Below are 115,343 nucleotides of genomic sequence, written 5' to 3' on the forward strand. Positions count from 1 at the left end.
CGCAGGCGATCGCGCAGCTGCAGCAGAGCCACAGCGGCCTGGAGGTCTCCTACACGCTGCCCGCGATGCCGACCGGGCTCACCCAGGACGGCATCGACCTGCTGGCCGGCGCGAAGAGCAACGGGGTCGCCGTCCACGCCGTCAACATCATGGCGATGGACTACGGCGCCTCCTTCAGCGGTGACATGGGCCAGTACGCCATCGACGCCGCCACGGCCACCCAGTCCCAGGTCAAGAGCGTGCTGGGGCTGTCCGACGCCGCGGCCTGGCACGCGGTGGCCGTCACGCCGATGATCGGCGTCAACGACGTGAGCAGCGAGACCTTCACCGTCGCCGACGCGGGTGCGCTCGCGGACTTCGCCACGTCCAAGGGACTGGCGTGGCTGTCCATGTGGTCCGCCACCCGCGACAAGCAGTGCCCGGGCGGCGCGCAGACCTACGCCGACGCCGGCTGCAGCTCCGTCACCCAGTCCGACGGGGCCTTCTCCAAGGCGCTGGACGCCTTCACCGGCTGATCCACCGGCCGTCCTCCTGACCCACCCCCACGGGACAGGAAAGCGGCGGGCTCCGGTCGTCGCGCACCCTCGTTCGCGGCGGCCGGAGCCCTTTTCGTTCCCTCAGGACCGCCCGGCCTCCTCCGGGAGGTCCGGAAGGACGTTGTCGCGCGCCACCGAGGCGTACCAGTGGGCGCTCTGCTTGGGGATGCGCCGCTGGGTGCCGAAGTCGACGTACACGGCGCCGAAGCGCTTGCTGTAGCCGTAGGACCACTCGAAGTTGTCCAGCAGGGACCACAGGAAGTAGCCGCGGACGTCGGCGCCGTCGGCCAGTGCGCGGTGCACCGCGCCGAGGTGGCCGCGCAGGTAGGCGATGCGCTTCGGGTCGTTGACCGAGCCCTCGGGGGAGACGTAGTCGTCGTAGGCGGCACCGTTCTCGGTGACCATCGTCGCCAGGTCGGGGTGCTCGTGGTGGATGCGCATCAGCAGGTCGTACAGGCCGTTGGCGTCCACCGACCAGCGCATCGCCGTGGTCTCGCCGGGGGCGAGGTGGAAGGCCACGTGCTCGGAGCCGGGCCACGGCGAGTAGTCGCTCGCGCCGTGGCCGTCGTTGCGCGCCAGGTCCGTGCCGCCACGGCCGTCGGAGACCAGCGTCGGCGTGTAGTAGTTGATGCCGAGCAGGTCGATCGGGCGGGAGATCTCCTCCAGGTCGCCCGGCTTCACCAGCGCGTCCCAGTCGACCAGGTGGCCGGTGTCGGCGAGCAGGTCCTCCGGGTAGCCGTCGCCGAGGATCGGGCCGAGGAAGACCCGGTTGCCGACGGCGTCGATCCGGCGGGCGGCGTCCAGGTCCTCGGCGGACTGGCTGTAGGCGCGCACCTGGTGCAGGTTGAGGGTGATCGAGGTCTGCGCGGTAGCGGGGAGAACGGAGCGCAGAACCCCGATCGCCCGTCCATGGGCGAGGTTGAGGTGGTGCGCGGCCTTCAGGGCCGACTCCGGCTCGGTACGGCCGGGCGCGTGCACCCCCGAGCCGTAGCCGAGGAACGCCGAGCACCACGGCTCGTTGAGGGTGGTCCAGTACGGCACCCGGTCGCCGAGCGCCTGACCCATGATCTCGGCGTACTCCGCGAACCGCTCGGGCGTCTCGCGCACCGTCCAGCCGCCGGAGTCCTCCAACTCCTGCGGCAGGTCCCAGTGGTAGAGCGTGGCGACCGGGGTGATGCCCTTGTCCAGCAGCTCGTCCACCAGCCGCCGGTAGAAGTCGAGGCCGCGCTGGATTGCCGGGCCGCGGCCGGTGGGCTGCACCCGCGACCAGGACACGGAGAACCGGTACGCGCCCAGGTTGAGGTCGCGCATCAGCCCGACGTCGTCCCGGAAGCGGTGGTAGTGGTCGGCCGCGATGTCCCCGGTGTCCCCGTTGAGGACCCGGCCGGGGGTGTGGCTGAAGGTGTCCCAGATCGACGGGGTACGGCCGTCCTCGGCCGCGGCGCCCTCGATCTGGTAGGCGGCGGTGGCCGCCCCCCAGACGAAACCGGGGGGGAATCGGAGTGCGGCCGGGCTCGCCGCGACCTCAGCACTCTCTGAACGGACTGCTGTCATAACGGGGGACTCCAGGGAATCAGGGGTCGTCGGGGGAGGTGGAGGGCGCGGGCGTCGGCGGCCGCGGAAGGGGGCGGTCGCTTCAGTTCTTGATCGCACCGGCGGTGATCCCGCCGACGATCTGCCGGCCGAGGACCGCGAAGACCAGCAGCAGCGGCAGGGTCGCGACCAGCGCCCCGCACACCACCACGGCCTGGTTGATCGTGTGGTCGCCCGAACCGAGCCCCTGCAGCGCGACCTGCACCGTCGGGTTCTGCTGGTTCAGCGCGATGAACGGCCAGAAGAAGTCGTTCCAGGACTGGACGAAGACGAGCATGCCGAGCACGGCCATGCCCGGCCGGGCGATCGGGAACACCACGTGCCAGATGATCCGCAGGCTGTGCGCCCCGTCCACCCGCGCCGCCTCGACCAGTTCGACCGGCAGGGCCTCGGAGAGGAACTGCCGCATGAAGAACACGCCGAACGCGGCCACCAGCGACGGCAGGATCACCGACTGGATGTGGCCGACCCAGCCCACCTTCGTGATGATCTGGTAGAGCGGGATCACGGTGAGCTGCGGCGGGATCGTCATCGTCGCCACCACGAGGGTCAGCAGCGCGTTGCGGCCGCGGAACTCCAGCTTGGCGAAGGCGAATCCGGCGAGCGTCGCGAACAGCACGGTGCTCACGGCCACGCAGGTCGCCACGATGGTGGAGTTGATCAGGGCCTTGGTCATGTCGACCTGGTTCCACACGATCTTCAGGTTCTCCACCAGATGGCTGCCGGGCAGCAGCGGCGTCGGCGGAGTGACCAGTTCGGTGCCGGTCCGCGAGGCGGCCACCACCGTCCAGTACAGCGGGAACAGCGAGACCAGCGTGGCGAAGATCAGCACGGCGTACGTGATCCAGCCGGCCCTCTGCTGCCCGCCCGCGGCGCCCGCGCGCCGCCAGCGGCGGGCGGCACGCGGGCTCATGCCGGAGTGCCGGGGCCCGGCCGACGGGATCTGCTGGGTGAGTTGTGCCATCGTCAGCTCCCAAGCTTCCGGCGGTTGCTGCGCAGGACGAGGAGCTGCACCGCGCCGATGAGCAGCAGGATCAGCAGCATCACCCAGGCCACGGCGGACGCCTGGCCCAGCTCGCCGACCTGCCAGCCCTTGTCGTACATGTAGAGGCTGAGGGTCTGGTACTGGTGGTCGGAGCCGCCGGAGACCCCCACGTTGCCGCCGAAGATCAGCGGTTCACCGAAGAGCTGGGTGGCGCCGATGGTGGAGACGATGATCGTGAAGAAGATCGTCGGTCGGATCGACGGGACCGTCACGCTGATGAACTGCCGCCAGCGCGAGGCGCCGTCGAGGGCGGCCGCCTCGTAGAGGTCGCCGGGCACGGCCTGCATCGCGGCCAGGTAGATCAGCGCGTTGTAGCCGGTCCAGCGCCACGTCACGATCGAGGAGATCGCTATCTGCGCCGGCCACTTGGACGACGACCACTGCACGTTCCCGATCCCGACGTGACCGAGGAGCTGGTTGATCAGCCCGTAGTCGGGGTTGAAGAGCTGGATGAAGACCAGGGTGGCGGCCGCGATCGAGGTCGCGTACGGCGCCAGGATCGCGACGCGGAAGAACCCGCGTGCCCGCATGTGGTAGTTGAGCAGGTGGGCCAGGCCGATCGCCATCGCCAGCTGCGGCACCGTGGAGATCACTCCGAGGGTGAAGGTGTTGCGCAGCGCAGTCCAGAAGAAGCTGTTGTTCCACAGGTCGGTGTAGTTCTGCAGGCCCACCCACTTGGCGTGCGTGCCCAGTTCCACCTGGTGGAAGGAGAGCCAGCCGGTGTAGATCAGCGGGAAGAGGCCGAACGCGGCGAAGCAGAGGAAGAAGGGCGCGATGTACGCGTACGGCGACGCCTTGGTGTCCAGCCGGTACGCCTTGGCGCGCCAGCCGCCGGGCGGGCCGGGATCACCGCTCTTGCGGTTCGTGCTGGGGTCGGTCCGGGACGGTCGGGGGCTGCCGTCGGACGTCGCCCTGACGGAGGTGGCCACGAGTGGCGTCCTTCCGGTAGGGGATCAGCGGGAGTGAGGGGGCCTGGAGGGGGCAAAGCGGGCGGGGGAGCGCCCGCGAGAAGCCGGGGAGGGCGGAGGGGCGGCGGCCGGACGGGCCGCCCGGCAGGTGGGAGTCACTGCCGGGCGGCCCCGAACGGGCCGGGCGTCAGCCGCCGAGCTGGTCCTTGACCGTTGCCTGGACCTTCTTCCAGGCCGCGTCCTTGGACGTGCCCTTCTGCTCCATGAGGAGCAGGCCGTTCTTCGTGATGATGTCCTTCACGGTGCTGTCGTTCGGACCGATCGGAGCCGGCTGGATGTTGTGCGCCGTGTCCGAGAAGATCTTGCCGACCGGGGTGCCCGGGAAGAAGTCGTTCGTGGTGTTCGCGACCGCCGGGTCGTCCAGACCGGCCTTCACCGACGGGATGTTGCCGAACTTCTGGAAGACCTTGACCTCCTGCGCGGGTGCGGTCAGCCACTGCGCCAGCGCCTCGGCCTCGGCGGTGTGCTTGCCCGACTTCGGGACACCGAGGAACGAACCGCCCCAGTTACCGGCCTGCGGCGGCGCGGCGATGTCCCAGTTGCCCTTGTTGGCGGCACCGGAGTCCGAGGCGACCTGGCCGATCATCCAGCTCGGGCAGGCCACGGTGGCGAACTTGTTGGTCTTGAACGCCGAGGTCCAGCTGGTGTCGAACTGCTGCAGCTTGGCGGTCAGGCCGTCCTGCACCGCTTCCGCGGACAGGTTCCAGGCGGTCTGCACACCGGGGCTGGAGTCGTAGACCAGCTTGCCGCTCGGGTCGGTGTACTGCGTGGTCTGGCTGGACAGCACCGCGTTGAACAGGCCGCCGGCTGAGTCGGTGAAGGCCACGCCCTTGGGGGCCTGCGCCTGGAACTTCTTGCCGGTGTCCACGAACTTCTGCCAGTCGCCCGCCCACAGCGCCGCGACCGCGTTCCGGTCGGTCGGCAGCCCCGCGGCCTTGAACATGTCCTTGCGGTAGCAGATCGCGGTCGGGCCGACGTCCGTGCCCACACCGATGATCTTGCCGTCGGTGGTGGTGGCTTCCTTCTCCTTGTAGTCCAGCCAGTCGCTCGCGTTAAAGCCCTTGACCGACTTGAAGTCCACGAACTTGTTCGCGTACTGCGGCTGGGTCGCGTTCGCCACGAAGCCGATCTCGATCGCCTGGATGTCGTCGAGGCCGCTGTTCTGGTTCAGGTGCAGCTTCAGCGAGTTCCAGTAGACCTGGCTGTCGGAGACGTTGTCTTCCTTGATGGTGATGTTCGGGTGCAGCTTGTGGTACTCGGCGAAGAGTTTGGCGCCCGTCTTGTCGTCGTAGCCGAACGCGCCGTAGTCACCGATGCGGAGGGTGATCTTCTCGTTGGACGAGCTCCCCTTGCTGTCGTCCTTGCTGTTGCTGCTGCAACCGGTGATCAGGGTCGCGCAGGCTGCGAGACCCGCGACCGCGATGACGGCGGCCTTGCGGGTTCTGCCGGAAGTGCGCATTCCACTCTCCTTGTCAGGGTGGGTCGTGCGGATGCGGTGGTGCGTGCGAAGCAGGTGATACGTGCGATGCGGTGGTGCTGTCCCCGGGTGATCCTGAGGCGTGATTGTGGGAGCGCTCCCACTAGGCTTGCCGGAACACTCACGCCTGGGAGGGGTCAGTGTCAAGAGATGAAGTCGATTTCGTTGCCGGAACGTGTCCGGGACGGACAGGCGGTCACTTCTTGAACGGATGGCGTCGAACGGGCATCGCCGGAGGCCGGTGCGGGTGCGGGTCGTATGGGAGCGCTCTCACGGGGTGCTCCTCAGCGGATGGACGTCGCGCTAAGGTGGCGCGCAATGAACACAGGAGGCTCCAGTGGCCATGAACGGGCGGCACAGCGGTCGGCCCACCCTTGAGGAGGTGGCCGTGCGCGCGGGGGTGGGGCGGGGCACGGTCTCCCGGGTGATCAACGGCTCGCCGAGGGTCAGCGATCGGGCGAAGGCGGCGGTGGAGGCGGCGATCGCGGAACTCGGCTACGTGCCGAACCGGGCGGCCCGGGCGCTGGCCGGAAACCGTACGGACGCCATCGCGCTGGTCATTCCCGAGCCGGAGACGCGGCTGTTCGCGGAGCCCTACTTCTCGGACATCATTCGCGGGATCGGCGCCGAACTCGCCGACACCGATATGCAGTTGCTGCTCACCTTGATCCGTACGCCGAAGGAGCGGGCACGGTTCGGGCAGTACCTCGCGGCGCATCGGGTGGACGGGGTGCTGCTGGTCTCCGTGCACGAGGACGACCCGCTGCCGGACCTGCTGGAGCAGCTCGAGATGCCGGCGGTGCTGAACGGGCGGCGGTCGGACCTGGAGTCGGTGTCCTATGTCGACGCCGACAACGTCGGTGGGGCGCGGGCGGCCGTCGCGCATCTCATCGACCGGGGGCGCCGGCGGGTGGCGACGATCACGGGGCCGCTGGACATGTACGTGGCGCGGGCGCGGCTGGACGGGTACCGGCAGGCGATGGCGGATGCGGGGTTGGGCGGGGGCGCGGCCGGTGGGGGTGCGACCGGTGGTTCCGGTGCGGGTGAAGAGCTCATCGCCGCGGGGGACTTCACGGAGGAAGGGGGGCGGCGGGCCATGCGGGAGTTGCTGGCGCGGCGGCCGGATGTGGACGGGGTGTTCGCGGCGTCGGATGTGATGGCGGCCGGGGCGCGGGCGGTGCTGAGGGAGGAGGGGCGGAGGGTGCCGGGGGATGTGGCGCTGGTGGGGTTCGAGGATTCGGCGATCGCGCGGCATATGGATCCGGCGTTGACGTCGGTGCGGCAGCCGACGGAGGAGATGGGGAGGACGATGGCGCGGGTGCTGCTGGAGGAGATTGCGGAGCGGGCGGCTGTGCGGCGGCATGTGGTGCTGGCGACGGAGTTGGTGCAGCGCGAGTCTGTGTGAAGTAGGTGTGGCGCGGGGTGCGTGTGCGGGGCGGGGGCGCGTGTGGGTGCGTGTGCGGCGGGGGGAGTGCAGGGTCGCGTGCGCGGCGGGGGCGGGGTTCGAGATCGCATATTTAGGGCGCGTCAACGTGGTTCGTTGAGCTGGGCCTCTTCTCCGCGCCACAAATATGCGGAACATCTCGAACCCCACCCCCACCACGCCCGCTCCGCTCTTCCCAGGGGAGGCGCTGGGGGTGAGGGTGCGCTGGGGTGGGTGGGTGGGTGGGTGGGGGTGCGATGGGGGCTGAGGGTGCGCTGGGGTGGTGGGGGTGGGGTGAGGGTGCGCTGGGTTTGACGGTGCGGTGGGGGGTGGGATCCGGGGGTGGGGCGCTTCGTTGGGTCTGGGTTGTGGGTTGTGGGGGTGGTCCGGGGTTCTGTGGGGTCAGGTGAGGGTGGTCAGGGTGGTGAGGGTTTCTGCTGGGAGGTGGAGGGTGGCGGCGGCGAGGTTGTCGAGGAGGTGGGACGGGTTGGTGGTGCCGGGGATGAGGAGGGTGTGGGGGTAGGTGGCGAGGAGCCAGGCGAGGCCGACCTGGGCGGGGGTGGTGGAGAGGGTGGTGGCGGTGTGGATGACGGTGGGGTGGGCGGTGACTTTGGGGTTGTTGGGGAAGGCAGAGCCGAGGGGGCAGAAGGGGACCCAGGGGATGGAGTGGGTGCGGCAGAGGTCGAGGACGGGTTCGCTGGTGCGGTCGAGGAGGCTGTAGGAGTTCTGGACGCAGGCGATGCCGGCCGGGAGGGCCTGGCGGAGCTGGTCGGCGCTGACGTTGCTGAGGCCGATGCCGGCGATCTTGCCCTCGTCGCGGAGGGCGGCGAGTTCGGCGAGCTGGCTGTCGAGGTCGACGACCTGGTCGCCCTCGGCGATGATGCCGGGCGGGCTGTCGACGCGGCGCAGGTTGACCACGTCGATGCGGTCGATGCCGAGGCCGGTGAGGTTGGCCTCGACGCCGGCCCGGAGTTGTTCGGGGCGCTGGGCGGCGACGAGGCCGGCCCGGTCGTCGTGTTCCGCGCCGATCTTGGTGACGAGGACGAGGTCGTCGGGGTAGGGCGCGAGGGTGTCGCGGATCAGCTGGTTGCAGCGGCCGGCGTTGTAGAACTGCGCGGTGTCGATGTGGTTGACGCCGTGCTCGACGGCGGTGCGCAGGACCGCGGCGGCGCGGTCGGGATCGGCGCCGGCGAGGCCGTGGCCGCCGGTGAGCTGCATCGCGCCCAGGCCGACGCGGGCGACAGGGCGGCCCGCGAGGGTGGTCGTGGCGCCGGAGGCCTGCGGGGTGCTTGCGGGAGTGGTCATCGAGAGCGGTTCCGTTCGTCGTTGGCGTAGCATGGCCGATACGGAGGTTCCTCCGTTTTCGAGGCTAGCATAAACGGAGGTTCCTCCGATTAATCGGGACGGCGACGAGGTGAAGACGGTGCGCGCGGACGCGCGGCGGAACCGGGAACGGCTGGTCGAAGCGGCGCGTCAGGCGTTCGCCGAGCAGGGGGAGAAGACCACCCTGGAGGCGGTCGCGCGCTCGGCGGGGGTGGGCATCGGCACCCTCTACCGGCACTTCCCCACCCGGGAGGCCGTGATCGAGGCGGTCTACCGGGCCGAGCTGGCCCGGCTGTGCGAGAGCGCGGCGGAACTGCTGGAGGGGCAGCCGGCGGACCGCGCGCTGCGGGACTGGATGGACCGGTTCGCCGACTACATGGCCACCAAGCGGGAGATGGCCGACGTGCTGCGGGTCGTCATCTCCTCGGGCGCGGTGACCAGTTCGCAGGTGCGCGAGGAGATGGCGGTCGCGGTGCGGGCGCTGCTCGACGCGGGAGCCGCGGACGGCACGCTTCGCGAGGACGTGAGCGCGCCGGACGTGGTCGCCGGTACGGTGGGCGCGTTCCTCGCCTGCGGGCCGGAGCGGCGCGAGCAGGTCGGGCGGTTGCTGGATCTGCTGGTGGACGGGCTGCGGCGCGGCGGGGGGACGGGATCGGCCGGGGGGTGACACGGCCGCCGGAGCGCGAGGGCGCCGGATGCGAGGAGGAGCGGTCGTGGGGAAGAACGCGGTGGTCTTTCACGGGACGGGGGGACGTCCCGACGTCTGCTGGTACCCCTGGCTGGGGCGGCGGCTGACCGAGCGGGGGTACGCGGTGGAGATCCCGCACTACCCGGGGCTGAACGTGGAGCCGGTCGAGGACTTCCTGCCGAAGGTGCTGGCCGCGCACCGGTTCGACGAACAGACCGTGCTGGTCGGGCACTCCGGCGGCGCCGCGCTGCTGCTCGCGCTGCTGGAGCACCTCGAGGTGCGGGTGGCGCAGGCGGTGCTGGTCGCGGGGTACTCGACACCGCCCAACAGTTACGAGGAGCCGGTGCTCCAGAAGGCGTACGACTGGGCCGCGATCCGCTCGCACGTTCGGGACTTGTACGTCATCAACTCCCGGCAGGACCCCTACGGGTGCGACGACCGGCAGGGCCGCGCGATCTTCGAGCGGCTGGGCGGCACCCAGATTGTCCGGGACGACGGGCACTTCGGGGACTACGACCAGCCGTACGACACCTTCCCGTTGCTGGACCGCCTGATCGACTGACCGTCGGCCCCGGCCGGGTGCTCAGTGGGCGGACACCTCGGTGCGGACGGTGTCCGCGCGGGTGGCGAACGCGGTGAGGTCGACCGCGCCGGGGGACGAGGCGAGGTGGCCGTAGTCGGTCTCGGCGACGGCGGCGACGGTGCGGGAGTCGGCCCAGGCGCACATCGGGAGGTAGGCGGGTGTGGCGCCGGTGGCCGTGGACTTGACGACCTCGCAGGTGAGCGGGGCGCCGGCGCCGTGCGGGGTCAGAGTGCGCGCGGGCACGGCGACGGAGCCCTCGCCGCTGTCCTGCATCCAGGTCAGCAGGCCGGTGACGGCGCGGGCCGGGTCGTCGACGGTGCCGTAGCCGCCGTCGAAGTCGAGCAGGTCGTGGCGCGCGCTGTCGGGAGTCCTGCGGTAGGAGCCGCTGACGCCGGTCATCGCGTGCATGCCGGGGGCCTCGCGCTCGGAGTCGAGGCCGCCGTCGCTGTCGCTGCTGGTGTCGCGGGTCAGGGTGTAGCGGCCGTGGTCGAGCGAGCGGGGCACCGACAGGCGGGGCCGGCTGCCGGACGCCCGCACGTCGTGCACCGCGACGACGGCGACGACCACCGCCCCGACGGCCGCGACCACGATCAGGCCCCTGGTCCTGGCGGCGGTTCGGCGGGCGGCGCGTGGCCGCGGCTGCGGTCCTCCGGCATCGTCGGCCGGCTGGTCCGGCCGGCGGGCCTCTTCGTCAGGCGTGCTCATGCGTGCGTCCCCCGAGGCTGGTGTCGTGCGGCCGCCCCAGCATGCGCGCTCGCCCGCCGGGGCGTGCCACCGGGGTCGCCGCGGGCACCCGTCAACCGCCCGCCCCGCGGCGCATGCCGCCGCAGCGCCCGTGGCTACCCCATCGACTCCCGGGCGCCCGCTATCCAAGCCAGGACTCCGTGCGCACCGCACTCCTCCGCGGTCATCCGCGCCTCCTCCATCAACCGCAGGGCCGCCTCGCGGTCACCGTCGACCTGCCAGGTGAACTGGCCCAGCGACAGCTTCGCCGCCGCTACTCCCGGGAGGAAACCCAACTCCTCCCGCAGCCGCACCGATTCGGTGTACCGCCCGCGCGCCTCGTCCATCCGCCCGGCCGCCTCCGCCGCGAACGCCAGGTGCCGGGTCGCGTACGACAGGGTCAGCCGGTCGCCGACCGCGTCGGCCAGGTCGTACGCCTGCCGGAAGCACGGCACCGCCTCGTCGTACGCCTCCCGCACCACCTGGTGCCACGTGCCCAGCCAGAACAGCGCCTCGCCCTCGCCGCGCATGTCCTCGACCCTGCGGTACAGCGCCACCGCCCGCTCGAACAGCTCTCCTTCGCGCCCTTCGTCCACCTCCTTCCGCTCCGCCAGGTAGTGCGCGTGCAGCGCCTTGCCGCGCGCCAGTGCCAGATCCGCCTCCAGCCCGTCCAGCACCCGCTCGGCCCGCGCGGGCGCCGCCCGGTCCCCGCCGAACACCGCTGATTCGTACAACTGCTCGGCCTGCCGCAGCCGTTCCCCGTCGCCCGTGAGATCACTCATACGGCTCACCCTAGTGACGCGGTGGCCGGGTCCGGGCACCGTCGCCGGGACGAAAACACCGCCGGGGGCGGGCCGGGCACGCGTGGATTCGCGTGTCCGGCCCGCCCCCGGCGGTTCCTGTGGGGGGATCGGGAAACGGCTCTCGGGGTGGGTACCGGATCTGCCGGGGAGTACGGTCCGCACGGCCGGGTTCGGCGTGGGGGGCCGTGCGGACCGCAGGGAACCCGCGGCGGGGGAGACCGTGGTCGGGGGCGGGGTCAGAAACCGACCGCGACCTCCATCCACTGCGGGTCCTGCATCGAGGTGTACGCCGCCTGGCCGCCGACGTCGTCGTACGGGAAGCCGTAGGCCAGCCCGTTGATCGCGTGGTCGTGCCAGAACTTGGCGTACCAGTTGGCCGGGTCGCCCGAGTAGAACTTCGTCGGGTCCTGCTGCTGGTCGGCCGGGAGGGTGGCGGTGTGCCGGTTGAGCGCGGCGCACGTGGTCGGGTCGCCGGCGAGCGAGCCGGCGCAGCCGAAGATGTCCGAGGTGGCCGCGTTCACCCCCACCGACTGGGCGTAGGAGGTGAAGTAGTTCGCGTTCGCACCGCCGGCGCGGAAGCTCGGGTCGCTGCCCGGGGCGATGATCCGGTACGGCGCCTGCGTCTGCGCGAGCACCTTGAACTGCTGCGGCACCGCGTTCTGGAACTCCTGGAACACCTGGTCCCGGCTGGTGGTGAACAGGTCCTGGGCGTCACCGAGTTGGACGTCCTGGCCGGAGTGCGAGTGCAGCCGGATGGCCAGCGGCAGCGCCCAGGCGTCGACCCGGGTGGTGTTGCCGTTGAAGGCGTCCGGGCCGATGGTGAACTCGATGAAGTCGTTGTACTGGCTGTTCGGCGAGCCGACGTAGAAGTACATCCGGCCCGAGGAGTTCGCCGGCATGTCGAAGTACGGCTGCTCGGCGATCGAGTGCTCCTGGCCGTCGAAGCTCCAGTACACCTGGCTGTCGGGATACGCACCGTTGGTGCGGTTGAGTATCGCGACCTCCATCACGTTGTTCGCGGCCGGGATCGAACCGGTGTCGCCCCAGAAGGAGTCGTCACCGCCCGTGGGGGGAGGGCTGGTGGGCGGGGTCGAGCCCGCGGCCAGGTGCACCGAGAACTCCCACAGCGACACGCCGTACGCCGTGGCGCGCGCGGTGGTGTACACCCGCACGTAGCGCCCGGTGCCGGTGACGTTGAGAGTCTGGATGCCCCCGGTGCCGGTCGTCGTGGAGTACACGGTGGTCCAGTTGGTGGCGTCGTCCGAGACCTGGATCTGGTACGCGGTGGCGTACGCGGTCTCCCAGTTCAGGCCGACGCTGCAGATCGGCTCCGAGGCGCCGAGGTCCACCCGCAGCCACTGCGGGTCGCTGAACGCGCTGGACCAGCGGGTGCCGGTGTCGCCGTCGACCGCCGCCGAGGCGGGGGTGCCGGCGTTCTCGGTGGAGGAGGCCGCGGCCGTCCGGCCCTGGGCCGCGTTGTCCGTGGCGCACGCGGAGGGCTGGCCGCCGGTGCCGCCGTAGACCTGGAACTCCCAGAGCGAGTAGCCGTACTGCGTGGCGCGCACGCTGCCGTACATGCGGACGTAACGGCCGGAACCGTTTACGGACAGCGTCTGGTTGCCACCGGTGCCCGTGGTGGTGGAGTAGACGTCGGTCCAGTCGGCGCCGTTGGTCGAGGTCTGGATCTTGAAGGACTTGGCGTACGCCGTCTCCCAGTTGAGGGTCACCTGGCTGATCGTCTGGTTGCTGCCCAGGTCGACCTGGAGCCACTGGGGATCGGCCGCGGCACTGGACCAGCGGGTGCCGGTGTTGCCGTCGACCGCCGCGGAGGCGGGGGTGCCGGCGTTCTCGGTGGACGAGGCGGTGGCGGGCTTGCCCTGCGAGAGCAGCGTCCCGGCCGCGCGGGCCGGCGACTGCGTGCTGACGACGAGGGCGAGGCCCGCCGTCAGCGCGAGCAGGAGGGCAAGGATCAGGTACGGCCGGGATCTGTCGCGCGGTCCGGGCCGTGGCCGCACCAACAGCGAAGTGCTGCCTGACATGTGGTATCTCCTCAACCGGGTGGGGGTCCGTGACGGAGGCCCGGGGGAGCGCGGGTGAGAGCGCTCTCTCTGGCGAGGTGATGTTTACAAGCCCCGTACATCGGCGTCAATAAGTTGTTCAATACTGGCCTGTTGGGCACCCTCCCCGTTTCGAGTCCCGAACGGACAACCCGCTGTTCACGCGGGAACGGACGGACAATCCGGACATCCGCCGTGGAGAGTTGAGGGACCGGGCCGGGATTTCCCCGTCCGCGCGGAGCGGACCTCTGACGTCGCCCGTGTGCCGCCGCAACAGGTCGTCAAGTGCGCTTCCCCGCAACGAGTTTGACGTGTCATTGGCTAACCGCTATCTATTGGCGGGTCGTGAAGGAGGGCGGTCCGTGCAGGACGTGGTGCTGGCGCTGCTGGTCAAGGAGCCGTCGCACGGCTACGAGCTGCGGCAGCGGTTGGCCGCGGCGCTCGGGCCGTTGGGGGAGTCGCTGAACGCCGGGCAGGTGTACGTGACGCTCACCCGGCTGGAGAAGGCCGGGCTGGTGGTCGCCGAGCGGGAGGACGTGCCGGTGCGCGGTCCGCGCCGCAAGGTGTACGCGCTGACCGCGGCCGGGCAGGAGCGGGTGGCCGCGTGGATGGCCGAGGGCGCCGGGCCGCGGCCGGACGTGACGGAGTTCCACCTGAAGCTGGTGGCCGCCGCGGAGTCGGGTGCCGCCGATCCGCTCGCGCTCGTGGACGCGCGGCGGCGCGAGCTGATGCGCACGCTCGCCGAGACCCAGCGTGCCGCCCTCGACCACGGCGCACACGCGCGGGCCGGGCTGCTGCTGGAGGGGATCTCCCTCCGATTGCAGGCGGATCTGCGCTGGTTGGAGGCGTGCGAGCGGACCTGGTCCGGGCGCGCCCGGCGTGGGGAAGGCGGAGGAGCCGGATGATCAGGGGCGGGTTCGCTCGCGGAAACGGGCAGGCGGCGACCGCGCGGACGGCAGCCGGGCCGGCGCTCCGGACGGTCGGAGTGTCGCGGCGGTACGGGGAGGAGGCGGGCGCGGTCTGGGCCGTCGACCGGCTCGACCTCGATGTTCCCGCCGGCCAGACGCTGGCGGTGACCGGGCCGAGCGGCTGCGGCAAGTCGACCCTGCTGCAGTTGCTGGGCGGCCTCGACCGGCCCACCGAGGGCGAGGTGTGGCTGGGCGGACGGCGCATCGACGGGCTCGGCGAGCGGGCGCTGGCCAGGCTGCGGCGCCGCGCGGTGGGGTTCGTCTTCCAGGCGTACCACCTGATGCACGAGTTGAGCGCGGCGCAGAACGTGGAACTGCCCGCGCTGCTGGCCGGAGCGTCCCCGCGCACGGCCCGGGCGCGCGCCGCGGAACTCCTCGACCGGGTCGGACTCGCCGATCGCGCGCGCCACCTTCCCTCGGAGCTGTCGGGCGGGCAGCGGCAGCGGGTGGCCGTCGCGCGTGCGCTGGTGAACGAGCCGCTGGTCGTCCTCGCGGACGAGCCGACCGGGAACCTGGACAGCGCGGCCACGTACGACATCCTGCGGCTCTTCGGCGAGTTGCGCGCCGCGGGCCAGACCCTGGTCGTGGTCACCCACGACGAGCGGGTCGCCGCCACCGCGGACCGGGTCGTCTCCCTGCGGGACGGGGCGCTGGCCGACGACATCCGGCTGGACGGCCACGGGACCGGGCTCGCGGGCGAAGGGTCCGACGACGGGAGCGGACGTCCGGGCCCGGGTCACGACGACGGTGGCGGCTCGGGGCTCGGCGCGATGCTGGCCTGGGAGGACTGATGGCGGGCCACCTGCTCCTGATGTGGCGCCTGCTCGCGCACGACGTGCGCCGCCGCCCCGCCGAGGCCGTCATGTTCCTGGTCGCGGTCGGCGTGGCCATGGCCAGCCTGACGCTGGGGACCGCGGCCGGTGATGCCGTGGCGACGGGGTACGCCACGACCCGCGCGGCCACCGCGGGCCCCGACGTGATGTCCTCGACCACCGACCCGGATCCGGCCCGCCTCGCCTCGCGGCTCGCGCGCCTGCCCGGGGTGATCGCGACCGGTGGTCCGTTCTTCGCGTTCGACACGACGATCGCGGTGCACGGCAGCTCCGCGCACGCAGGCGTCGAAGGGCGCGACAGCGCGCGGTCGGCCGTGGACCGCCCGCTGGTGACCTCGGGCAGCTGGGTGCGGCCCGGCGGGGTGGTGGTCGAGCGGGGCTTCGCGAAGTCGCTCGACGTGCACCTCGGCGACCGTGTGACGATCGGCGGGCGCCGCTATCCCGTCGTCGGCACCGCGATCAGCGCGGCCACCGAGGTCTACCCGTGGGGCGATCCGGCGCAGATCGGGCCGGCCGACTTCGGCGGCGTGGTCTGGCTGACCGCCGCCGACGCCCACGCGGCGGCCGGTGACGCGCCCGCCGTCCACCTGATCTACCTGAAGCTGTCCGACCCCGCCTCGGCGTGGCGGTTCGGCAGGTCCGCGGCCGCGCGGTCCCTGCGGACCGACGACTGGCTCACGTACCACACCTGGCAGAACGCCCTCCAGACCGACCGCGCCATGATCGAGGACACCCGCCCGGCGCTGGTGGTCGGCGGGTGGCTGCTGGCGGTCGCGGCGACCGTCACACTGGTGGCCCTGGCCACGGTGCGGGCCGCACGGGACAACCGGCGTGCCGCGCTGCTCAGGGCGGTCGGCGCGGGACCGGGCACCGTGCTGGTCGTCCTGCTGGTCCCGCACCTGCTGCTGACGGTGTTCGCGACGGCGCTGGGGCTGGCGGTCGGGACGCTCGCCGCGCCGCGCCTGGTCGATCCGAGTGCGGGGATGCTCGACGCCGTCGGCGCCCCGGGTGCCGGGACCGTCGGCGCGGCGTTCTTCCTCGCGCTCGTGGTCGCACTGGCCGGAGTGATCGGCCCGGCCCTGCGCACCCTGCGCACCGGCACCGTCGACGCGCTGGCCGACCCGGCCCACCTGCTCACCCACCACCCGCACCTGAACGCGGTGACCGCCTACCTGCCCATGCCCCTGCTGCTCGGCATCCGCCTGCTCGCCCGCAGGCCCGGCCGTGCCGCCCTGGCCTGCGCCGGCACCGCCGCGACCACCGTCATGGTCACCGCGCTGCTGACCTGGCACACCGAACTCGACCGCGTTCCCGCCTACCGCCGCTACGGCCCCGTCGAGGTGCGGACCGACCGGACCGGGCAGGTGCTGCTCGCCGTCACCCTCGCCCTGGTCGCCCTGTCGGTGCTCAACGCCCTCCTGATGGGCTGGGGTTCGGCGGTGCAGGCCCGCCGCTCGCTGACCATCGCCCGCACGCTGGGCGCCACGCCGGGCCAGGTCGTCACCGCGCTGTGCGTCGCGCAACTCCTGCCCGCGCTGCCCGGGGTGGCCGCGGGGATCCCCGCCGGGCTCGGCCTGTACTGGCTGTTCGGCACGCAGACCACGCCGCCCGCGACGTGGCTGCTCACCGCCGGCGCCGCCACGCTGCTGGCCGTCGCCGCGCTGACCGCCCTGCCCGCGTGGGCCCACACCCGCCGCTCGGCGGGCGGCGTCCTCACCGCTGAACCCGCCTGACCGGCCGGGTCGAGCGGTCAGGCGGGTCAAGAGGCGGCCCCGTACACGCCATCCATGTACGGGACCGCCCCGTCCTCGGGGGTACGGCGGGCCGGCCGGTTCAGCCGAGCGCCGCCAGGTGGTCCTTCAGACCCTGACCGTACGCGGTCGGGGTTCCGTCGTAGGAGGAGATCAGCGACGGACCGGAGGAGCAGTCCCAGGTGTTCCAGGTCCACCCCAGGTACGACAGCTTGTGCGCGTCCAGCCAGTTCATGAAGGTGTCGACGAAGGAGTGGGCGCAGGTGTTCTCGCCGATCTCGCCCGCCACCAGCGGCACCTTAGCGGCCACCGGAGCCAGCTGGGAGTCCCAGCATGACTGGTTGGCACAGGAGTTGAAGTTGTAGACGTGCAGCGAGGCGGCGAGATCGCCGGTCGGGTCGGTCGGCTCGTGGGCGAGCCAGCCGGTCTCGTCGTTGGAGTACGCCAGGCCGCCGAGCGTGATCACGTTCTGGGCCCCGGTGCCGCGGACCGCGTCGACCAGGTCCTGCATGCCCGCCACCTGGTACCCGATGCCCGGGCAGGTGCCGCCGTCCCGCCAGCAGGTCCACGCCTGGTCGGCGCTGGAGGCGGCGCGGTCCGGGTAGGGCTCGTTGAACAGGTCGAAGACGACCGAGGTGTCGGACTTGAAGGTGTTCGCGACGCTCGTCCAGAACGGGATGGCGTACTGCGCGTCCGGCATCGGCTTCTGGCAGGTCGCGTTGACGTCCGAGCAGCCCGCCGAGTTGCCGGTGTACAGGCCGTGCGTCCAGTGCAGGTCGAGGATCGGGGTGATGCCGTGCGCGACCAGCCGGTTGACCCAGTCGGTGATCGCCGCGATGTAGTTGGCGCCCCCGTCGGCGGCCGGTACGTACGAAAGCCCCTCCCAGCAGTCCTCGTTGAGCGGGACGCGGACCGCGTTGACGCCCTTCCAGCTGGTGATCGCGTCGACCGCCGCGTCGTCGACCGGACCGTCGAAGATGCCGTTGCCCTGCGCGCAGGCGAACTCGGTGCCGGAGCGGTTCACGCCGTGCAGCACCACCTGCTTGCCGGTGGAGTCGACCAGTTCGTTGCCGGCGACGTGCAGTTTCGGCGGTGCGGGGTCGCCGGTGCCGCCGCCGGGCGGGCTGGTCGGGGGCGAGGTGGGCGGCGGGGTGGCGTCCCCGTTGCAGGTGGAGCCGTTGAGCTGGAAGGAGGTGGGACTCGGGTTGCCGCCCGACCAGCTGCCGAGGAACCCGGCCGTGAGGCTGCCGCCGGTGGGGATCGCGCCGTTGTACGACTCGGATGCCACGTTCACGGTCGTGCCGGACTGCGCGAACGTGCCGCCCCAGCCCTGGGTGACGTGCTGGCCGCCGGCGAAGTCGAAGGTGAGCTTCCAACTCGTGGTGGGCGCGGCGTTGTTGGTGATGACGATGTTGCCCTGGAAGCCGGTGTCCCACTGGTTGGTGACCGAGTAGGCGACCGAGCAGGCCGGGGTCGCGCCGGCGGCCGTGCCGGTGCCCAGGGCGGGCAGCAGCACGGCGGCCGCCGCCGCCGCGGTGACGGCGGCGACGGAGAGCGCCGCGGTACGCGTGGGTCGTCGCATGAGCGACTCCTGGAAAAATGTGGGGGGATGTGTGGGGGGTGGTGGTGCGGCGGTACGGGTGGTGCACACGCGGGGAAAGGTGTGGACGCGCTCCCACTGGTCCGCCGGAGACCCTAGCGGGTCGTCGTCCGTCCCGGTAGAGGTCGATTGCGGCGCGGGGGCGCGGAACGGCTGCCTTGATCGGCCTGAACCGGACGATTTTCGGGCGTAATCGAGACGCGCGGGGCCGGGAACATGCCGTTTCGGTCCGCCTCTTGACAGCACATCGTGGCGGCTCGATTGTGGGAGCGCTCCCACTGGTTCAGTTGCACTTCCCCCCACGTTCCCCCCACAACGAACCGCGAGGAGGACCTCTCGCATGCCCAGAGGAAGACCTTTCAAGCGGCGGCTGAGAAGGCTGGTGACGGCTCTCGCGGCCGCGCTGGCCGTTCCGCTCGCCATGACCGCGGCCGGCGGCACCCCCGCGCACGCCGCCGGCATCCAGTGCAGCGTCGACTACACGACGAACGACTGGGGCGGCGGGTTCACCGCCAATGCGAAGATCACCAACCTCGGTGACACGGCGATCAGCGGCTGGACGCTGACGTACTCCTACGCCGGCAACCAGACGCTGCAGAGCGGCTGGAACGGCGACTGGTCGCAGTCCGGCAAGAACGTGACTGTCAAGTCACTGGACTGGAACAAGACAATCGCGGCCGGCGGCAATGTCACCCCGAGCGCCAACTTCGGCTACAGCGGCACCAATACGGCGCCCACCGCCTTCGCGGTGAACGGCACCGTGTGCGGCGGCGCGCACCAGCCGCCGCTGCCGGTGCTGACCAGCCCGGCGGCCGGCGCCACGTACACCGCCGGCGCCGACATCCCGCTGGCGGCCACCGCCGTGGCCGCGGACGGCGCGACGATCAGCAAGGTCGAGTTCTACAGCGACGACGTCCTGCTGGGGACCGACACCACCGCGCCGTACACCTTCGACTGGCCCTCGCTCACGGCCGGGGACTACTCGGTGTACGCCAAGGCGTACGACAGCCTCGGCGCGAGCGGCGAGTCGACCCCGGTGGGCCTGCACGTGGTCGCCGGGCCGTCGATCGTGGCCACCCCGGCGCAGGTCTCCGTCCAGCAGGGCGGCACCGGCACCTTCGCGGTGCAGCTGTCCAGTGCTCCGACCTCTGCCGTGACGGTGGCGGTGGCGCGCACGGCCGGCAACACCGGCCTGAGCGTGAGTTCCGGCGCGAGCCTGACCTTCACGCCGTCGAACTGGAGCACCGCGCAGCACGTCACCCTGGCCGCCGACGCCGGCGGCACCGGGCAGGCGACCTTCACCGCGACGGCGGCCGGCTACCTCAAGGCCACCGTGACCGCGACGGAGATCGGCGCCACCAGCGACTACGACGCGCGGTTCCTGTCGCTCTACGGCAAGATCACCGACCCGGCGGACGGCTACTTCTCGCCGCAGGGGATTCCGTACCACTCGGTGGAGACCCTGATCGTGGAGGCGCCCGACTACGGCCACGAGACGACCTCCGAGGCGTACTCGTACATGATCTGGCTCCAGGCGATGTACGGCCAGGTCACCCAGGACTGGAGCAAGTTCAACGCGGCCTGGGCGACCATGGAGAAGTACATGATCCCCACGCACGCCGACCAGCCGACGAACAGCTTCTACAACGCCGCTTCGCCGGCCACGTACGCGCCCGAGCACGACCTGCCGTCCGACTACCCGTCGAAGCTCGACGGCAGCGTGCCGGTGGGCCAGGACCCGATCGCGGGCGAGCTGAAGTCCGCCTACGGCACGGACGACATCTACGGCATGCACTGGCTGGAGGACGTCGACAACGTCTACGGCTACGGTGACACGCCCGGTGGCGGCTGCGAGGCGGGCCCGACCGCCTCCGGCCCGTCCTACATCAACACCTTCCAGCGCGGCTCCCAGGAGTCGGTCTGGGAGACCGTGCCGCAACCGACCTGCGACGACTTCAAGTACGGCGGCAAGAACGGGTACCTGGACCTGTTCACCGGCGACTCCAGCTACTCCACGCAGTGGAAGTACACGGACGCGCCGGACGCCGACGCGCGGGCGATCCAGGCCGCCTACTGGGCGGACACCTGGGCGCAGGAGCAGGGCAAGGAGGCCGACGTGAAGGCCACCGTCGCCAAGGCCGGCGAGATGGGCGACTACCTGCGCTACTCCTTCTTCGACAAGTACTTCAAGAAGATCGGCAACTGCACGAGCCCCACCTCGTGCCCGGCCGGCAGCGGCAAGAACAGCGAGCACTACCTGCTGTCCTGGTACTACGCCTGGGGCGGTTCGACCGGCTCCGGCGGCGGCTGGGCCTGGCGGATCGGTGACGGCGCCTCGCACTTCGGCTACCAGAACCCGCTGGCGGCCTACGCGTTGACCACCGACCCCAACATGGCCCCCAAGTCGGCCACCGGCAAGCAGGACTGGACCACCAGCCTCGGCCGGCAGCTGGAGTTCTACCAGTGGCTCCAGTCCGACGAGGGCGCCATCGCCGGTGGTGCCACGAACAGTTGGGACGGCGCCTACGCGCAACCCCCGGCCGGCACGCCCACCTTCTACGGCATGGCGTACGACTGGGAGCCCGTCTACCACGACCCGCCGTCGAACCAGTGGTTCGGCATGCAGGCGTGGTCCATGGAGCGCGTCGCGGAGTACTACCAGCAGACCGGTGACGCCAGGGCCAAGGCCGTACTGGCCAAGTGGGTCGGCTGGGCGATGTCGCAGACCACGATCAAGGCGGACGGCACCTTCAGCATCCCGTCCGACCTCGCCTGGTCCGGCGCCCCCGACACATGGGACCCGAGCAAGCCGGGCAGCAATGCCGGCCTCCATGTGACGGTCACCTCCTACGGCAACGACCTGGGCGTCACCGCGGCCTACGCCAAGACGCTCGCCTACTACGCCGCCAAGTCCGGTGACACCGCCGCGCAGGCGGAGTCGAAGGCGCTGCTCGACGGCATGTGGAACAACTACCAGGACCCGCTGGGCATCGCGGCCCCGGAGACCCGCGCGGACTACTCGCGGTTCTCCGACCCGGTCTACGTCCCGTCCGGCTGGACGGGGACGATGCCGAACGGCGACAAGATCGACTCCAGCTCCACCTTCCTGGAGCTGCGGTCCTTCTACAAGAACGACCCCAACTGGTCGAAGGTGGCGGACTACCTGAACGGCGGCGCCGTGCCGACGTTCACCTACCACCGGTTCTGGGCGGAGGCGGACATCGCGATGGCGATGGGCACGTACGCCCTGCTCTTCGAGGAGTAGCGCGACACCGCGCCGCCGCACGAGTGCGGCGGCGCGGCACATGCCTCCGGGGGCGGGGGCGGCGGGAGATGACCCGGGCGGCCTGACCGCTCCCGGCCCGTCGCCGTCCGCTCCCGGATCGGTGCCGGGGCCCGCCCCTCCCGAGAGTGCGGGGGCGGGTCGCCGGTGCGCTTGCGTCCTGCGGTGCGCTTGTGCCCCGCGGGGGCGCGCCGGCGTCCTGCGCGGGCCGTTCGGGAGCCGGGCCGGCCGTCGGTCCCGCCTCGTATGCTCGGGCGCATGCCCCCGTCCCGGACCGACGCCCGGCCGTACCCGGCGCCGTACCCCCTGCCGGTCGCGTCGGTGCGGTACGCCGCCGCCCTGCGGCTGCCGGAGCTGTGCCACGGGCGCCTCGCGGGCTGGCTGACGGCGGAGGCCACCGCGGAGTTGGCGTTCCTGCGCCGCTGCGACCTGGGCGAGGCGGCCACGGGGTTCGCCGAACTCCACACGCTGGACGAGGCGTTGCTCGATCCGTGGTGCCGCGCGCACGCGGAGGACGGCGTCCGGGACACGGCGGACCGGCTCTGGGCCTACCTGGCGGTGGTGCACGCGCTGTCGTCGCCGGAGGGGGAACGCGCCGCGCGGGCGGCCGCGTCGGCCCGCACCGCCGACGAGGCCGCGCGGCTGGTCGCCGACGGGCGGGCCGAGTTCCTCGTCGCCCGGGCGCGGTCCGGCGAGGGCATGGACTGGAGCAGCAGCACCGCGCTGATGGGCACCGACCGCCCAGAGGAGGTCGACGCGGCCTTCGACCGGGGCGAGCCGCTGGCCGGTGTCGCCGTCATCGGCCTCGCCCTCACCTGTCCCGACGCCGGCGCGATCCTCCCGCGCGCGGCCCGCGCCATGGCCCACCCCGATCCCGAGGTGAGCCGCCAGGGCACGCTCGCCCTCGCCCACACCGCCCGGCTGCACGGCAGGACCGACCCGCGCTGCCTGGAACTGCTCCGCGCCCGCCGCCGGGGCAACGAGGCCGACGACGACGCGTGGGCCTACGTCCCGCACCGCCGGCTCCCGTGGTGGCTGTGGCGCCACCACCTCGGCCGCGTCCTGCGGTGGAACCTGTGGGAGCGCTGGCGGCCCTGAGCCCCGGCGGCCCTGAGCGTGCGGCCCCCGTCGTCGCGTCCGGGGCTACCCCTCCGCCCCGCCGACCACGGCCATCGCCTCGATCTCCACCCGGAAGGCCGGGTGGACCAGCCCCGCGACCTGCACCAGCGAACTGGCGGGCATGCGGGCCGGGTCGACGTACTCGTCCCGGACCCGGCGGAAGGCGGGCAGGTCGGCGGCGATGTCGGTGAGGAAGACGCTGATCCTGACGACGTCCGCCCACCGCGCGCCGGAGGCGGCCAGTACGGTCGTGAGGTTCTCGAACACCTGGCGCGTCTGCACCTCCGCGTCGCCCTCGCCGACGAGGGTCCCGTCGGCGTCCAGCGGCACCTGTCCGGAGACGACGACCACGGTGCCGGTGAAGGCGACGGCGTGGCTGTAACCGTTGACGGGAGCGCTGCCCTCGGGCCGTTCGTAATGCGTGATCATGCGCTCATCATGGCGCAGGGCCGGCGCAGGAGCGGCCGCGCCCTCCGGGTCGGTCCTAGGCGTCCGGCGGGTCGCCGACGTCGGCGTTGTCGGCGCTCATCACGTCGCCGGTGACCGGGGAGCCGATCGAGCTGCGGATCCGGCCGGCCGCCGGGTCGGAGATCGAGACGGTGAGGGTGTAGGGCGGCGGCCCGGTGACCGTGTGGTGCGTATCGATCGGCGGGTCGAGCTTCCTCACGACGGCGAGCCCGTCGTAGCCCGGGCACAGCGCCTGCAGCGGGAGGATCACCGTGGCCGACCCGCCGACCTCCGGGTCGATGTGGATCTTCCCGTCGGAGCCGTCGGTCGTGCCCGGGCCCAGGACGACCGGCAGGTCGTACGCTCCGCCGACCAGACCGTCCGGCCCCTCGATCTCCACCGCGACACCCCGCGGGCCGAGCGGCGGGGAGAGCAGCAGCGGCTGCCTGCCGCCCGCGCCGAAAAGCAGTTGGACGTCGATGCGGGCGGGGTCCTGCCCGGACATCCCGGTGAACCCGAAGGCGCCCAGGGTGAGTTGGGGTCCGGGTGGCGGCGTCGGGTTGTTGCCCCGGCTGCGGGAACCCGTCGGCACGGCGAAGTGGTGGAAGCCGGTGGCCCCGCACTTGTCGCCGTCGGAGCGTCCCCCGCCGGGCAGCGCCACCGACCTCGCCGGCCCGGACGAGGGCGCCGGTCCGGGCGATCCGTAAGTGCCCAGCCCGAACCAGCCGTGCCGGCTGCCGAGCACCGCCAGGGCGATCACCGCGACGAGCACCCACGGAATGCCGTCGCGCACCTTGTCCCTCATGAGCCCCCCTGCCACGGCCGCCGGGCCGTCCCGATCGCCGGTCCCCCCGGAGCGGCAGGCTGAGGTTACCGCCGCGGGGGGCCGCCCGGTCCGCGAGGGGGGACCGCGGACGTCACGGGAGGGTGGGAGGGCGGGGAGCCCGGGGAACGACGAAGGCCCGGCCTGTCTGCGCAGGTCGGGCCTTGATCGAGAAGGGTGAGTGACGGGACTCGAACCCGCGACATCCTGGACCACAACCAGGTGCTCTACCATCTGAGCTACACCCACCATGAGCGGCGCTTTTCCCTCTCGGGGTGGCGCCGCCTGCAAAAGTGTACAGGGTGGCGAGGGGTGGTCGCGCCCCGCTTATTCGACCGGCTTCGCCGGCGGTTCGGCCGGGGACAGGACGTGCTTGGCGGCGATCGCCCGGGCGGTGTCCGTGTCGGGGCCGGGGGCCGGGACGAAGACCGCCTCGCGGTAGTAGCGCAGCTCCGCGATGGACTCGCGGATGTCGGCGAGCGCGCGGTGGTTGCCCTTCTTCTCGGGGCTGTTGAAGTACGCCCGCGGGTACCAGCGGCGGGCCAGCTCCTTCACCGAGGAGACGTCCACGATGCGGTAGTGGAGGTGCTGCTCCAGCGTCGGCATGTCACGGGCGAGGAAGCCGCGGTCGGTGGAGACCGAGTTGCCGCACAGCGGGGCCTTGCGCGGCTCGGCGACGTGCTCGCGGATGTAGTCCAGGACCACCTTCTCCGCCTCGGCCATGCCGACCCCGCCGGCCAGCTCCTCCAGCAGCCCGGAGGCGGTGTGCATCTGCCGCACGATCTCCGGCATCGTCTCCAGCGCCTCGGCGGGTGGGCGGATCACGATGTCCACCCCCTCGCCGAGGATGTTCAGCTCGGAGTCGGTGACGAGCGCGGCCACCTCGATGAGCGCGTCGTGCGCCAGCGAGAGGCCGGTCATCTCACAGTCGATCCACACCATCCGGTCGTTCATGTGTCTCACCCTACGGGTCGATCCCGCGGTCCCGGGAGTGCGGCGCCCAGACCGCGTCCGGCGCGCAGCCGACCGCGCGCCGGTCCCTCGGCCACCTCGGGCCGCCCGGGCTGCTCCGGGACCCGCACCGAGGTGCTGTACGCGTCGGGGTCGCCCTTGGCGGGAGCGGCCAGCACCTGCGAGCCGCCCGCCTGCCCGGCGCCCGGGGCGGGGCCGTGCCCGTTGCCACCTCCGTGCCCGGCCGCGGGGCCGCTCCGCCGCAGCGGCGCCACCTCGGGCGGCGGGACGGCCCGGTCGCTGTCGTCCTGCGGCCTTCGGGCGCGGTACGCGGCGCGGTACGACGCGGGGGAGGAGCCGAGCTGCCGGCGGAAGTGCCCGCGCAGGGCCACCGGCGAGCGGAAGCCGCACCGCCCCGCCACCTCGTCGACCGAGTAGTCCGACGTCTCCAGCAGCCGCTGCGCCTGGAGGACGCGCTGCGTGATCAGCCACTGCAGCGGCGCGCTGCCGGTCAGCGAGCGGAACCTCCGGTCGAAGGTCCGCCGGCTCATGTACGCGCGCGCGGCCAGCGCCTCGACGTCGAACTGCTCGTGAAGATGCTCCAGCGCCCACGCGACGACCTCGGCCAGCGGGTCCGCGCCGATCTCCTCGGGTAAAGACCGATCCATGTGCCGCTGGCCGGTCTGCCAGTCCGCGCGCCGCGGTGGCACGACCAGCCGGCGGGCGAGCGCGGCGGCCGCCTCGGCCCCGTGGTCGGTGCGCACCACGTGCAGGCACAGGTCGATGCCGGCCGCGGTCCCGGCGGAGGTGAGCACGTCGCCGTCGTCCACGAACAGTTCGCGCGGGTCGACGTGCACCGACGGGTAGCGCTTGGCGAGCGTCGGCGCGTACATCCAGTGCGTGGTCGCCGGACGTCCGTCCAGCAGCCCGGCGGCGGCCAGCACGAACGCGCCGGTGCACAGGCCGATGATCCTGGCGCCCTCCTCGTGCGCGCGGCGGATCGCGTCGAGGGCCTCGGGCGGCGGGGCCTGGGATATCGAGCGCCAGGTCGGCACGACCACGGTGCCGGCCCGGGCGAGCGCCTCGAGGCCGTAGGGCGCGGTCAGTTCGAGCCCGCCGGTGGTGCGCAGCGCGCCCTCCTCACCGGCGCACACCAGCAGCCGGTAGCGGGGAACGCCCGCGTCCTGCCGGTCGATGCCGAAGACCGACAGGGGTATCGAACTCTCGAAGATCGGACCACCGCTGAACAGCAGCACGGCGACGACCTCGGGCCGGCGGCGCGCGGAGAGCTTGCGGATGGCGCGAGGCGATGCCGATGGTGCTTGCGACGGAGTGTCCGCCGCCGTACCGGAACTGGACTCCTGGCTCATGGAGCTCAAGCCCCCCTCGTATCGACGCGTCGTCCCCTCGGTCCTGCACGAAATCCCCCGCTGTCCCAGCGCAGTCACCCATGATCAAATCTACTGTGTCAGGTGGGGCGTTAGTGACAAGTTCACCATCTGACGCTAAGTCGACAAGACAACGTGGCGTAAAGCATTCGATCACGAAGCGTTTCACCCAGGCGGCCCACTGGGAAGTACGCCTCGTGGCACCCGACCACACCGTCCACGTCCTGCCGCATCGTAGAACCGCAGGTGGCACAGGTGTTAGTGCGCCTGGTCACCAACGAATGCATAACGGCGGCAAGTTGGCCGAAAATCGCTGATCCCGACGCGAAAGCGCGTACGAGGCCGCCGGATTTCCCGGAGTGAACTTGCAGGTGCGCGAACGCCGGCGGCGCGGTGCGTGAGGTGCTGGTCGGGCCGGGGAGGAAGGCGTCACCGGGTGGTGTCGAGGAGGGGGCGCCGATGCGCCCCCGGGGTGCGCCCGTGCGCCGAACCGTGCAGCCGGTTGGCGTGATGACGCCGTACTCGTTGGCGCGGTGCCGTTGCGCTCTTGGCTCTGCTCCGGCATTCTCCTGGGAACTCCGGGTACGGGAGACGTACGAAGACCCTGTGAGGACCACGTCAGACCTGTGCAGGCGCTTCTGGCGGCCGTACCCTGGAGGGAGTGGGACGGGAAGTGGCGAACTGGCCGAAACAGGCTGCTGCGGCGGCCCGCCCCGCGAGAACCGTTCTGTCCGCTGCTCGGCGCGTCAGCGCCGCCTTCGCCGAGATTCCGCATCATGGCCGGTCATGAGATTCCCGAGCCCGCCGACCGCAGGCCGCTTGCCGAGTCGGCGGCCGTCCCCGAGCTGGCCCCCGAGCCACACCACTCCTGCGATCCGGCCTTCCGGCACGGCGTCGTCGTCGGTTTCGACGGGTCCGTCTCCAGCGAGCGCGCCCTGTCGTACGCGATCGGGATGGCCCGCAGGACGCACTCCGCACTGATCATCGTGCATGTCGCCAACCGGCTGCCCGCCACCGTGTGGGCGGGCTGCGAGCCCCCCGTCTTCGTCGACGTCCCCGACCACCGCACCGAGGTGCTCGGCCTGGAGTTGGCGTGCGCCGACCACCTCGCCGAGATCTCCTGGGTGCTGGTGGAGCGCGGCGGCGACATCTGCCACGAACTGGAGGAGGTCGGCCGGGAGTACGAAGCCGACGCGATCGTGGTCGGCGGTACGCACGGCCTGGTCGGCCGGATCTTCGGCTCGGTGGCCGGGCGGCTGGCACGGCGGGCGCAGCGGCCGGTGGTGGTCATCCCGTAGCGGGTCCCGTGCCCGGGTTCCCGCGACGTGCACCGGCCGCCGTCGAGGTGTCGCCGTCACTCCGCGCCGTGCGCCGCCTTTGGCGACGCGGACCTCGCCGACGTGCGCCGCCCTGCTGCGCCCCGACGTGCGCGCCGCGTCACTCCACGGTGACGGACTTCGCGAGGTTGCGCGGCTTGTCGATGTCCCGGCCGAGCGCCAGCGCGGTGTGGTACGCGAAGAGCTGGAGCGGGATACCCATCAGGATCGGGTCCAGCTCGTCCTCGTTCTTCGGCACGATGATCGTGTGGTCGGCCTTTTCCTGCTCCTGGTGGGCCACCGCGAGGATGCGGCCGCTGCGGGCCTTGATCTCCTCCAGCGCCGCCCGGTTCTTCTCCAGCAGCTCGTCGTCCGGCACGATCGCCACCGTCGGCATCGCGGGCTCGACCAGCGCCAGCGGCCCGTGCTTCAGCTCGGAGGCCGGGTACGCCTCGGCGTGGATGTAGCTGACCTCCTTCAGCTTCAGCGACGCCTCCCGGGCCACCGGGTAACCCCGCACCCGGCCGATGAACAGCATCGACTTCGCGTCGGCGAAGTGCAGCGCCAGCCGCTTGATCTCCGGCTCCGCCTTCAGGATCTCGTCGATCTGGCCGGGCAGCCGCCGCAGCCCCTCGATGATCCGCCGGCCGTCGGCGACCGAGAGGTCCCTGATCCGGCCCAGGTGCAGCGCGAGCAGCGCGAAGGCCACCACCGTGTTGGTGAAGCACTTCGTGGACACCACGCACACCTCGGGCCCGGCGTGCACGTACGTGCCGCCGTCCGCCTCCCGCGCGATCGCGGAACCGACCACGTTGACCACGCCGAGTACCCGCGCGCCCTTGCGCTTGAGCTCCTGCACGGCCGCCAGCACGTCGTACGTCTCGCCGGACTGCGACACCGCCACGTACAGCGTGTCCGGGTCGACCACCGGGTTGCGGTACCGGAACTCCGACGCGGGCTCGGCGTCGGCGGGGATGCGGGCCAGCTCCTCGATGAGCTGCGCGCCGATCTGCCCCGCGTGGTAGCTCGTGCCGCAGCCGAGGATCTTGATCCGCCGCACGGAGCGCGCCTCGCGCGGGTCCAGGTTGAGGCCGCCCAGGTGCACCGTGGCGAACTTGTCGTCGATCCGCCCGCGCAGCACCCGGTCCACCGCCTCGGCCTGCTCGGCGATCTCCTTGTGCATGTACGTGTCGTGGCCGCCCATGTCGTACGACTCCGCCTCCCACTCCACGGTGGTCGGCGTGGCCGTGGTCCGGGAGCCCTCGGTGGTGTACGTGCGGAAGTCGTCGGCCTTGAGGGTGGCCATCTCGCCGTCCGCGAGCGTCACGACCTGGCGGGTGTGGGCGACCAGCGCGGCCACGTCGGAGGCGACGAACATCTCCTTCTCGCCGATGCCGAGCACCACCGGGGAGCCGTTGCGGGCCACCACGATGCGGTCCGGGAAGTCGCGGTGCAGCACCGCGAGGCCGTAGGTGCCCTCGATCGAGCGCAGCGCCTCGCTGACCTTCTGCTCCAGCGTGTCGGCCTGCGAGCGGGCGATGAGGTGGGCGAGTACCTCGGTGTCGGTCTCGGAGGCGAAGACGGTGCCCTCGGCGGTGAGCCGGGCGCGCAGCTCGGACGCGTTGTCGATGATCCCGTTGTGCACGATGGAGACCGCGCCGGCGGCGTCGGCGTGCGGGTGGGCGTTGGCATCGCTCGGCGCGCCGTGGGTGGCCCAGCGGGTGTGCGCGATGCCGGTGGTGCCGGCGAACCGCTTGGGGACGCGGGCCTCCAGGTCGCGGACCCGGCCCTTGGCCTTGACCGTCCGCAGCTCGCCGGACTTGCCGGTGATCACGATGCCGGCCGAGTCGTACCCCCGGTACTCCAGCCGCTGCAGGCCTTCGAGCAGTAGCGGAGCCACGTCACGCCTGCCGATGTAGCCGACAATTCCGCACATATGCCGTCCCTCTCGGTCGTACCTGTCCGGGGTGCCTGCTCAGCCGCGGGCGCCCCGCTCGTCTGGGGGGTGCCCGGTCAGCCGTAGACGATCCGGCGGAGCTGGCGCTGGGAGAGCACGGCCGGGGCGACCGCCCGGTGCGGCAGCTCCTCGCCGATCCGCTGGAAGATCTCCGTGTTGACCAGCCCCTTCGCCTGGAGCTCGCGGTGCCTGCGGCGGACGTACTCCTCGGTCGTCTCGTCGAAGTACGCCAGGACGTCCAGCACCACCCGGGACGCCTCGCCGCGGTGCAGCGACGTGGTGCGAACCAGGTGGTCGATGAGGTCCTCGTAGGACGTCCGGCGTTCGAGCACCCGTTGATACTCATCAGATCAGCCCTGCTTTGCAAGAATCCTGCCCGCTTTCGGGCACACTCGCTCACTTAGACAGGGCCGAACGGGTGAGAGGCGAGCGGATTGTCGAGGGTTCCGGCGAACTGGAGCGCGGCCGAGGGGTCGGCGAGATCGACCATGCTGCGGTTGTCGCGGAGCTGGAGCCGGTTCAGGCAGGAGCGCGCGAAGCGCGGCGTGAACAGGTCGTCGCGGCGGAACCGCGCGGCCAGCTCCGGGCGGGTGCGCAGCTGCGCCCGCTGGTAGTCCGCGACGCACTCGGCGACCGTCCGCCAGAAGGCGTCCTGGTCCAGGACCCGCCCGGTGTGCAGGATCGCGGACAGGAACCGGAGGAAGCAGTCGAAGACGTCGGTGAACACGCACAGCACCCGCTCGTCGTCGGGCACGTCCGCGCGCACCCGCCGCACCGCCTCGGGCAGCGCCGCGTCCGGATCCATCACCGCGATCTCCTCGGCGATGTCCTTGAAGACGACCCGCTGCACCCGGCCGCCGGCGTCCAGCACCAGGATCACGTTCTCGCCGTGCGGCATGAAGGCCAGGTCGTGGACGTACATGCAGTGCACGACCGGCACCAGGTAGGCGTCCAGGTAGCCGCGCAGCCAGCGCTCCGGCGGCTCGCCGGAGCGGGCGATCAGCGCGGCGGCGAAGGAGCCGCCGTCCGGATCGACGTGCAGCAGCGAGGCCATCGTCGCCGCCCGCTGCCCGGGGGCCAGCCCCGGCACCGGGCTCTCGCGCCACAGCGCGGCCAGCATCTTGCGATAGGGCGATCCCGGCTCGGTGGCCTCCTCGTACGGCAGCGGGTGGTAGCCGACGGCGGCGTGCTCGCGCAGGATCGAGAACCCGGCGCCGGTCAGGGTCGGGTCGGTGGCGACCAGCTCGGCGACCCAGTCGTTGATCGCCGGGGTGCCCGCCATGTACGCGGCGGACAGGCCGCGCAGGAACCCCATGTTGAGGACGGACAGCGCGGTCTTCACGTAGTCGCGCTCGGGATGGCTGGCGTTGAAGAAGGTGCGGACCGACTGCTGGGCGACGTGCTCGTCGTCGCCCGGGCCGAGGTGGACGAGATGCCGCTGGGCGACCTCGCCGGCGAAGGTGGTGGCCAGCCGGTGCTCCCACTGCCACGGGTGGGCGGGTATCAGGAGGTAGTCCGCCGGATCGAGGCCGAGGTCCCGGAGCACCCGGGCGAAACGCTCCCGGGTGGGGCGGTCCAGCTCGCCCGCGATCAGGTCGTCGTAGGTCAGGCCGGCGCCCGCGCTGAAGTGCGCGCGGTCGCGGCGGGCGGCGAGCCAGGTCAGCCGGACCGGGGCGGCGGCCTCAGGGGTGTACGCCACCAGGTCGCGGGCGCCGAATCCGATGCGGCCGCTGTTGGCCACGAAGCAGGGGTGCCCCTCGATCATGGCGGCTTCCACCGTCAGGAACGGCGCGCCGCCGAGGTCGGCGGCGGAGTCGGCGCGCGTCGCGTACTTGAACGCGAGCGCCGAGAGGGTGGCGGTGATCTCCTCCAGGTAGAGCGGCAGCACGTCGTCGCTGAGGGAGAGGGCGGTACGGAACTCGGTGAAGAAGGCGAGCGCGTCGAGGGGGAGCTCCTCGGAGGTGCGGGGGCCGCCTTCCGCGGGGGGATCGCTCTCGCGGGTGCGGGTGAGGGACGACGCGTCGATGTGCCAGTGGTCCAGGGCGAGTCGCTCGGCGCGGAAACGGTAGGCCGCGCGGCCGTCGTCGGTGCGGACCACGTAGCGCTCGGCGCGGTCGGCGGTCGCCGGGGCGGTCAGCGGGTCGGCCCCGTCGGTGGAGGCGGGCTCTGTCCCGTCGGTGGCGGCCGGGTGCTGCACGGATGCGGAGGCTGGGTCGGGCACGGAGGTGGAAGCCGGGTCGGGCACGGGGTCCAGCAGCTTCTCGTGGGCGAACTCCGCGAGCGCCTTGCGGAGCAGGTGGCGGGTGGCCCGTGCCCACAGCTCGGGGGTCAGGTGGGAGGTGGGCACCGGGGACGCGTCGGCGGTGGACGGCTCCGGGTGCAGGTGGCCGGTGATCGTCATCGCGCCGCCCGCCTCGCGCCGAGCGTCGCCTCGTACGCCTCGCGGGTGCAGACGCTCAGCAGCGCCTCCTTCTCCGGTTTGCGCAACCGGCCCACCACCTCGAAGCCGACGGTCGCGTTCAGCGTGTGGATCGCGGTGTTGCGGACGTCCGGTTCGACCACGACCCGGCGCACCCCGGGGTCGGCGAACAGTTCGGCCATGACCGCGGCGATGACCGCCCGGGTGAAGCCGTGCACGGGCCGGTCGGCCGGCGCGACGAGGAAGTGCATCCCGAGGTCGCCCGGCTGCGCGTCGTACAGCCCGGCCAGCTCCACGCGCGCGGGGTCGTACCGCTCCAGCAGGCAGACCGGCCGGCCTTCGGACGACCCGATGAACGCGTCCTGGTACGGCGCCTGCGCGATGTCCGCGTAGGCGCGCTCGACGTCGTACCGGCTCGCGTCGGACATCAGCCAGAACGGGGCCTTGGGGTCGGTGACCCACGTGTGGAGCAGGTCGGCGTCGGCGGGCGGGTCGACCGGGCGGAAGGTGAACAGGGCAGGGTCGGGCGCGGTCATACGGAGAACTCCTGGAAGGCGATGGCCGTCTCCACCCGGTACGGCTCCTCGCCGTCGAGCAGATGGCGGATGATGCGGGAATTGCGGTACGCGGCCATGCCGAGGTCGGGGGAGGCGAACCCGTGGGTGTGCAGCTCGGCGTTCTGGACGTAGATGCCGCGTCCGGTGACGTCGATGGCATAGTCGCGGCTGACGTCGTACCGGCCCTGGTCGTCCCAGCGGATGCGGTCGCGGACCGGGGCGAGGAAGTCCGGCACCCGGTAGCGGTAGCCGGTGGCCAGCACCAGGCCCTCCGTGGTGAGGGTGTGCGCGCGATCCTGCTCGTGCTGGCGCAGCCCGAGGGTGTACGTGCCGGTGGCCGGGTCGTGGGAGGCGCTGTCCAGCGAGGTGTTGGTGAGCAGCCGGGTGGGGACCTTGCCGCGCCGGCTCCTGGTGTAGAGCAGGTCGAAGATCGCGTTGATCAGGTCGGAGTCGATCCCCTTGTACAGGCTCTTCTGCGTGCTGTTGAGCGTGTCGCGGACCGGCCCCGGCAGCGCGTGGAAGTAGTCGACGTACTCCGGTGAGGTCATCTCCAGGGTGAGCTTGGTGTATTCGAGCGGGAAGAAGCGCGGCGAGCGGGTCACCCAGGTGAGGTGGTAGCCGTGGGTGTCGATGTCCTGGAGCAGGTCGTGGTAGATCTCGGCGGCGCTCTGCCCGCTGCCGACGACGGTGATGCTGCGCTTGCCCAGCAGCCCGGGCTTCGCCTCCAGGTAGCGGGAGTTGTGCAGGAAGTCCCCGCCGAGCCCGCCCACGGCGGACGGCAGGTGGGGCGGGGTACCGGTGCCCAGGACCAGGCGCGGCGCGCGGTAGGTCTCGCCGTTCGCCGTCCGCACCTCGTACTCCGCGAGGCGCTCGTCGTACGTCACCTCGGTCACGCTCCGCCCGAAGCGCACCGACGGCAGGCGGGCGGCGGCCCATCGGCAGTAGTCGTTGAACTCCTCGCGCAGCGGGTGGAAGTTCTCCCGGATGTAGAAGGGGTACAACCGGCCCGACTGCTTGAGGTAGTTGAGGAAGCTGAACGGCGAGGTGGGGTCCGCGAGGGTCACCAGGTCGGACATGAAGGGGGTCTGGAGGGAACTGCCCTCCAGGAACATGCCCGAGTGCCAGTCGAAGTCGGGCTTGCTCTCCAGGAACAGGCCGCGGGGGCGGGCGAGCGGGGCGGTCAGGCAGGCGAGGCCGAGGTTGAAGGGGCCGAGGCCGATGCCGATGAAGTCGAGCTCAGGCGTGGACAAGCGGCTCTCCGGTGGTCGTGGTGTCGAGGTAGCGGTCGGCGTGCTCGGCGAGCAGATCCAGGACGGCGGTGATGTCGGCGAGGGTGGTCCTCGGGTTGAGCAGCGTGAACTTGAGGTAGTGGCTGCCGCGGACCGTGGTGGCGGCGACCACGCCCTGGCCGGCGGCGGACAGCGCCTTGCGGGCATGGAGGTTGGCGCGGTCGACGGCGGAGGGGGCGACGATGCCGGCCGGCATCCGGCGGAAGACCAGCGTGGACAGCGTGGGGCGCGCCACGACCTCGAAACGCGGGTCGGCGTCCAGCACCCGCCATGCGGCGCCGGCCAGGTCCAGCACCTCGTCGAAGAGGCTGCCGACCCCGTCGGCGCCCATCACGCGCAGCGTCATCCACAGCTTGAGGGCGTCGAAACGGCGGGTGGTCTGCAACGACTTGTCCACCTGGTTGGGGATGCGCTCGGCGACGGCGCGGCGCGGGTTGAGGTAGTCGGAGTGGTGGGTGGCGTGCCGCAGCGTGTCGCGGTCGCGGACCAGCACCGCGCTCGAACTCACCGGCTGGAAGAAGGACTTGTGGTAATCGACGGTGACGGAGTCGGCCGCCTCGATGCCGTCGAGCAGGTGGCGCCGGGTGGGGGAGACCAGCAGCCCGCAGCCGTAGGCGGCGTCGACGTGCAGCCAGGCGCCGTGGCGGGCGCAGAGGTCGGCGACGGCGGGGAGCGGGTCGATGGAGCCGAAGTCGGTGGTGCCGGCGGTGGCCACCACGGCCATCGGGGTCAGCCCGTCGCGGGTGCAGCGCTCCAACTCCCGCTGGAGGGCTTCCGGTTGCATGCGGCGGTCGTGGTCGCAGGGGAGGGCGACGACCGCGTCGTCGGGCAGGCCGAGGAGTTTGGCCGAGGTGCGGACGCTGAAGTGGCCGCATTCGGAGGCCAGGACGCGGAGCCGGGCCGGGTCGGCGCCCCTGCTGAGCGCTTCTTCCCGGGCCAGGAAGAGCGCTTGGAGGTTGGACTGGGTGCCGCCGCTGGTGAACACCCCGTCGGCGGCGGGGCCGAGGCCGATCCGGGCCGCTGTCCAGTCGATCAGCCGGCGCTCGATCAGGGTGGCGCCGGCGCTCTGGTCCCAGGTGTCCAGCGAGGAGTTGACCGCGCTGAGCACGGCCTCGGCGGCGACCGCGGGGATCGCCACCGGGCAGTTGAGGTGGGCGAGGTAGCGGGGGTGGTGGAAGTAGACGGCGTCGCGCAGGTACACCGAATCCAGCTCGGCGAGGGCGGCGCCGGTGTCGCCGAGCGGCTGGTCGAGGTCGATGGCGTCGACCCGCGGGGCGAGGGCGTCGGGGGTGATGCCGGTGAACGGCCGGTCGGTCGCGGCGAGGGTGGCCGCCACCCGCTCGACTCCTTGGGCGACGGAGCTCCGGTACTGCTCCGTCGTGGCGTCACTGAGCAGGTGTGAGCGCATGGGCGGACCTCTCACTGGGGGGCTGAGTAAGGTGAGCCTAACCTAACTCAGCCGCCCTCTGCAGGCCCACCCGGCCCTTCCGCCCCGCCGTCGCCCTCGCGCGCCGCCGCTATCCGGCCAACCCCAACTCCCTTGCGATCAGCATCCGTTGGACTTCACTGGTGCCCTCGCCGATCTCCAGGATCTTGGCGTCGCGCCACATCCGGGCCACCGGGTACTCGTTCATGAAGCCGTATCCGCCGTGGATCTGGGTGGCCTCGCGGGCGTTGGTCACCGCGACCTCGGAGGTGTAGAGCTTCGCGAGCGCCGCCTCCTTCTTGAACGCCTCCCCGCTCACCAGCCGCGACGCCGCGTCCCGCCAGGCCAGCCGTGCGGTGTGGGCGCGCATCTCCATGTCCGCCAGCTTGAACTGGATCGCCTGGTTCGCGCCGATCGGCCGGCCGAACGCCTGCCGCTGCTGCGCGTACGCCAGCGACTCGTCCAGGCACCCCTGGGCAAGTCCGGTGGCCAGCGCGGAGATCGCGACCCGCCCCTCGTCCAGGGTGCGCAGGAACTGGGCGTACCCCCGGCCCTCCTCGCCCAGCAGATTCGCCGCCGGCACCCGGCACTCCACGAAGGACAGCTCCCGGGTGTCCGAGGCGTTCCAGCCGACCTTGCTGTACTTCTTCGACACCGTGAACCCCGGCGTGCCGGACGGGACGATGATCGACGAGATCCGCGGCCGGCCGTCGTCCTTGCGGCCGGTCACCGCGGTCACCGTGACCAGGCCGGTGATGTCGGTGCCGGAGTTGGTGATGAAGCACTTCGTGCCGTTGATCACCCACTCGTCGCTCTCCCGGTCCAGCCGGGCGGTGGTCCTGGTGCCGCCCGCGTCCGAACCGCACTCCGGCTCGGTGAGCCCGAACGCCCCCAGCATCTCGCCCGCGCACAACTGCGGCAGCCAGGTCCGCTTCTGCTCCTCGGTGCCGAACCGGAAGACCGGCATCGCTCCCAGCGACACCCCCGCTTCCAGCGTGATCGCCACCGACGAGTCCACCCGGGCCAGCTCCTCCAGCGCCAGCCCCAGCGCGAAGTAGTCCCCGCCCATCCCGCCGTACTCCTCGGGGAACGGCAGCCCGAACAGGCCCATCCGCCCCATCTCCCGCACGATCTCGTACGGGAACTCCTCACGCTCGTAGAAGTCGCCGATCTTCGGCGCGACCACGTCGCGCGCGAACTCCGCTACGGTCGCCCGCAGCGACTCGTGCTCCTCGGACAGACGATGCTCGATCGACATGGCTACTGCTCCCGGTGGGTCAGGGCGCGGACGGTACGGGACGGGCTCGGCCGTCCCAACTGCTCCGCCATCCAGACGCTTGTGGCGCTGAGGCGGTCGAGGTCGACCCCGGTCCGGATGCCGAGCCCGTGCAGCATCCAGACGAGGTCTTCGGTGGCCAGGTTTCCGGTGGCGCTCTTGGCGTACGGGCAGCCGCCGAGGCCGCCCGCCGACGCGTCGACGACGCCGACGCCCCGCTGGAGCGCGGCCAGGGTGTTCGACAGCGCCTGGCCGTAGGTGTCGTGGAAGTGCACCGCGAGGTGGTCCGTCGGGACCCCGCCGCCGGTCAGCTCGTCCAGCAGCGCGACGACATGGCCCGGCGTCGCCACACCGATGGTGTCGCCGAGGCTCAACTCGGTGCAGCCGAGTTCGTACAGCCGGCGGGCGACCTCGGCCACCTGCTTGACCGGGACCGGGCCTTCCCAGGGGTCGCCGAAGCACATCGACAGATAGCCGCGCACCCGCAACCCCTCCGACCGGGCCCGCGCCACCACCGGCTCGAACATCGCCAGCGACTCCTCCACCGTGCGGTTCAGGTTCGCCCGGGCGAAGGACTCGGTGGCGCTGCCGAACACCGCGATCTCCCGCACCCCCAGCGCGAGCGCCCGCTCCAGCCCCCGGGCGTTCGGCACCAGCACCGGCAGGCGCAGTCCCGGGTCCACGGTCAGGTCGGCGAGCAGCGGCATCAGCTCCGCGGCATCCGCCAACTGCGGTACCCACGCCGGGTGGACGAAGCTGGTCGCCTCGATCGTGGTCAGCCCCGCTTCGGCCAGCCGGTGGACGAACTCCGCCTTCACGTCGGTGGGCACCGTCGTCTTCTCGTTCTGCAGGCCGTCCCGGGCGCCCACTTCGTGGATGCGGACGTGTTCCGGCAGGCCGGGCATCGGGACGGGCATCGGCAGTCCCGCGGGGAGCCCTTCGGTGCTGGGGCTGGTTCTGGTGTTCGTGCTGGTCGCGTTCGTGCCCCTGCCCGTGTCGGTGGTCCCGCGCCCGGCTTCGGTCGGCGTCTCGCGGTCGGTCATGACGCCTCCCCGGAGCCGGGCGCCGCGGCATCCGGCTCGCTTGCCGGAACCACCACCGCCAGCACCTGGTCCATCGCCACGGTGGCCCCGGCGGTGACATCGATCTCTGTCACCGTCCCGTCGTGCGGGGCGGCGATCACGTGCTCCATCTTCATCGCCTCCACCACCAGCAGGCTCTGACCGGCCACCACCTGGTCGCCCTTGGCGACCTTCACCACCGTGACCGTGCCCGGCATCGGGGCGGTCAGCGCGCCGCCGCCGGGGCCGGCCGCGGCCCCGGTCAGGGCTGCCGCCACCGGGTCGTACGACTGGACCCGCCAACTGTCGCCGTCCCGCCCCAGCCAGTCGCCGGCCCGGTCGAAGGTGCACGCCATTCCGTCCCGGTACAGGTGCACCCGCGCTCCCGCCACGTCGATCCGCGCGGGCACCTCAGAACCGTCGCCCACCCGCACCCGGCCGTCGCGCACCCCCACCCGCACCGGCTCCCGGCCGGGCACGCGCAGATGGTGCACCGTCCAGGCCGGCTCTCCGCCCAGCCGCCACCCGCTCGGCACCGAGAACGGGTCGACCCATCCGCCGCCCTCGGCCGCCGCCCCCAGTTCCCGCTGCCGCAGCAGCGCCGCCGCCTCGTACACCTCGTCGGGCACCGCCTCCGGAAGCAGGTCCGCGGCGTGCCGGTCGATCAACCCGGTGTCCAACTCGCCCGCGACCACGGCCGGATGGGCCAGCAGCCGGCGCAGGAACCCGGTGTTCGTCTCCAGGCCCAGCACGACCGTGCCGGCCAGGGCGGCCCGCAGCCTGCGCAGCGCCGTCGCCCGGTCCGGGCCGTGCGCGATCACCTTGGCGAGCATCGGGTCGTAGGACGTGCCCACCTCCGTGCCCGGCGCCAGCCCCGAGTCCACCCGCACGCCCGGGCCCGTCGGGTCGCGCAGCTCCAGCACGGTGCCCGCCGAGGGCAGGAAGTCCACGCCGCCGTCGCCCGGCCGGGCGGTCTCCGCGCAGATCCGCGCCTCGATCGCATGCCCGGTCAGCGTCACGTCCTGCTGCCCGAAGTCCAGCGGCTCCCCGCAGGCCACCCGCAGCTGCCACTCCACCAGGTCCAGCCCGGTCACCAGCTCCGTGACCGGATGCTCCACCTGGAGCCGGGTGTTCATCTCCATGAAGTAGTAGGCGGCCGGGTCGGCCCCCGGCACGATGAACTCCACCGTGCCCGCCCCGGTGTACCCGCAGGACCGGGCGGCCTGGACCGCCGCCTCGCCCATCGCCGCCCGGGTGGCCGGGTCGAGCAGCACCGACGGCGCCTCCTCGATCACCTTCTGGTGCCGTCGCTGCAGCGAGCACTCCCGCTCGCCCAGGTGAACGACATTGCCGTGCGCATCGGCCAGCACCTGGATCTCGATGTGCCGCGGCCGGTCCACCCATCGCTCCACCAGCAGCGTGTCGTCGCCGAACGAGCCGCGCGCCTCCCTCCGGGCCGCCGCGATCTCCTCGGCCAGCCGCTCCGCGTCCCGCACCAGCCGCATGCCCTTGCCGCCGCCGCCCGCCGACGGCTTGAGCAGGACCGGCATACCGATCTCCCGCGCGGCCTCCGCGAGTTCGCCGTCGGTGAGCCCGCTGCCGGTGCTGCCGGGCACCACCGGGACCCCGGCGGCCCGCACGGTCTGCTTGGCCCGGATCTTGTCGCCCATCAGCTCGATCGCGTCGGCGGGCGGCCCGATGAAGACCAGCCCGGCGGACGCGCAGGCCCGGGCGAAGCCCGCGTTCTCGGCGAGGAATCCGTAGCCGGGGTGGACCGCCTGGGCGCCGACCGCACCGGCGGCCGCCACCAGGTCGGCCGCCGACAGGTAACTGCCCACCCGCACCGCGGTGTCGGCCTCCCGCACGTGCCGGGCCCCGGCGTCCGCCTCGGTGAAAACGGCCGCCGACCGCACCCCCGACTCCCGCAGGGTGCGCATCACCCGCACGGCGATCTCACCCCGGTTGGCCACGAGCACGGTGCCGAACATCGCCGGCCGGTTCGGGATCTGACTGCTGATCATCTCGGCCCTCACATCCGGAAGACGCCGTAGCCCGGCGCGGTCGGATCGGCTGCGGGCAGCGGCGCGTTGGCGCAGGCGGTGAGCGCCAGGCCCAGCACGGTGCGGGTCTCCAGCGGGTCGATCACGCCGTCGTCCCACAGCCGGGCCGTCGCGTAGTAGGCATTGCCCTGGGTCTCGTACTGCTCGCGGATCGGCGCCTTGAACGTCTCCTCCGCCTGCTCGCTCCACTTCTCGCCGGCGGCCGCCAACTGGTCCCGCTTCACGGTCGCCAGCACCGACGCGGCCTGCTCGCCGCCCATCACCGAGATCTTGGCGTTGGGCCACATCCACAGGAAGCGCGGACTGTAGGCCCGGCCGCACATCGAGTAGTTGCCCGCGCCGTAGGAGCCGCCGATCACCACGGTCAGCTTGGGCACCCGGGCGCAGGCCACTGCGGTCACCATCTTGGCGCCGTGCTTGGCGATACCGCCCGCCTCGTACTGCCGGCCCACCATGAAGCCCGAGATGTTCTGGAGGAACAGCAGCGGGATGCCGCGCTGGTCGCAGAGCTCGATGAAGTGCGCGCCCTTCAGCGCCGACTCGGCGAACAGGATGCCGTTGTTCGCCACGATGCCGACCGGGTGGCCCTGCACATGGGCGAACCCGGTGACCAGCGTCGTGCCGTACTCCGCCTTGAACTCCGCGAAGCGGCTGCCGTCCACCAGCCGGGCGATCACCTCCCGCACGTCGTACGGCGTGCGGGAGTCCGCCGGCACCGCTCCGTACAGCCCCGCCGGGTCGACGGCGGGCGGCTCCGCGGGCCGCACCGTCCACGGTGGCGCTCCCCGCGCGGGCAGGGTCGCCACGATGTCGCGGACGATGCTGAGGGCGTGTGCGTCGTCCTCGGCGAGATGGTCGGTGACGCCGGAGGTGCGGGAGTGCACCTCGCCGCCGCCCAGTTCCTCGGCGGTGACCACCTCGCCGGTGGCGGCCTTCACCAGGGGCGGACCGCCCAGGAAGATCGTGCCCTGGTTCCGCACGATGACCGCCTCGTCGCTCATCGCCGGGACGTAGGCGCCGCCGGCCGTGCACGAGCCCATCACCGCCGCGATCTGCGGGATGCCGCGGGCGGACATGGTGGCCTGGTTGTAGAAGATCCGGCCGAAGTGCTCGCGGTCGGGGAAGACCTCGTCCTGCCGGGGGAGGAAGGCGCCGCCGGAGTCCACGAGGTAGACGCACGGCAGCCGGTTGTCGAGAGCGACCTCCTGGGCGCGCAGGTGCTTCTTCACGGTGATCGGGTAGTAGGTGCCGCCCTTGACGGTGGCGTCGTTGGCCACCACCACGACCTCCCGGCCCGAGACCCGGCCGATGCCCGCGATCACCCCCGCGGCGGGCGCCTGCCCGTCGTACATCCCGTCGGCGGCGAGCGGGGCCAGCTCAAGGAAGGGGGAGCCGGGGTCGAGGAGCCCGTCCACCCGGTCGCGCGGCAGCAGTTTTCCCCTGGACGTGTGCCGCGCGCGCGCCTTCTCCCCGCCGCCGAGCCGTGCGGCGGCAAGCTTGTCCCGCAGGGTCGCGGTGAGCGCGGTGTGCGCCTGCGTGTTGGCGCGGAACGCCTCCGACGCCGGATCTGCGGCGCTGGACAGGGCGGGTGCTGCCATGGGTCGGCCCCCCGAGTGTTAGCGAGCGTTAACCTGATGACTCCACGTTAACGCTCGCTAACGGGATTGTCTAGACTCAATTTCATGAGTCCGACGAAGGCTGTGGAAAACCGGCGCGAGCAGATCCTCCGAGAGGCCGCGCGGCTCTTCGCCGAGCGCGGGTTCCACGGGGTCGGCGTCGACGAGATAGGGGCCGCGGTGGGCATCAGCGGTCCGGGGCTGTACCGGCACTTCGCCGGGAAGGACGCGATGCTCGCCGAGCTGCTGGTCGGGATCAGCGACCGGCTGCTGTCCGCGGGCCGGATGCGGGTGGCCGAGGCGGCGGACCCCGCCGAGGCGCTGGACGCGCTGATCCGCGGCCACATCGACTTCGCGATCGACGACCGGCCGTTGATCACCCTGCACGACCGCGAGCTGGACCGGCTGCGTGACTCCGACCGCAAGCTGGTCCGTCAGCTCCAGCGGCAGTACGTGGAGGAGTGGGTGGCGGTGGTCCGCCGTGTGTACCCCGACGCCACCGAACTGGAGGCGCGGGCCGCGGTGCACGCCGTGTTCGGCCTGCTGAACTCCACGCCCCACCTCGGCGCCCAGTCGGGGCTGCCCGACCGCGCCGGAATGGCGGCCCTGCTCCATCGCCTCGCGCTCAGCGCCCTGGAGGCACTCGACGGCGGACCCGCCCTGGACAGTGATGACGACCGGCGGGTAACTTTCTGAGCGCTTGCTTAATTCTCGCGATGGGAGGCGCGCTGTGCGTCGTACGGTGTTCAACGAGGACCACGAAGCATTCCGCGAGACGATACGCGCCTTCGTCGAGGCCGAGGTCGTCCCCGTGTACGACGAGTGGCTGGCGGCTGGGCAGGTGCCGCGGGAGTTCTACTACAAGCTCGGCGAGCTGGGCGTCTTCGGCATCGAGGTGCCCGAGGAGTTCGGCGGCGCGGGCGAGAACAGCTTCAAGTTCCAGGCCGTGCTGAGCGAGGAGTGCGCCCGCGCGGGTGTCAGCTTCGGCGGCAGCAGCGTCCACGTCGGCCTCTGCCTGCCGTACGTGATGGCCTACGGCACCGAGGAGCAGAAGAAGCGCTGGCTGCCCGGTTTCGTCACCGGCGAGACGATGTTCGCCATCGCGATGACCGAGCCCGGCACCGGTTCCGACCTGGCCGGCATGAAGACCACCGCCAAGCTCGCCGCCGACGGCACCCACTACGTCCTCAACGGCGCGAAGACGTTCATCACCGGCGGCGTCCACGCCGACCGCGTCATCGTCTGCGCCCGCACCGCGCCGCCCAGCGCCGAGGACCGCCGCGCCGGCATCTCCCTCTTCGTCGTGGACACCAAGTCCGAGGGCTACGCGGTCGGCCGCAAGCTGGACAAGCTCGGCCTGAAGACCTCCGACACCGCGGAGCTGTCCTTCTCCGACGTCCGCGTGCCGCTGGAGGACCTGCTCGGCGAGGAGGGCAAGGGCTTCTCCTACCTCGGCCAGAACCTGCCCCAGGAGCGGCTGGCCATCGCTGTCGGCGCCTACTCCCAGGCCGCGGCCGCGGTCCGCTTCGCGCAGCAGTACGTCCAGGACCGCACCGTCTTCGGCAAGACCGTCGCGTCCTTCCAGAACACCAAGTTCGAGCTCGCCGCCTGCAAGGCCGAGGTCGACGCCGCCGAGGCCGTCGTGGACCGCGCGCTGGAGGCCCACGACCTGCGCGAGCTGTCCGCCGCGGACGCCGCTTCGGCCAAGCTCTTCTGCACCGAGGTCGCCGGGCGTGTCATCGACCGCTGCCTCCAGCTCCACGGCGGATACGGTTACATGAACGAGTACCCGATCGCCCGCCTGTACGCGGACAACCGGGTCAACCGGATCTACGGCGGGACCAGTGAGGTCATGAAGTCGATCATCGCCAAGTCGATGGGCCTGTGAACGAGAAGACAACACCCCTGGAGTCCCTGCTCGACCTGCTCGATCTGGAGCGGATCGAGCAGGACATCTTCCGGGGCTTCAGCCGCTCGGCGGTGGTACCGCGCGTGTTCGGCGGCCAGGTCGCCGCACAGGCGCTGGTCGCCGCCGGGCGCACCGTGCCCGAGGAACGCGCCGCGCACTCCCTGCATGCCTACTTCCTGCGGCCGGGCGATCCGGGTGCGCCGATCGTCTACCAGGTCGACCGGATCCGAGACGGCCGCTCCTTCACCACCCGCCGGGTCGTCGCGATCCAGCACGGCCAGCCGATCTTCCACCTGTCGGCGTCCTTCCAGGTTCACGAGGACGGCCTGGAGCACCAGGAGCCGATGCCGCAGGCGCCCGACCCCGAGGGGCTCCCGTCCGCCGAGGAACTGCTGCCCGCGCACGCCGACAAGTTCCCGGACCCGACCGTCGTCGACCGGCTGCTCGAAGCGCGTGCCGCCGTCGACCTGCGCTACGTCGAGGACCCGCCGTTCCTCACCGCGGGAGTGCGGCGCGAGCCGCGCTCCCAGGTGTGGTTCCGCACCCGCGGCAAGCTCGCCGACGACGCCCTGCTGCATGTGTGCCTGGCCACCTACGTGTCGGACATGACGCTGCTCGACTCGGTGCTCCTTGCGCACGGGCGCGGCGGCTGGGCGGTCGGCGACGTGGTGGGCGCGAGCCTCGACCACGCCATGTGGTTCCACCGCCCGTTCCGTGCCGACGAGTGGCTGCTGTACGACCAGCAGAGCCCGTCCGCCTCGGGCGGCCGCGGACTCGGCACCGCCCGGATCTACACCCAGGACGGCCGGCTGGCCGTGTCGGTGATCCAGGAGGGCCTGGTCCGGGTCCCGCGCGCCTGAGGGCCCTTGCCTGCGACCCCGGGATCTCTAGTCGCGGGTCTTGCGGGTCCTGGTCCTTTTGGTGCGCGGGTCGGGGCGGTGCCGGCCGCCACCGCCCGGCCGCGGGGCGGCGGGCCGACCGCGCAGGTCGGCCGCGTCCAGCAGGTAGGACGCCATCGGCGCGTAGAAGTGGGGCTGCACGTTGTCGTCGAGGGGCACGGTCACCAGGACGTCGTCCTCGGCCTCGCCGACGAAGAGCGCGGGGTCGTTGGAGTCCGCGAAGCCCACCGTGTCGATCCCCCGCGCACCGGCGCAGCCCGCCCAGCCATGGTCGGCCACCACGAGATCCGGCAGCCCGCGCCCGTCGCGCTCCAGGGCGTTCAGCACCTCGTTCATCGGCTCCGGGGAGTGCGTGTGCACCAGGCTGCCGCCCCGGTGCAGCATGAACACGCCCCCCATGTACCGGATCTCACCGCCGTCCGCGTAAAGGTTCTCGGCCGGTCCGACCACATGGCAGCCGGCCGCCCGCAACCCGCTCGCCAGCACGGTGTGGACCGCGAACAACCCCGCAGGATGGCCGCTGGCCAGTAGGACCGTCGAACGGTTCTCCGTCGCCTTCTTCAGTACCTCCGCCATCCGGTCCAGTGCGTCGATGGTCAGCTCCGGATCGATGGTGTCCTGCCCGTGCAGGTGTTCCGGATCGGCGACCACCCCGCAGCGCTCGGCCATCAGCTCCAGCACCGCCGACTCCTCGGTCCACCGGTCGCCGAGGTCCAGCCCGAACCAGAAGTACCGGTTGCCCTCGGCGAGCTCCCGGTAGTGGTCGAGGTTGTTCTCGCGCGTGGTGGCGACGTCCCCGGCGATCCGGGTGCGTATCAGGTGCGAGACGAGGGCCTGGCGGCTGGGAGTGGCGGGCAGAGGATCCATGGGCATGGTCACATTCTCCCGCCCTCGCGTCCTGCTACGCGACGTCCCCCGGATCGACGCCGAGGCGTAATCACCGGCGCCGATTGGAGGAAACGTACATTCCGGCAGGCCGGCCCGGGACCGTAGGGTCGGCCGCACGTACCCGGTGCCGGCAGGAGCCGTATCGGAAGAGCTGTTCCGGCAGGAGCCGTACCGAGAAGAGGCAGCCACCATGAGCAGCGCACAGCCGCGCGGCCCCGTCGACTCCTCGCGCGTCCCGCGCTACGCGGGCCCCGCGACCTTCGCCCGGCTGCCGAGGCTCGACGAAGTGGGTGCTGCGGACGTCGCCGTCGTCGGCGTGCCCTTCGACACAGGGGTGTCCTACCGTCCCGGGGCGCGGTTCGGCGGCAACGCCATCCGGGAGGCGTCCCGGCTGCTGCGCCCGTACAACCCCGCACAGGACGCGTCGCCCTTCGCGCTCGCCCAGGTCGCCGACGCGGGCGACATCGCCGCCAACCCGTTCGACATCGGCGAGGCGGTGGAGACCGTCGAGGGCGCCGCCGACGAGCTGCTCGGCACCGGCGCCCGCCTCATGACACTCGGCGGGGACCACACGATCGCACTGCCGCTGCTCCGCGCGGTCGCCCGCCGGCACGGGCCGGTGGCGCTGCTCCACTTCGACGCCCACCTCGACACCTGGGACACCTACTTCGGCGCCGCGTACACGCACGGGACGCCGTTCCGGCGGGCGGTGGAGGAGGGCCTCCTCGACACCTCCGCGCTGTCCCACGTGGGAACCCGCGGCCCGCTCTACGGCCGGAAGGACCTCGACGACGACGAGAAGATGGGCTTCGGCATCGTCACCTCCGCCGACGTGATGCGTCGCGGTGTCGACGAGGTCGCGCAGCAGCTGCGCGAGCGGATCGGCGACCGGCCCCTGTACGTCTCGGTCGACATCGACGTCCTCGACCCCGCGCACGCCCCGGGCACCGGGACCCCCGAGGCCGGCGGTCTCACCTCCCGCGAACTGCTGGAGATCCTGCGCGGCCTGGCCGGCTGCCACCTGGTCTCGGCCGACGTGGTGGAGGTCGCCCCGGCTTACGACCACGCCGAGATCACCTCGGTCGCGGCCTCCCACACCGCCTACGAGCTCACGACGATCATGTGCCGGCAGATCGCGGCGGCCCGCTGAGCCTGCCGAATCACTCGAACTGATTACGACCAAAGTCGCACTCCTGTGCGACTTTGGTCGTTGGTTTTGTTGCGGGAGGATGAAACGCGGCACCCGGCGCGTTGGCAGCGTCGGTAGCAGGTAGAGGAAGCAGCGGCAGGGGTGGACGACAGCGTGGTGGAGGACGGCGTGAGGAAGGCGCGGGCGGGCACGGCAGCCGAGGGCGACCCCGAGCAGGGGTGGCTCCGCAGGCTGACCGGCTATGCGTGGCGGTACCGGCGCAATGTGCTGCTATCGCTCGGCGCGTCCCTGGCGGGCATGGGCGTCACCGCCCTCGTGCCGCTCGTCCCCAAGCTGATCATCGACGACGTCATCGTCAAGCACGACAAGCCGCTCGCCCCCTGGGCGATCGCGCTGCTGGTCGCCGCCGTCGTGGTCTACGTCCTGACCTACATGCGGCGGTTCTACGGCGGTCGGCTCGCGCTCGACGTGCAGCACGACCTGCGGGACGAGATGTTCCGGTCGATCATGCGGCTGGACGGCCGCCGCCAGGACGAGCTGAGCACCGGCCAGGTCGTCGGCCGCGCCACCAGTGACCTCCAGCTGATCCAGGGGCTGCTGTTCATGTTGCCCGTCATGATCGGCAACCTCCTGCTGTTCCTCCTCTCCCTCGTGGTGATGTTCGTCCTCTCGCCGACGCTGACCCTGGTCGCGCTGGCCGTCGCCCCCGCCCTGTGGTTCATCGCCAACCGTTCCCGCAAGCGGCTCTTCCCCGCGACCTGGTACGCCCAGGGGCAGGCGGCGGCCGTCGCGGGAATCGTCGACGGGTCGGTCACCGGCGTGCGGGTGGTCAAGGGCTTCGGCCAGGAGCAGCAGGAGATGGACAAGCTGCAGAAAGTGGGCCGCCGCCTGTTCGCCGGCCGGCTTCGCACCGTCCGGCTCAACGCCCGGTACACCCCTGCGCTCCAGGCGGTCCCCTCGCTCGGGCAGATCGGCATGCTCGCCCTCGGCGGTTGGATGGCCGCCCGCGGCCAGATCACCCTGGGCACCTTCGTCGCTTTCTCCACCTACCTCGCCCAGCTGACCGGCCCGGTCCGGATGCTGACCATGATGCTGACCGTCGGCCAGCAGGCCCGCGCCGGAGTCGAGCGCGTCCTCGAACTCATCGACACCCGCCCCACCCTCGAAGAGGGCACCAAGACCCTGCCGCCGAACGCCCCCGCCACGGTCGACTTCGACCACGTCTCCTTCGGCTACAGCACCCAGCGTCCCGTCCTCGACGGCTTCGACCTGAGTATCGAACCGGGCGAGACGGTCGCCGTCGTCGGCGCCTCCGGTTCCGGCAAGTCCACCGTTTCCCTGCTGCTGCCCCGGATGTACGACGTGACCGGCGGCGCGGTCCGCATCGGCGGTGTCGACGTCCGCGAGCTGACCTTCTCCTCACTGCGGTCGGCGATCGGGCTGGTCCCCGAGGACAGCTTCCTGTTCTCCGACACCGTCCGGGCCAACATCGCCTACGGCAAGCCCGACGCCACCGACGAGGAGGTCCTGGCGGCCACCCGCGCCGCCCAGGCGCACGACTTCATCAGCGCCCTCCCCGACGGCTACGACACGGTGGTCGGCGAGCAGGGCCTGACCCTCTCCGGCGGCCAGCGGCAGCGCGTCGCCCTGGCCCGCGCGATACTCACCGACCCCCGGCTGCTGCTCCTGGACGACGCCACCTCTGCGGTGGACGCGCGCGTCGAGGCGGAGATCTTCGACGCGCTGCGCGAGGTGATGCGCGGCCGCACCACCCTGCTGATCGCCCACCGCCGCTCCACCCTCGCCCTCGCCGACCGGATCGCCGTCCTGGACGCGGGGCGGCTGGCCGACGTGGGCACCCACGACGAACTCCAGGCCCGGAGCCCGCTGTACCGTGCGCTGCTCACCGACCCCGACGCGCTCGGTGCCGACGTGGTCGAACTCGACCCGGCCGGCGTCTCGGCGGCGCGGACCCCGGCGCCATGCGGCCACGACCTTGCCGCCGACGGCACCTGCACCGACCCGGACTGCCTGCTGCTGGCCGAGGACGACGCGGTGGCCGAGGCGGAGTCGGTGCGGGACGCGGCAGGCATCACCCCGGAGCTGTGGCCCGAGCACCTCAGGCCGACCGACGAGGACGACACCGACGGCCGCTCGGCGGCGCCGGTGCCGTCGGCCGCGACCGCGCGCCGGGCCACGGCCGGGCCGGGCGGAATGGCGGGCGCGCTCGCCGGCATGCCCGCCACCCCGGACCTGCTCGCCAAGGTCGCGGAACTCCCGCCCGCCCTCGACACCCCGGACGTCGACGAGGACGAGGCACGCGGCGCCGACCGCGTCTTCGGGCTGCGAAGCATGCTGCGCGGCTTCCGCACCCCGCTGCTGCTCAGCCTGCTGCTCGTCGCCGTCGACGCCATCGCGGGACTGCTGCTGCCGATCCTGATCCGGCACGGCATCGACGCGGGCGTGCGGCAGCATGCGCTGCAGGCGGTGTGGACGTCCTCCCTGCTCGGGCTGGGTCTGGTCCTGGTGCAGTGGGTGGTGGAGTGGGGCTCGACCCTGCTGACCGGCCGCACCGGCGAGCGCGTCCTGTACACGCTGCGTGTGAAGATCTTCGCCCACCTGCACCGGCTCGGACTCGACTTCTACGAGCGGGAGTTGTCCGGTCGCATCATGACCCGGATGACCACGGACGTGGACGCGCTGTCCACGTTCCTCCAGACGGGCCTGGTCACGGCTCTGGTCAGCGTGCTGACCTTCGTCGGCATCCTGGTGGCGCTGCTGGCCATCGACGTCCAGCTGGCCCTGATGGTCTTCGCCACCCTGCCCCTGCTGGTGATCGGCACCTGGATCTTCCGCCGCAAGTCCGTGCGGGCGTACGAATCCGCGCGCGAGCGGATCGCGGTCGTCAACGCCGACCTGCAGGAGCACGTCGCCGGCCTGCGGGTGGTCCAGGCGTTCCGCGGCGAGCAGCACGGTGCCCGGCGCTTCCTCACCCGCAGCGACGAGTACCGCACCGCCCGGGTGCGCGGCCAGTTCCTGATCTCGGTGTACTTCCCCTTCGTGCAACTGCTGTCCAGCGCGGCCGCGGCACTGGTGCTGATCGTCGGCGCCCACCGGGTCGACGCGGGCACCCTCACCGCCGGCGCCCTGGTCGCCTACCTGCTCTACATCGACCTGTTCTTCTCCCCCGTGCAGCAGCTCTCCCAGGTCTTCGACGGCTTCCAGCAGGCCAGCGTCTCGCTCGGCCGTATCCGCGAACTGCTGCGCGAACCCACCACCACGCCCGCAGTGCGGGACCCGCGACCGGTGCAGCGCCTGCGGGGCGAGATCACCTTCCAGGACGTCCACTTCCGCTACGGCGGGGCCGACGCCGAGGGTGCCGACGCCCTGTCCGGCATCGACCTGCGGGTGCCGGCGGGCCAGACCGTCGCCTTCGTCGGTGAGACCGGTGCGGGAAAGTCGACACTCGTCAAGCTCGTCGCGCGCTACTACGACCCGACCGGCGGTGCGGTGCTCGTCGACGGCACCGACATCCGCGAACTCGACCTGACCGGCTACCGGCAGCAACTCGGTGTCGTCCCCCAGGAGCCGTACCTGTTCGCGGGCACCATCCGCGACGCCATCGCCTACGGGCGGATGGACGCGACCGACGCCGAGGTGGAGGCCGCCGCCCGCGCGGTGGGCGCCGACGCGATGATCGCGACGCTCGAAGGCGGCTACCTCCACCAGGTCACCGAGCGCGGCCGGAACCTTTCCGCGGGACAGCGGCAACTGATCGCGCTGGCCCGCGCCGAACTCGTCGATCCCGTCGTCCTGTTGCTCGACGAGGCCACCGCGGCGCTCGACCTCGCCACCGAGGCCCTGGTCAACCAGGCCGCCGACCGGCTCTCCGTGCGCCGCACCACCCTGGTGGTCGCGCACCGGCTCAGCACCGCCGCCCGGGCCGACCGGGTCGTGGTCCTCGACCACGGCCGTGTCATCGAGGACGGCACCCACGACGAACTGCTCGCCCGGGGCGGTAGGTACGCCGAGCTGTGGCGGACCTTCACCGGCGAGGTCCGCGCGGCGGCCTGAGCCCCGTCGCACCCAGCCGGTCCGGCCCTGCCGCCCGAGCGGGGCCGGACCCGGCCCAAGGTCAGGCGGCGTCCGCCCAGTGGGCCCGCAGCGTGTCGACGGCGGCCGTGATCGACGGCCGCCGCGACGCGCCCTCCCGCCACAGCGCGTACAACCTCCGTACCGGCGCCGGATCCAGCCGCAGCACCCGCACCCCGTCGGGCAGCGGCCCCCTGCCCAGCCGCGGCACCAGCGCGATGCCCAACCCGGCCTGCACCAGGGCCACCTGAGTGCCGTACTCACCCACCTGGTAGGCCATATCGGGTTCGGTGCCGGACTCCCGCAGCGTCCGTACCAGCCACTCGTGGCACACCGATCCGGGCGGCTGGCAGATCCACCGCTCGCTCGCGACGTCGGCCCGCTGCACCGCCTCCCGGTCAGCCAACCGGTGCTCCGCGGGCACCAGCACATCGCACCGGTCGTCCCCGATGACCACCCGTCCCAGCCCGTCCGGCACCGGCAACGGAGCGATGTCCCAGTCGTGCGCCACCGCCAGGTCGACCGCGCCCCGAGCCACCAGGTCGACCGACAGATGGGCGTCCACCTCGACCAACCGCAGGTCCAGCGCCGGGTACGCGGCGGCCAACTCGGCGAGCACCGACGGCAGCAGCCCGCAGGCCGCGGTGGGGAAGGCCGCCACCGTCAACCGCCCTCCCGGACGGCCGCGTTGCTCCTCCAAGGCGACCTCCGCCGCCTCGACCACCCGCATCAGCTCCTGCGCCGTGTCCACCAGCAGCCGCGCCGCATCGGTCAGCGCCACCCCGCGGCCCTGCCGTTCGAGCAGCACCGATCCGGCCTCGCGCTCCAGCTTCGCGATCTGCTGGGAGATCGCCGACGGCGTGTAACCCAGTGCCGCGGCCGCCGCCCCGATCGACCCGTGGGTGTGCACCGCGTGCAACGCCTTCAGCCGCGCGAGATCGAGCACGCTCCCGGTCCCCTTTCCCTCTCCCTACCAGCTCGGTGCCGACCCGCTGCCCGACGCACGGGGGCACCCCGGCCTCCGCGGGTCGGCGACCCGGCGGAGCCACACGGCTCAGGCCGACTCCGACAGCAGCCGCGCCAGATGCTCCCGCCCCGCCTCCAACAGGCCCGGCAGGTCCTCCGCCTGCGGATACCACCTCTTCTCGTACTCCCAGCACAGCCATCCGTCCCACTCGGCGCGGCTGAGCACCTCGACGGTCTCCGCCAGCGGCAGCGCGCCCTTGCCGAGCGGCAGCGGCGTCCGGTCCTCGGTCGAGGCGATGTCCTTGACCTGCACGTAGCCCAGGAAGGGCGCGAGCGCCGGATACGTCGAGGACGGCTGCTCCCCGGCAAGCCAGGTGTGCATCACATCCCAGATCGCTCCCACCGCGCGGTGCCCGACGGTGCCCAGCACCCGCGCCACGTCGGCGCCGGCCCGGTGCGAGTCGTGCGTCTCCAGCAGCACGCGCACTCCGCGGTCCGCCGCGAGTGGCGCCACCGCGGCCAGCCGGCGCTCGGCCAGAGCATCGGCCTCGGCCGCGGGCAGGTCGCCGCCGCCCGGGAAGACCCGGACGAAGGAGGCCCCCAGGTCGGCAGCGAGGTCCAACGCGGCCTCGATCTCGGCCAGCACCGGGCCGTCCTCGCCGGGCGCGGCCACCTTGGCGTAGGCGGCGACAGTGAGGACGGTGATGCCTGCCGAGGCGAACTGCTCGGCCACGCGGGCGCGTTCACCGGCGGACAGTCCCGGGTGGACCGGTTCCTCCTCGCTCGCGCGCAACTCGACGCCGTGGTAGCCGTGCTCCGCCGCGAGCTGCAGTACCTGCTCGACGGGCAGTGCGGGAAGTCCGAGTGTGGAGAAGGCGAATCTCATTCGCCGGACACTAGGCACGGGTCAGCGCTCGGTCAACAGGGATCAGGTCCGGCGAGCCGCGCTCCGGCCTCTTGAGCACGCCCGGCCGGCACGCCCTTCCCCCGCTCCGGCTACAGCCCCAAACGCCAGTCCTGGCCCGTCAACCGGTGCCCGAAACTCTGGTGCTGCTGCTCGGCGACCAGCTCGAAACCTGCCCGCTCGTAGATCCTGCGCGCGTCGGCCAGCACGTCGTTGGTCCACAGTACGAGTTCGGTGTAAGCGGCCTGACGGGCGAACGCGACGCACGTGTCCACCAGCCGCCCGCCTATCCCGTGTCCGCGTGCGGCCGGATCGACCAGCAGCAGTCTCAACCGCGCGGTGTCGGGTGCTTCGTCCCGGACGCAGAAGACGCATCCGGCCCGCTCCCCGTCGAGTTCGGCCACCCACATGGCCTCACGCTCGGGGTCGTGATCGGCGGCGAAGTCCGCCACGATCCGCGCCACCAGGGCTTCGTATCCCTCATCCCATCCGTACTCGGCCGCGTAGACCGCGGCATTGCGCTCGATCGCCCAGCCCAGGTCGCCCGGACGGGGGGAGCGCAGCTTCACCCGCGGACCGGTGGTGATCCGGTGGTCGTCATGCAGGATCTCCCGCACCGTGCTCATCGCCTCCGTCAGCCGCGGCCTGTCCGCCGGCGCTATCCGGCCGACGAGAGCACCCACCGCCTCACGAGAACGCTCCTCCAGCAAGGAGGCCGCCTCTTTCCCGTGCGCGGTCAGCTCTATCCGCTGCCGCCTCGCGTCCTCGTCGGAGGGTCTGCGCGTGACGAGCTGCCGCTCCTCGAACCTCGCCAGCATCCGGCTGAGATGACCGGCGTCGAGCGACAGCTCCACCCGCAGGTCGGCCGCATCCGTGCGGCGCCCGTGCGCGAGTTCGTAGAGCACGCGGGCCTCGGTCAGCGTGAACGGCGTGTGCAGGTGGCGGCTGTAGTCGAGCGCGCCGATGAGGTTGGTGTAGAAGCGGTTGAACGCGCGGATCTCCTGGATTGCCATGACGACCTCGATTCCGAAATTTCTTTGCCTGAGTCAAAGGTATGCCCGCGCCGACGCCGGGCGAAAGCCCCGTTTCCCAGCCTGTGGACAACTCTCAGCGGGCGCTGCCGGACGGCGGCGCGGTGGAGCCGCGGACCATCAACTCGGTGGCCACCGTGGCCATCGCACCGGGCGGCGGAGCCGACCGTCCCAGCACCAACCGGCCGGCCCGTGCGCCGGCCTCCTGGAGCGGGATCCGCACCGTGGTCAGCGCGGGTGCGGCGTCCACGCTGAAGGGCAGATCATCGAAGCCCGCCACGGAGACATCCCCGGGAACGCTCAGTCCGCGGTCGCGAAGAGCCGCGCAGACCCCGAGCGCGGCCGTGTCGTTGGCCGCCACGATCGCCGTGACGGCGGGATCCTTGCGCAGGAGTTCCAGCGCGCCGTCGTAGCCGGAGGAGCGGTCGTAGCCGCCATGCACGACGGGCCGGCCCGGCAGATCCCGGAACTCCTCTCCCGCCGCGACCTCCGGCGCGAGTCCGTACGCCGCGAGAGCCGCCCGGTGGCCTTCGAGGCGGTGGCGCGTCGTGCTGCGTTCGAGCGGGCCGGCCACGCAGCCGATCCGGCGGTGCCCCAATGAGAGGAGGTGCTCGGTCAGCCGCCGGGCTCCGCCGCGGTTGTCGAAGGCGATGGTGGTGATCTCCGCCCCGGCGTCCGGCAGTGGGGGGCGCCCGCACAGCACGATCCGGGTGCCTGAGGCGGCGAGCCGCGCCAGCCGGGCGGTCACCGCGGCGGTGTGCTGCCGGTCCTCGACCGCGCCGCCGGTCAGCACCACGCCGGCCGCGCGCTGGCGTTCGAGCAGAGTGAGATACGTGAGTTCGGCCTCGGGCGAACCACCGGTGTTGCAGACGACCGCGAGCTTTCCGTCGCCCGGGAGGCGCCCGGGGCCTGCCGCGATCTCGCGCTGGAGGGCGCTGGCGATCAGGCCGAAGAAGGGGTCCGCCACGTCGTTGACGAGAACGCCGACGAGATCGGAGCTGGCGGCCGCGAGGGCCCGTGCCTGCCCGTTGACGACGTAGTCCAGTTCCGCCACGGCCCGCCGTACCCGCTCGCGCGTGCTGCCGGCCACCGGGTAGTTGCCGTTGAGCACCCGTGAGACGGTCGCCGACGACACGCCTGCGCGCGCCGCGACGTCGGCCAGCGTCACTGCCATATCGGTCCTGACCTCCTCGTGCGACGGCTGGGTTCGTGGAGCCTGCCGAGAAGCGTCGTCCGGCCACCGCGGCACATGCTCTCACCTCGGCGGCACGCGCGGCAGCGGCTGGACCGCCAGGCGGCCCGTGATGCCCGCCGGGTTCCAGCAAGCGCTTACCTGCGCCTCCAGGAGAGTCTTGTCGACCCCTGTCCTCACAAGCTAGCGTGATGCGGAAGAAAGCGCTTGCTATACAGATTCCCCACCGTCGGCGTTCGCGCCTCACCTCGACCGCTCAGGAGAGTCATCCATGACACGCAAGACCGTGCGGATCGCCATGAACGGCGTCACCGGACGCATGGGCTACCGGCAGCACCTGGTCCGCTCCATCCTCAGCCTGCGCGAGCAGGGCGGCCTCGACCTCGGTGACGGCACGACCCTGTGGCCGGAGCCGATCCTGGTCGGCAGGCGCGAGCACGCGTTGCGCGCGATCGCCGAACGGCACGACATCGAGCACTGGACCACCGACCTCGACGCCGTCCTCGCAGACCCCTCGGTCGACATCTACTTCGACGCGCAGGTGACCTCCGCCCGCGAGGAAGCGGTCAAGCAGGCCATCGCGGCGGGCAAGCACATCTACTGCGAGAAGCCGACCGGCACCACGCTGGCAGGCGCCCTGGAGCTGGCGCGGCTCGCCGACGCCGCCGGGGTCAAGCACGGAGTGGTGCAGGACAAGCTCTTCCTGCCGGGGCTGCTCAAACTCCGCCGGCTGGTCGAGGGCGGCTTCTTCGGCCGGATCCTCTCCGTCCGCGGCGAGTTCGGCTACTGGGTCTTCGAGGGGGACTGGCAGAGCGCGCAGCGCCCCTCGTGGAACTACCGGGCCGAGGACGGCGGCGGCATCGTGGCGGACATGTTCCCGCACTGGGACTACGTGCTGCACGAGCTGTTCGGCAGGGTGCGCAGCGTGCAGGCGCTCGCGGCGACGCACGTCCCCCAGCGCTGGGACGAGCAGGACAAGCCGTACGACGCCACCGCGGACGACGCCGCCTACGGCATCTTCGAGCTGGAGGGCGGAGCGATCGCCCAGATCAACTCCTCGTGGACGGTACGGGTCAACCGGGACGAGCTGGTCGAGTTCCAGGTGGACGGCACCCACGGCTCCGCTGTCGCCGGCCTGCGCAAGTGCCGCGTCCAGCACCGCTCCGCCACGCCCAAGCCGGTGTGGAACCCTGACCTGCCGGCCACGGAGCCGTTCCGCGACCAGTGGCAGGAAGTGCCCGACAACGCCGAGTTCGACAACGGCTTCAAGGCCCAGTGGGAGCTCTTCCTGCGCCACGTGGCGCTCGATGAGCCCTGGCGGTGGGACCTCCTGGCCGGCGCCCGGGGCGTGCAGCTCGCCGAACTCGGCCTGAAGTCCTCCGAGCAGGGCCGCCGGTTCGAGGTTCCGGAGCTGTCGCTGTGACCATCCATCTTCCCGACACGTCAGGTGGGTCGCGCGCCTACGAGCCCAGGCAGGAACCGGTCGTTCCTGCGGCGGGGCTGCCCCTGCGCAGCCGGGTGGTGTTCTCGGCCGCACACGTCGTCGCCGATCCGCTGCGCACCTCGGCGGACGCGCCCGCGGCCGTCGACTGGGACGCGACCCTCGCCTTCCGCCGCCATCTGTGGGGCCACGGGCTCGGGGTGGCCGAGGCCATGGACACCGCGCAGCGCGGGATGGGGCTGGACTGGCCGGTCGCGGCCGAACTGATCCGCCGCTCGTCCGCCGAGGCGCGCTCCGCCGGCGGGCGGATCGCCTGCGGCGTCGGCACCGACCAGCTCACCGGCCCCGCCGCGACCCTCGCCGAGGTCACGTCGGCCTACGAGGAGCAGTTGGCGGTAGTGGAGGCGGCCGGTTCGCAGGCGATCCTGATGGCCTCGCGCGCCCTGGCCGCCGTCGCCAAGGGGCCGGAGGACTATCTGGAGGTCTACGGGCACCTGCTGCGGCAGTGCGCCGACCCCGTGATCCTGCACTGGCTGGGTCCCATGTTCGATCCAGCGCTTGCCGGTTACTGGGGCAGCGACGACCTGGACGCGGCGACGGAGACGTTCCTGGAGGTGATCGCCGCCCACCCGGACAAGGTTGACGGGATCAAGATCTCGCTGCTCGACGCGGATCGCGAGGTCGCGCTGCGCCGCCGCCTGCCCGAGGGTGTGCGCTGCTACACCGGCGACGACTTCCACTACCCGGAGCTGATCGAGGGGGACGAAGAGGGCTTCAGCCACGCGCTGCTCGGCATCTTCGACCCGCTCGCGCCGCTGGCCGCCAGTGCGGTCAGCGCCCTGGACACCGGGGATGCGGCCGGCTTCCGCGGGCTGCTGGACCCGACGGTCGGCCTGTCCCGGCACCTGTTCGAGGCGCCCACCCGTTTCTACAAGACCGGCGTGGTCCTGCTCGCCTGGCTGGCCGGCCACCAGGAGCACTTCACCATGGTCGGGGGCCTGCAGTCCGCCCGCTCGCTGCCGCACCTCGCGCGGGCATACGAACTCGCCGACCAGGTGGGGCTGTTCCCCGATCCCGCACTCGCCGAGGTCCGGATGCGCGGGCTGCTGGCCGTATACGGAGTGGACGCATGACCTCGACCCAGGACGCCGCGCACGACCTCGCGCGCCTCAGCGTCAACCAGGAGACCTTGAAGCAGTGGTCCCTGCCCGAACTCGCCGAGGGCTGTGCCGCCCTGGGCATCACGTCGGTCGGCCTGTGGCGCGCGCCGGTCCAGGAGTACGGCGTGCAGCGTGCGGCCGCGCTGATGGGCGACCACGGGCTCACGGTCACCTCGCTGTGCCGGGGCGGCTTCTTCACCGCGTCCGATCCGGCAGAGCGGGCGGCCTCCTTGGACGACAACCGCGCGGCGATCGATGAGGCCGCCGCGCTCGGCACCGGCACTCTGGTGCTGGTCTCGGGCGGGCTGCCCGAGGGAGACCGCGACATCGCCGCGGCCCGGGAACGGGTCGCGGACGCGATCGGCGCCCTGGTGCCGTATGCGGCCGAGCGGGGTGTGCGGCTGGCGATCGAGCCGCTGCACCCGATGTTCGCCTCGGACCGCTGTGTCGTCTCCACCCTGGGGCAGGCGCTGGACATCGCCGAGCGGTTCGCGCCTGACCAGGTCGGCGTCGTGGTGGATACGTACCACCTGTGGTGGGACGACCGCGCGGACGCCGGGATCGCGCGTGCGGGGGAGGGCGGCCGGATCGCGTGCTTCCAGGTCGCCGACTGGGTGACGCCGTTGCCCGAAGGGGTGCTGCTCGGGCGCGGCCAACTCGGCGACGGCTGTGTCGACCTGCGGGGATTCCGCACCCAGGTCGACGAGGCCGGATATCGGGGAGCGGTGGAGGTGGAGATCTTCAACCCCGCTCTGTGGGCGAGGAACGGTGCCGAAGTGCTCTCGGAGGTCGCGGATCGCTACCGGAAGCACGTGCTCTGAAAAGATCTTGGAATTTCGCCGTCTTCGGTGCAACCCTTCGCCCACTCGACGTGTCGTATATGGCATCAGGGCTCCGGGGAGGGTGCTTAGGAGCCTGCGATGGGTACGCCCGAGGGGGGCTTCGGGGGTATGGGGGGAGGAAGAGGGGCCCGGCTTCGGCCGGGCCCCTCTCGCTTTCCGGGCGCGTTCCGCGCCGTCCTGCGCGCGTGTCCACAGCCGAGCGGGTGACGGATGACGCGCTGTCGGTCACAGCGAGTACCTTCGGGGCAGATCACCGACCGGCCCGAAGGGAGACCGCAGATGGGTGAGGCCCCGCACCTCTCGGTCCTGGAGGGCGTCCTCGAGCGCATCACGTATGCCAACGAGGACAACGGTTACACCGTCGCGCGGGTCGACACCGGCCGCGGTTCCGGCGACCTGCTGACGGTGGTGGGCGCCCTGCTCGGCGCCCAGCCGGGCGAGTCCCTGCGCATGCACGGCCGTTGGGGTTCCCACCCTCAGTACGGCAAGCAGTTCACGGTGGAGAACTACACGACGGTCCTGCCGGCCACGATCCAGGGCATCCGGCGCTACCTGGGATCGGGCCTGATCAAAGGGATCGGGCCGCGCATCGCGGAGCGCATCGTCGAGCACTTCGGCACCGACACGCTGGACGTCATCGAGACCGAGCCGACCCGGCTGGTGGAAGTGCCGGGGCTCGGGCCGAAGCGGACCAAGCTGATCGCCGCCGCATGGGAGGAGCAGAAGGCGATCAAGGAGGTGATGGTCTTCCTCCAGGGCGTCGGGGTGTCCACCTCCATCGCCGTGCGGATCTACAAGAGTTACGGAGACGGCTCGATCTCCGTCGTGAAGAACCAGCCATACCGCCTCGCCTCGGAGGTGTGGGGCATCGGCTTCCTGACCGCGGACCGGCTCGCGCAGGCGGTGGGGATTCCGCACGACAGCCCCGAGCGCGTCAAGGCCGGCCTCCAGTACGCCCTTTCGCAGGCCACCGACAGCGGCAACTGCTACCTGCCGGAGGAGCGGCTGATAGCCGACGCGGTGAAGCTGCTCCAGGTGGACATCGGCCTGGTGATCGAGTGCCTCGGCGAGTTGGCCGACGACGAGGGGGTGGTGCGGGAGAGCGTGCCGTCGCCCGACGGCTCGGGGGAGCCGATCAAGGCGGTGTACCTGGTGCCGTTCCACCGCGCGGAGATAGCCCTCGCCGCTCAGGTGCTGCGGCTGCTGCGCGGATCAGAGGACCGGATGCCGGGGTTCCAGGACGTGGCCTGGGACAAGGCGCTGGCCTGGCTCGCCGAGAGGACCGGTGCGGACCTCGCCCCCGAGCAGCAGGAGGCGGTGCGGCTGGCGCTCACGCAGAAGGTGGCGGTGCTCACCGGAGGCCCGGGCTGCGGCAAGTCCTTCACTGTGCGGTCCGTGGTGGCCCTGGCACTGGCCAAGAAGGCCAAGGTGGTGCTCGCCGCACCCACCGGTCGGGCCGCCAAGCGGCTCGCCGAGCTGACGGGCGCCGAGGCGTCGACCGTGCACCGGCTGCTGGAGCTCAAACCGGGCGGCGACGCGGCCTATGACCGTGACCGGCCGCTCGACGCCGACCTGGTGGTGGTCGACGAGGCGTCGATGCTGGACCTGCTGCTGGCGAACAAGCTGGTGAAGGCGGTGCCGCCGGGTGCGCACCTGCTGTTCGTCGGCGATGTGGACCAGTTGCCGAGCGTGGGCGCCGGTGAGGTGCTGCGTGACCTGCTGGCGCCCGGCGGTCCGGTCCCGGCGGTCCGGCTGACCAGGATCTTCCGGCAGGCCCAGGAGTCCGGGGTGGTGACGAACGCGCACCGGATCAATTCGGGGGTGCCGCCGGTCACCCAGGGACTGGCTGATTTCTTTCTCTTCGCCGAGGAGGACTCGGAGGAGGCGGCCCGGCTCACGGTGGACGTCGTCGCACGGCGGATTCCGGCCAGGTTCGGCCTCGACGCCCGTCGTGACGTCCAGGTACTCACCCCCATGCACCGCGGCCCGGCCGGAGCGGGCGCACTCAACGGGCTCCTCCAGCAGGCGGTCACCCCGGCCCGCCCGGACGTGGCCGAGCGCAGGTTCGGCGGTCGCACCTTCCGGGTCGGCGACAAGGTCACCCAGATCCGCAACAACTACGACAAGGGTGCCAACGGCGTCTTCAACGGGACGGTCGGCGTGGTCACCGGCCTCGACGTGGTCGAGCAGCGGCTGACGGTCCGGACGGACGAGGACGAGGAGATCGGATACGACTTCGACGAGCTGGACGAGTTGAGCCATGCCTACGCCGTGACCATCCACCGGTCCCAGGGCAGCGAGTATCCGGCGGTGGTGATCCCCGTCACCACCGGGGCCTGGATGATGTTGCAGCGCAACCTGCTCTACACCGCCGTCACACGGGCGAAACGGCTGGTCGTACTGGTGGGCTCGCGTCGTGCGATCGGTCAGGCGGTCCGTACCGTCTCCGCGGGTCGCCGGTTCACGGCTCTCGACCATCGGCTTGATCTGGGCGCAAAATAGGCACTCCGTGCCACTTTTCGGCCCGATGGCCGACCCCGAGTGCACACCCCAGTGCCAAATGGGGGACAGTGGTCGTAGTCAGGGCACCTCGAAGAAGAGGCAAAACCGTCGGTGAGGGAATGACGTGAGCGACAACTCTGTAGTACTGCGGTACGGGGACGGCGAATACAGCTACCCCGTTGTGGACAGCACCGTCGGCGACAAGGGCTTCGACATCGGCAAGCTGCGTGCCGACACCGGGCTGGTCACCCTGGACAGCGGCTACGGCAACACCGCGGCGTACAAGTCCGCGATCACCTTCCTCGACGGTGAGCAGGGCATCCTGCGCTACCGCGGGTATCCGATCGAGCAGATCGCCGAGCGCGGCTCCTTCCTGGAGACCGCGTACCTGCTGATCAACGGTGAGCTGCCGACCGTCGACGAGCTCTCGGAGTTCCAGGGCCAGATCACCCAGCACACCCTGCTGCACGAGGACGTCAAACGGTTCTACGACGGCTTCCCGCGGGACGCCCATCCGATGGCGATGCTGTCCTCCGTGGTCAGCGCGCTGTCGACGTTCTACCAGGACAGCCACAACCCGTTCGACCCGCAGCAGCGCGACCTGTCCACGATCCGGCTGCTCGCCAAGCTGCCGACCATCGCGGCGTACGCGTACAAGAAGTCCGTCGGGCAGCCCGTGGTCTACCCGCGCAACGACCTCGGGTACGTGGAGAACTTCCTGCGGATGACCTTCTCCGTCCCGGCGGAGGAGTACCAGCTCGACCCCGTCGTGGTCAGCGCCCTGGACAAGCTGCTCATCCTGCACGCCGACCACGAGCAGAACTGCTCGACGTCCACGGTGCGACTCGTCGGTTCCTCCCAGGCCAATCTGTTCGCGTCGATCTCGGCCGGCATCAGTGCCCTGTGGGGACCGCTGCACGGTGGCGCGAACCAGTCGGTGCTGGAGATGCTGGAGCGCATCAAGCTCGACGGCGGCGACGTCGACTCCTTCATCCGCAAGGTGAAGAACAAGGAAGACGGCGTGAAGCTGATGGGCTTCGGGCACCGCGTCTACAAGAACTTCGACCCCCGGGCGAAGATCATCAAGGCCGCGGCGCACGACGTCCTCTCGGCGCTGGGCAAGTCCGACGAACTGCTGGACATCGCGCTCAAGCTGGAAGAGCACGCGCTCAGCGACGACTACTTCGTGTCGCGCAAGCTCTACCCGAACGTGGACTTCTACACCGGCCTGATCTACCGGGCGATGGGCTTCCCGACCAGCATGTTCACGGTGCTGTTCGCGCTCGGCCGGCTGCCCGGCTGGATCGCCCAGTGGCACGAGATGATCAAGGAGCCCGGCTCCCGCATCGGTCGGCCGCGCCAGATCTACACCGGCGTCGTCCTGCGCGACTACGTCCCGGTCGAGGCTCGCTGACCTGGACGCACACGCAAAGAGAGCGCCCCGCGACGGATCCCCCCACGGGTCCGGCACGGGGCGCTCCCGTTTCCCGGAGCGGATCCCCCCACGGGTCCGTACCGGGCGTTTTTGTGGCGGCTGCGCCGAGCCGGGACGAAGCGGCCGGGAGGGCCGCTCAAGCTCCCCGGTGTCGCCCCGGCGACGCAACTCGGTCCATCCCCCAAGACGGACCGTACCTCAACCCCCTGCACCGGCTCCGCCGGGGGCCGGTGTTCAAGACATAAGACCCACGAAACCCCGTAATGGTTACGTTCCAAGCTATGTGATCTACGTCTCCTCTGGGAAGGTGTTTTCGCAGGCTACCCCGCGCGCGGCCTGCTCGGCCCGATCCCGTAGCGTTCTGTCTCTCCTCGAGGGGCGGAGTACATGGCAGAGAACGGGACAGCGGTCCGGGACATCGTGGTGACCGGCGGGGGCACGGGCATCGGCCTGGCCATCGCGACCCGGTTCGCGGAGGACGGCCACCGCGTCACGATCGTCGGCCGGCGCCGCGACGTCCTGCACACCGCTGCGGACGACCTGCGCGCCGGACGCGGCCTGGACGTGACCCCCGTGGTGTGCGATCTGGCCGATCCCGACGACGTGGAGGCGGTGCTGTCGCACCTGCCCGACCGGATCGACGTCCTGGTCAACAGCGCCGGAAGCCGTGAACTGGCGGTCGGCGCCGGACCGCACGGGCTGCTGGCCCGCTGGCGCGGCGACTTCGAACGGAACGTCCTGACCGCGGTGCTGCTCACCGAGTCGCTGCGGGACCGCTTCACCGACGGCGGCCGCGTCGTCACGGTCACCTCGGTCGCCGCCCTGCGCGGCGGGGGCTCCTACGGGGCCTCCAAGGCCGCCCTGCACGCCTGGAACCACTCTCTCGCCGCCCAGCTCGGCCCCCAGGGCGTCACGTGCAACATCGTCGCCCCGGGGACAGTGGCGGGCACGGAGTTCTTCGGGTCGCGCCTCAACGACGCGGAACTGACCCGGCGCGCCGGGCGCACCCTCGTCGGCCGCGTGGGGCGCCCCGCCGACGTGGCGGCGGCAGTGCTCTTCCTCGCCTCTCCGGAGGCGGGCTTCGTGACGGGGGAGATCCTCCAGTGCAACGGCGGCGAACTGCTCGGCCGCTGACGCCGGAACCTCTCCACCCACGGGAGTAGCACCCCTGCGTCCCGAGGATGAGATTTCCCGGGAATCGGCGGAGAAGTGTCCCTACACCGCCAAACCCGCTTGCCGTGGCCGGGGAACCGCTGTCAGCGTTGATCCAGGGGGTGGGAAGAGGGGCGGTGATATGGACGTTGCACTGAGTGTGTCGTCACTGGACTTCACCTCCGGTCTCGCCGAGCACCTACGAGGTGGAAACGTCTTCTGGGCGTACGCGCTGCTGGCCGCGACGACGGCCCCGCCGCTCGTACCCAACTCAGTGCTACTCGTCACCGGCGGTGTGATGGCCGCCGAGGGCCACCTCAACATCGCTCTGGTGCTCCTCGTGGTGGCCGGCAGTGCGGTCATGGGCGACATGCTGCTCCACCGTGCCGGCGGCGCGCTGAGCGGCCGTGTGCTCAGCCGTATGCGCCGCCGTCCCAGGCAGGCGGCCCTCCTGAAATGGGCGGCACTGCGCATCCAGCGCCATGGGGTGCCCTTCGTCATCGGTGTGCGCTTCCTGCCCAGCGGCAGGGTGATAGGCGGGGTGGCGGCAGGCGTCGTCCGGTATCCGGCTCGTCGCTACGCGATCGGCGCGGGCGTGGCCGAGGCGGTGTGGGCGTCGTACTCGGTGGGCGCCGGATATCTGAGCGGCCGCGCGGCGTCGAACTCCTTCTTCGCCCTCTCACTGGGCCTGGGCATATCCCTGGCGGTCGCGGGGGTCGGCACGATAGTGCAGTGGGTGTCGCGCGGCCGGGACCGGCGCCGGGGCGAGACGGTCCGCCCGTCGCCGGTCATCGTGACGTCCTTCTCCAGTTCCGGCGGCTCCCATGCGGTGGGCGGTGCGGCGGGTGTGGCGGGGGCCGTCGGCAACACTCTGGCCTCGCCGCTCGCGTCCGCGTCCGCATCCGCGCCACCGGTCTCCTCGATGCCGGCCGCTCCGATCCCGCCGGCTTCTCCCGCCGCTTCCGTACCGTCCTCGCGTGAGCGCCCGCCGCCCACCTCGGTACCGACCGAGGGCAAGGAGATCCTGCCCTCGCCCCTGCCGCCCCCGGACAACGACGCGGATGACAGTTCCTGTCCGCTGACCGGGCGCGGCACGTAGCCATGTCCAAGGGTGAAGTCTGCCCTCAGCCGGGATCTCGGCGTCCCCTGTTCCCCGGCCGCCTGGCGCTCCATGCCCGGATCGTGTCCGCGTACCAGTAGGGCTTGCCGCCCTCCACCCGATCGGGCTCCGGCAGGTGTCCGTGCTTTCGGTACGAGCGCACGGTGTCGACTTGGACGCGGATGTGGGCGGCGATGTCCGCGTACGACCACAGCGGCCGGTCGGTCATGATGCACCTCCATACGACGGGGATGTCGATCAGCACCTTCGTCCGGTCAACGACTGACCGCGACGACCGCATGCGCCTGTTGATCTTCTGTGACACGGAACCCGCGTAACGGTGACAAACCCCAGGTCAGGACGCGCGCAGCCAGTCCTACGGAATTACCGATCACACCGGAACCCGTGTCGATCACTCGTTCGAGTCATCTACGGGTGCGGACCGTTTCGGAGCGGCCGGGCTGCGGGAGACTTCGAGTGCGTGACGATCTCGCTCCGTCCGCCTCAGTCCTTCTGCTCGGGCTCGCCGGCCACGACCCGCAGCAGGTGGGCAGCGGTGGCAGTCATCGCATCGCGAGCCGGGCGGAGATAGTGACGCGGGTCGACCACCGCCGGGTCGGCCGTGAGATGGTCGCGCACGGCGCTGGTGAAGGCAATGTTGAGTGCCGTGCCGATGTTGACCTTCGCCATTCCTGCGGCGACCGCCTGCCGTAGTTCGCCGTCGGACACGCCGGACGAACCGTGCAGGACCAGCGGCACGCCCACGAACTCCCTCAGCCGGCTGATGAGTTCGTGGTCGAGCCGGGCGGTGCGCTCGGTCATGGCGTGCGAGCTGCCGACGGCGACGGCGAGCGAGTCCACGCCGGTGGCGGCGACGAACGATGCCGCCTCCGCCGGGTCGGTGCGCACTCCCGGGGCGTGCGCGCCGTCCTTGCCGCCCACCTCGCCGAGTTCGGCCTCCACCCACACCCCGTGGGCGTGGGCCCACTCGGTGACCCGGGCGGTAGCGCGGACGTTCTGCTCATAGGGCAGGACCGACGCGTCGAACATCACCGAGGTCACGCCTGCGGCGACGCCGGCGTGGACAAGCGCCTCGTCCTCCACGTGGTCGAGGTGGAGGGAGACGGGCACGGTGGCCGCCGCGGCGACGGCTGCCGAGCCGGCGAGCACACCGTCGAGGAGGCCGCCGTGGAACTTCACGGCGTTCTCACTGATCTGGAGGATGACGGGCAGTCCGGTCCGCTCGGCGGCGGCGGTGATCGCCTCGGCGTGCTCCAGGGTGATCACGTTGAAGGCGGCCACGCCACCGCCGGACGCGTGCGCGGCGAGGACGAGTTCGGCGGTGGCGGCGGTGGGCATGCGGGCTTCCTCGGGGTCCGGGTCCCCCGGGGCAGGGCGAGGGGACCGGTGGCGCCGGCACACAACGTGCGGGCGATTCGGGCGGGTTGGTCAGCCGCGGGAGCGGTGGAAGGGAGGCTCGCGCGAGTGCGGAGCGAATCGGGTGTGCGTGCCGGTGACGGAGAGGAGGTGGCGGGAGATGACGTTCAGGGCAGGATGACCGAGCGGGTCAGGTTGCGCGGGCGGTCGGGGTCGTAGCCCTTGGCCTCGGCGATCGCGACGGCGACGCGCTGGGCGCGGACCAGGTCGGCGAGCGGGTCGACGGTGGGACGGTGCTCCAGGTGGCCGCCGACCGCGGCGATGCTGGCGTCCAGGCCCTCGGGCAGCGGGCCGAAGGACCAGGCGACGCGGCCCGGACCGGTGATGCTGATCGGGCCGTGGCGGTACTCCATCGCCGGGTACGCCTCGGTCCAGGCGCCGGCCGCCTCGCGCATCTTCAGGGCGGCCTCCTGCGCCAGGCCGTAGGTCCAGCCGGTGCCGAGGAAGGTGATCTGCTCGGCGGCGAGCGCCTCGGGCGCGAGGTCGGCGGTGACGGCGGCCCGGGCGTCGGAGATCGCTGTGGTGAGGTCCTCACCGAGGTGTGCGCGGAGCAGGGCCAGGGCGGTGGTGGCGAAGCGGGTCTGCACCACGGACTGCTCGTCGGCGAAGTCCAGGACGACGACCTCGTCGGCGGCCTGCATCACCGGGGTCTTCGGGTCGGCGGTGAGGGCGGTGACCGGGGTGGTGCCGAGCAACTGCTCGCAGGTCCTGAGCACTTCGGTGGTCGTGCCGGAGCGGGTGATCGCGAGCACCCGGTCGTAGCGGCGGCCGAGCGGGAACTCGGAGGCGGCGAAGGCGTCCGTCTCGCCCTGTCCGGTGTTCTCGCGCAGGGCGGCGAACGCCTGGGCCATGAACCAGGAGGTGCCGCAGCCGATGACCGCGACCCGCTCGCCGCGGGCGGGCAGCTTGCCGGACTGCTCCGGGGCGAGTTCGGCCGCGCGCTGCCAGCAGTCGGGCTGGGTGGCGATCTCGGTCGTGGTGAGGGACGGGGCGGCCATACGGGCTCCTCGGGAAGGCGGGCGCGTTGGAACGCGGGCGGGTGCCATGCGCGTGCTTCGGTCAGTGTAGATGATTGATTCTGCTTGGAGTGAGGGAGTAATGAACAAGAGTGTGCAGATCGTGGATGTCGTCCCGCAGGCGGGAGCGTCCGCCCGCGGGGTGGCGGAAGGCGGCCTGGGGCGGGGGAGACGGCGCGGATCCGGGGTGCCTCCGAGGAGCGTGGGGGCTGGGTGTGACCTGCGTCTCAGCCGGCCGAGGGGGTGTCACATTCCGCGGCCGGCAGGGCTCATGGGGGTGAGGAGCGCGGCGAGGAGGAGAGCCGAAGCCGTCGAGACGAGGGGCACATGACCGAGACCCAGCGCATCGTGACCGCCAACCGGCCGGACACGATCAACTTCACCGAGATGTACGTCACGCACGACGGATTCCGCCGTGACCTGGCGCGGTTCGCCGCGGCCGTGTCCGCGGGGCGGGGCGACGCCCCCGCGGTCCGGCAGGGGTGGCAGAACTTCAAGCGGCAGCTCGACGTCCATCACACCGTCGAGGATGCGTGGTTGTGGCCCCGGCTCAAGAATCTGGTGGCAGGGCGGCCGGACGACCTGTTGCTGCTGGAGGAGATGGAGGCGGAGCACGCGGTGCTCGACCCGCTGCTCGCCGAGGTCGAGCGGGCGCTGCATGCCGGTGCGGCCGAACTCCCGGTGCTGGTGCAGAAGTTGCGCGACACACTGGAGGTGCACCTTCGGCACGAGGAGGACGCCGCGCTGCCGTTGATCCAGTCGGTGATGACGCCCGCCGACTGGAAGGGGTTCTCCCGGGCGATGGCCCGCAAGCAGAAGCTCGGGGGCGCGTCGATATGGGTGCCGTGGATCACCGATGGGATGGCGCCGGCGGACGCGCGGAAGTTCCTGGCCCGGCTGCCCGCGCCGCTGCGCCTGCTGAACCGCCTGTCGTGGGACGGGCGGTACCGCAGTCGCGGGTTGTGGAGTTACTAGGCGTGGGCGGCCGGGCCGGGGCCGGCGGGTGGGTCAGTCCTCGGTGAGTTCGTCGGTGGCGATGCGTCCTGCCTTGGTGCTGCGCAGCAGGAAGTCGGCGATCATGACCAGTTCGGCGTCGTCGTACTCCGCGCAGACGTCGTCCATGGCGTGGCTGAGACCTGAGAGGAGGTAGGCGATCTCGGTTTCCTTCTCCTTGATCACCTGGACGAGTATCGCCCGGCGATCGCTCGGGTTGGGGGTGCGGATGACCCAGCCGCCGCGTTCCAGCCGGTCCAGCACACCGGTGAGCGTGGCGGGATGGAGACCCGCGCGCCGGGCCAGTGCTGTGGGGCCCATCGGCCCGTAGCGACTGACCAGGTCCAGGCACTCCAGGTCGGCGTCCCGGAGGTCCAGGTGCGCGCCGACCTGGTGGTTCAGCAGGGTGAGCTGCACGTTGAGGTCGTGCACGCTTTCCTTGATGCGGTTCGTCAGCCGCCTGCGCCGCCGTGCTGTCGAAGTCGCCCCGGACAGTGTGGAATCCATACGCAACGATCCCTCGCATCGTTTGCTCGCTCGCCGGGTAGGCCCATGGCCGCCCGTGCGATCGCCCGGCGGCGAGCGCGATGCCGGCAGGTGCTCGAAGCCTGACGGGGGCAGCTCAGGCGCACACCTTCTCACATCGCCCATTCGGGCTCGTAGCCCTTTCGGGCAAAACAATGCGGTGCTCCCGCCCGCTTGAGGGCGCGCGGGCGGGAGAGGAGATGCGCTGGTGAAGCACGGGGAAAGGAGAGGTGAGGGTTCAGCCCGCGACGATGCCCTCGCCGCCGGCGCCGCCCGGTACGGCCACGGATCCGATCGCGGTGAGCGAGCCGTTCGGACCCACCCGGAACGCGTCGACGGTGCCGGTCGCGCCGGTCTGCACGTAGAGGTCCCGGCCGTCGGTGGAGGCGGCCGCGTCCACGGTGCCCGGGTCGGTGGGGGTGGTGCCGAGCGCGGTGAGCGGGCCGTGCGGGTCGACCCGGTAGCCGGACAGGGTGCCGCTGCCGGCGTTGGAGGCGTACAGGTGGCTTCCGGTCGCGATCACCCAGCAGGTGGCCAGTTGACCGGTGGCCGTCACATGCGTCTGGACGAGCCGGCTGTCGCGGGTCAGGTCGAAGCCGGCGACGGCGTTCGGTCCGGCCTCGGTGACCTGGAGACTGCCCGTGCGGTCGAAGGTGAAGCCGAACGGCACCGCGTCGGGTACGGCGGTGACGACCGGGTGGGCGGACGGCGCGCCGAGCGGGTTCACCGGGAAGACGTCGATGCTGTTGGTGGCGGCCTTGGTGGTGATCACCAGCCGGGAGCCGTCGGGCGTGAAGGAGACCTGCCCCGGGGTGTGGGTGAACTGCGGGGTGGCGGTGGGGTCGAGGCCGAGCGCGCGGTGCCAGGACGGCACGGCGACCAGGTGGTTCCCGAGCCGGGCGAAGCCTTGGAGGGAGCCGCCGTCGAGGGCGTTGACGACGTAGACGAGGTTGTCGTGGAAGGTGACGCTCACCGGGAAGGTGCCGCCGGAGCCGATCACCTGGAGGCGTTGGAGGTGGTCGCCGTGGACGGTGAAGACGGTGAGGGTGTTGCTGCCGGCGTTGACCGCGTAGAGCAGGCCGTTGCCGCGGTCGTAGGCGAGCGAACCCTGAGAAGCGAGGTGGTCGACCTGCGAGCCGTCGAGGATGCCGCCCTTTCCGCCGGTCGGGTAGGCGCCGCTGGGGCTGAGGGTGCCGTCGGCCGCGCGGTGGTAGGCGAGAACGGTGTTCGCCGTGGGGTTGTCGCTCTGGACGAACACCGGGGCGCCGGCGCTCCGGCCGCCGCTGTGGGGTGAGGTGGCAGTGGCTGCCGTGGCGGCGGGAGCGGCGCCGAGGATCGCGGCAGCGGCGGCTGCGACGGCGCCGGCCGCCGCGATACGGGTCGTACGAGTGGTGCGGCGGGTGCGGGGTTCGCGACTGACGATGGGCATGGGTGCGGGACTCCTCGTGCGGAAGCGGCGATAAGGGGCCACCCGCACGGCATGCGGCATCGACCGTCAACGTCCTCATATATCACGTGAGTTGACGACAGAGCTGCTTTGCGGGTGGGCCCTCACGCTAACGCCCGAGGGCAGGAGTCAAGGGGGACGAAACGGGTGAAAGGGCCGGCCGTCCCGGGTCCGTAAGGAATGGCCTCTCCGGTGGAAGGCTCAGGCGGCCCGGCGGTGTGCCCGGGTCCCGATGGCCTCGGGCGGCTGCGTGCCGGGCTCGTCCGCGGCCTCGCGCACGGCGCGGCTCCCGCCCTCGTTCCCCTCCTCGCTCTCGACGAGGTCCGCGGCCCGGTCCGCCCCGGCGATCTCCGCGCGGATCGCCGAGCAGGAGCGGCTGATCAGCCGGGACACGTGCATCTGGGAGATCCCGAGCTGGTCGGCGATCATGCTCTGCGTCATCCCGCGGAAGAAGCGCAGGTAGAGGATGTGGCGCTCGCGCTCGGGGAGGCGGCACAGCTGCGGCTTCACCGCCTCCCGGTCGAGGACGACGTCGAGGGCCGGGTCCGGGGCGCCCAGCGTGTCGGCCAGGGACATCGGCCCGGTGTCCACGGGCTGCCGGCACTGCGCGTCCAGCGAGAGCGAGCTGAAGCTGTCCAGTGCCTCCTGGCCGTCGGCGACCTCCTGCTCGGTCAGGCCCGCGTGCGCGGCGATCTCGGCCGCGGTGGGTTCCCGTCCCGGCCTGCTCTGCATCAGCTCCTGGTGGGCGACCCGGACCCGGGCCCGTAGCGCCTGCACCCGGCGCGGTACGTGCACCGACCACATGCAGTCGCGGAAGTGCCGCTTGATCTCGCCGTCGATCGTCGGCACCGCGTAGCTCTCGAAGGCGGTGCCTCGCGCAGGGTCGTATCGGCTCACCGCCTTGACCAGGCCGAGTGCGGCCACCTGGCGGAGGTCGTCCAGCGACTCGCCGCGGTTGCGGTAGCGGCCGGCCAGGCGGTGTGCCATCGGCAGCCAGTCGGTCGCTATCTGCTGGCGCAGCCGCTCCTTGGAGGCGCCGTCCGGCAGCCGGGCCAGGCGCCGGAAGGCCTCGGCGGTGTCGGGGGCGTCGTCGTGCGGGTGCCTCCCCCGTGGGGCGGGGGAGACACGCGCGGTGGTGGGGGTGGACGCGGAGACGGAAGAGGTCATCGATCACCAGCTCCTCGCACTACGACCCCACGGGGCTACGGGCGGTCACCGCCGGGGAGGGGGCCGAAAATGGTGTGCCCGGTCACCACTCCGGCAAACCATCACAAACGGTTCAAATGGTCCCAACCTGCCAGGCGTGTCATGACGCCCGCCGGCCGGCGCCGCAGGCTGTTCCAGCGCCCGGCGCCGTCATCTCCTCCGCCGCCCGGCCACTGTCTCCTCCACGGCCCGGCACCGCATCCTCCTCTCCGCGGAGCCGGCCCGGGCGAAGATCAGGGCAGCTCCTTCAGGCCGGCGCCCGACAGCAGATACGCGGGGGCGATCGTGGTGGCCTCCGCCCGTACCAGGCTCACGACAGCCGCGCCGGCGGCCTCGGGGGTGAGCGGCTCGCCCAGCTGCCGGAGGTACTCCTCCTCGGTCTGGCCGCCACGTGCCGCGTACGCCTGGACCGCCGGGCGGCCGAGATCCGTGAGCGGGGTGATCTTCGGCAGGACCGCGGTGAAGGTGAGGTCCAGCCCGGACCGACGGGCCTCGTCCTGCGCGTACCCGGTGATGAGGCGCTGGGTCGCCTTCGCGCCCGCGTACCCGCCGCTGAGCGGGGAGCCGGCCAGCGCGGCGCCGCTGCTGATCACCACCACCCTCCCGCCCGGCTTCAGCGGTGCGCGCAGGATCTCCCGGAGCCAGTGGAACGTGATGCGCACGTCGGTCTGCCAGTTGGCGGAGAACGACTCCCAGGTGTGCTCATGGAGCGGGCGCAGGAGGGGAGTTGCCCCGGCCACCAGGACCACGTTCCGGGGGGCGTGGCGTTCGAGGAGAGCGGCCGATACCGCCGCCTCGGCCGCGTCGGCGGTCTCGTGACGGATGCTGCCGGGCCCGTTCGCCGCCTCGGGGAACTCCGCGGCGGTGCGGGACACGGCGATCACCGGTGCGCCGTCCGCGGCGAAGGCCGCGGCGATGCCGCGGCCGAGGCCCCGGCTCGCACCGACGACGAGGGTGGTTCCGCGGGACGGGTCGTCGTTCATGGGTGTCCTCCAAGTCATGGGGTCCTGCTGGTCGGTGGCGCCCGTCGGGTCGGCGGCGCGTGGGTGCTGCCGGTGGCGCCGACCTCTTGCGGTCGAGTGGGGCCGCCGGCGGTGGCGTCGTACGTCAGTCGGCCACGAGTTCGGCCTCCCCCGCGTCCCCCGCCGCGCCGCTCCCCCCGCCCGCGCGGGCCGCCTCGGCCGCGGCCTTGGAGGGAGCGAGCACCGCCCACACCAGGCCCAGCGCCGCCATGGCCGCCGCGACGGCGATCGCCGGCCTGAACCCGTGGATGAACATCGCCCGGCTCGCGTATCCCCCGCCCTGGTGGACGAAGACGGCGGACAGGATCGCCACACCGAACACGCCGCCCAGTTCGCGCAGCGCGCTGTTGGTGCCGGCCGCCACGGCCGTGTCGTCCACCGGGACCGCAGCGGTCACGGCGTTCGCGACGGTCGGGAAGCACATGGCCGTGCCCACGCCGGAGAAGACCAGGGGCGCGATCAGGGTGGGGTAGCCGACGCCGGTCCTGACCACCATCGCGAGCCAGACGAGCCCGCTGCCCTGCAGGAACATCCCGAGGACCATGAAGGGCTTGTTGCCGAACCGCTCGGACAGCAGGCCGGCGATCGGCGCGACGACCACCGGCGTACCCGCCCAGACCAGGATGCGCACCCCGGCGCCGAGGGCCCCGTACCCCATGCCGATCTGGAGCAGCTGGGTGAGCATGAAGAGCGTTCCGATCAGGGACATCAGCTGGAAGAAGATCACCCCGTTCGCGGTGGTGAACTCCCGCGACCGGAAGTAGCCCAGCGGCACCATCGGGTATTGCGTGCGCCGTTCCCAGGCCAGGAAGGCGGCCACCACCAGCGCGCCCAGCGCCAGCGAGGTGACCACCTCGGCGCTGCCCCAGCCGACACCGGGCGCCCGCACCGGGCCCCAGGTCAGCCCGAACATGCCGAGCACCACCAATCCCAAGCCGACCAGGTCCAGTTGGGGTCGCGGGCCGTGGCTCTCGTTCATCTTCCGCAGCGAGAGCAGTGCCACGGTGACGCCGATGGGGACGTTGATCCAGAAGATCCACTGCCACGACAGGCCCTGGATGAGCGCGCCGCCGACGAGTGGCCCGGCGGACACCCCGAGGCCGGTCACGCCGCCCCAGACGCCGATGGCCGCGCCCCGCTTCTCCCGGGGGAACGCGTCGCTGATCAGGGCGAGGGTCAGCGGGAGCACCGCGGCGCCGCCCGCTCCCTCGACCACCCGCGCGACGATGAGCTGCGAGGCGTTCTGCGACAGCGCGGCGCCCACCGAGGCGGCGGCGAACAGCAGCAGCCCGCCCGCGTAGAGGCGCCGCCGGCCGAACCGGTCGCCGAGCGCGGAACCGGTCAGCATCAGGCAGGCGAACGCCAGGTTGTAGGCGTTGATCGTCCACTCGAGGTCGGACAGGCTCGCGTGCAGGCGGGTCTGGAGCGTCGGCAGGGCCGTGGAGACCACGACCACGTCGAGGGCGGCGATGAAGCTGCCGATGGAGGCGAGGATCAGGGTCCAGGTCACGTTGGCGGGCCGCCCGGCCCCGGGGGAGCCGCCTGACCCGCCGGTCGCAACGGCACCCCGCGTCCTGCCGGTTCGGCCGGCCGCCCCGGTCGTGTCGGCCCTCGCGCTCCGGTGGCCCCTCCCGCTCCCGCCGGTCGCCCCGTTCCCGTGGGCCGCGGCGGGTGGCGTGCCGGCCCCCGCCGCGACCGTGTCCTTCGCTGACGACATAGCGCGTCGATCTCCCTTCCGCGCCGTCGCTTCCCGCGCCGGCGCACGCCGAACACCACGTCGGCGCGGCTGCGTCCGGCCTGGTGACGGATGGATGTGAGGGGATGCCGGGCATCGTGTGCGGATGACCGCCCCTGGGGATTCAGACCAGGCAGGCACGGGAAACTCACCGCTGGGCCGTCGCGCGGCCGCCACACGGCCATCCCGGTGCCGCCCGATACCGCTCGGTGCCGGAAAGGACTTTGCCAATCCGAGTCCAGGATTTCGCCTGGGCTGTGCGGATCACCCCGAGGGCACGTGATGTCCTGGACATGTCACATCGGACCCCACTCGCGAGGTGCGCATGTCCCGCCTGCACATCCGTCCCGCCTGCCTGCTCGCGGCCGCCGCGCTGGTCGCGGGATCAGGTGCCACCGCCGGTGCTGCCACCGCGGCCGTCGCCGCCACGACCACCACGACGACCGCGGCCGGCGCCGCCCGCCCCGTTGCCGTCGCCCCCTCCGCGGTCACGTACACCCTCGTGACCGAGCCGGCCGCCGGCTACGGCGCCATCTACGACCTCATCGGCTCGGCGACCACCAGCATCGACCTGACGATGTACGAGCTCACCGACACCACCGCCGAGCACGACCTCGCCGCCGCCGCGGCCCGCGGGGTGACGGTCCGGGTGATCCTCGACCAGAACCTGGAGAAGTCGAACAACACCGCGGCGTACACCTACCTCAACGCCAACGGGGTGCCGACCCACTGGGCTTCGACCACCTACGCCGCCACCCACCAGAAGACCCTCACGGTCGACGGCGCCACCACCGCCATCATGAGCGGCAACCTCACCAGCCAGTACTACTCCACCAGCCGCGACTTCGCCGTCATCGAGAACAACTCCCTGGACGTCAAGGCGATAGAGAAGGTCTTCGCCGCCGACTACGCCGGCACCGCGATCACCCCCACCGACGGCGACCACCTGGTGTGGAGCCCCACCGACGCCCAGTCGAAGATCCTGGCGATCATCAACGGCGCCACCGCCAGCCTGTCGGTGGAGAACGAGGAGATGGGCTACGCCACCGTCACCACCGCGCTGGAGAACGCCGCCAAGCGCGGGGTGAACGTCGAGGTCACCATGACCAACGACGACAACGAGTACGCCAGCGAGTTCGACGCCCTCACGGCCGCCGGCGTCCATGTCCGCACCTACGCCTACACCGCGTCCCTCTACATCCACGCGAAGGCGATCGTCGCCGACTACGGCACCAGCGCCGCCACCGTCGACGTCGGCTCCCAGAACTTCTCCAGCGCCTCCCTCAACAAGAACCGCGAACTCGGCTTCATCACCACCTCCGCGACGATCATCTCCGGCATCAACACCGCGCTCGCCTCCGACTACGCCGGCGGCACCACCTGGAGCTGACCGCCCCGCCCGGCCGGGTCCCGGTCGGCCTGCACTCGCGCGGCTCGAACCCGGCCCGCCTGGACAACTCGGCAGGCCGGGGGAGGAGTCGGCCCCCTGCGCCAGGAGCCAGCCCGCCCCCGCCGTTCCGCCCGGCCCCCGACCCCGCCTGTAGAGTGCCGCAGGCCCATCCGTACGCGCTCGCGGCCGTCGAACGGGAGCGGCGGACTCACCGGGAGTACGGCCCTGAGCGCGGCCCGAAGTACGGCCCGAGGTGCGGTCGGGCGATGGCCGGGTGAGGACCTGAAGGACCGGGACAGGAGCTGATGCGCGATGCCCACCGCCGACATCGACGGGATACCCGTGCACTACGAGGTGACGGGCGCGGGACCGAGGCTGCTGTTCCTCAACGGCTCCGGCGGCACCATCGCCGAGGCCGAACTCCTGATCATGCAGCTGACCGACGACTTCGAGGTGGCGGCCTTCGACCAGCGCGGCATGGGCCGATCCGGCCCGGCCGCCGGCCCGTACGGTATGGCCGAACTCGCGGCGGACGCGGTGGCGCTCGCGGACCACCTCGGCTGGGAGCGGTTCCGCCTGCTCGGCTTCAGCTTCGGCGGGATGGTCGCCCAGGAAGTGGCCGTCACGCACCCCGAACGGGTCGAACGGCTGGCGCTGCTCTGCACGTCGGCCGGGGGCAGTGGCGGCGCGTCGTTCCCGCTGCACACCCTGGGCCAACTCCCCGCGGGTGAAAGGGAAAGCCGCTACGCGCGTCTCCTCGACGCCCGCTTCACCGCCGAGTGGCTGGCCGTCCACCACGGCGACCGCGCCCTCGTCGCGGGGATGAGCGGGCGGCTCGCCGCCGACAAGCCGGCCGCGGTCCGGCAGGGCGAGGAGCTCCAACTGCGGGCCCGGGCCGCGCACGACGCGTACGACCGGCTCGATGGCGTCGCCTGCCCCACGCTGGTGGCGGCCGGGCGCCACGACGGCATCGCGCCGGTCGGCAACAGCGAGGCCCTCGCCCGTGCGATACCGGACGCCGAACTGCGGCTCTTCGAGGGCGGGCACCTCTTCCCCTTCCAGGACGCCACCGCGTTGCCGGCGGTCCTCGACTTCCTGCGATGACCTGGCCACCGGGCCGGCCCGGAACCCGGGGACGCTCCTTGTATGCGCTTACATATGCGCGTACGATCGCAGCTCGACGAGAGGACTTCCCCGGTGCCGAAAACCGGACCGCCCGGACCGCCCGGCCCCGGCTTCGGCTCCCGGTTCCGGCCTCACGCCGGAAGCCCCGGAGGCCCACGCCGCCCGCTTCGTTCCCGCGAAGCCTGCCGGCGGACCTCGTCACCCGGCCGGCATCCGGGGCCCCCGCACGCGGAGCCGTCGCCGGGCCGGCCCGACAACGGCGCAGCAGCACAAGAGCACAACGGGTACATGGGGGAACGGCTCGGCGAGCCCGACCGGCGAACGGCACAACGGCGAACGACTCGACACACAGCCGGGCGCCGGGTCGACGTCCCACGGGGGCACCCGCACCGACAACCCTCCCCGCACCCCGGCAACACCCGGCCGGCACCGAACAACACCCCAACCCCACAGGCAACGGACAACGGAAAGACAAGGCAACCGTGAGCGCACATCGAAACCCGCCGTCCTGGCTCTCCGAGGCCGTGCTGTACCAGATCTATCCGGCTTCCTTCGCCGACTCCGACGGCGACGGCATCGGCGACCTGCGCGGGGTGCGCGACCACCTCGACCACCTGGCCTGGCTCGGTGTCGACACGCTCTGGCTCAGCCCCTGCTTCGCGTCGACCTTCGGCGACGGCGGCTACGACATCACCGACTACCTCACCATCGCGCCCCGCTACGGCACCAACGAGGACGCCGACGCGCTCGTCGAGGAGGCCCGCAGCCGCGGCATGCGGGTCATGCTCGACCTCGTCCCCGGGCACACCTCCCACCAGCACCCCTGGTTCCTGGAGTCGGTGCGGAACCCGGACGACCACCGCTACATCTGGTCCGACCGCATCGCCTCCCCGATGCGCAGCTGGATCCCCAACCACGCCGAGCGCGGCGGCTACTACCTGGCCAACTTCTATCCCATCCAGCCCGCCCTCAACTTCGGCTACGCCCGGATGGATCCGGTCGAGCCCTGGCGGCAGCCGGTGAGCGCGGAGGGTCCCCAGGCGAACCGCGCCGCGCTGCGCGAGATCATGGGCCACTGGTTCGACCGGGGCGTGTCCGGGTTCCGGGTCGACATGGCCGCCTCCCTGGTCAAGGACGACCCCGGGCTGGTCGAGACGAGCCGGCTCTGGGGTGAGATGCGCGACTGGATCGACCGGGCCCACCCGGGATGCATCCTGCTGTCCGAGTGGGGCGACCCCAAGACCGCCGTGCCCGCCGGGTTCCACGCGGACTTCTTCCTCCACTTCACCGGACCCGCGCTGCGCTCCCTGTGGGACAACGGCACCGGGAGCCAGGGGCCGTGGGCCGACGGCCGGCCCTGCTACTTCGACCCCGAGGGACAGGGTTCGATGGGGACCTTCCTGGACGCCTGGCAGGAGGCCGACGAGGCGATCGACGGCGCCGGACACGTCGCGCTGCCCACCGCCAACCACGACTTCTCCCGGCTGACCTGCGGACCCCGCACCCGGGACATGGTCGCGCCCGCCTTTGCCTTCCAGCTCACCTGGCCGTCGCTGCCGGTCATCTACTACGGCGACGAGATCGGCATGCGCTATGTCCCGGGTCTCCCGGACAAGGAGGGCAGCCAGCTCGACTCCGAGGCCCGCCAGGGCTCCCGCACGCCCATGCAGTGGGACGACTCGGCCAACGCCGGGTTCTCCACCGCGAGCCCGGACCGGTGCTACCTGCCGGTGGACCCGGACGAGGACCGGCCCACCGTGGCCGCGGCCCGGGCCGACGAGGACTCGCTCTTGCACCACGTCCGGCGGCTGATCGCGCTGCGCAAGGAGACCCCCGCCCTCGGAGCCGGCGGCACGGTGCGGGTGCTGCACCGCGACTACCCCTTCGTCTACCTCCGGGGCGACCGCCACCTCGTGGTCGTCAACGGGCGCCGCGAGCCGGCGACGGCACCGTTCCCCGGCAGCGGCTCGGCCCCCCGGCCGCTCGCCGTCCACGGCGTCGAGGTGACCGCATCCGGCATCACGGCCGCGGGGTTCTCCTACGGCATCTTCGAACTCGCCCCGGACGCCGGGGGAGTGCTCTGAGGGTGGCGTAGGGCCAGGCACGGACTCCGGTCCCGGGTGCGGCTGCCTCGGCCGCATCCGGGACGGGCGCGGCTGCCTCAGCCGCGCCGGGGCGCCGGAACCGGCTCGGCGCAGCCGCAGCTCGCCCGGAGCACCAGCGAGACCGGCAGGACCACGGGCCGGGGATCGCGCTGCGGTGCGGCGATGCGGTCCACGAGGAGGGCGACCGCCTCCTCGCCGATCCGCCGGCTGGGCTGGCGCACGGTGGTCAGCGGCGGGTGGGCCATCGCCCCGAGGGGGATGCCGTCGAAGCCGGTCACCGCGATGTCCTGCGGGACGCGGACGCCGTGCGCCGCGAACTCCTCCAGCGCGCCCACCGCCATCTGGTCGTTGGCCAGCAGCAGGGCCTGGGGCAGGCCGGGCGTCGGCCCGCCGCCCGCGACGAGGGTCCGGGCGGCCTCGCGGCCGGCGGTGCGGGTCAGGGCGCCGCGCAGGGTGGGCTCGGGCGGCACCGGGAGGCCCGCGTCGCGGCAGGCGTCCTGGTAGCCGAGGAAGCGCTCCTCGGCGTCGGGGGAGTCCGCGGGGCCGCCGACGAAGGCCAGGTCGGTGAGGCCGTGGTCGGTGATCAGATGGCGGGTCAACTCCCGTTGCCCGTCGCGGTTGTCGACCTGCACGTTGTCGAGGTGGCCGAGCTCGGCCGGCCCTGCCAGGGTGACCACCGGCATGCGGCGGGAGACCGTCTCCAGGTCCTTGGCGTCGACGGTGCGGGACATGACGGCGAACCCGTCGACGTGCCCGGCCAGGGTGGCGACCAGGTTCGTCGGACCGTCGCGCAGCGAGGCGGCGATCAGCAGGGCGTAGCCGCGGCTGCGGGCCGCGCGCTCCATGCCGCGGATGATGTGGTCGGCGTAGAGGGTGGCGGCGTTCTCGTCACCGTCGCCCGGGGTGTCCGTCTCGGGGTCGGTGTAGTCGGGGAAGCACAGGCCGAGGATGCCGGTGGTCCTGCTGGCCAGCCCGCGTGCGCTGCCGCTGGGCACGTAGCCGAGCTCCCGGGCGGCGGCGAGCACCTTCTCCCGGGTGGGGGCGCGGACCGCGTCCGGGGAGCGGTAGACGCGGGACACCGTGGCGATGGACACCCGCGCGCGCTCGGCCACGTCGTAGACCGTCGGCGTGCCCGTCTCCGGTTTCCGGGCTGCAGTGACCACCTGGTGCTCCTCCTGTTCCTGTATGCGCGTACACGCTGGGGCACACCGTACCTTTCCGCGCCGGGACATCGGCCGGAGCGCAGCCGAATCGCAACCCGGAGGACTTCCGCGGTTCACAGGCCGGGAGGCTTGCGGAAATGAAATGTATGCGCATACAGTGCCGAAGGCGCAGGCAGGAGCCTGTACCCCTCCCCTCCCGGGGGGCCTCGACGGAGAGGATCAAGCTCACCATGACGCGTGCCAGCGGGAGGCGACTGAGGGCCGCCGCCGCCTTCGGGGCGGCGACCATACTCGTCGCCACCGGATGTTCGGTCTCGGTCAAGTCCGGTACCTCGAACGTCGGCCCCACCACCCTGCTGGTCGGTGGCGCGGACAGCGGCACGCCGGCTCTCTTCAAGAACTTCAACCCGTTCTCGCCGAACAAGCGCAACCTGACGACCTGGATGTACGAGCCGCTGGAGGTCGTCAACAACCTCAACAGCGCGGAGACGCCGTTCCTGGCCACCGGCTACACCCAGCCGAACGCCGAGACGGTCGACTTCACCATCCGGCAGGGCGTGAAGTGGTCGGACGGCAAGCCGTTCACGCCGGCGGACGTGGCCTTCACCTTCGACCTGCTGCGGGCCCACCCCGCGCTGGACGTCAATGGTGACTGGCAGCACATCCGGTCGCTGTCCGTGTCGGGCGACCACGTGGTGTTCCACCTCAAGAGCGCCGACGTCCCCGCGGCGAAGGTCATCGAGCAGACCCTGATCGTCCCGGAGCACACCTGGCGCGACGTCAAGGACCCGGTGACGTACACCAACCCGGACCCCGTGGTCACCGGCCCCTATACGCTGGACCACTTCACGCCCAACCAGTACACCCTCGCCAAGAACGAGAAGTACTGGCAGGCGGACAAGGTCGCGGTGCAGAAGATCGTCGTCCCCGGGTCCAGCTCCGACCTGGCCATCGCCACGCAGGGCTACGACTGGGCGTACTCCTTCTTCCCGAACGTGGACAACACCTGGGTGAAGGCGGACAAGCAGCACAACAGCTACTGGTTCCCGCCGGGCGGCATCGTCGGGCTGCTGCCCAACCTCACCAAGGCGCCGTTCGACAACCTGGACTTCCGCGAGGGCCTGTCGCTGGGGCTGGACCGCCAGCAGATCGCCGACAAGGCCGAGCAGGGCTACGTGAAGGCGGCCAGCCAGACCGGGCTGCTGCTGCCCAACGAGAAGTCCTCGCTCAACCCCTCCATCCCGGACCAGGGCATGGTGTCCCAGAACACCACCGCCGCCTACGCGCACTTCGCCAAGGCCGGTTACACCCGGAAGGGCGGCAAGCTCGTCGACCGCGCGGGCAAGCCGCTGACGGTGACCCTGACCACGCCGGACGGCTGGGCGGACTGGCTGCAGGGCGCGCAGGAGATCATCGAGCAGCTGCGCGGGCTGGGCATCACGGTCAAGCTCGACAAGCCGCAACCGGCGTCCTACCAGCAGGACCTGCAGAACGGCGACTTCGACCTGGCGCTGGGCACCGTCGGCGGCTCGGGCTCGCTCTTCCAGGACTACAACAACCTGCTGAACTCGGACTTCAAGAAGCCGGTGGGCAAGTCCACCGCATCCAACTACCAACGCTACGGCGACCCGGCGACCGACGCGCTGCTGGACAAGCTCAAGACCACCAGCGACCCGACCGAGCAGCGGCAGCTCACCGACCAGCTCCAGAACGTGGTGTACCAGCAGCTGCCGGTCCTCTCGCTCTTCTACGGCGGCCTGTGGGGCCTGTCCAGCGACAAGAAGTTCACCGGCTGGCCCAGCCAGAAGAATCCCTATGCGTCATTGATGACCTGGGGTTCCACCCCGCTTCTGGTGATGACGCATCTGCGGTTGGCGAAGTAGGCGACCGCGGAAGGACGAGGAGAACCCCTCATGCGCTACATCCTGCGCAAGTTCGGGCTGCTGCTGCTCACCTTGTGGGCCGCGGTCACGCTCAACTACGCGCTTCCCCGGCTGATGCCGGGCTCGCCGGCCGACGCGGCCGTCGCGAAGCTCTCGCAGAACGGACCGGTGGCCCCGTCCACCCGTGCCGCGATCGAGGCCCAACTGGGCGTGCCGACCGGCAGTTGGTGGCACCAGTACACGCAGTACCTGGACAACGTCGTCCACCTGCGGTTCGGGGTGTCCTACACCTTCTTCCCGCAGTCGGTGTCGAGCATGGTGGGCCAGGCGCTGCCCTGGACCCTGGTGATGGTCGGCCTGGTGACGGTGCTCGCCTTCGTCGTCGGCTCGCTGATCGGCGTGGCCGCGGCGTGGCGGCGCGGTACCTGGCTGGACTCGCTGCCCACCCTGTCCGGCGCGTTCCTCGCGGCGTTCCCCTACTTCTGGACGGCGCTGCTGCTGGTCTTCTTCGTGGGGTACGTCTTCGGCTGGTTCCCGACCTCGGGGGCGTACTCGGCCGACGCGGTGCCGAACCTGTCGTTCGGCTTCGTCGGCGACTCGCTGTACCACGCGGTGCTGCCGGCCCTGACGATCCTGATCACCTCCCTGGGCGGCTGGATCCTCGGCATGCGCAACACCATGATCGGCACCATCGGCGAGGACTACGTGACCTTCGCCGAGGCGAACGGCCTGCGCGGCCGCACCGTCGCCCTGCGTTACGCGGCGCGCAACGCGCTGCTCCCCAACCTCACCGGCTTCGGCATGGCGCTGGGCGGTGTGGTCGGCGGCTCGCTGCTGGTCGAGCAGGTCTTCAACTACCCCGGCGTCGGCCACCTGCTCTACAGCGCGGTGACCAACCACGACTACCCGCTGATGCAGGCGCTCTTCCTGATGATCACGGTGTGCGTGCTGGTCGCGAACTTCATCGTGGACGTCCTCTACGGCGTCCTGGACCCCCGGACCAGGCGGTGACCGAGATGACCTCCCTCCCTGCGAACCCGCCGTCGCCCACCGTGCCCGCGGCACCCGTGCGTACGGGCGCCCTGCGCGCACTCCAGGTCTTCGGCCGCTCCTTCGGCACCGTGTGGAGCAACGGCAAGGCCCGTGTGGGCCTGGTGATCCTCGCCGTCTTCGTCCTGGTGGCGATCTTCGCGCCGGTGCTCGCGCCGTACTCCCCGCACGCCAACGACTTCACCCCCGACGCCGGAGGCAGCTCCGCCCACCTCCTCGGCACGACCGGCGCCGGCGAGGACGTGCTGTCCCAACTCCTCTACGGGGCCCGGGTGTCGATCGTGGTCGGTTTCGTCGCCGGCGGCCTGTCCACGCTGGTCGCGGTGGCGGTCGGACTGTCCTGGGGCTACCTGCGGAACTGGCTCGGCGAGGTGGTCAACTTCGTCGTCAACCTCTTCCTGGTGGTGCCGGGGCTGCCCCTGATGATCATCATCGCGGCCTACCTGCAGAACGGCGGGCTGCCGGTGATCGTGCTGGTGGTCGTGATCACCGGCTGGGCCTGGGGAGCGCGGGTGCTGCGGGCGCAGACCCAGTCGCTGCGCAGCCGGGACTTCGTCACCGCTGCGCTGTTCAGCGGGGAGAGCGCGAGCCGGGTGGTGTTCCGGGAGATCCTCCCCAACATGACCTCGATGATCGCCGGTTCGTTCTTCGGCGCGGCCACCGCCGCGGTGCTGGCCGAGTCCGGGCTGTCCTTCCTCGGGCTGGGCGACCCCTTCACGGTCAGCTGGGGCTCGATGCTCTACTGGGCGCAGAACTCCAACGCCCTCCTCACCGGCCAGTGGGTCCTGCTGTTCGCCCCGGGGCTGTGCGTCGCGCTGCTGGCCACCGCGATGACCCTGGTCAACTTCGGCGTCGACGGGCTCAGCAACCCGCGGCTGCGGGAAGGAAACGGACGATGAGCCTCCTCGACGTCAAGAACCTCAGCGTCGTCTACGAGCCGCGCGGCGCCGAGCCGACCATGGCGGTCAAGGACGCCTCCTTCCGTATCGAGGAGGGCGAGTTCGTCGGCCTGGTCGGCGAGTCGGGATCGGGGAAGTCCACGCTGGGCTTCGCGCTGACCCGGCTGGCCAAGCCCCCCGCGCGGATCGCCGGCGGCCGGATCCTCTTCGACGGGACGGACGTCGCCGCCCTGGACTCCGAGCAGTTGCGCCGGCAGCGGCACGGCGGCTTCGCCATGGTCCTGCAGTCCGGGATGAACGCGCTCAACCCGGTGCGCACCGTCGGCCACCACTTCGCGGACATCTTCGCCGCCCACGGCCATGTGCCGCGGCAACGGCGCCGCAGCCGTGCGGTGGAACTGCTGGAGAAGGTCGAGCTGACCGGCGCCGTCCTCGACCGCTACCCGGGAGAGCTCTCGGGCGGCATGCGGCAACGCGTCTCCATCGCCCTGGCGCTGTCCCTCGAACCCCGGCTGATGGTCTTCGACGAGCCCACCACGGCGCTCGACGTGATGGTCCAGCACGCGGTGATGCGCACCATCCGGGAGCTGCAGGAGCGCGAGGGCTTCACCGCGGTCCTGATCAGCCACGACCTGGGAGTGGTGCTGGAGTCCACGGCCCGGGTGATGGTGATGAAGGACGGCGTCATCGTCGAGGACGCTCCCTCCCGGGAGATCTTCGAGCGGCCTCAGCACGCCTACACCCGTACGCTGCTGGGCCACTACGCCGACCCGCGCGCCGAAGTGGTGGAGCTGCCCGGGCTGCCCGCGGACGGGCGCAGGACGGCGCCGGCGGGCGGCGGCCGCGGCCGCGCGGCCGCCCAGGCCGCGATCGTGGTGGAGGACGTCAGCCGGGTCTACCCGGGGCGGCGGCGCGGGGACACCCCGGTGGCCGCCGTGCGGGAGGTCTCCTTCCGCCTGGAGCCGGGCCAGTCGATGGCCCTGGTCGGCCAGAGCGGCTCGGGGAAGTCCACCCTGGCGAAGCTGATCACCGGCGTGGAGCAGCCCAGCAGCGGCACGATCTCCTTCGGCGACCTGCGGGTGGACCGGCTGCGCCGCAGGAAGCTGCACAAGCTGCACGCCGACGTCCAGATGGTCTTCCAGGACCCGTACGCCGCGCTCAACCCGCTGCACACCGTCGAGTACGCGCTGACCCGTCCGGTGGTCAACTTCACCGGGCGCAGCGGCGCCGACGCCCGCCGGCGGGTGCTCGAACTGCTGGAGATCGTGGGGCTGACCCCCGTCGAGCAGTTCGCCGCCCGGCTGCCGCACGAGCTGTCCGGCGGCCAGCGCCAGCGGGTGGTCATCGCCCGCGCCCTGGCGGCCGATCCGCAGGTGCTGATCGCCGACGAGCCGGTCTCCATGCTCGACGTGTCGCTGCGGGCCGGCGTCCTGGCCCTGCTCAGGGACCTGCGGGAGGACTTCGGCGTCTCGCTGCTCTACATCACCCACGACCTGCTGTCCGCGCGGATGGTCACCGACCGGATCATGGTGCTCCACGAGGGCCGGGTGGTGGAGTCCGGGCCGACCGCGCAGGTCCTGCGGTTCCCCGAGCACGACTACACCACCCGGCTGCTGGACTCCCTGCCGCAGCCGGCCCGCCGCTTCGCGGCCGCGGGCTCCGACGGGGACGCGGCATGAGCGGGGCGGACCACGTGAGTGCGGTAAACGGCGTGAGCGGGGAGGCAGCGGCCCGGGTCCGTCCGGGCCGGCGGTTCGGCGCCCTTCCGGTGCCGGCGGGGGTCGAGAACCTCGAACTGGAGCTTCCGGTCGGGGTCCTGACGGCCTTGCGGGCGCCCGCCCGGGGCGCCGCCCACGGCACCGCGCTGCTGGTCCCCGGGTTCACCGGCTCCAAGGAGGACTTCCTCCCGCTGCTGCCGCGGCTCGCCGAACGCGGCTGGGACGCCTGGGCGTTCAGCCAGCGCGGGCAGGCCGACTCGGCGGCCCCGGCCGGTGAGAGGCACTACACCCTGGACGACTTCGCCGGTGACGTGCTCCATGCCGCCGCGCTCGTCGCCGAGGTGACCGGCCGGACCCGAACCCACCTGCTCGGCCACAGTTTCGGCGGGACGGTCGCCCGGGCGGCCGCGATCCGGGGAGGCCGCGAGACCTTCGCGGACCTGACCATGCTCTGCTCGGGCCCGCACGGCTGGCCGGGCCGCAAGGCCGACGAGGAGGCCAGGCTGCGCGCCGCCGGGCCGCACGCCGACCTGTGGACTCTCGACCACCCCGAACAGGCCGCGGCGGCAGCCCCGCAGGACCCCGACCCGCTCAGCGCGACCGACCGGTTCCTGCGCGAACGCTCCCTGCGCACCAGCAGGGACGGCCTGCTGGGCGCCATCGCCGTCCTCGCCGACCCGGCCGACTCCACACCCCTGCTGGCCGCCACGGCACTGCCCGTCCTGGTGGCGCACGGGGAGCGCGACAACGCCTGGCCCCAGGAATGGCAGCGGGTGATGGCCGAGCGTCTCGGCGCGCGCTACGAGGTCATCCCCGGGGCCGCCCATCTGCCCAACGAGGAGAACCCGGTCGCCACCGCGCACCTGCTCTCCGACTTCTGGTCGCACACCCGCTGACCAGGCGTCATCCTGCTCCTATCTGAACGAGGTCCTTCCGTGCTGCACTTCCCCGACGGTTTCCTGTGGGGCGCCGCCACCGCCGCCCACCAGATCGAGGGAAACAACGTCAACAACGACTGGTGGCCGCGCGAGCACGCGCCCGGCACCAGCATCGTCGAGCCCTCCGGTGACGCCTGCGACAGCTACCACCGCTTCCGCGAGGACATGACCCTGCTGCGCGACGCGGGCCTGGACACCTACCGGTTCAGCCTCGAGTGGAGCCGGATCGAGCCGGAGGAGGGCATGGTCTCCCGTGCCGCGGTCGACCACTACCGCCGCATGGTCGACACCGCCCTCGAGCTGGGCATCACCCCGATGGTGACGCTGATGCACTTCACCGTCCCGCGGTGGTTCGCGCAGGACGGCATGTGGCGCAGCCCCAAGGCGGCGGACCGCTTCGCGCGGTTCACCGAGCTGGCCCTGCCGGTCCTGGGCAACGAGGTGACGTGGGTCTGCACGATCAACGAGCCCAACATCGCGGCGATGCTCGCCGGCGCCGACGACCCGGCGAACCTGGTCGCCTACGGCCTCCCCGCGCCGGACCTCCAGGTCGCCGACACGCTGCTGGAGTGCCACCGCCGCTCGCGCGAGGTCCTCTCCGGCGTGGGCGGGGTCCGCTCGGGCTGGACCGTCGCCACCCAGGCGTTCCAGGCCGAACCGGGTTGCGAGGAGGTGGCGCACCGGTACGGCTACCAGCGCGACGACTGGTACCTGGAGGCGGCACGCGGCGACGACTGGGTGGGCGTGCAGGCGTACACCCGGACGATCATCGGTCCGGACGGCCCGCGGCAGGTGCCCGAGGGCGTCGAGACCACACTGACCGGGTGGGAGTACTACCCCCGGGCACTGGAACTCGGGGTGCGCAGCGCCTGGGAGAAGGCCGGCGGCACCCCGGTCTTCGTGACCGAGAACGGCATGGCCACGGACGACGACGCCCGGCGGATCGACTACACCCGGGACGCGCTCGCCGGCCTGCACGCGGCCGTCCAGGACGGCGTGCGGGTGGAGGGCTACCTGCACTGGAGCCTGCTGGACAACTACGAGTGGGCGTCCGGCTACCGGCCCACCTTCGGCCTGGTCGCCGTGGACCGGGAGACCTTCGTGCGCACGCCGAAGCCGTCCCTGGCCTGGCTCGGCTCCGTCGCGCGCGCGGGCGGCCTCGACCCGCAGGCGTGATCCCCGCCGGGTGAACCGCCGCTGGTCACCTCGGACGTGCCCCGGAGGCGGGCGGCTGGTGGCCGAAGCGCGCGTCGGCCAGGTCGAAACCGTGCACCGGGGGGTCGACCAGCCGCTGCGGATGGGTCCATTCGGCGGCCGGGTCGATCCGGGCCGGCGGCTCACCCGCCTCCTCCATCCGCGCGAGCAGCCGCTCACGCAGCCCGTCGGCCAGCTCCCGGTTGGAGGCGAGGCCGTTCAGGTGGTCGCGCTCGTACGGGTCGTGGTCGAGGTCGTACAGCGCCGACTCCACGTACCGGCTCGCCGCGGGATCGTCCCACGGGTCGGTGTCCGGGGCAGTGACGTGGTACTTCCAGCGTGACGTGCGGATGCTCCGGCCGCACTCCGCCTCGCTGATCTGGATGAAGGACTCCTGCGGCCAGGGCGCGCCCGGGTCGGCGACGAGCGGCAGGAACGAGCGGCCCTGCAGCCGGTCCGGCACCTCGATACCCGCCGCGTCCCGCAGGGTCGGCGGCAGGTCGATGGTGGAGACGGGGGCCTCGATCCGCCGCCCGCCGCCCGCCGTCGAAGCCGGGGCCGCGCACCGCGAGCGGCCCCCGGACCGATCCGTCGACGCGGGCGACCCGGTCGTGCTGCCCGGCCTCGCTCATCGAGCCGCACCACCCGGTGCTGGGCACCCCGCTGCACCCGTACACCTGCAGTCTGATCGGCTCGGTGCCCGAACCCGTCCGGACCGGGGCCGGGCGCCGGGCCGAACCCCCGGCCCTGATCGGTGACCTGCCGAGCCCGCTGGACCCGCCGGGCGGCTGCCGTTTCCACCCGCGCTGCCCGATCGGCCCGCGGCGACCCGAGGGCCGCGAGGGCCGTGAGCGGTGCGTGGACGAGGCGCCGGTGCTGCGGGAGGTTCTGCCCGGGTGGGCGGCGGCATGCCACTTCGCGGAGGAGCTGCTCGCGGGGACGGGTACGGGCGGCGTCGCGGAAGGGGACGCGGTGGACGGGGGCGCGGCTGAACGTGAGGGTGGGCCGGGGACGGCCGGGCCCACTGCGGACTGCTGACGACGCGGAGGCGGGCGCGTCCGCCTGACGTGCGCTCAGGCGGACGGTGTCGGGACGTCCTCTGCGGCGGCCGAGCGGGTCCCGGCCTCGACGGCGGCCGCGGCGTCGCCAGGTGCAGATACCCGCCGTCCTTCGGCTTCGGCCATCGCCGCGTCGATCCGCCGGTTGCTGGTCATCGGCGCGGTGAGCACGGCCATGACCAGCAGGATGCCTGAGCCTGCCAGGAAGGGGGAGCGGGTTCCGGCGACGTGCGCCAGCCAGCCGCCGACCAGCGCGCCGAAGGGCCCGGCGCTCAGCGCGGTCAGCCGCGAGGCCGCGCCGACCCTCCCCATCAACTCGTCCGGCACGATGGCCTGCCGGACGGAGGGCCCCAGCGTCATCGTGGCGCCCATCGCCGCTCCGAGGACGGCGAACCCGCCCGCCGCGTAGAACGCGTTGGCCGACAGGCCGACGAAGAGGAGCGACGCCGCCTCGACGACCGCGGTGAGCGTCAGCGTGCCACCGGTGCCCAGGCGGGACGCCGTCCAGCCGGCCGCGAACGTACCGCCCAGGCCGCCGATCGCCTCGGCGGTGAGGAACGTGCCGTAGCCGGCCGTGCCCAGGTGCAGCGTGTTGTGCGCGTAGAGGGCGAGCACCGCGCCGATGCCGCAGAACGCGAAGTTCCCGACCGCCGGGCGGAGCGCGAGTCCGAGCAGGACCTTGTGGTGGAAGAGGTAGCGGGCGCCGGCCCACGCCTCGGCGAGGAGCGGTGTCCTGGGGCGGGCCGGCTTCTTCGGGCGAGCGGGCAGGCTCCGGATCACCAGGGCGCTGAACAGGAAGGAGACGGCGTCGACCGCGAAGGGGACGGCGCGGCTCAGCGTGAACAGCAGGCTGCCTGCGGGCGGACCGGCGAACCCGTCCAGGGCGCGCTGCGTGCCCTGGAGGCGGGAGTTGGCCCGGTTCAGGGCGTCGGGATCACGGTCCAGGAGTTCCGGCACGTAGGCCATCGCTGCGGTGTCGAACAGCACCCCGCCGATCCCGAGCAGGAAGCCGACCGCGATGAGCACGCCGATGTCCAGGACGCCGCCGGCGACCGCGATGGTGGCGATCACCAGGAGCGCGCCGCGGCACAGGTCCGCGATCGCCATGGTGCGGCGCCGGTCCCAGCGGTCGACCAGGGCGCCGCCGATCAGCCCGAACAGCAGCCACGGCAGGAGGGTGACGGCCTCCATCACACCGAAGATGACGGGGTTGCGCGTCAGGGTGAGGGCGAGCAGGGGCAGGGCCGAGTAGTAGATGCCGTCGCCCAGCGAGGAGACCGCGGACGCGGCCCATATCCGCTGGAACGTGCCGGGCAGCCCGGCCTGGCGGCTGCGAAGTGTGGTCATGAGCCGGCCTCTTCCTTCCCGCGTCCGGTGGTGGTGCGCCGCGTGCACGGCGTGGTGCGCGGGGACTTCGCGCCCTGCGGCGGGGAGTCCTCGGTGGCGCCGGACGGGGGCTCGGTCGCGGGTGCGCCGGTTTCCGGGCGGGTGTCCTGCGGCCGGTAGAGCACGGAGAAGAGGTCGGCGGCCGGTTGCCGGGGGTCGTTGAGCGCGACCAACTCGGCGTGCAGGGCGTCCAGTTTCTCGACGGCGGTCGCGAAGTCCTCCGGGCTCAGCCGCAGGTGCCGCAGCCGCATGTCCGTGTGCTCGGGTTCGGGGGAGGACTCGACGTCGGCCAGGGCGTGCCGCATGAGGAACTCGGGCTGCCCGGGGCTGGATTCCGGCAGCTGGATCGTCTTGCCGGCCATGCCGTAGTAGAGCTCGTTGACGCCCCGCACCTTCCGGGTGTCCACCACGGAGATCAGACCGGCCTTGGCGAGCACCTTGACGTGGTAGTTGGAGCTGCCCTTGGCGATGGCGAGGCGGGCCGCGATCTGGGTGACCGTGGCGGGCCCCTCCCGCAGCACCCGGAGGATCCGGTGGCGCACGAGGCTGCCGACGGCGTGCAACTGCTGATCGGTCTCGACGTGGACGACGTCCTCGCTCGGACCGCCGGAGGAGGCGGGGGGTTCGGATGGCATGGGTCAATGGTCAAGATATGTTGACCATTTGTCAACGGGTGCGGGTGGGCAAGGCCAACCGGATCCCCGTGGGCGGGAGATGGACGGTGCGGAGGGGGTGTCGTCGGTGGTGGTGGCCCTTCCTTCCTGCCGGGCCGGCGGGTTCCTGAATCGGGGGCCGGCGGTCAGAGGGCGGTCAGAGGGCGATCAGCCCGGCCGCCGTCTCCCGGAAGCCGCACGCGCCGAAGTAGAAGGCACGCAGGTGCGGTTCGAAGTCGACGTGCAGCCACTCGCACCCGGCGGCCCGGCATCCCTCGGTGGCCCTCTCGACCAGCGCGGCACCCACCCCGTGCGTACGCGCGTCCCGCGCGACCACCGTGTCCAGGAGGAAGGCGTGGACGCCGCCGTCCCAGGCGACGTTGACGAAACCGACCGGACGCCGGCCGTCCCTGGCAACGACCCAGCCGAGGCTGTGCCGTTGAAGCCGTGTACGCCAGTCGGTCCGCTGGACGGGCCCGCCGAACCCCTCGGCATGCAGTTCGTTGAGGGCCGTGTTGTCGACGTCGCCTCGCCACTCGTACGTGATGGTCATGGCGAGAACCTAGCGAGCGGGTCGGGGCGAGGGCGTCGAGCGAGGCCGGCGTTCTTCGCAAACGAGACCACTGGCGCCCGGCCCGCCCGCCGCGCCGAGCTCGCCTGCTCGCTCGCGGGGAACGGGCTGATCCACGGGCGGACATAATTGAGCGTTCAAACCACTAAATGCTACGTTTGGGGCATTGGTCGGAAGCGCTGACCAGTGGCCGCGTCTTTCGTCGGCACGCACGCCGGACCGTGTCGCGGAGGTGGGAATGGGAGTGGGCCAGGGCATGCTCGGCCCGCTGCTGCGCGAGGCGCGGCAGCGTTCGCTGCTGACGCTGGAGGGCCTGGCCGAGGCGTCCGGAGTGAGCGTGCGGGCCATCAGCGACATGGAGCGCGGCAAGCGGCTGCCGCGTCAGTCGACGCTGAACGAGTTGCTGGACGCCCTGGAACTCGGCGAGGACGAGCGGCGGCGGATGGTGCAGGCGTCCGCCCGGCCCGTCGTCCGAACGCCGCAGCAACTGCCACCGGACCTGGCGGTCTTCCGTGGCCGCGAGGGCGCGCTGGCCACCGTCCGCGCCTTCAGCGCGCTGGCGGCCGGGCAGGCCGTGGTCTGCGTGATCGGCGGCATGGCGGGGGTGGGCAAGACCGCGATGGCGGTGCACTGGGCGCATCAGGTGGCCGACCGTTTCCCCGACGGCCAGCTGTACGTGAACCTCCGCGGGTACGAGGACACCGGCAGCCCCCTGGATCCGGGCGAGGCTCTCGGCGGTTTCCTGGCCGCGCTGGGGGTGCCCAGCAACGAGATTCCCCGCCACACCGAGCAGCGCAGCGCACTGTTCCGGGAGCGGACCGCGTCCCGGCAACTCGTCGTGGTCCTGGACAACGCGCGCGACGCCGAGCAGGTCAGGCCGCTGCTCCCGGCGGCGGTCGGGTGCCTGACCATCGTCACCTCCCGCAACCAGCTCTCCGGCCTGGTGGCGACCGAGGGTGCCTCGCTGATCAGCCTGGACGCGTGGACGCCGGCCGAGTCCCTGGCCGGGCTGGCGGCCAGGATCGGCGAGCGGCGCTGCGCGGCGGAGGCCGACGCGGCCGCCGAACTCGTCGAGCTGTGCGGCTTCCTCCCACTTGCCGTCGCCATCGTCGGCGCGCAACTGACCGCGGCGCCGGGGATGCTGCTGCGGGTCGGCGTCCGCGAGCTGCGCGAGACCCGGCCGAGGCTGGACGCTCTGGCGGCCGACGACCGCCGGGTTGACGTGCGTGCCGTCTTCTCCTGGTCCTACCGCGCACTCACGGCCGAGGCCCAGCGGTTCTTCCGGTACCTGAGCGTCCACCCCGGCCCCGCGCTGACCGCCGAGGCCGCCGCCTGCCTGGGGGAGACGGCGATGGCCACGGCACGCCGGCACCTGCGCGAGCTGACCTCCGCAAGCCTGCTGTCCCGCGACGCCGACGGTCGCTACGTCCTGCACGACCTCGTACGCGCCTACGGCGTGGAGCTCATGGAGCGTGAGGGGGATGACCGGGTGGGCGCCGAGACCCGGCTCCTGGACTACCTGAGGCACAACGCCCACGTGAGCAACCGGTTCCTGTGGGACTACCCGTCCGGACTGCCGGATGTCCCGGTGCCGGGCGTGGTGTCCGTCGCGGTCGACAACCGCGAGGAGGCCCTGGAGTGGTACCGCCAGGAGGAGTCGACGGCCGCCGCCGCGCTGCGCTCCCTGGAGGGGCCGCGCCTGCTGCGCCACCGCGTCGACCTGGCCCTGGAGTGGAAGCGCTACAACGAACTGGCCGGCCGCTGGGCGGAGGAGATCGCCGCCCAGCGCCTCGCCCTCGACGACCCCGCCGCCATCACCGGCGTCTGCTACGAGCTGGCCCGGGCGGCGACGGTCGGACCGGGCCACGCCGACGAGGCCGACGAGGCGATCGCGCTCATGCTCAGGCACCGGCCGCGGCTCCCTCGCGAGCAGCAGGCCCGCGTCGAGCAGCGCGCCTGCACGGTGCGCGACCACCAAGGACGCCACGTCGAGGCCCTGCAGCACGCCCGGAACTCGCTGGCGATCGCCCGCGACCTCGGCCAGCCCACCGAGGTCGCCCGCGGCCTCGGCGCCGTGGCCTGGTTCCTGGCTCTGCTCGGCGAGTACGAGGAGGCCGTGGCCACGTGCGAGGAGGTGATCCCGCTCCAGCGCGAACTCGGCGACCGCGGTCCCGAGGCCGGGGCCTGGGACACGCTCGGATACGCCCGGCAGCGCCTCGGCGATCTCGACGCGGCGATCGCGAACTACCGCACCTCACTGGAGATCTGCCGGGAGATCCGGCTCGACTTCCACCGGGGCGAGGTGCTGGACCACCTCGCGTCCGCCCTGCTGCAACGCGGTGACGTCGAGCAGGCGCGCGGCACCTGGAACGAGGCCGCCGAACTGTTCACCGCCCTCCGCCCCGCACGGGCCGCGGAGGTCCGGGCCAAGGCGGAGGCACTGCAACCACCGCCTTCCGACCCGCACTGAGGCCATGGGCCGAGCAGGTCGCCATCGGCCCCGTCGCCCTTCGCGGAGCAGCGGCCGGCCGTGGTGAGCAGGGCGACAGACGGTGATCCCATGGGGCCTGCCGGCAGCCGCCCGGAGATCGCTGTTTTCAGCCAGGAAGAAGGGATGGCCCGGTTCCGCGCGGTGACCTGCCCACACATCCCCCTCCGCCCGCCCGGAAGGTCCGCCGATTTTCTGGCGTGGCGCTGACCTGCGACAACGCAGGATGAAGCGAGATCGGTCCATATCTCTGCCGTGGTGCCCTCGGCGGGACTCGAACCTGCGGCCAAGCGATGCGGGGGCGCTTGGCCGATTATTGCTGCGCTTCCATGGGCCCGACGGCCAGGGAAGGAGGATTCCCAGGCGGGAGGCTGTTTGTGCCCCCGGCAGGACTCGAACCTGCGGCCAAGCGCTTAGAAGGCGCCTGCTCTATCCACTGAGCTACGGGGGCCGGACAGTGGCCGCGGCTGTCTCCGCCCCTGGGTGGTTCCGTGACCTCGTACCGGGGTCAAGGATAGGGCGCCACATGCCTGCTGCCGGTTGCTTCACCCGCGTAACACGTTGTGGAGGTTCGGTGAAGCGGTCCGATAATCCCAGGTGGCCGAGGAAGCCGCATCGCTTTTGACGGGTCGAAATGCTGCCGTTGTGCACTCGTTATGCCGGTGGCTCATTCCGCCCCCTGGTCCCCATGTGCCCCATCGGGGCGTCGCGCGGTGTGAATAGGGCAAATCTGTCTGAATGGGCTTCGAAATCACGTCAATTTGGGGCATTGTGCCATTGTGGTGATCTTGGACGTACGGCCCGAACTGCTTGATGCGCTGTCCGCACTGCGTGATGGTGTCGACGCCGCACGCTTCCCCTTCCCACTACCCGGGGCCGCCCGGGCCCGCCAGGCCCGTCGGGAGCTTCTGACCCAGCTCGACGACTACCTCGTACCCCGGCTGAGGGCCCCGGAAGCCCCCCTCCTGGCGGTCGTCGGCGGCTCCACCGGGGCTGGGAAGTCCACGCTGGTCAACTCGCTGGTCGGCCGCCGGGTCAGCGCGTCCGGCGTGCTGCGGCCCACCACCCGCACCCCGGTGCTGGTCTGCCACCCGGAGGACCGCGCCTGGTTCGCCGACCCGAGAGTACTTCCGGGGCTGACCCGTACCTGGTCGGTGCGGCAGCGCTCCCGCGCCGACGAGGACGGCCAGGACCGCTCGGACGCCGACCGCCACGCACCGGAGCGCGCCGAACTCCGCCTGGAGGCCGACGACTCCCTCCCGCGCGGCCTCGCCCTCCTCGACGCACCCGACATCGACTCCCTGGTCACCCGCAACCGCGAGCTCGCCGCCGAACTCATCTGCGCCGCCGACATCTGGATCCTCGTCACCACCGCCTCCCGCTACGCGGACGCCCTCCCCTGGCACCTGCTGCGCGCCGCCAAGGAGTACGACGTCACCCTTGCCACCGTCCTCGACCGGGTGCCGCACCAGGTCGCCGACGACATCAGCCGGCACTACGCCGCCCTCCTGACCAAGGCCGGCCTCGGCGACGTGCCCCGCTTCACCGTTCCCGAACTGCCCGAGTCCGCGGCGGGAGCGGGACTGCTGCCCCAGACCACCGTCGCCGCGTTGCGCGCCTGGCTCGCCCACTGCGCCGAGGACCCGGCCGCCCGGCAGCACGCCGCCCGCCGCACCGCGGTCGGCACCCTCGACTCGCTGCGTGGCCGCCTGCCCGCCCTGGCTGCGGCCTCGGCGGCCCAGTACGCCGCCGCGCAACGGCTGGCCCGCGCTGCCGAGGACGCCTACGACCAGGCCGCGGTCCGGACCGCCGCGGCCGTGGACGCCGGAAGTTCCCTCGCCGGAGAGGCACTTGCCTACTGGGAGAGCTATCCGGCCTGCGGCACCGATGCCCTGCAGCGAGCCCTGGCGGAGGAGTTGGCCGCCTTGCTGCGGACCGAGACCGACGCCGCCGACGACCGGGTCACCGAGGCATGGCGTCGTGAACCGGCCGGCGCGGCCCTGCTCGACGATCCGGCCGCCCGGCCCGATCGCGACCGGGTGGCCGTCGCGGCCCGCATCGACAAGGGAGTGCGCCGCTGGCGGCGCGGGCTGGCCGAACTCGCCTACGCCGAGGCCAGGTCGGCCCGCGGTGCGGACCGGCCTGCCGCCGACCCGGAGGACGTCGCCGCCCTGCTGGCGACCGTGCTGCTCGGCGGCAGGGCGGGCAGCCCCGCGGGTGAGCGACTGGCCGAGACCCTCGGCGCCCAGGCGGCGGTCCGGCTGCGCGACGCCGCCCGTGACCTGCTCGACGACGCGGTGACAGGGCTGCTCTCGCGCGAGCGTGAGCGGCGGCTCGCGCCCGTCGACGGCTGCGACGTCACCGCCGGACAGCAGTCCTCCCTGATCGCCGCCCTGTCCGTACTACAGAAGGAGAGGTGATCCGGTGGCCACTAGCCCCTCGGCCCTGGACCTCCCGAACGCATCCGCCGAGCCGGCCCCGGCCGACCCGCTGACCGCGCGGGTCGACGCCCTCGGTGAACTGCTCGGCCTGTCCAGGACCCGGATCAGCCCCGACGACCTGGCCGAGAGCAGCGAACTGCTCGCCCGGGTCGGCGAGCGGCGGCGGCTGTCGCTCGACCACACCGTGGTCGCCCTGGCCGGGGCGACCGGCAGCGGCAAGTCCACGCTCTTCAACGCACTGACCGGACTCGAACTGTCCGCCACCGGCGTGCGCAGGCCCACCACCGCGCGACCGGTGTCCTGCGCCTGGCAGCCGGAGCGGGCGGCCGGACTGCTCGACCGGTTGGGCGTCGCCCCCCAGGACCGCTACGCCCGCTACGGGTTGCGGGACGTTCCGGCCCCGTCGTCCGGGCAGGCGCAGGCGCAGGCGGTGCACGGACACGTGCCGGAGATCGGCCACGGGCAGGAGCAGGCGAGGCTCCCGGAACAGGCGGAGTGCCCGCCCGACCGGTCCGACGTCCCTGCGGGCGCTTCCCACTGTTCAGTTGGCGACGTCGACGAGGCCGGCGCGGACCTCGTCGAGATCAAGGAACGGAGCCTCGACGGGCTGGTGCTGATCGACCTCCCCGACCACGACTCCGCCGCCCCCGGTCACCGCGAGCAGGTGGACCGCCTGCTGCGGCTGGTGGACGTCGTCGTCTGGGTGCTGGACCCGGAGAAGTACGCCGACGCGACCCTGCACGAGCGCTACCTGCGGCCTCTGGCGGGGCACGCCGATGTCACCGTGCTGGTGCTGAACCAGGTCGACCGTCTCCCGGGGGACACGGCCGACCTCGTCCTCGACGACCTGCGAGGGCTGCTCGACGAGGACGGTCTCGCGGTCGGTGAGCACGGCGAGGCGGGCGCCGTCGTGCTCGCCGCCTCCGCCCTCACCGGGCAGGGCGTGCCGGACCTGCGCGCCGTGCTCGCCCAGATCGTCGCGGAGCGAGCCGCTGCGGTACGGCGGCTGGCGGCGGACATGGACCGCACGGCGAGCGGGCTCCAGCCGCTCTACGTCGGCGAGGGCGGCGCCGGGCTCACCGATCCGGCGCGTGAGGAGTTCGTCGACCGGCTCGCGGACGCGGTAGGAGCGGCCGGCGCCGGTCAGTCGGCGGAGAAGGAATGGTCGAGTGCCGCGTGGGACGCCTGCGGCACTCCGTGGAGTCGGTTGTTGGGAGAACGGACCGGTTCCGCGGGCTGTTCCCGTTTCGTCCGCACAATGATCGGTTCACCCGGTTGGCGGACAAAGGGGCCTCGTCGGGCCGAAGTTCGGCCGACCGCACCGTCCAGAACCGAAAGGAGCGTTCTTCCCGCGACCCGGCCGACCGCCTCCCGCCCGGTGATCGACGAGGCCGTGCGGGGACTTTCCGCCGACGCGGCGCGCGGACTGCCCGTGCACTGGGCGAGAGCGGTGCGGGACGCGGCGCGGCGCGGCGGTGAGGGTCTGCCGGCGGCGCTCGACGCCGCGGCGGTCCGGGCCCGGCCGGGAACGCCGGAGCGCCCCGGCTGGTGGTCGGTGGCCGCGGCCGTGCAGTGGTTGCTGATGGCCCTCGCGCTGGCCGGAGTGGTCTGCCTGAGTGCGATCGCCTCGGGTTCGCTTGACATGTCCTGGTGGCCGCCGCTGGTGACGGTCGGGCTCGGCGGGCTCGGCGGTCCGCTGGTCTCCGGCACGTGCCGGCTCGCCGCGCGCGGGCCGGCCAGAAGATACGGACAGGCCGCCGAGCGCCGGCTGCGGGACGCGGCGGCCGACTGCGGCCGGGCCCGGGTCCTCGAACCCGTCGCCGCCGAGTTGATGCGGTACCGCGAGGTTCGCGAGCAGTTCGCGGTCGTCGCCGGCTCCGCGCCGGCCCTCGCCCGGCTCCGGTCGTCGGCGAGCGCATCGAGCCGGCGGGGCGAGGTGCCGGCGGGCGTCGGCAGCGGGTCGGATCGCTCGCCCGAGTGACGAAGTTATCCACATTGGGCGAGTTATCCACAGTTTGAGGATCTTTTCTCGGCGAGGGTCCGATTTCGCGCACGATTGTCTTGTCGCGTTCCGCAGGGGAGCGCGACGGACGAAAGGAACGTGCGATGAACGAGACCTTGGTGACCGTCGTGGGAAATGTCGCGACCGAGCCGGAGAGCCAGGTGACCGCCACCGGCCTGATCGTCACCCGGTTCCGCCTGGCCACCACCTCGCGCCGCTGGGACGCGGAGCGCGGTGCGTGGACCGACGGGGCCACGAGCTTCTACACCGTGCGCGCGTGGCGGAGCCTCGGGAGCAATGTGAAGGAGTCCGTCTGCCTCGGCGAACCTCTCGTCGTGCAGGGGCGGTTGAGGATCAGGCAGGACGAGAAGGACGGCAAGCGCTATCTCGGGGCGGAGCTCGAGGCGGTGGCGATCGGGCATGACCTGGCCCGGGGCGTGGCCCGGTTCACCCGCTCCGTCGGGGGCGGTGGAAGCGGCGCTGCCGCGCGGCCGGAAGTGCGGCCGGCGCAGCCGGAACTGACGGCGGCCGTGCCGTGAGGGGACGGGCGGATGAATATGCGCGGGCATGGGCGGCCTGAATTGCCTCGATGATTTATCGACAATGACGGAAACATGCACGGAGTGCATAACGATTGAGATTCGAAAGTCGTTCGGTCCGCTCTCGGCTGTGGTTATGTCGGGTGCGGTTCCTAGGATTTCGGCGTTCGTACGCACGGGGGCACGGGACAGGCGGGGCCAACCCTTCATCACCGACCAGGGGCCTCGCCCGGAGGGGAAAACTCATGTTCAAGACCTACAGGCGAGGCGCTGCCCGCCTCGCGGCGGCCGGTCTCGCGACCGGCGTGCTCGCGGCCGGCGCGTTCGCCGGCGCGAGCTCTGCCGCCGCCGACAGCGGTGGCGACAGCGGTACGGCGTCGTCCGGCGGTGCCTCCGGCAAGCTCGGAGACCTCGTGCCGGGTATGTACGGCGGCGCGACCGTCACCGACAAGGACGGCAAGCCCGCGCGCGAGGTGGCGGGGCTGTTCAAGCTGAGCCTCAGCGACGGCACGACCGTCTACACCTACTGCATCGACCTCTACAACGGTGCCGACACGTCCGGGAACACCACGTACAACGAGGTTCCCTGGAGCGCGACGTCCCTGACCCAGCCGGGCAAGGACAAGGACGTGGCCGGGAAGATCACCTGGATACTCCAGCACTCCTTCCCGCAGGTCAACGACCTCGACGCGCTGGCGAAGACCGCCGGATCCGGTCCGCTGTCGAAGGAGGCCGCCGCGGCCGGAACCCAGGTCGCGATCTGGCGCCTCTCCGACGACCCGAAGGCGACGGCCGATGACCCGGCCGCCGAGAAGCTGGCCGACTACCTCGACCAGTCCGCGCAGGCCGTCGCCGAGCCCTCGCCGTCGCTGGAGCTCACCCCGCCGTCGGTGTCCGGCAAGTCCGGCGGCCGCATAGGCCCGGTCACGGCGCGCACCAACGCGAGCGGCGCCCAGGCGGTGCTGGCCTCCGACGCGCCGTCCGGCGTGAAGCTGGTCGACGCCGACGGCAAGCCGGTGACCTCGGTGAGTGACGGCAGCCAGTTCTTCTTCGACGTGCCCGCCGGCACCAAGCCCGGCACTACCTCGATGTCGGTCTCCGCGACCACGAGCGTGCCGGTCGGCCGCGCCTTCGCGGGCACCAACCCGAAGACCGGCAAGCCGAGCCAGACCATGATCCTGGCCGGCACCGGCCAGACCGAGGTCAAGGCGACGGCGACGGCCACGTGGGCCGATCAGGGCCCGATACCGGCGCTGACCGCGCAGGTGGACTGCGCCAAGTCCGGCGTGGACGTCAGCGCCACCAACAAGGGCGACGAGGACTTCACCTTCACCCTGGAGGGGAAGACCTACACCATCGCCCCGGGCAAGTCGCAGACGATCACGGTTCCGGTCGCCGAGGACCAGGGCTACAAGATCGACATCACGCTGCCCGACAAGTCGGTGAAGACGTTCCAGGGCGTGCTGGACTGCAAGGCGGCCACCCCGCCCCCGACCATGCCGGCCAACCAGCCCAGCCCGGCCAGCTCCGGCGGCACCGGCACCGGCAACCTCGCCGAGACCGGTAGCAGCAACTCCACGCCGCTGATCGCGGGCATCGCGGTCGCCCTCGTGGTGGTCGGCGGTGGCGCGGTCTTCTTCATCCGCCGCAACGGCAAGAAGAACGCCGCCTAAGAGCGGTTGACCCTCGGCAGACCGGGTGGGCCGCGCCCGCCCGGTCTGCCAGGGGGCTGAGATCAGGTCCGCCCGGTCGGCCGATCCCGCCGGCGACCCGCGCGGGCGAGCCGCGCCGGGGTGGGCGGGCCTGACCTACCCATTCGCCCCGCCGGGTGGACGTACGGCAAGATGGGGTGTATCTGCCCTCACGCGGCGGAGCCGCACATTGGCCCTTCTCGATTGCCGGACGGTTTCTCTTGGCTGAGTACATCTACACGATGCGCAAGACGCGCAAGGCGCACGGCGACAAGGTCATCCTGGATGACGTGACGCTGAGCTTCCTGCCGGGCGCGAAGATCGGTGTGGTCGGCCCGAACGGCGCCGGTAAGTCCACCGTGCTGAAGATCATGGCGGGGCTGGAGCACCCGTCGAACGGGGACGCGTTCCTGTCGCCGGGGTACAGCGTGGGGATGCTGCTGCAGGAGCCCCCGCTGGACGACTCGAAGACGGTCCTGGAGAACGTGCAGGACGGCGTCGCGGAGACGAAGGCCAAGCTCGACCGGTTCAACGAGATCGCCGAGCAGATGGCGACGGACTACTCCGACGCCCTGCTGGACGAGATGGGCAAGCTGCAGGAGCAGCTCGACCACGCCAATGCCTGGGACCTCGACGCGCAGCTCGAGCAGGCCATGGACGCCCTGGGCTGCCCGCCCGGGGACTGGCAGGTGACGAACCTGTCCGGTGGCGAGAAGCGCCGGGTGGCGCTGTGCAAGCTGCTGCTGGAGGCACCGGACCTGCTGCTGCTGGACGAGCCGACCAACCACCTCGACGCCGAGTCGGTGCAGTGGCTGGAGCAGCACCTGGCGAAGTACCCGGGCACCGTGGTGGCCGTGACCCACGACAGGTACTTCCTGGACAACGTGGCGCAGTGGATCCTGGAGCTGGACCGCGGCCGGGCGCTGCCGTATGAGGGCAACTACTCCACCTACCTGGAGAACAAGGCTTCCCGGCTGAAGGTCGAGGGGCAGAAGGACGCCAAGCGGCAGAAGCGCCTGAAGGAGGAGTTGGAGTGGGTCCGCTCCAACGCCAAGGGGCGTCAGGCCAAGTCGAAGGCGCGACTGGCCAGGTACGAGGAGATGGCCGCCGAGGCCGACAAGATGCGGAAGCTGGACTTCGAGGAGATCCAGATCCCGCCGGGCCCGCGGCTGGGCTCCGTCGTGGTCGAGGTGGAGCACCTGCACAAGGCGTTCGGCGACAAGGTGCTGATCGACGACCTGTCCTTCACCCTGCCGCGTAACGGCATCGTGGGTGTCATCGGGCCGAACGGCGCCGGCAAGACCACGCTGTTCAAGATGATCCAGGGCCTGGAGCAGGCGGACACCGGCAGCATCAGGGTCGGTGAGACGGTGAAGATCTCGTACGTCGACCAGGGCCGGTCGAACATCGAGCCGAAGAAGACGCTGTGGGAGGTCGTCTCCGACGGCCTGGACTACATCAACGTCGGCCAGGTCGAGATGCCGTCGCGGGCGTACGTGTCGGCGTTCGGCTTCAAGGGCCCGGACCAGCAGAAGCCGGCCGGCGTGCTCTCCGGCGGTGAGCGCAACCGGCTGAACCTCGCGCTGACGCTCAAGCAGGGCGGGAACCTGCTGCTGCTCGACGAGCCGACCAACGACCTCGACGTGGAGACGCTGTCGTCGCTGGAGAACGCGCTGCTGGAGTTCCCGGGCGCGGCAGTGGTCGTCTCCCACGACCGGTGGTTCCTGGACCGGGTCGCGACCCACATCCTGGCGTACGAGGGCGACTCGAAGTGGTTCTGGTTCGAGGGCAACTTCGAGTCGTACGAGAAGAACAAGGTGGAGCGGCTGGGGCCGGACGCCGCACGCCCGCACCGGGCCACGTACAAGAAGCTGACCCGCGGCTGATGGCACGGCACGTCTTCCACTGCCCGCTGCGCTGGGGGGACATGGACGCGTACGGCCATGTCAACAACGTGCTGTTCCTGCGGTACCTGGAGGAGGCGCGGATCGACCTGATGTTCCGGCTGGCGGACCGGGACGGCAGCGGGACGTTCGCGGGTGGATCGGTGGTGGCCAGGCACGAGATCGACTACCTGCGGCCGCTGGTGCACCGGTATGAGCCGATCGCGATCGAGACGTGGGTGGAGAGCATCAACGCCGCGTCCATGACCGTCAGGTACGAGGTCAAGGACGAGGAGACGGTCTACGCGCGGGCGGAGACGGTCGTGGTGCCGTATCTGCTGGCCGAGCAGCGGCCGCGGCGGATCACCGACGACGAGCGGGAGTTCCTGGAGCGGTATCGGGACGAAGGGGCCGTGGTCGGGTGAGTACACGGCTCCGCTTCGCGGAGGACCCGGGCGGGGCGGCCGTGGTGGAGGCCGACCTCGCCGCGTTCCTCGGGCGGCTGGTCAGGTGGGACAAGGCCGCGGTGGTGCGGCTGCGTTCGGCGGCGGGGGAGGCGGCGCTCGGCGTGTTCGGGCAGCCGCCCTTCGGCGGGGTGCTGGCCGTCAAGAGCCTGGCGCTCGCCGGCGAGGGGGCAGCGGCGGTGGTGGACGCCACCGTGTCGGCCGGACAGTTGCTGGAGTCGGTGGGGGAGGCGGTGGGCGGCGGGCAGTTCACGGTGCCGCCGTCCGTCACCGGGCCGGCGTGGGCCGGAGTGCTGCCGCCGCGCGAGGGATGGCGGCGGGTCGCGGAGATGGAGGCGACGGCCGTGCGCGAGGTCGCGGCGCGGGCCGTCGCGGAGTTCCGGGAGCGCACGGAGTCGCTGGTGCCCGAGCGGCGCGGCCGAGCGGAGCTGGACGCGCTGGCGGAGGAGCTGTGGAGCAGGCCGCTGCCCGGTGGCGGGGCGGGGGTCACCCTGCGGGTGGTGCACGCCGCCCACGCGCTCGGCTTCCTGCCCGCGCGGCGGTCCGGTGAGGCCGCGGACGAGGCGGTCGCGGTGCTCGCGGCCGGTCCGTGGGTGCGGCTGCGTACGGGCTACGGGTCGGTGGCGATGCGCGGCGCGTCGGCGGCGTCCGGGCTGACGGTGTCCCCGGGAATGACGGTGTCGCCGGTCTGACGGAGGGGCCGGGCCGCTTCAGCCGGCGGACCCGGCACCCCTTCCCGTACCGCTACCGCTGCCGCTGTCGGCCCCTGCGCTCGGGGCGCTCTCCGCGGTCCAGGAGGCCAGCAGCCGCAGGGCGTGCTCGGAGGGGGACCCGGGCTCCGCGGTGTGCACCCCGAGGATCTGCTCGGGGTCGCCGGTCGGCGCGAGAGCCTCGTACTCCAGGGTGAGGTCGCCGACGACCGGGTGGTGGTAGCGCTTGCTGCCGTTGGTGCGGCGCATCACGTCGTGTTCGGCCCACCAGCGGCGGAAGTCCGGGTCGCGGACGGACAGTTCGCCGACGAGTTCGGCCAGCCGCGGGTCGTGCGGGTACTTCCCGGCGTAGAGGTGCAGCGCCGCGACGGTGCTGCGGGCGCCGGCCGCCCAGTCGTCGTAGAGGCTCCGCGCCCCCTCGTCGAGGAACATGAAGCGGGCCATGTTCCGCTCGCGGTGCGGCAGGGCCTCGAAGTCGGTGTAGAAGGCGCGGGCGAGGCGGTTGCTGGCGAGGACGTCCATCCGGCGCCCCAGGACGAGCGCGGGGGTGTCCGTGAGGGTGTCGAGCAGCCGGTGGAGGCCGGGCCGGACCCGTTGCGGCGGCAGGGCATGGGGGACCCGGCGCCGGGTCGGGCGGGCCAGCGCGAACAGGTGGTCGCGTTCGGTGTCGTCCAGGAGCAGGGCGCGGGCGACGGCGTCGAGGACGGTCTCGGAGGCGTGCGCGGTGCGGCCGCGCTCCAGGCGCACGTAGTAGTCGACGCTCACGCCGGCGAGCTGCGCGACCTCCTCCCGGCGCAGGCCCGGCACGCGGCGGGCACCCGGTTGCGGGGAGAGCCCGGCCTGCTCGGGGCTGATCCGGGCCCGGCGGGAGCGCAGGAACTCCCGCAGTTCCGTGTTGGCCCGGGTCGCGGGGCCGCCGGGTGCGTCCATGCGTTCCAGGCTAGGCCGGTCCCGGCCGGGTGCGCCGCCCTGTGAGGGGTACTGCCGGGCCCCCGATCGCCGACACGCCCGACTCCCGGACGGACGGACGAACCGATCGAGCGGGAGGCCCCGGACGACCTCCGGACGATCCCGCGCCGGACCTGGGGCTACTCCTCCGGGCGGTCCGGCCACACCCCGATGTGGTCCGGTTCGAGCTCCAGCAGCACCCGGGAGCGGATGTCCAGCGCCTCGGTGTAGTCGCGCGGGATCTGCAGCCGCCCGGCGCGGTCGACGGTGGCGTACTCCCGGGCGACCACCGACTCCTGGCCGTGCTCGTCGACCTCGGTACGGCGGACCACCTCGGAGGCGGTCCGGCCGTCGCGGATGGCGACCGTGCGCTGGACGGCGCCGGACACCGCGTGGTCGTGGGTGACCACGACGACCGTGGTGCCGAGCTCCTCGTTCGCGGTGCGGAAGGAGGCGAAGACCTGCTCGCCGGTGGCCGAGTCCAGCTCGCCGGTCGGCTCGTCGGCGAGGATCACCGACGGGTTGTTGGCGAGGGCGACGGCGATCGCGGCGCGCTGCTGCTCGCCGCCGGACATCTGGCCGGGACGCCGGTCCCGGCAGTAGCCGACGCCGAGCATGTCGAGGAGTTCCCCGGCCCGGGCGGACCGCTGCCGCTTGGCACGCAGCCCGCTGCGGCCGGCCAGCTGCATCGGCAGCACCACGTTCTGGGCCGCGGTCAGGTACGGCAGCAGGTTGCGGGCGGTCTGCTGCCAGACGAAGCCGACCACCTCGCGGCGGTAGCGCAGCCGGGCGGCGGCGTCCATGGCGAGCAGGTCGTAGCCGCCGACGGAGGCCGCGCCCGCGGTGGGTACGTCCAGGCCGGCGAGGATGTTCAGCAGCGTGGACTTGCCGCTGCCGGACGCGCCCACCAGTGCCATCAACTCGCCCTTGCCGACCAGCAGGTCGAGGCCCTGGAGCGCCTGCACCTCGACGCCGTCCGCGGTGAAGATCCGCACCAGGCGGTCGCAGGTGATCAGCGAGTCCTGGCCGTACACCGCGCCGTTGCGGCCGGCTGCCGCCCGCTGCTCCAGCTCGGCGAGGCTGCGCACTTCGGGCCGCGCTTCCACGGTGACCGTATCCGCGGTCGGGCCCGCGGCAACCCCCGCCGCGGGAACTCCCGCGCCCGCGGCAACTCCCGCGCCCGCAGCCCCGTTTCCGCCCGCGCCCGCGGCACCTTCCGTCCCCGCACCGACCCCCGCCCCGGAATCGGCACCGCCCGACGCACCCGACGAACCCGGCGCGGACGGAGCCCCCTCGCCCGCCCCGTCCTCCCGCGCGTCCCCGCCCATGTCCCGTCCCCCGCTCATACCCGGTCCCCCGCTCTCAGTTCCGTACTCTCTCTCCGCCGCCCGGTCACCCAGGCCTGCGCCAGCAGCACCACGCAGGCCAGTATCAGCAGCCCCGCCGACGGCAGGGCAAGGGCCCACGGGTTCGCGCGCAGACCCAGCCCGAAGTCGACCGGCGCGAAGTCGCGCGGCCCCGTACCGAAGGCGAGGGCGCGCAGGTCGATGCCCGGGCCGAGCAGCGGGATCACCGCCAGCCCCACCAGCACACCGCCGACCGCGCCGAGCAGCACCTGCGGCAGCATCTCCAGCAGGACCAGCCGCCGCGCCTGCCCCCGGGTCAGGCCCATCGTGCGCAGCCGGGCCAGCAGGGTCGCCCGGCCCGGCGCCGCCTGGAGCAGCGACAGCAGCAGCGCCAGGGCGCTGTAGCCGGCCCCGGCCGCGACGGCCGTGAGGTACAGCCGGTGGGCGCCGTGCTGCAGCGGGGTGTCCGCCAGCGCGGCCCGCTCCTGGCTGCGCAGCACGACCGACGCCGTCGTCACCCCGCCCTTCACCGCCTTGCGCAGCGCCTGCGCGTCGATGTGCCCGCCCGGCGCGGTCATGGCCAGCAGCGTCGTCGGGGCGCTCAACTGCGAGTACTGCGCGGCCTCCGGGTGCAAGGCGGCGACATCGGCCGCGGAGACGATCACGAATGCGGAGCCGGGGGCGGCCGGAGTGGCCCGGACGACGGCCGCCTCGCGGATCGTGAGGGTGCCGACGTCGCTGCCGATCGTGAGGGTTTTCCGGCCGATCTGCCCGGCGAGCCCAGGGGACAGCACGGCCGGCAGCGTGCCCCCGGGGTGCCCGCCGGTCAGCGCGCCCGCCGGGAAGGAGGGCAGCCCGATCTCGTGGTTCAGCTCGACGTACGAGGCCGGGTCCACGATCACCAGCTCGTACGCGCCGCGGAACTCCGTGCCGTCGCCGTCGGCCGGCTCGACCCGGGCCGCGGTGACGGTGCCGACGCCGGGCACACCCTTGACGGCCTTCGGCAGCCGGGTGTCCAGGGTGGGCGAGATCGCGTCGATCCGCGCGTCCGCGCCGACCGTCGCCGTGGCGGCCCGGTCCCTGCCGTGGCTGATCCCGGCGAGCACGGAGCCGCCGAAGGACGTCACGGTGAGCGCCACCAGCACAGCCAGCAGCGGCAGTTGGCCGGTGGCGGGGGAACGGCCGGCGCGGGCCAGCCCGAGGTGGGTGACCGCGCCCCGCAGCCGCGCCGCGGGGCGGGCGAGCAGCCGCAGCGGCACCGGGTAGAGCCGGAGCAGGACGAGTGCGGCGCCGATCGCCACCAGCACGGGCGCGGCGGCGAGGAAGGGGTCGTCGCCGAGACCGTCGCTCCCGGACCCGCCGGTGGAGCCGCCGGAGCCGCCTGCGCCGCGCTGCCGCAGTGCCACGACCGCGCCGGCCATCAGGACGACGACGGTGAGCTCCACCACCAGCCGGCGCCGCGAGGGCTTGGCGGTGGCGACGTCCTCCCGGCCCTCCGGGCGGGGCCGGCGGACGGCGAACCCGGCGCGCAGCGGCAGCGCGAGCGCCACGACGGCGGTGACGAGCGCGGCCAGCAGTACCGGGAGCCGCCAGCGCTCGGTCGGCAGCAGCACGAGCGCGAGCAGGGTGCCGACGGCTCCGCCGGGCACGGCGGCCGCGGCGGTCTCGCCGGCGAGCCGGCCGGCTATGCCCCGCAGCGACCCGCCGCGCGAGCGCAGCAGGGTGATCTCGCCGCGTCGCCGCTCGGCGGCGAGCCCCCCGGTCATCAGCAGGACCGCGAGCGCGGTGGTGCCGACGCCGATGGCCGCGATCAGCACCATCGGGGAGGTCGCGTCGCGCTCCTGGGAGAACGCCGTGAACGTGGCGCCGAGGGAGTCGCCGACCCGGACCGGGGTCCCGGTCTGGTCCTGGAGCGTGACCGCCAGCGGGCCGCCGGACAGGGACGACAGCACCGTCTGGAGCGCGGGCATCCCGTGCGCGGTCAGCCGTCCGACCTGCAGCGGCTCGTACCAGTACAGGTTCGCGCCCCAGCCGAGCTGCGGGATCGAGTCCCCGGCATAGGGGTTGGCCAGCAGCGTGAAGTGCCAGTACGTCTCGGGGTCGTCGTCGGGCCCGGCGGGCGCGGTGGTCTTCACCGGGCCGAGCAGGTCGGGATCCTCGTTCCAGTACGGCGCCTTCGGGTCGCGGGGCGCCACGATCCCCGTCACGTGGACGGTCAGCGGCGTGTCCCCGAGCCCGCGCAGGTGCAGGACCGTGCCGACCTTCAGGTGGAGCACCTGAGCGGACCGTTCGGTGATCGCGGCGTCCACCGGCGGTGGGGGCTCGCCCTCGCGGATCACGCCCGGCGCGTGCGGCATGCGGCCGGCCACCAGCCGGGACTGCGCGCCGAGGCCGGCCTGCGCCACGAGGTCGGCGGCCGGGTCGTGCGAGGAGGTGCGCGCCACGGACGGGTCGGGCACGTCCGACTCCTTGCCGGTGCGCACCCCGTAGACACCTCCGTGCGGGTCGAGCGGCGCGTTGGACGCCAGCAGCGAGCGGATGGAGGACTGCACCGAGTCGAGGGTGGACGGGGCGAGCGGGTCGGAGGGCATGGTGCTCAGCTGGGCCTGGAACGTCGCGGTGAGGGCGATACCGCGGTTCTGGACGCTGCCGGACTGCACCGCGTGGCGCAGCGCCCGGTCCTCGTAGCGGTCCACGGCGCGCGGCAGTGCCGCCGCGAGGAAGGCGGTGATCAGCACGAGGCCGAACGTGGCGAGGGCCGTGGCGCGCGCGGACCGCAGCCGCACCCGCACCCACGGGAGCCGTACGCCCCCGTCCGGACCCTCGTCCGTGCCGTCCCCGTCGGAGCCGGGGCCCTCGTCCGGACCCCCGCCCGCGATGGCGGCCGAACTCCCGCCCCCCGGGCCTCCGTTCACGGGTCCATCCGCTCCGTCCGGCCGTACCGGCTCGCCGGGCTCATCGGGCTCCACCGACTCACCGGGCTCATCCGGCCGCAGCGGCTCCACCGGCCCTCCGCCGTCCCGCTCTCGCCCCGCCATCTCAGTCCTCCCCCTGCCGTCGCAGTGCCGTCGCCGGATCGCCGCGCCGCATCGCCGTCGCCAGCACCACCAGCGCGGGCACCACCACGACCTCCCCGAGGAGTTCGAGCAGGCGGCCGGCCGGGAGCCGCACGAGCAGCGTCGGGATCGGCGCCGTGGCCTGCGGGGTCAGGACGATCAGCGGCGTCACCAGCCGGGTCAGCAGCGCGCCGAGTGCCGCGCCGACCACCAGCGAGACCAGCACCAGCAGCCCCTGCTCGGCCGCGATCACCCGGGCGAGCTTGCGCCGGGACGCCCCGAGCGCCCGCAGGATCGCGAACTCCGCGGTGCGCTCGCGGACCGCGCCCGCCGCGGAGACCGCGAAACCGAGCGACGCGAGCACCACCGCGGCCACCACGGCGGCGGGCAGCGCCGACTGCGGGCCGGCGCCGAGCGGGTCCGAGCGCAGGTCGGTGGCCGTCTCGTCGGCCACCAGCACCGTGTCGACGTCCGTCCGGGCGCGCAGCGCGGCGGCGGTCCGCTCGATGTCGCCCGGACGGGCGCCGAGCCACCACTCCACGGGTTCCAGCGTCTGGGCGCTGTGGTACTGGAGGTACTGGTTGACCGCCCGCAGGTCGACGACGATCCCGCCGACGTCCTGGCCGGGGCCGGTCCCGGATCCGGCCGTCGACGCGTTCCCGCCGTCGGACGTCCCGTCGCCGGACGTCCCCGCGCCCGCCGTCCCCTCGTCACCGAGCCCGGGTATCCCGCCCACCGAACCGGCGATGCGCACCGGCACGTCGATGCCGCCGAGCGACACGCTGACGTTGTCGCCGATCCTCGCCCGTTGCGCCTTCATGAAGTCCTCGGTGGCGACGCCCGCCAGCGGCTGCGGCTTCGGGGTCCCGGTGAAGATCCGCGTGGTGCCGGTCGGTACCTCGATGAAGGCTCCGGGGGCCAGCGGGACGGCGCCGGTGCTGTAGTTCACGGTCAGCAGCACTCCGCCGCCGGCGTGCGGCGCGCCGGACGAGGACTTCTCGGAGCCGGGCAGCTCGCCGAGGGTGGGGTCGTCGAGGGCGGCCGAAGCCGACCAGGGCCGGGTGGCCGGCGCCAGCGGACGCGTCGCGCCGTCGCTCCCGGTGACCTGCGCGCTTGCCACGGTCAGCGCGTACGACGCGCTGTGCAGGGGGACGTCGTACTGCACGTCCATGCCGATCACCCGCAGGGGGCCGGCGGGCGCGCCGCCGGCCGAACCGGCGGCCGAGGCGATGTCGAAGACGAGGGGATGCCGCTTGCCGTCCGACAGGAGGTCGCCGATGCCGAAGACGTACGGCGTGCCCTCCGCGTCCATGACGGTGAGGCTGACGTGGACGGTGCTCTCCCCGGCGGTCGTGCCGGGGGCGGCCCGCAGCGCCGTGGAGAAGGTGACCTTCCGCGCGCCGTCGGGCAGCGTGAAGCCGCCGGTCGCAGCGTTGGTGTGGGCGTGCAGCGGCGCGAGCACCTCGGCGGCGGACCGCCCGCCGGTCAGATCCGAGCGGAACCGCATCGCCTTGGCGGCCTGCGCGGAATCGATGGCCAGTACGGTCGCCGTGCGGTCCTCGTCGAGGACGACGGCCTCCTGGGCGGCCGGGGCGGCGGCAACGATGTCGGGCTGCCCCGCGAAGATTCCCGCCTGCCCGAACGGAGGCGTGGTCATGCCGGTGACCCGCAGGTCGGCGCCGACCTCGTACTGGGCCTGGTCACGCTGCGAGCGGTCCCAACTGGCGCTCTGGCCGATCGAGAAGATGCCCATCGCGACCGCCAGCACCAGCAGCAGCGCCGCTCCCGCGCCGCGCCGCGGCCGTCGGGCGAGCTGCCAGCCGGCCAGCGCCAGCGGCAGGGTGCGGCCGCGCGCGGCCCGCCGCTCGCCGAGCTTGGCGGCGAGCGGCAGCAGCCGCAGCACCAGCACGGTGCCGGCCAGCAGGCACAGCGCGGGCGCGGCGACCAGCACCGGGTCCACGCCGAGCCCGCCGCCCGCGTTGGAGGTCAGCGCGCCGGTGCCGGAGGAGCGCCGCTGCAGCTGCCAATAGGCGACCGCGGCGACGACCAGCAGCGCCAGGTCCGCGCCCGCCTGCACCGAGCCGGGCAGGGCGCCGCGCCGGGAGCGCGCGGCCCGCTCGGCGGCGTACCCGCCGCCGGTGCGCAGCGCGGGCACGATCACCGCGCAGGCGCAGGCCAGCGCGACGCCGACCGAGACCAGCCAGGCCGCCGCGGTGCTGCCGGAGCCGAGGTGGACGCCGGTGCGGGCCATGGCCCCGGTACCGGCCAGCAGCCGCGTGACCGGTCCGGCCAGCAGCGGGGCGATCACGGCGGCCGGCACCGCGAGCAGCAGCGCCTCCCACCCGGCGAGCCGGGCGACCCGTCCCCGCGAGCCTCCGCGCGCCCGCAGCAGCGCGGTCTCCCCGGCCCGTTCCTCCGCGAGCAGCCCCGCCACCAGCAGCAGCGCGAAGCCGGCCAGGATGACGAGTTGGAGGGCGCCGATCAGCAGCGTGGAACGCGTGACCAGCATGCTGCGCCGCAGTGCGTCGATCAGGTCCGGCAGGCCGCTGGTGGCCTGGGTGGTCGAGGTGGCCTTGTCGGTGTGCAGCGCGGCGAGGGTCGCCCGGACGCCGTTCTGGAGCCTGTCCATGGCGTGCGACGTGACGTGGTCGAAGTCGCCGGTGGCCTGCCAGGCCATCACGGCGGGTGTGACCCGGCCGGACCCGAAGGTGCCGGGTGCGGCGAGCATCGGCCCGTAGGTGGTGAAGGCGACGGTGTGGGCGCCGCGGCCGCCCAGAGGGTCGAGGTGCCAGTACGGCGAGGCCGGGTCGCGCGGCCGGAAGATCCCGGTGACCTCGACCGTCAGCGGGTGGCCGCCCAGGCGGTTGGCGAGGGTGAGGACGTCGCCGGGCTCGGTCTTCAGGGTCTGCGCGGCCACCTGCGGCACCGCCACCTGCACCCGCGACGCGTTCCGCCCGGCCGCGGCCGGCCAACTGCCCTTCACCAGGCGGACCTCGGAGCGGGCGAAGGTGGCCAGCAGGGTCAGGTCGGGATCGCTTCCCGGCGGCTTGGCCGAGGACCGCAGGGTGCGGGGCAGGCCGTAGGGGCCGGACTGGGTGCTGCCCGCGACGTGGGCGGGCAGCCCGCCGAAGGCGTCGCGCAGGTGGCCGCGTACCGCGGTGTCCACCGCGGTACCGTCCGTGTCGCTCAGATTGGTCCGCACCTCGACGGTGGACTGCCCCGCGGACTGGTGCTGGAGCGTGCGCCGGATGGCCGCGTCGCCGATCGCGCCCGTGAAGGCGGTGAAGGTGGCGAGCACGCACGTCGTCAGCAGCACCGTGAGCAGGGCGGCGGCGAGCAGCAGTCGGTGCGCGCGGATACGCAGCACGACGAATCCGGTCACATGTTCCCCCCGTCAGGTACTGACGGGATGCTCTCAAAGGGAACACCGGGGCAGAACCGTGACCGCGAGTGTCGCAATCCGATCGTGATGCACCGCAGGGCGGACCCGGGACCGCGGCGCCCGGAGGGAGCGTCTGCGTGGCCGCACGGCCACGCAGGGTCAGAGCCGACCGGGATCAGCCCGGGGTGTTCACCATCGACGCGGCCGCGTAGACCAGGTAGTCCCAGAGCTGGTGCTCCTGCTCCGGCGGGAGCGCCAAGTCGTCGACGGCGTCGCGCATGTGGCGCAGCCACGCGTCGTGGGCGGCGCGGTTCACCGTGAACGGGGCGTGCCGCATCCGCAGCCGGGGGTGGCCGCGCTCGTCACTGTACGTGCGCGGGCCGCCCCAGTACTGCATCAGGAAGAGGGTGAGCCGCTCCTCGGCCGGGCCGAGGTCCTCCTCCGGGTAGAGCGCGCGCAGGTCGGGGTCGTCGGCGACGCCCTGGTAGAAGCGGTGCACCAGCCGGCGGAAGGTCTCCTCGCCGCCGACGAGTTCGTAGAACGTCTGCTGCTGCAACTCGCCGCGCTGGATCTCGTTCACCTCTCCATCGTCGCAGACGCGGCGCGGGGCCCGCCGCCCCGTCCCCGGTCGAACCACGGCCGCTTCCGGAGCAGGATGGAGACATGGGCACGAACGGGCCCGAAGGGCGGCACGAAGGGTGGTACGACCGGCGGTACTCCGCCGCCGCGCGGAGCCTGCGAGCCCGGATGGTGCGGCGGATCGTGGCCGCCGGCGGCCTCACCGACCCGGCCTGGCGGGCCGCCTTCGAGGCGGTGCCGCGGCACCTGTTCGTCCTGGACGACGAGGACGGGGGACCCCCGGCGCAGGAGCCGTACGGCGAGGGGATCGGGTACGGCGAGGAATTCGACGAGGAGGCCGGGTACGGCGAGGGCCCGGGGTACGGCGAGGAGGCCGGGTACGGCCGCGGGCCCGATGACGGCGAGGACCGGTCGGCCGTGCCGCGCCGCTCGCTCGGCCGTCTCGCGGGCGCCTACGCGGACCGGCCGATCGCCACCCGCGTGGTCCGCGGCGAACTGGTCTCCTCCAGCAGCCAACCGTCGCTGATGGCGCTGATGTGCCAGGCCCTGGACGTCTCCGACGGCGAGCGGGTGCTGGAGATCGGCGCGGGCACCGGCTACAACGCGGCGCTGATGGCCCACCGGCTCGGCCCCGGCACGGTCACCACCATCGACCTGGAGCCGGAGATCACGGCCGCGGCCCGCGCGCACCTGGCCGCGTACGGCACCGAGGCGGCCCGCTCGGTGGTCGTGGTCACCGGGGACGGCGCCCTCGGCCATCAGCCGCGCGCCCCCTACGACCGGATCATCGCGACCTGCGAGCTGCCCTCGGTGCCGCCGGCCTGGCTGGAGCAGTGCGTGCCCGGCGGCATGGTGCTGCTGCCGCTGGCGACCGGGCTGGTGGCGCTGACCGTGCGCGGTCCCGGGCGGGCCGAGGGGCGGTTCCTGGACACGCCCGCCTACTTCGTGCCGCTGCGCGGCGTGTTCGCCGGGGGAGGCGACGGCAGCGCCACCGGCATGGGCGAACACGGCCTGGCGGCCGACGTGTTCGGGGCGAGCGCCTTCGGCGGCAGCCCGCGCCCGGACCGCACCCGCTACGGGCTGACCGTCGACGGAACGCGCCAGTGGCTGTGGCGCGACAGCCCGGACGGCCCCCTGACCTGGCCGATCACGCCCGATGCAGGGTGATCGTCGTCCAGGCGCCGACGTGCACCCGGTCGCCCTCGGCGAGGGGGACCGGCAGGTAGGGGCGGATGGAATCCTCGGCGAGGTTCACGGTGGTGCCGTTGGTGGAGTCCTGGTCGACCACCGACCAGGAACCGTCGGGCTGCTGGACCAGCACCGCGTGATGATGTGAGACGCCCGGGTCCTCCGGCGAGCGGGACAGGTCGATGTCGGGCGCCTCGCCGGTGCTGTGCCGGCGGCGGCCGATGGTGACCTGGTGCCCGGTGAGCGGGAGTTGGACCTCGGGGGAGTAGGCCGGGAAGTACAACTGCTCGGCGTCCGGCCCGCTGCGGGCCATCATCGCGGTGAAGTAGGCCCGGTCGGCGGTGACCACGGCCACCCACGCCGGGGCCATACCCGACGAGGCCGACGGCGGCGCCTGCTGCCCGGCCGGGTCGGTGACCGCCGCGCCCGGTCCGCCGGATGCGGCTGAACCGCCCGCTCCGGTCTGTCCGTTCGGTCCGCTCGATCCGTTCGGCCGGCTCGGCCCGCTCCCCGCGGGGTCGTTCGGCGCGACGGTCACCGGGCCGCTCGGTACGGACACCGCACCGGACGGCGGGTCGAGCACGAAGTCGCCCGAGCCCGAGGTGATGGTGACCGACCCGTCCGGCACCGCCTCGGCGGGCCGGTTCACCTGCGAGGGCCGCGAGCGCTGCGACTCGTACCGCTGATAGGGCGGGAAGTCCGGGGTGATCGGCGGCACCACGGTCGCCGCGTGGGTACGGAAGTTGTAGCGGCACTGCTCGCAGAACAGCGCCGCGCCCTCCCGCGGCGTCTGGCAGGTCGGGCACAACTCCCCGCCGCCCGCCGCCGGTTCGCCCCCGAAACTGGGTGGCGACGGCGAGGACGGCGGCGGCGAGACCGGTGAGGCCGAGGACGACGACGCGGAGGACGCCGGCCGCGACCCGGCGGCCGGTGCCGTCATCAGCAGGCCGCAGACCTCGCACCATTCGGTGGCAGTGTTCTGGTGGCCGTTGGCACAGATCGGCATGGCGTCGGCTCCCCCTCCGCCCGGTTCGGGTGGCTCCCAAGGTCGTGTGCGAGCACTTCGTACCCGACTACTTTTTCACGCGTACGGTCTTCGTCGACCGTGTCTCCAAGGTCATCTCGTCGGCGTCGGCGACCTTGGGCTTCAGACGCACAGTACCGTTCGCCGCGTCCACCACGTCCACCACCTTGGCCAGGAGCTTGGCGGTGTCCTCGTTGCCCGAGGCGCTGGCCAGCTGTACCGCGCGGCCCAGCTTGGCGGTCGCGGAGTCCAGATCACCGGACTTGCGGGCCTCCAGCCCCTGCTGGATGGCCTGCGCCAGCTCGGCCTGCCCGGTGTAGTGGGCGACTTGGGGGCTGATCCGGGTGGAGGCGGCCATGTCGTCCGTCCACACCGCCCGGACCAGCGCCTGGGTCAGCACCTGCGAGGTGCCGTCCGGTTCCGGCAGTACCAGCGACACCCGGGCTGCCAGCATCTCCTGCCCGACGACGGCCGGCGGCACTTTCACGCAGACGTGGTAGTCGCGGGACTCGTCGCCCCACGACCCGGTCGGGTAGTCGCCGACCCGCGGGCCCGCCTCGGTCCGCCGCGCGGTCAGGTCCTCCACGGTCGGCGCGACCTGCTTCACGAACGCGATCTCGACGTTCTGCGGGGCCCACACCCGCAGCGCCACGTCCGCGACTTCCTTACCCATCGCGTTCTCCATCATCGCCTGGAAGTCGGCGGCCAGGCCGGCCGGGTCGGCGACGATGTCGACGGAGCCGAGCAGCGCGGAGGCGATCCCGGTCAGCTCCTTGACCTCCCAGTCCGTGCCGACCCCGCGCGCGTCGCAGGTGAAGCGGCCGGAGCAGGCGTCCAGGGCGCTTTGCAGGTCCTCCGGCTTCTCGTGCTCGTTGCGGCCGTCGGTGAGCAGGATGCCGTGCCGTATGGCCACGTCGGAGGCGGAGAGCAGCCGGTCGGCGAGCCGCAGCCAGGTGCCGATCGCGGTGCCGCCGCTCGCGGTGAGCTTGCGCAGCGCCTGCTTGGCCTGCGCGCGGGTGGCCGGATCGGCCACCGCCAGGCCGCCGTTGGCCGGATAGACCTCGCGG

Annotated in this window: 90 protein-coding genes and 2 tRNA genes (2 of these 92 cut by a window edge); 42 read left to right on the forward strand and 50 right to left on the reverse strand. The window is 72.2% G+C overall.

Annotated elements, in window-relative coordinates; genetic code table 11:
• Positions 1 to 515, forward strand: the 3' portion of a protein-coding gene (locus C4U44_RS24765) for a glycoside hydrolase family 18 protein (protein ID WP_103888195.1). The gene continues 955 nt to the left of window position 1, outside the view; the window shows 515 of its 1,470 coding nt (coding positions 956-1,470); its start codon lies beyond the left edge, outside the window; its stop codon occupies positions 513 to 515.
• A gap of 102 nt (positions 516 to 617) precedes the next feature.
• Here C4U44_RS24765 and C4U44_RS24770 read toward each other — a convergent pair whose 3' ends face one another.
• The 4 genes from C4U44_RS24770 to C4U44_RS24785 form a co-directional block, all read right to left on the reverse strand.
• On the reverse strand, positions 618 to 2,090 hold the full coding sequence (locus tag C4U44_RS24770) for a GH1 family beta-glucosidase (RefSeq protein ID WP_103888196.1): 1,473 nt from the start codon (positions 2,088 to 2,090) through the stop codon (positions 618 to 620).
• An 82-nt stretch (positions 2,091 to 2,172) separates the two neighbouring features.
• The gene (locus C4U44_RS24775; protein WP_103888197.1) at positions 2,173 to 3,093 is read right to left on the reverse strand and encodes a carbohydrate ABC transporter permease; all 921 of its coding nucleotides are present in this window, start codon (positions 3,091 to 3,093) and stop codon (positions 2,173 to 2,175) included.
• 2 nt (positions 3,094 to 3,095) lie between these two features.
• The gene (locus C4U44_RS24780) at positions 3,096 to 4,103 is read right to left on the reverse strand and encodes a carbohydrate ABC transporter permease (RefSeq protein ID WP_103888198.1); all 1,008 of its coding nucleotides are present in this window, start codon (positions 4,101 to 4,103) and stop codon (positions 3,096 to 3,098) included.
• 166 nt (positions 4,104 to 4,269) lie between these two features.
• Complete coding sequence (locus C4U44_RS24785; protein WP_103888199.1) at positions 4,270 to 5,601, reverse strand: ABC transporter substrate-binding protein; 1,332 nt, start codon at positions 5,599 to 5,601, stop codon at positions 4,270 to 4,272.
• Between the two features lie 361 nt (positions 5,602 to 5,962).
• Between C4U44_RS24785 and C4U44_RS24790 the strand changes: the two genes are divergently transcribed.
• Complete coding sequence (locus tag C4U44_RS24790) at positions 5,963 to 7,024, forward strand: LacI family DNA-binding transcriptional regulator (RefSeq protein WP_103888297.1); 1,062 nt, start codon at positions 5,963 to 5,965, stop codon at positions 7,022 to 7,024.
• Between the two features lie 420 nt (positions 7,025 to 7,444).
• Here the strand turns inward: C4U44_RS24790 and C4U44_RS24795 are convergent, their stop codons facing one another.
• On the reverse strand, positions 7,445 to 8,347 hold the full coding sequence (locus C4U44_RS24795; protein ID WP_200823385.1) for an aldo/keto reductase: 903 nt from the start codon (positions 8,345 to 8,347) through the stop codon (positions 7,445 to 7,447).
• 118 nt (positions 8,348 to 8,465) lie between these two features.
• On the opposite strand from C4U44_RS24795, the gene C4U44_RS24800 reads away from it, so the two are divergent.
• Entirely contained in the window at positions 8,466 to 9,032 is a 567-nt protein-coding gene (locus C4U44_RS24800; protein WP_235032322.1) for a TetR/AcrR family transcriptional regulator, read from the forward strand.
• Positions 9,033 to 9,078: 46 nt separating this feature from the next.
• Positions 9,079 to 9,615, forward strand: coding sequence for an RBBP9/YdeN family alpha/beta hydrolase (locus C4U44_RS24805; protein ID WP_103888201.1), 537 nt, complete (start codon positions 9,079 to 9,081; stop codon positions 9,613 to 9,615).
• A gap of 21 nt (positions 9,616 to 9,636) precedes the next feature.
• Here the strand turns inward: C4U44_RS24805 and C4U44_RS24810 are convergent, their stop codons facing one another.
• The 3 genes from C4U44_RS24810 to C4U44_RS24820 form a co-directional block, all read right to left on the reverse strand.
• Positions 9,637 to 10,341 (reverse strand): hypothetical protein, encoded by a 705-nt coding sequence (locus tag C4U44_RS24810; RefSeq protein ID WP_146088330.1) that lies wholly within the window; start codon positions 10,339 to 10,341, stop codon positions 9,637 to 9,639.
• Between the two features lie 134 nt (positions 10,342 to 10,475).
• Positions 10,476 to 11,141 carry a tetratricopeptide repeat protein gene (locus tag C4U44_RS24815; protein WP_103888203.1) on the reverse strand — a complete coding sequence of 222 codons (666 nt, stop codon included), beginning with the start codon at positions 11,139 to 11,141 and terminating at the stop codon, positions 10,476 to 10,478.
• 257 nt (positions 11,142 to 11,398) lie between these two features.
• Positions 11,399 to 13,201: a discoidin domain-containing protein gene (locus C4U44_RS24820; protein WP_103888204.1), complete on the reverse strand. Its 1,803-nt coding sequence runs from the start codon at positions 13,199 to 13,201 to the stop codon at positions 11,399 to 11,401.
• Between the two features lie 380 nt (positions 13,202 to 13,581).
• Here C4U44_RS24820 and C4U44_RS24825 point away from each other — a divergent pair, with 380 nt between their 5' ends.
• The 3 genes from C4U44_RS24825 to C4U44_RS24835 are packed head-to-tail and all read left to right on the forward strand — an operon-like array spanning position 13,582 to position 16,753.
• Positions 13,582 to 14,124 (forward strand): PadR family transcriptional regulator, encoded by a 543-nt coding sequence (locus C4U44_RS24825; protein WP_103888205.1) that lies wholly within the window; start codon positions 13,582 to 13,584, stop codon positions 14,122 to 14,124.
• On the forward strand, positions 14,121 to 14,978 hold the full coding sequence (locus C4U44_RS24830; RefSeq protein ID WP_103888206.1) for an ABC transporter ATP-binding protein: 858 nt from the start codon (positions 14,121 to 14,123) through the stop codon (positions 14,976 to 14,978). The genes C4U44_RS24825 and C4U44_RS24830 overlap by 4 nt, the downstream gene beginning before the upstream one ends.
• Positions 14,978 to 16,753, forward strand: coding sequence for an FtsX-like permease family protein (locus tag C4U44_RS24835; RefSeq protein ID WP_103888207.1), 1,776 nt, complete (start codon positions 14,978 to 14,980; stop codon positions 16,751 to 16,753). Before C4U44_RS24830 ends, C4U44_RS24835 begins: the two co-directional genes overlap by 1 nt.
• A gap of 100 nt (positions 16,754 to 16,853) precedes the next feature.
• Here the strand turns inward: C4U44_RS24835 and C4U44_RS24840 are convergent, their stop codons facing one another.
• On the reverse strand, positions 16,854 to 18,353 hold the full coding sequence (locus C4U44_RS24840) for a cellulose binding domain-containing protein (RefSeq protein ID WP_103888208.1): 1,500 nt from the start codon (positions 18,351 to 18,353) through the stop codon (positions 16,854 to 16,856).
• Positions 18,354 to 18,711: 358 nt separating this feature from the next.
• On the opposite strand from C4U44_RS24840, the gene C4U44_RS24845 reads away from it, so the two are divergent.
• Positions 18,712 to 21,636 (forward strand): glycoside hydrolase family 48 protein, encoded by a 2,925-nt coding sequence (locus C4U44_RS24845; protein ID WP_103888209.1) that lies wholly within the window; start codon positions 18,712 to 18,714, stop codon positions 21,634 to 21,636.
• A gap of 276 nt (positions 21,637 to 21,912) precedes the next feature.
• Positions 21,913 to 22,752 carry a hypothetical protein gene (locus C4U44_RS24850; RefSeq protein WP_146088331.1) on the forward strand — a complete coding sequence of 280 codons (840 nt, stop codon included), beginning with the start codon at positions 21,913 to 21,915 and terminating at the stop codon, positions 22,750 to 22,752.
• A gap of 45 nt (positions 22,753 to 22,797) precedes the next feature.
• On the opposite strand, the gene C4U44_RS24855 is transcribed toward C4U44_RS24850, so the two are convergent.
• The 5 genes from C4U44_RS24855 to C4U44_RS24875 all read right to left on the reverse strand — a co-directional run bounded on the left by C4U44_RS24855 (position 22,798) and on the right by C4U44_RS24875 (position 26,364).
• Positions 22,798 to 23,202, reverse strand: coding sequence for a RidA family protein (locus C4U44_RS24855; RefSeq protein ID WP_103888211.1), 405 nt, complete (start codon positions 23,200 to 23,202; stop codon positions 22,798 to 22,800).
• Between the two features lie 55 nt (positions 23,203 to 23,257).
• Positions 23,258 to 24,025, reverse strand: coding sequence for a hypothetical protein (locus C4U44_RS24860; protein ID WP_146088332.1), 768 nt, complete (start codon positions 24,023 to 24,025; stop codon positions 23,258 to 23,260).
• A 194-nt stretch (positions 24,026 to 24,219) separates the two neighbouring features.
• A tRNA-His gene (locus C4U44_RS24865) sits at positions 24,220 to 24,292 on the reverse strand.
• 78 nt (positions 24,293 to 24,370) lie between these two features.
• Entirely contained in the window at positions 24,371 to 24,997 is a 627-nt protein-coding gene (orn, locus tag C4U44_RS24870; RefSeq protein ID WP_103888213.1) for an oligoribonuclease, read from the reverse strand.
• A 5-nt stretch (positions 24,998 to 25,002) separates the two neighbouring features.
• Complete coding sequence (locus tag C4U44_RS24875) at positions 25,003 to 26,364, reverse strand: GlxA family transcriptional regulator (protein ID WP_103888214.1); 1,362 nt, start codon at positions 26,362 to 26,364, stop codon at positions 25,003 to 25,005.
• 794 nt (positions 26,365 to 27,158) lie between these two features.
• Here C4U44_RS24875 and C4U44_RS24880 point away from each other — a divergent pair.
• Positions 27,159 to 27,680: a universal stress protein gene (locus tag C4U44_RS24880; protein ID WP_103888215.1), complete on the forward strand. Its 522-nt coding sequence runs from the start codon at positions 27,159 to 27,161 to the stop codon at positions 27,678 to 27,680.
• Positions 27,681 to 27,819: 139 nt separating this feature from the next.
• Here the strand turns inward: C4U44_RS24880 and glmS are convergent, their stop codons facing one another.
• The 10 genes from glmS to C4U44_RS24930 form a co-directional block, all read right to left on the reverse strand.
• The gene (glmS, locus tag C4U44_RS24885; protein ID WP_103888216.1) at positions 27,820 to 29,634 is read right to left on the reverse strand and encodes a glutamine--fructose-6-phosphate transaminase (isomerizing); all 1,815 of its coding nucleotides are present in this window, start codon (positions 29,632 to 29,634) and stop codon (positions 27,820 to 27,822) included.
• Between the two features lie 77 nt (positions 29,635 to 29,711).
• Complete coding sequence (locus C4U44_RS24890; protein WP_103888217.1) at positions 29,712 to 29,987, reverse strand: hypothetical protein; 276 nt, start codon at positions 29,985 to 29,987, stop codon at positions 29,712 to 29,714.
• 68 nt (positions 29,988 to 30,055) lie between these two features.
• Entirely contained in the window at positions 30,056 to 32,056 is a 2,001-nt protein-coding gene (locus tag C4U44_RS24895; RefSeq protein WP_103888218.1) for an IucA/IucC family protein, read from the reverse strand.
• Positions 32,053 to 32,610 carry a GNAT family N-acetyltransferase gene (locus C4U44_RS24900; RefSeq protein WP_103888219.1) on the reverse strand — a complete coding sequence of 186 codons (558 nt, stop codon included), beginning with the start codon at positions 32,608 to 32,610 and terminating at the stop codon, positions 32,053 to 32,055. The genes C4U44_RS24895 and C4U44_RS24900 overlap by 4 nt, the downstream gene beginning before the upstream one ends.
• On the reverse strand, positions 32,607 to 33,881 hold the full coding sequence (locus C4U44_RS24905) for a lysine N(6)-hydroxylase/L-ornithine N(5)-oxygenase family protein (protein ID WP_103888220.1): 1,275 nt from the start codon (positions 33,879 to 33,881) through the stop codon (positions 32,607 to 32,609). Before C4U44_RS24905 ends, C4U44_RS24900 begins: the two co-directional genes overlap by 4 nt.
• Positions 33,868 to 35,328, reverse strand: a complete 1,461-nt coding sequence (locus C4U44_RS24910; protein ID WP_103888221.1) for a pyridoxal phosphate-dependent decarboxylase family protein — start codon at positions 35,326 to 35,328, stop codon at positions 33,868 to 33,870. The genes C4U44_RS24905 and C4U44_RS24910 overlap by 14 nt, the downstream gene beginning before the upstream one ends.
• Before the next feature lie 109 nt (positions 35,329 to 35,437).
• Positions 35,438 to 36,604 carry an acyl-CoA dehydrogenase family protein gene (locus tag C4U44_RS24915; RefSeq protein WP_103888222.1) on the reverse strand — a complete coding sequence of 389 codons (1,167 nt, stop codon included), beginning with the start codon at positions 36,602 to 36,604 and terminating at the stop codon, positions 35,438 to 35,440.
• Between the two features lie 2 nt (positions 36,605 to 36,606).
• Positions 36,607 to 37,539, reverse strand: coding sequence for a hydroxymethylglutaryl-CoA lyase (locus C4U44_RS24920; protein ID WP_103888299.1), 933 nt, complete (start codon positions 37,537 to 37,539; stop codon positions 36,607 to 36,609).
• A 122-nt stretch (positions 37,540 to 37,661) separates the two neighbouring features.
• Positions 37,662 to 39,671, reverse strand: coding sequence for an acetyl/propionyl/methylcrotonyl-CoA carboxylase subunit alpha (locus C4U44_RS24925; RefSeq protein WP_103888300.1), 2,010 nt, complete (start codon positions 39,669 to 39,671; stop codon positions 37,662 to 37,664).
• Between the two features lie 41 nt (positions 39,672 to 39,712).
• Positions 39,713 to 41,341 carry a carboxyl transferase domain-containing protein gene (locus C4U44_RS24930; RefSeq protein WP_103888223.1) on the reverse strand — a complete coding sequence of 543 codons (1,629 nt, stop codon included), beginning with the start codon at positions 41,339 to 41,341 and terminating at the stop codon, positions 39,713 to 39,715.
• An 84-nt stretch (positions 41,342 to 41,425) separates the two neighbouring features.
• On the opposite strand from C4U44_RS24930, the gene C4U44_RS24935 reads away from it, so the two are divergent.
• Genes C4U44_RS24935 through tesB form a run of 3 tightly spaced genes read left to right on the forward strand, consistent with a single transcriptional unit; the run spans position 41,426 to position 44,128 of the window.
• Positions 41,426 to 42,055, forward strand: coding sequence for an SACE_7040 family transcriptional regulator (locus tag C4U44_RS24935; protein WP_103888224.1), 630 nt, complete (start codon positions 41,426 to 41,428; stop codon positions 42,053 to 42,055).
• Between the two features lie 34 nt (positions 42,056 to 42,089).
• Positions 42,090 to 43,247, forward strand: coding sequence for an acyl-CoA dehydrogenase family protein (locus tag C4U44_RS24940; RefSeq protein ID WP_103888225.1), 1,158 nt, complete (start codon positions 42,090 to 42,092; stop codon positions 43,245 to 43,247).
• Positions 43,244 to 44,128, forward strand: a complete 885-nt coding sequence (tesB, locus tag C4U44_RS24945) for an acyl-CoA thioesterase II (RefSeq protein WP_103888226.1) — start codon at positions 43,244 to 43,246, stop codon at positions 44,126 to 44,128. The genes C4U44_RS24940 and tesB overlap by 4 nt, the downstream gene beginning before the upstream one ends.
• 27 nt (positions 44,129 to 44,155) lie before the next feature.
• Here the strand turns inward: tesB and C4U44_RS24950 are convergent, their stop codons facing one another.
• Positions 44,156 to 45,040, reverse strand: coding sequence for a phosphatase (locus tag C4U44_RS24950; RefSeq protein WP_103888227.1), 885 nt, complete (start codon positions 45,038 to 45,040; stop codon positions 44,156 to 44,158).
• A 205-nt stretch (positions 45,041 to 45,245) separates the two neighbouring features.
• On the opposite strand from C4U44_RS24950, the gene speB reads away from it, so the two are divergent.
• Together speB and C4U44_RS24960 are read left to right on the forward strand one after the other, a co-directional pair.
• The gene (gene speB, locus C4U44_RS24955; protein ID WP_103888228.1) at positions 45,246 to 46,205 is read left to right on the forward strand and encodes an agmatinase; all 960 of its coding nucleotides are present in this window, start codon (positions 45,246 to 45,248) and stop codon (positions 46,203 to 46,205) included.
• A gap of 168 nt (positions 46,206 to 46,373) precedes the next feature.
• Positions 46,374 to 50,279, forward strand: a complete 3,906-nt coding sequence (locus C4U44_RS24960) for an ABC transporter ATP-binding protein (protein WP_103888301.1) — start codon at positions 46,374 to 46,376, stop codon at positions 50,277 to 50,279.
• A 61-nt stretch (positions 50,280 to 50,340) separates the two neighbouring features.
• Here the strand turns inward: C4U44_RS24960 and C4U44_RS24965 are convergent, their stop codons facing one another.
• The 4 genes from C4U44_RS24965 to C4U44_RS24980 all read right to left on the reverse strand — a co-directional run bounded on the left by C4U44_RS24965 (position 50,341) and on the right by C4U44_RS24980 (position 54,372).
• Positions 50,341 to 51,243 carry a LysR family transcriptional regulator gene (locus C4U44_RS24965; RefSeq protein ID WP_103888229.1) on the reverse strand — a complete coding sequence of 301 codons (903 nt, stop codon included), beginning with the start codon at positions 51,241 to 51,243 and terminating at the stop codon, positions 50,341 to 50,343.
• Between the two features lie 108 nt (positions 51,244 to 51,351).
• Positions 51,352 to 52,149 carry a sugar phosphate isomerase/epimerase family protein gene (locus tag C4U44_RS24970; RefSeq protein ID WP_103888230.1) on the reverse strand — a complete coding sequence of 266 codons (798 nt, stop codon included), beginning with the start codon at positions 52,147 to 52,149 and terminating at the stop codon, positions 51,352 to 51,354.
• A 110-nt stretch (positions 52,150 to 52,259) separates the two neighbouring features.
• Positions 52,260 to 53,180, reverse strand: coding sequence for a bifunctional helix-turn-helix transcriptional regulator/GNAT family N-acetyltransferase (locus C4U44_RS24975; RefSeq protein WP_103888231.1), 921 nt, complete (start codon positions 53,178 to 53,180; stop codon positions 52,260 to 52,262).
• Between the two features lie 94 nt (positions 53,181 to 53,274).
• Positions 53,275 to 54,372, reverse strand: a complete 1,098-nt coding sequence (locus C4U44_RS24980; RefSeq protein ID WP_103888232.1) for a LacI family DNA-binding transcriptional regulator — start codon at positions 54,370 to 54,372, stop codon at positions 53,275 to 53,277.
• A gap of 289 nt (positions 54,373 to 54,661) precedes the next feature.
• Between C4U44_RS24980 and C4U44_RS24985 the strand changes: the two genes are divergently transcribed.
• The 7 genes from C4U44_RS24985 to C4U44_RS25015 all read left to right on the forward strand — a co-directional run bounded on the left by C4U44_RS24985 (position 54,662) and on the right by C4U44_RS25015 (position 64,021).
• Positions 54,662 to 55,813 (forward strand): Gfo/Idh/MocA family protein, encoded by a 1,152-nt coding sequence (locus C4U44_RS24985; RefSeq protein ID WP_103888233.1) that lies wholly within the window; start codon positions 54,662 to 54,664, stop codon positions 55,811 to 55,813.
• The gene (locus tag C4U44_RS24990) at positions 55,810 to 56,964 is read left to right on the forward strand and encodes a dihydrodipicolinate synthase family protein (protein WP_103888234.1); all 1,155 of its coding nucleotides are present in this window, start codon (positions 55,810 to 55,812) and stop codon (positions 56,962 to 56,964) included. Before C4U44_RS24985 ends, C4U44_RS24990 begins: the two co-directional genes overlap by 4 nt.
• The gene (locus C4U44_RS24995) at positions 56,961 to 57,812 is read left to right on the forward strand and encodes a sugar phosphate isomerase/epimerase family protein (protein WP_103888235.1); all 852 of its coding nucleotides are present in this window, start codon (positions 56,961 to 56,963) and stop codon (positions 57,810 to 57,812) included. The genes C4U44_RS24990 and C4U44_RS24995 overlap by 4 nt, the downstream gene beginning before the upstream one ends.
• A 300-nt stretch (positions 57,813 to 58,112) precedes the next feature.
• Entirely contained in the window at positions 58,113 to 60,335 is a 2,223-nt protein-coding gene (gene recD2, locus C4U44_RS25000) for an SF1B family DNA helicase RecD2 (protein WP_103888236.1), read from the forward strand.
• Positions 60,336 to 60,459: 124 nt separating this feature from the next.
• Entirely contained in the window at positions 60,460 to 61,749 is a 1,290-nt protein-coding gene (locus C4U44_RS25005; protein WP_103888237.1) for a citrate synthase, read from the forward strand.
• Positions 61,750 to 62,157: 408 nt separating this feature from the next.
• The gene (locus C4U44_RS25010) at positions 62,158 to 62,904 is read left to right on the forward strand and encodes an SDR family NAD(P)-dependent oxidoreductase (protein ID WP_103888238.1); all 747 of its coding nucleotides are present in this window, start codon (positions 62,158 to 62,160) and stop codon (positions 62,902 to 62,904) included.
• A gap of 160 nt (positions 62,905 to 63,064) precedes the next feature.
• The gene (locus C4U44_RS25015; protein ID WP_103888239.1) at positions 63,065 to 64,021 is read left to right on the forward strand and encodes a DedA family protein; all 957 of its coding nucleotides are present in this window, start codon (positions 63,065 to 63,067) and stop codon (positions 64,019 to 64,021) included.
• 25 nt (positions 64,022 to 64,046) lie between these two features.
• Here C4U44_RS25015 and C4U44_RS25020 read toward each other — a convergent pair whose 3' ends face one another.
• From C4U44_RS25020 to C4U44_RS25030, 3 genes are all read right to left on the reverse strand, one after another.
• Positions 64,047 to 64,250, reverse strand: coding sequence for a helix-turn-helix transcriptional regulator (locus C4U44_RS25020; protein WP_103888240.1), 204 nt, complete (start codon positions 64,248 to 64,250; stop codon positions 64,047 to 64,049).
• Between the two features lie 275 nt (positions 64,251 to 64,525).
• Positions 64,526 to 65,380, reverse strand: a complete 855-nt coding sequence (locus tag C4U44_RS25025) for a class II fructose-bisphosphate aldolase (RefSeq protein ID WP_103888241.1) — start codon at positions 65,378 to 65,380, stop codon at positions 64,526 to 64,528.
• A 185-nt stretch (positions 65,381 to 65,565) separates the two neighbouring features.
• A complete protein-coding gene (locus tag C4U44_RS25030; protein ID WP_103888242.1) occupies positions 65,566 to 66,456 on the reverse strand; it encodes an SIS domain-containing protein in 891 nt (296 codons plus the stop codon).
• 345 nt (positions 66,457 to 66,801) lie between these two features.
• Between C4U44_RS25030 and C4U44_RS25035 the strand changes: the two genes are divergently transcribed.
• Entirely contained in the window at positions 66,802 to 67,449 is a 648-nt protein-coding gene (locus C4U44_RS25035) for a hemerythrin domain-containing protein (protein WP_103888243.1), read from the forward strand.
• A gap of 33 nt (positions 67,450 to 67,482) precedes the next feature.
• Here C4U44_RS25035 and C4U44_RS25040 read toward each other — a convergent pair whose 3' ends face one another.
• The 5 genes from C4U44_RS25040 to C4U44_RS25060 all read right to left on the reverse strand — a co-directional run bounded on the left by C4U44_RS25040 (position 67,483) and on the right by C4U44_RS25060 (position 73,177).
• Positions 67,483 to 67,974: a MarR family transcriptional regulator gene (locus tag C4U44_RS25040; protein ID WP_103888244.1), complete on the reverse strand. Its 492-nt coding sequence runs from the start codon at positions 67,972 to 67,974 to the stop codon at positions 67,483 to 67,485.
• A 256-nt stretch (positions 67,975 to 68,230) separates the two neighbouring features.
• Complete coding sequence (locus C4U44_RS25045; RefSeq protein WP_103888245.1) at positions 68,231 to 69,421, reverse strand: lactonase family protein; 1,191 nt, start codon at positions 69,419 to 69,421, stop codon at positions 68,231 to 68,233.
• Positions 69,422 to 69,640: 219 nt separating this feature from the next.
• A complete protein-coding gene (locus C4U44_RS25050) occupies positions 69,641 to 70,606 on the reverse strand; it encodes a SigB/SigF/SigG family RNA polymerase sigma factor (RefSeq protein WP_103888246.1) in 966 nt (321 codons plus the stop codon).
• Between the two features lie 272 nt (positions 70,607 to 70,878).
• Entirely contained in the window at positions 70,879 to 71,628 is a 750-nt protein-coding gene (locus C4U44_RS25055; protein WP_103888247.1) for an SDR family oxidoreductase, read from the reverse strand.
• A gap of 124 nt (positions 71,629 to 71,752) precedes the next feature.
• Positions 71,753 to 73,177, reverse strand: coding sequence for an MFS transporter (locus C4U44_RS25060; RefSeq protein WP_200823386.1), 1,425 nt, complete (start codon positions 73,175 to 73,177; stop codon positions 71,753 to 71,755).
• 550 nt (positions 73,178 to 73,727) lie between these two features.
• Between C4U44_RS25060 and C4U44_RS25065 the strand changes: the two genes are divergently transcribed.
• From C4U44_RS25065 to C4U44_RS25075, 3 genes are all read left to right on the forward strand, one after another.
• Positions 73,728 to 74,792: a phospholipase D-like domain-containing protein gene (locus C4U44_RS25065; RefSeq protein ID WP_103888248.1), complete on the forward strand. Its 1,065-nt coding sequence runs from the start codon at positions 73,728 to 73,730 to the stop codon at positions 74,790 to 74,792.
• Between the two features lie 312 nt (positions 74,793 to 75,104).
• Complete coding sequence (locus C4U44_RS25070) at positions 75,105 to 75,896, forward strand: alpha/beta fold hydrolase (RefSeq protein WP_103888249.1); 792 nt, start codon at positions 75,105 to 75,107, stop codon at positions 75,894 to 75,896.
• Positions 75,897 to 76,399: 503 nt separating this feature from the next.
• Positions 76,400 to 78,001: an alpha-amylase family glycosyl hydrolase gene (locus tag C4U44_RS25075; protein WP_103888250.1), complete on the forward strand. Its 1,602-nt coding sequence runs from the start codon at positions 76,400 to 76,402 to the stop codon at positions 77,999 to 78,001.
• 77 nt (positions 78,002 to 78,078) lie between these two features.
• Here the strand turns inward: C4U44_RS25075 and C4U44_RS25080 are convergent, their stop codons facing one another.
• Positions 78,079 to 79,185, reverse strand: a complete 1,107-nt coding sequence (locus C4U44_RS25080; protein ID WP_235032323.1) for a LacI family DNA-binding transcriptional regulator — start codon at positions 79,183 to 79,185, stop codon at positions 78,079 to 78,081.
• Positions 79,186 to 79,415: 230 nt separating this feature from the next.
• Between C4U44_RS25080 and C4U44_RS25085 the strand changes: the two genes are divergently transcribed.
• The 6 genes from C4U44_RS25085 to C4U44_RS25110 are packed head-to-tail and all read left to right on the forward strand — an operon-like array spanning position 79,416 to position 86,849.
• Complete coding sequence (locus C4U44_RS25085) at positions 79,416 to 81,068, forward strand: ABC transporter substrate-binding protein (RefSeq protein ID WP_160145092.1); 1,653 nt, start codon at positions 79,416 to 79,418, stop codon at positions 81,066 to 81,068.
• A gap of 30 nt (positions 81,069 to 81,098) precedes the next feature.
• Positions 81,099 to 82,079: an ABC transporter permease gene (locus C4U44_RS25090; protein WP_103888253.1), complete on the forward strand. Its 981-nt coding sequence runs from the start codon at positions 81,099 to 81,101 to the stop codon at positions 82,077 to 82,079.
• Positions 82,080 to 82,084: 5 nt separating this feature from the next.
• Positions 82,085 to 83,017, forward strand: coding sequence for an ABC transporter permease (locus tag C4U44_RS25095; protein WP_103888303.1), 933 nt, complete (start codon positions 82,085 to 82,087; stop codon positions 83,015 to 83,017).
• A complete protein-coding gene (locus C4U44_RS25100; RefSeq protein WP_103888254.1) occupies positions 83,014 to 84,696 on the forward strand; it encodes an ABC transporter ATP-binding protein in 1,683 nt (560 codons plus the stop codon). Before C4U44_RS25095 ends, C4U44_RS25100 begins: the two co-directional genes overlap by 4 nt.
• A 32-nt stretch (positions 84,697 to 84,728) precedes the next feature.
• On the forward strand, positions 84,729 to 85,631 hold the full coding sequence (locus C4U44_RS25105; RefSeq protein ID WP_200823388.1) for an alpha/beta fold hydrolase: 903 nt from the start codon (positions 84,729 to 84,731) through the stop codon (positions 85,629 to 85,631).
• A gap of 39 nt (positions 85,632 to 85,670) precedes the next feature.
• Entirely contained in the window at positions 85,671 to 86,849 is a 1,179-nt protein-coding gene (locus tag C4U44_RS25110) for a glycoside hydrolase family 1 protein (RefSeq protein ID WP_103888256.1), read from the forward strand.
• Positions 86,850 to 86,874: 25 nt separating this feature from the next.
• On the opposite strand, the gene C4U44_RS25115 is transcribed toward C4U44_RS25110, so the two are convergent.
• Positions 86,875 to 87,393, reverse strand: coding sequence for a sulfatase/phosphatase domain-containing protein (locus C4U44_RS25115; protein WP_322973662.1), 519 nt, complete (start codon positions 87,391 to 87,393; stop codon positions 86,875 to 86,877).
• A 122-nt stretch (positions 87,394 to 87,515) separates the two neighbouring features.
• On the opposite strand from C4U44_RS25115, the gene C4U44_RS25120 reads away from it, so the two are divergent.
• Positions 87,516 to 87,905: an oligopeptide/dipeptide ABC transporter ATP-binding protein gene (locus C4U44_RS25120; RefSeq protein ID WP_200823389.1), complete on the forward strand. Its 390-nt coding sequence runs from the start codon at positions 87,516 to 87,518 to the stop codon at positions 87,903 to 87,905.
• A 35-nt stretch (positions 87,906 to 87,940) separates the two neighbouring features.
• On the opposite strand, the gene C4U44_RS25125 is transcribed toward C4U44_RS25120, so the two are convergent.
• The 3 genes from C4U44_RS25125 to C4U44_RS25135 all read right to left on the reverse strand — a co-directional run bounded on the left by C4U44_RS25125 (position 87,941) and on the right by C4U44_RS25135 (position 90,517).
• On the reverse strand, positions 87,941 to 89,272 hold the full coding sequence (locus tag C4U44_RS25125; protein WP_235032325.1) for an MFS transporter: 1,332 nt from the start codon (positions 89,270 to 89,272) through the stop codon (positions 87,941 to 87,943).
• Entirely contained in the window at positions 89,269 to 89,946 is a 678-nt protein-coding gene (locus tag C4U44_RS25130; protein WP_103888259.1) for an ArsR/SmtB family transcription factor, read from the reverse strand. Before C4U44_RS25130 ends, C4U44_RS25125 begins: the two co-directional genes overlap by 4 nt.
• Before the next feature lie 175 nt (positions 89,947 to 90,121).
• The gene (locus tag C4U44_RS25135) at positions 90,122 to 90,517 is read right to left on the reverse strand and encodes a GNAT family N-acetyltransferase (RefSeq protein WP_103888260.1); all 396 of its coding nucleotides are present in this window, start codon (positions 90,515 to 90,517) and stop codon (positions 90,122 to 90,124) included.
• Positions 90,518 to 90,773: 256 nt separating this feature from the next.
• On the opposite strand from C4U44_RS25135, the gene C4U44_RS25140 reads away from it, so the two are divergent.
• Positions 90,774 to 93,005, forward strand: a complete 2,232-nt coding sequence (locus C4U44_RS25140) for an ATP-binding protein (protein ID WP_235032326.1) — start codon at positions 90,774 to 90,776, stop codon at positions 93,003 to 93,005.
• A 396-nt stretch (positions 93,006 to 93,401) separates the two neighbouring features.
• Here the strand turns inward: C4U44_RS25140 and C4U44_RS25145 are convergent.
• Positions 93,402 to 93,474, reverse strand: a tRNA-Arg gene (locus C4U44_RS25145).
• A 328-nt stretch (positions 93,475 to 93,802) separates the two neighbouring features.
• On the opposite strand from C4U44_RS25145, the gene C4U44_RS25150 reads away from it, so the two are divergent.
• The 7 genes from C4U44_RS25150 (at position 93,803) to C4U44_RS25180 (ending at position 102,735) form a co-directional block, all read left to right on the forward strand.
• Positions 93,803 to 95,443 carry a dynamin family protein gene (locus C4U44_RS25150; RefSeq protein WP_103888261.1) on the forward strand — a complete coding sequence of 547 codons (1,641 nt, stop codon included), beginning with the start codon at positions 93,803 to 93,805 and terminating at the stop codon, positions 95,441 to 95,443.
• Between the two features lie 4 nt (positions 95,444 to 95,447).
• On the forward strand, positions 95,448 to 97,445 hold the full coding sequence (locus C4U44_RS25155) for a dynamin family protein (protein WP_103888262.1): 1,998 nt from the start codon (positions 95,448 to 95,450) through the stop codon (positions 97,443 to 97,445).
• Between the two features lie 125 nt (positions 97,446 to 97,570).
• Positions 97,571 to 98,005, forward strand: a complete 435-nt coding sequence (locus tag C4U44_RS25160) for a single-stranded DNA-binding protein (RefSeq protein WP_103888263.1) — start codon at positions 97,571 to 97,573, stop codon at positions 98,003 to 98,005.
• 245 nt (positions 98,006 to 98,250) lie between these two features.
• The gene (locus C4U44_RS25165; protein ID WP_103888264.1) at positions 98,251 to 99,678 is read left to right on the forward strand and encodes a thioester domain-containing protein; all 1,428 of its coding nucleotides are present in this window, start codon (positions 98,251 to 98,253) and stop codon (positions 99,676 to 99,678) included.
• Between the two features lie 239 nt (positions 99,679 to 99,917).
• The gene (gene ettA / locus C4U44_RS25170) at positions 99,918 to 101,582 is read left to right on the forward strand and encodes an energy-dependent translational throttle protein EttA (RefSeq protein WP_103888265.1); all 1,665 of its coding nucleotides are present in this window, start codon (positions 99,918 to 99,920) and stop codon (positions 101,580 to 101,582) included.
• Positions 101,582 to 102,004: an acyl-CoA thioesterase gene (locus tag C4U44_RS25175; RefSeq protein WP_103888266.1), complete on the forward strand. Its 423-nt coding sequence runs from the start codon at positions 101,582 to 101,584 to the stop codon at positions 102,002 to 102,004. Before ettA ends, C4U44_RS25175 begins: the two co-directional genes overlap by 1 nt.
• Positions 102,001 to 102,735: a hypothetical protein gene (locus tag C4U44_RS25180; protein ID WP_200823390.1), complete on the forward strand. Its 735-nt coding sequence runs from the start codon at positions 102,001 to 102,003 to the stop codon at positions 102,733 to 102,735. The genes C4U44_RS25175 and C4U44_RS25180 overlap by 4 nt, the downstream gene beginning before the upstream one ends.
• A gap of 18 nt (positions 102,736 to 102,753) precedes the next feature.
• Here C4U44_RS25180 and C4U44_RS25185 read toward each other — a convergent pair whose 3' ends face one another.
• The 5 genes from C4U44_RS25185 to C4U44_RS25205 form a co-directional block, all read right to left on the reverse strand.
• Positions 102,754 to 103,683, reverse strand: coding sequence for a helix-turn-helix transcriptional regulator (locus C4U44_RS25185; protein WP_103888267.1), 930 nt, complete (start codon positions 103,681 to 103,683; stop codon positions 102,754 to 102,756).
• Positions 103,684 to 103,841: 158 nt separating this feature from the next.
• Positions 103,842 to 104,807: an ABC transporter ATP-binding protein gene (locus tag C4U44_RS25190; RefSeq protein ID WP_103888268.1), complete on the reverse strand. Its 966-nt coding sequence runs from the start codon at positions 104,805 to 104,807 to the stop codon at positions 103,842 to 103,844.
• A gap of 236 nt (positions 104,808 to 105,043) precedes the next feature.
• On the reverse strand, positions 105,044 to 107,962 hold the full coding sequence (locus tag C4U44_RS25195; RefSeq protein WP_146088333.1) for an FtsX-like permease family protein: 2,919 nt from the start codon (positions 107,960 to 107,962) through the stop codon (positions 105,044 to 105,046).
• 124 nt (positions 107,963 to 108,086) lie between these two features.
• Positions 108,087 to 111,485: an FtsX-like permease family protein gene (locus C4U44_RS25200; RefSeq protein WP_103888270.1), complete on the reverse strand. Its 3,399-nt coding sequence runs from the start codon at positions 111,483 to 111,485 to the stop codon at positions 108,087 to 108,089.
• Between the two features lie 175 nt (positions 111,486 to 111,660).
• The gene (locus C4U44_RS25205; RefSeq protein ID WP_103888271.1) at positions 111,661 to 112,065 is read right to left on the reverse strand and encodes a globin; all 405 of its coding nucleotides are present in this window, start codon (positions 112,063 to 112,065) and stop codon (positions 111,661 to 111,663) included.
• Between the two features lie 83 nt (positions 112,066 to 112,148).
• On the opposite strand from C4U44_RS25205, the gene C4U44_RS25210 reads away from it, so the two are divergent.
• Positions 112,149 to 113,231, forward strand: a complete 1,083-nt coding sequence (locus C4U44_RS25210) for a methyltransferase domain-containing protein (RefSeq protein ID WP_407642884.1) — start codon at positions 112,149 to 112,151, stop codon at positions 113,229 to 113,231.
• Here the strand turns inward: C4U44_RS25210 and C4U44_RS25215 are convergent.
• Positions 113,212 to 114,258 (reverse strand): FHA domain-containing protein, encoded by a 1,047-nt coding sequence (locus tag C4U44_RS25215; RefSeq protein ID WP_103888272.1) that lies wholly within the window; start codon positions 114,256 to 114,258, stop codon positions 113,212 to 113,214. The genes C4U44_RS25210 and C4U44_RS25215 overlap by 20 nt on opposite strands.
• A gap of 67 nt (positions 114,259 to 114,325) precedes the next feature.
• Positions 114,326 to 115,343 carry the 3' portion of a vWA domain-containing protein gene (locus C4U44_RS25220; RefSeq protein ID WP_103888273.1) on the reverse strand. Its footprint extends 308 nt past the window's final position, so 1,018 of the gene's 1,326 nt are visible here — the last part of the coding sequence; its start codon lies beyond the right edge, outside the window; the stop codon is at positions 114,326 to 114,328.

The sequence above is a fragment of the Actinacidiphila yanglinensis genome (assembly GCF_900107965.1).
In the GTDB taxonomy this organism is placed as follows: Bacteria; Actinomycetota; Actinomycetes; order Streptomycetales; family Streptomycetaceae; genus Actinacidiphila; species Actinacidiphila yanglinensis.

Excerpts from the sequence above, each read along its gene's own strand:
- C4U44_RS24770 (WP_103888196.1), bottom strand. The coding sequence starts at position 2,090 with ATGACAGCAGTCCGTTCAGAGAGTGCTGAGGTCGCGGCGAGCCCGGCC.
- C4U44_RS24775 (WP_103888197.1), bottom strand. The coding sequence starts at position 3,093 with ATGGCACAACTCACCCAGCAGATCCCGTCGGCCGGGCCCCGGCACTCC.
- C4U44_RS24785 (WP_103888199.1), bottom strand. The coding sequence starts at position 5,601 with ATGCGCACTTCCGGCAGAACCCGCAAGGCCGCCGTCATCGCGGTCGCG.
- C4U44_RS24790 (WP_103888297.1), top strand. The coding sequence starts at position 5,963 with ATGAACGGGCGGCACAGCGGTCGGCCCACCCTTGAGGAGGTGGCCGTG.
- C4U44_RS24795 (WP_200823385.1), bottom strand. The coding sequence starts at position 8,347 with ATGACCACTCCCGCAAGCACCCCGCAGGCCTCCGGCGCCACGACCACC.
- C4U44_RS24810 (WP_146088330.1), bottom strand. The coding sequence starts at position 10,341 with ATGAGCACGCCTGACGAAGAGGCCCGCCGGCCGGACCAGCCGGCCGAC.
- C4U44_RS24815 (WP_103888203.1), bottom strand. The coding sequence starts at position 11,141 with ATGAGTGATCTCACGGGCGACGGGGAACGGCTGCGGCAGGCCGAGCAG.
- C4U44_RS24820 (WP_103888204.1), bottom strand. The coding sequence starts at position 13,201 with ATGTCAGGCAGCACTTCGCTGTTGGTGCGGCCACGGCCCGGACCGCGC.
- C4U44_RS24830 (WP_103888206.1), top strand. The coding sequence starts at position 14,121 with ATGATCAGGGGCGGGTTCGCTCGCGGAAACGGGCAGGCGGCGACCGCG.
- C4U44_RS24835 (WP_103888207.1), top strand. The coding sequence starts at position 14,978 with ATGGCGGGCCACCTGCTCCTGATGTGGCGCCTGCTCGCGCACGACGTG.
- C4U44_RS24840 (WP_103888208.1), bottom strand. The coding sequence starts at position 18,353 with ATGCGACGACCCACGCGTACCGCGGCGCTCTCCGTCGCCGCCGTCACC.
- C4U44_RS24845 (WP_103888209.1), top strand. The coding sequence starts at position 18,712 with ATGCCCAGAGGAAGACCTTTCAAGCGGCGGCTGAGAAGGCTGGTGACG.
- C4U44_RS24850 (WP_146088331.1), top strand. The coding sequence starts at position 21,913 with ATGCCCCCGTCCCGGACCGACGCCCGGCCGTACCCGGCGCCGTACCCC.
- C4U44_RS24855 (WP_103888211.1), bottom strand. The coding sequence starts at position 23,202 with ATGATCACGCATTACGAACGGCCCGAGGGCAGCGCTCCCGTCAACGGT.
- C4U44_RS24860 (WP_146088332.1), bottom strand. The coding sequence starts at position 24,025 with ATGAGGGACAAGGTGCGCGACGGCATTCCGTGGGTGCTCGTCGCGGTG.
- orn (WP_103888213.1), bottom strand. The coding sequence starts at position 24,997 with ATGAACGACCGGATGGTGTGGATCGACTGTGAGATGACCGGCCTCTCG.
- C4U44_RS24875 (WP_103888214.1), bottom strand. The coding sequence starts at position 26,364 with ATGAGCCAGGAGTCCAGTTCCGGTACGGCGGCGGACACTCCGTCGCAA.
- C4U44_RS24880 (WP_103888215.1), top strand. The coding sequence starts at position 27,159 with ATGGCCGGTCATGAGATTCCCGAGCCCGCCGACCGCAGGCCGCTTGCC.
- glmS (WP_103888216.1), bottom strand. The coding sequence starts at position 29,634 with ATGTGCGGAATTGTCGGCTACATCGGCAGGCGTGACGTGGCTCCGCTA.
- C4U44_RS24895 (WP_103888218.1), bottom strand. The coding sequence starts at position 32,056 with ATGACGATCACCGGCCACCTGCACCCGGAGCCGTCCACCGCCGACGCG.
- C4U44_RS24900 (WP_103888219.1), bottom strand. The coding sequence starts at position 32,610 with ATGACCGCGCCCGACCCTGCCCTGTTCACCTTCCGCCCGGTCGACCCG.
- C4U44_RS24910 (WP_103888221.1), bottom strand. The coding sequence starts at position 35,328 with ATGCGCTCACACCTGCTCAGTGACGCCACGACGGAGCAGTACCGGAGC.
- C4U44_RS24915 (WP_103888222.1), bottom strand. The coding sequence starts at position 36,604 with ATGTCGATCGAGCATCGTCTGTCCGAGGAGCACGAGTCGCTGCGGGCG.
- C4U44_RS24920 (WP_103888299.1), bottom strand. The coding sequence starts at position 37,539 with ATGCCCGTCCCGATGCCCGGCCTGCCGGAACACGTCCGCATCCACGAA.
- C4U44_RS24925 (WP_103888300.1), bottom strand. The coding sequence starts at position 39,671 with ATGTTCGGCACCGTGCTCGTGGCCAACCGGGGTGAGATCGCCGTGCGG.
- C4U44_RS24930 (WP_103888223.1), bottom strand. The coding sequence starts at position 41,341 with ATGGCAGCACCCGCCCTGTCCAGCGCCGCAGATCCGGCGTCGGAGGCG.
- C4U44_RS24935 (WP_103888224.1), top strand. The coding sequence starts at position 41,426 with ATGAGTCCGACGAAGGCTGTGGAAAACCGGCGCGAGCAGATCCTCCGA.
- C4U44_RS24950 (WP_103888227.1), bottom strand. The coding sequence starts at position 45,040 with ATGCCCATGGATCCTCTGCCCGCCACTCCCAGCCGCCAGGCCCTCGTC.
- speB (WP_103888228.1), top strand. The coding sequence starts at position 45,246 with ATGAGCAGCGCACAGCCGCGCGGCCCCGTCGACTCCTCGCGCGTCCCG.
- C4U44_RS24970 (WP_103888230.1), bottom strand. The coding sequence starts at position 52,149 with ATGAGATTCGCCTTCTCCACACTCGGACTTCCCGCACTGCCCGTCGAG.
- C4U44_RS24975 (WP_103888231.1), bottom strand. The coding sequence starts at position 53,180 with ATGGCAATCCAGGAGATCCGCGCGTTCAACCGCTTCTACACCAACCTC.
- C4U44_RS24980 (WP_103888232.1), bottom strand. The coding sequence starts at position 54,372 with ATGGCAGTGACGCTGGCCGACGTCGCGGCGCGCGCAGGCGTGTCGTCG.
- C4U44_RS24985 (WP_103888233.1), top strand. The coding sequence starts at position 54,662 with ATGACACGCAAGACCGTGCGGATCGCCATGAACGGCGTCACCGGACGC.
- C4U44_RS24995 (WP_103888235.1), top strand. The coding sequence starts at position 56,961 with ATGACCTCGACCCAGGACGCCGCGCACGACCTCGCGCGCCTCAGCGTC.
- recD2 (WP_103888236.1), top strand. The coding sequence starts at position 58,113 with ATGGGTGAGGCCCCGCACCTCTCGGTCCTGGAGGGCGTCCTCGAGCGC.
- C4U44_RS25010 (WP_103888238.1), top strand. The coding sequence starts at position 62,158 with ATGGCAGAGAACGGGACAGCGGTCCGGGACATCGTGGTGACCGGCGGG.
- C4U44_RS25015 (WP_103888239.1), top strand. The coding sequence starts at position 63,065 with ATGGACGTTGCACTGAGTGTGTCGTCACTGGACTTCACCTCCGGTCTC.
- C4U44_RS25020 (WP_103888240.1), bottom strand. The coding sequence starts at position 64,250 with ATGACCGACCGGCCGCTGTGGTCGTACGCGGACATCGCCGCCCACATC.
- C4U44_RS25025 (WP_103888241.1), bottom strand. The coding sequence starts at position 65,380 with ATGCCCACCGCCGCCACCGCCGAACTCGTCCTCGCCGCGCACGCGTCC.
- C4U44_RS25030 (WP_103888242.1), bottom strand. The coding sequence starts at position 66,456 with ATGGCCGCCCCGTCCCTCACCACGACCGAGATCGCCACCCAGCCCGAC.
- C4U44_RS25035 (WP_103888243.1), top strand. The coding sequence starts at position 66,802 with ATGACCGAGACCCAGCGCATCGTGACCGCCAACCGGCCGGACACGATC.
- C4U44_RS25040 (WP_103888244.1), bottom strand. The coding sequence starts at position 67,974 with ATGGATTCCACACTGTCCGGGGCGACTTCGACAGCACGGCGGCGCAGG.
- C4U44_RS25045 (WP_103888245.1), bottom strand. The coding sequence starts at position 69,421 with ATGCCCATCGTCAGTCGCGAACCCCGCACCCGCCGCACCACTCGTACG.
- C4U44_RS25050 (WP_103888246.1), bottom strand. The coding sequence starts at position 70,606 with ATGACCTCTTCCGTCTCCGCGTCCACCCCCACCACCGCGCGTGTCTCC.
- C4U44_RS25055 (WP_103888247.1), bottom strand. The coding sequence starts at position 71,628 with ATGAACGACGACCCGTCCCGCGGAACCACCCTCGTCGTCGGTGCGAGC.
- C4U44_RS25065 (WP_103888248.1), top strand. The coding sequence starts at position 73,728 with ATGTCCCGCCTGCACATCCGTCCCGCCTGCCTGCTCGCGGCCGCCGCG.
- C4U44_RS25070 (WP_103888249.1), top strand. The coding sequence starts at position 75,105 with ATGCCCACCGCCGACATCGACGGGATACCCGTGCACTACGAGGTGACG.
- C4U44_RS25085 (WP_160145092.1), top strand. The coding sequence starts at position 79,416 with ATGACGCGTGCCAGCGGGAGGCGACTGAGGGCCGCCGCCGCCTTCGGG.
- C4U44_RS25090 (WP_103888253.1), top strand. The coding sequence starts at position 81,099 with ATGCGCTACATCCTGCGCAAGTTCGGGCTGCTGCTGCTCACCTTGTGG.
- C4U44_RS25095 (WP_103888303.1), top strand. The coding sequence starts at position 82,085 with ATGACCTCCCTCCCTGCGAACCCGCCGTCGCCCACCGTGCCCGCGGCA.
- C4U44_RS25100 (WP_103888254.1), top strand. The coding sequence starts at position 83,014 with ATGAGCCTCCTCGACGTCAAGAACCTCAGCGTCGTCTACGAGCCGCGC.
- C4U44_RS25125 (WP_235032325.1), bottom strand. The coding sequence starts at position 89,272 with ATGACCACACTTCGCAGCCGCCAGGCCGGGCTGCCCGGCACGTTCCAG.
- C4U44_RS25130 (WP_103888259.1), bottom strand. The coding sequence starts at position 89,946 with ATGCCATCCGAACCCCCCGCCTCCTCCGGCGGTCCGAGCGAGGACGTC.
- C4U44_RS25135 (WP_103888260.1), bottom strand. The coding sequence starts at position 90,517 with ATGACCATCACGTACGAGTGGCGAGGCGACGTCGACAACACGGCCCTC.
- C4U44_RS25140 (WP_235032326.1), top strand. The coding sequence starts at position 90,774 with ATGGGAGTGGGCCAGGGCATGCTCGGCCCGCTGCTGCGCGAGGCGCGG.
- C4U44_RS25160 (WP_103888263.1), top strand. The coding sequence starts at position 97,571 with ATGAACGAGACCTTGGTGACCGTCGTGGGAAATGTCGCGACCGAGCCG.
- C4U44_RS25165 (WP_103888264.1), top strand. The coding sequence starts at position 98,251 with ATGTTCAAGACCTACAGGCGAGGCGCTGCCCGCCTCGCGGCGGCCGGT.
- C4U44_RS25175 (WP_103888266.1), top strand. The coding sequence starts at position 101,582 with ATGGCACGGCACGTCTTCCACTGCCCGCTGCGCTGGGGGGACATGGAC.
- C4U44_RS25185 (WP_103888267.1), bottom strand. The coding sequence starts at position 103,683 with ATGGACGCACCCGGCGGCCCCGCGACCCGGGCCAACACGGAACTGCGG.
- C4U44_RS25210 (WP_407642884.1), top strand. The coding sequence starts at position 112,149 with ATGGGCACGAACGGGCCCGAAGGGCGGCACGAAGGGTGGTACGACCGG.
- C4U44_RS25215 (WP_103888272.1), bottom strand. The coding sequence starts at position 114,258 with ATGCCGATCTGTGCCAACGGCCACCAGAACACTGCCACCGAATGGTGC.